At 59.4% G+C, this 87,688-nt stretch carries 62 protein-coding genes; 37 read left to right on the top strand and 25 right to left on the bottom strand.

Going from position 1 to position 87,688, the window contains the following annotated elements; all coding sequences use genetic code 11:
* Positions 1-37: 37 nt before the first annotated feature.
* Together ACW9IR_RS08425 and ybaK are read right to left on the bottom strand one after the other, a co-directional pair.
* Entirely contained in the window at positions 38-820 is a 783-nt protein-coding gene (locus ACW9IR_RS08425) for a PhzF family phenazine biosynthesis protein (RefSeq protein WP_110718864.1), read from the bottom strand.
* A gap of 98 nt (positions 821-918) precedes the next feature.
* Positions 919-1,389, bottom strand: a complete 471-nt coding sequence (gene ybaK, locus ACW9IR_RS08420; protein ID WP_003227741.1) for a Cys-tRNA(Pro) deacylase — start codon at positions 1,387-1,389, stop codon at positions 919-921.
* 362 nt (positions 1,390-1,751) lie between these two features.
* On the opposite strand from ybaK, the gene ACW9IR_RS08415 reads away from it, so the two are divergent.
* The 4 genes from ACW9IR_RS08415 to glpD all read left to right on the top strand — a co-directional run bounded on the left by ACW9IR_RS08415 (position 1,752) and on the right by glpD (position 6,836).
* Positions 1,752-2,603 (top strand): MIP/aquaporin family protein, encoded by an 852-nt coding sequence (locus tag ACW9IR_RS08415; protein WP_102901024.1) that lies wholly within the window; start codon positions 1,752-1,754, stop codon positions 2,601-2,603.
* Positions 2,604-2,680: 77 nt separating this feature from the next.
* On the top strand, positions 2,681-4,183 hold the full coding sequence (gene glpK, locus ACW9IR_RS08410) for a glycerol kinase GlpK (RefSeq protein WP_038369082.1): 1,503 nt from the start codon (positions 2,681-2,683) through the stop codon (positions 4,181-4,183).
* A gap of 95 nt (positions 4,184-4,278) precedes the next feature.
* A complete protein-coding gene (locus tag ACW9IR_RS08405; protein WP_007916700.1) occupies positions 4,279-5,034 on the top strand; it encodes a DeoR/GlpR family transcriptional regulator in 756 nt (251 codons plus the stop codon).
* 263 nt (positions 5,035-5,297) lie between these two features.
* Complete coding sequence (gene glpD / locus ACW9IR_RS08400; RefSeq protein WP_102901022.1) at positions 5,298-6,836, top strand: glycerol-3-phosphate dehydrogenase; 1,539 nt, start codon at positions 5,298-5,300, stop codon at positions 6,834-6,836.
* Positions 6,837-7,130: 294 nt separating this feature from the next.
* Here the strand turns inward: glpD and ACW9IR_RS08395 are convergent, their stop codons facing one another.
* Positions 7,131-8,018: a LysR family transcriptional regulator gene (locus ACW9IR_RS08395; RefSeq protein WP_102901021.1), complete on the bottom strand. Its 888-nt coding sequence runs from the start codon at positions 8,016-8,018 to the stop codon at positions 7,131-7,133.
* Between the two features lie 105 nt (positions 8,019-8,123).
* Here ACW9IR_RS08395 and ACW9IR_RS08390 point away from each other — a divergent pair, with 105 nt between their 5' ends.
* From ACW9IR_RS08390 to ACW9IR_RS08320, 15 genes are all read left to right on the top strand, one after another.
* Positions 8,124-9,491 (top strand): MFS transporter, encoded by a 1,368-nt coding sequence (locus ACW9IR_RS08390; protein ID WP_102901019.1) that lies wholly within the window; start codon positions 8,124-8,126, stop codon positions 9,489-9,491.
* Positions 9,472-9,888 (top strand): DUF4440 domain-containing protein, encoded by a 417-nt coding sequence (locus ACW9IR_RS08385; RefSeq protein ID WP_102901018.1) that lies wholly within the window; start codon positions 9,472-9,474, stop codon positions 9,886-9,888. The genes ACW9IR_RS08390 and ACW9IR_RS08385 overlap by 20 nt, the downstream gene beginning before the upstream one ends.
* Positions 9,885-10,817 carry a flavin reductase family protein gene (locus ACW9IR_RS08380; protein WP_102901017.1) on the top strand — a complete coding sequence of 311 codons (933 nt, stop codon included), beginning with the start codon at positions 9,885-9,887 and terminating at the stop codon, positions 10,815-10,817. The genes ACW9IR_RS08385 and ACW9IR_RS08380 overlap by 4 nt, the downstream gene beginning before the upstream one ends.
* Positions 10,818-10,830: 13 nt before the next feature.
* A complete protein-coding gene (locus ACW9IR_RS08375; RefSeq protein ID WP_102901016.1) occupies positions 10,831-12,129 on the top strand; it encodes a Rieske 2Fe-2S domain-containing protein in 1,299 nt (432 codons plus the stop codon).
* Entirely contained in the window at positions 12,110-12,595 is a 486-nt protein-coding gene (locus ACW9IR_RS08370) for an aromatic-ring-hydroxylating dioxygenase subunit beta (protein ID WP_095122369.1), read from the top strand. Before ACW9IR_RS08375 ends, ACW9IR_RS08370 begins: the two co-directional genes overlap by 20 nt.
* Positions 12,596-12,615: 20 nt before the next feature.
* Positions 12,616-14,325: an FAD-dependent oxidoreductase gene (locus tag ACW9IR_RS08365; protein WP_457462687.1), complete on the top strand. Its 1,710-nt coding sequence runs from the start codon at positions 12,616-12,618 to the stop codon at positions 14,323-14,325.
* Between the two features lie 30 nt (positions 14,326-14,355).
* Positions 14,356-15,684, top strand: a complete 1,329-nt coding sequence (locus ACW9IR_RS08360) for an amidase family protein (RefSeq protein WP_457462685.1) — start codon at positions 14,356-14,358, stop codon at positions 15,682-15,684.
* A 150-nt stretch (positions 15,685-15,834) separates the two neighbouring features.
* The gene (gene mtr / locus ACW9IR_RS08355; RefSeq protein WP_457462682.1) at positions 15,835-17,094 is read left to right on the top strand and encodes a tryptophan permease; all 1,260 of its coding nucleotides are present in this window, start codon (positions 15,835-15,837) and stop codon (positions 17,092-17,094) included.
* A gap of 261 nt (positions 17,095-17,355) precedes the next feature.
* Positions 17,356-18,282: a glutamate/aspartate ABC transporter substrate-binding protein gene (locus ACW9IR_RS08350; RefSeq protein WP_110718873.1), complete on the top strand. Its 927-nt coding sequence runs from the start codon at positions 17,356-17,358 to the stop codon at positions 18,280-18,282.
* 193 nt (positions 18,283-18,475) lie between these two features.
* Positions 18,476-19,222 (top strand): amino acid ABC transporter permease, encoded by a 747-nt coding sequence (locus tag ACW9IR_RS08345; protein ID WP_102900365.1) that lies wholly within the window; start codon positions 18,476-18,478, stop codon positions 19,220-19,222.
* Positions 19,222-19,893, top strand: coding sequence for an amino acid ABC transporter permease (locus ACW9IR_RS08340; RefSeq protein ID WP_003227756.1), 672 nt, complete (start codon positions 19,222-19,224; stop codon positions 19,891-19,893). The genes ACW9IR_RS08345 and ACW9IR_RS08340 overlap by 1 nt, the downstream gene beginning before the upstream one ends.
* Positions 19,890-20,624: an amino acid ABC transporter ATP-binding protein gene (locus tag ACW9IR_RS08335; protein WP_007963947.1), complete on the top strand. Its 735-nt coding sequence runs from the start codon at positions 19,890-19,892 to the stop codon at positions 20,622-20,624. The genes ACW9IR_RS08340 and ACW9IR_RS08335 overlap by 4 nt, the downstream gene beginning before the upstream one ends.
* Before the next feature lie 170 nt (positions 20,625-20,794).
* The gene (gene aauS, locus ACW9IR_RS08330; RefSeq protein ID WP_095122381.1) at positions 20,795-22,696 is read left to right on the top strand and encodes a two-component sensor histidine kinase AauS; all 1,902 of its coding nucleotides are present in this window, start codon (positions 20,795-20,797) and stop codon (positions 22,694-22,696) included.
* Positions 22,693-24,021 carry a two-component response regulator AauR gene (gene aauR, locus ACW9IR_RS08325; protein ID WP_016986628.1) on the top strand — a complete coding sequence of 443 codons (1,329 nt, stop codon included), beginning with the start codon at positions 22,693-22,695 and terminating at the stop codon, positions 24,019-24,021. Before aauS ends, aauR begins: the two co-directional genes overlap by 4 nt.
* Positions 24,021-24,359, top strand: a complete 339-nt coding sequence (locus tag ACW9IR_RS08320; protein ID WP_150794611.1) for a GlpM family protein — start codon at positions 24,021-24,023, stop codon at positions 24,357-24,359. Before aauR ends, ACW9IR_RS08320 begins: the two co-directional genes overlap by 1 nt.
* A 187-nt stretch (positions 24,360-24,546) precedes the next feature.
* On the opposite strand, the gene ACW9IR_RS08315 is transcribed toward ACW9IR_RS08320, so the two are convergent.
* Complete coding sequence (locus tag ACW9IR_RS08315) at positions 24,547-25,212, bottom strand: DsbA family oxidoreductase (RefSeq protein ID WP_457462678.1); 666 nt, start codon at positions 25,210-25,212, stop codon at positions 24,547-24,549.
* A 175-nt stretch (positions 25,213-25,387) separates the two neighbouring features.
* Positions 25,388-26,422 carry an alpha/beta fold hydrolase gene (locus ACW9IR_RS08310; protein WP_457462676.1) on the bottom strand — a complete coding sequence of 345 codons (1,035 nt, stop codon included), beginning with the start codon at positions 26,420-26,422 and terminating at the stop codon, positions 25,388-25,390.
* 207 nt (positions 26,423-26,629) lie between these two features.
* On the opposite strand from ACW9IR_RS08310, the gene ACW9IR_RS08305 reads away from it, so the two are divergent.
* Complete coding sequence (locus ACW9IR_RS08305; protein WP_457462674.1) at positions 26,630-32,185, top strand: hypothetical protein; 5,556 nt, start codon at positions 26,630-26,632, stop codon at positions 32,183-32,185.
* Positions 32,186-32,249: 64 nt separating this feature from the next.
* Here ACW9IR_RS08305 and metE read toward each other — a convergent pair whose 3' ends face one another.
* Positions 32,250-34,562 carry a 5-methyltetrahydropteroyltriglutamate--homocysteine S-methyltransferase gene (gene metE, locus ACW9IR_RS08300; protein ID WP_457462672.1) on the bottom strand — a complete coding sequence of 771 codons (2,313 nt, stop codon included), beginning with the start codon at positions 34,560-34,562 and terminating at the stop codon, positions 32,250-32,252.
* A gap of 112 nt (positions 34,563-34,674) precedes the next feature.
* On the opposite strand from metE, the gene metR reads away from it, so the two are divergent.
* Positions 34,675-35,592 carry a transcriptional regulator MetR gene (gene metR, locus ACW9IR_RS08295; RefSeq protein WP_016984735.1) on the top strand — a complete coding sequence of 306 codons (918 nt, stop codon included), beginning with the start codon at positions 34,675-34,677 and terminating at the stop codon, positions 35,590-35,592.
* A gap of 108 nt (positions 35,593-35,700) precedes the next feature.
* On the opposite strand, the gene ACW9IR_RS08290 is transcribed toward metR, so the two are convergent.
* The 4 genes from ACW9IR_RS08290 to ACW9IR_RS08275 form a co-directional block, all read right to left on the bottom strand.
* A complete protein-coding gene (locus tag ACW9IR_RS08290; RefSeq protein WP_457462670.1) occupies positions 35,701-36,198 on the bottom strand; it encodes an N-acetyltransferase family protein in 498 nt (165 codons plus the stop codon).
* A gap of 2 nt (positions 36,199-36,200) precedes the next feature.
* A complete protein-coding gene (locus ACW9IR_RS08285; protein ID WP_457462668.1) occupies positions 36,201-36,839 on the bottom strand; it encodes a LysE family translocator in 639 nt (212 codons plus the stop codon).
* Between the two features lie 23 nt (positions 36,840-36,862).
* Entirely contained in the window at positions 36,863-37,297 is a 435-nt protein-coding gene (locus ACW9IR_RS08280) for an NUDIX hydrolase (protein ID WP_457462666.1), read from the bottom strand.
* 67 nt (positions 37,298-37,364) lie between these two features.
* Positions 37,365-38,726 carry an HD domain-containing phosphohydrolase gene (locus tag ACW9IR_RS08275; protein WP_457462664.1) on the bottom strand — a complete coding sequence of 454 codons (1,362 nt, stop codon included), beginning with the start codon at positions 38,724-38,726 and terminating at the stop codon, positions 37,365-37,367.
* A gap of 252 nt (positions 38,727-38,978) precedes the next feature.
* On the opposite strand from ACW9IR_RS08275, the gene ACW9IR_RS08270 reads away from it, so the two are divergent.
* From ACW9IR_RS08270 to ACW9IR_RS08250, 5 genes are read left to right on the top strand one after another with little or no spacing between them, the layout of a single operon-like run.
* Complete coding sequence (locus tag ACW9IR_RS08270) at positions 38,979-41,237, top strand: EAL domain-containing protein (RefSeq protein WP_181429334.1); 2,259 nt, start codon at positions 38,979-38,981, stop codon at positions 41,235-41,237.
* Entirely contained in the window at positions 41,234-43,117 is a 1,884-nt protein-coding gene (locus ACW9IR_RS08265) for a putative bifunctional diguanylate cyclase/phosphodiesterase (RefSeq protein WP_457462662.1), read from the top strand. Before ACW9IR_RS08270 ends, ACW9IR_RS08265 begins: the two co-directional genes overlap by 4 nt.
* Before the next feature lie 31 nt (positions 43,118-43,148).
* Entirely contained in the window at positions 43,149-44,102 is a 954-nt protein-coding gene (locus ACW9IR_RS08260) for a cytochrome-c peroxidase (protein ID WP_457462660.1), read from the top strand.
* Positions 44,099-45,913 (top strand): DAHL domain-containing protein, encoded by a 1,815-nt coding sequence (locus tag ACW9IR_RS08255; protein ID WP_110718888.1) that lies wholly within the window; start codon positions 44,099-44,101, stop codon positions 45,911-45,913. Before ACW9IR_RS08260 ends, ACW9IR_RS08255 begins: the two co-directional genes overlap by 4 nt.
* Positions 45,910-47,313 (top strand): ATP-binding protein, encoded by a 1,404-nt coding sequence (locus ACW9IR_RS08250; protein WP_110718889.1) that lies wholly within the window; start codon positions 45,910-45,912, stop codon positions 47,311-47,313. The genes ACW9IR_RS08255 and ACW9IR_RS08250 overlap by 4 nt, the downstream gene beginning before the upstream one ends.
* Before the next feature lie 7 nt (positions 47,314-47,320).
* Here ACW9IR_RS08250 and ACW9IR_RS08245 read toward each other — a convergent pair whose 3' ends face one another.
* A complete protein-coding gene (locus ACW9IR_RS08245; protein WP_457462657.1) occupies positions 47,321-48,646 on the bottom strand; it encodes an APC family permease in 1,326 nt (441 codons plus the stop codon).
* Positions 48,647-49,019: 373 nt separating this feature from the next.
* Positions 49,020-49,841 carry a carbon-nitrogen hydrolase family protein gene (locus ACW9IR_RS08240; protein WP_457462655.1) on the bottom strand — a complete coding sequence of 274 codons (822 nt, stop codon included), beginning with the start codon at positions 49,839-49,841 and terminating at the stop codon, positions 49,020-49,022.
* 126 nt (positions 49,842-49,967) lie between these two features.
* Here ACW9IR_RS08240 and ACW9IR_RS08235 point away from each other — a divergent pair, with 126 nt between their 5' ends.
* Together ACW9IR_RS08235 and ACW9IR_RS08230 are read left to right on the top strand one after the other, a co-directional pair.
* Positions 49,968-50,768 (top strand): response regulator transcription factor, encoded by an 801-nt coding sequence (locus ACW9IR_RS08235; RefSeq protein WP_457462653.1) that lies wholly within the window; start codon positions 49,968-49,970, stop codon positions 50,766-50,768.
* A 171-nt stretch (positions 50,769-50,939) separates the two neighbouring features.
* The gene (locus ACW9IR_RS08230) at positions 50,940-52,559 is read left to right on the top strand and encodes an FMN-binding glutamate synthase family protein (RefSeq protein ID WP_102900354.1); all 1,620 of its coding nucleotides are present in this window, start codon (positions 50,940-50,942) and stop codon (positions 52,557-52,559) included.
* 312 nt (positions 52,560-52,871) lie between these two features.
* On the opposite strand, the gene ACW9IR_RS08225 is transcribed toward ACW9IR_RS08230, so the two are convergent.
* On the bottom strand, positions 52,872-54,293 hold the full coding sequence (locus ACW9IR_RS08225) for an amino acid permease (protein ID WP_457462651.1): 1,422 nt from the start codon (positions 54,291-54,293) through the stop codon (positions 52,872-52,874).
* A gap of 339 nt (positions 54,294-54,632) precedes the next feature.
* A complete protein-coding gene (locus ACW9IR_RS08220) occupies positions 54,633-57,758 on the bottom strand; it encodes a dermonecrotic toxin domain-containing protein (protein ID WP_457462649.1) in 3,126 nt (1,041 codons plus the stop codon).
* A 291-nt stretch (positions 57,759-58,049) separates the two neighbouring features.
* Between ACW9IR_RS08220 and ACW9IR_RS08215 the strand changes: the two genes are divergently transcribed.
* Together ACW9IR_RS08215 and ACW9IR_RS08210 are read left to right on the top strand one after the other, a co-directional pair.
* Complete coding sequence (locus ACW9IR_RS08215; RefSeq protein WP_457462647.1) at positions 58,050-61,196, top strand: transglycosylase domain-containing protein; 3,147 nt, start codon at positions 58,050-58,052, stop codon at positions 61,194-61,196.
* Between the two features lie 193 nt (positions 61,197-61,389).
* Positions 61,390-66,531, top strand: coding sequence for a dermonecrotic toxin domain-containing protein (locus ACW9IR_RS08210; protein ID WP_457462645.1), 5,142 nt, complete (start codon positions 61,390-61,392; stop codon positions 66,529-66,531).
* 40 nt (positions 66,532-66,571) lie between these two features.
* On the opposite strand, the gene ACW9IR_RS08205 is transcribed toward ACW9IR_RS08210, so the two are convergent.
* The 8 genes from ACW9IR_RS08205 to ACW9IR_RS08170 form a co-directional block, all read right to left on the bottom strand.
* The gene (locus tag ACW9IR_RS08205; protein ID WP_102900349.1) at positions 66,572-67,831 is read right to left on the bottom strand and encodes a hypothetical protein; all 1,260 of its coding nucleotides are present in this window, start codon (positions 67,829-67,831) and stop codon (positions 66,572-66,574) included.
* Between the two features lie 69 nt (positions 67,832-67,900).
* Positions 67,901-69,142 (bottom strand): hypothetical protein, encoded by a 1,242-nt coding sequence (locus tag ACW9IR_RS08200; protein ID WP_457462643.1) that lies wholly within the window; start codon positions 69,140-69,142, stop codon positions 67,901-67,903.
* A gap of 46 nt (positions 69,143-69,188) precedes the next feature.
* Positions 69,189-69,689 carry a fimbrial assembly protein gene (locus tag ACW9IR_RS08195; protein WP_457462641.1) on the bottom strand — a complete coding sequence of 167 codons (501 nt, stop codon included), beginning with the start codon at positions 69,687-69,689 and terminating at the stop codon, positions 69,189-69,191.
* 34 nt (positions 69,690-69,723) lie between these two features.
* Positions 69,724-70,467, bottom strand: a complete 744-nt coding sequence (locus tag ACW9IR_RS08190) for a molecular chaperone (RefSeq protein ID WP_457462639.1) — start codon at positions 70,465-70,467, stop codon at positions 69,724-69,726.
* A 46-nt stretch (positions 70,468-70,513) separates the two neighbouring features.
* Positions 70,514-71,728, bottom strand: coding sequence for a hypothetical protein (locus tag ACW9IR_RS08185; RefSeq protein WP_457462637.1), 1,215 nt, complete (start codon positions 71,726-71,728; stop codon positions 70,514-70,516).
* Between the two features lie 4 nt (positions 71,729-71,732).
* Entirely contained in the window at positions 71,733-74,255 is a 2,523-nt protein-coding gene (locus ACW9IR_RS08180) for a CS1-pili formation C-terminal domain-containing protein (RefSeq protein WP_457462635.1), read from the bottom strand.
* 104 nt (positions 74,256-74,359) lie between these two features.
* Entirely contained in the window at positions 74,360-74,851 is a 492-nt protein-coding gene (locus ACW9IR_RS08175; protein WP_457462633.1) for a CS1 type fimbrial major subunit, read from the bottom strand.
* 57 nt (positions 74,852-74,908) lie between these two features.
* Positions 74,909-75,238 carry a hypothetical protein gene (locus ACW9IR_RS08170; RefSeq protein WP_102900345.1) on the bottom strand — a complete coding sequence of 110 codons (330 nt, stop codon included), beginning with the start codon at positions 75,236-75,238 and terminating at the stop codon, positions 74,909-74,911.
* Positions 75,239-75,350: 112 nt separating this feature from the next.
* On the opposite strand from ACW9IR_RS08170, the gene ACW9IR_RS08165 reads away from it, so the two are divergent.
* Both ACW9IR_RS08165 and ACW9IR_RS08160 read left to right on the top strand, forming a co-directional pair.
* Entirely contained in the window at positions 75,351-75,926 is a 576-nt protein-coding gene (locus ACW9IR_RS08165) for a PadR family transcriptional regulator (protein WP_095122444.1), read from the top strand.
* Positions 75,923-76,711, top strand: a complete 789-nt coding sequence (locus ACW9IR_RS08160; protein ID WP_102900343.1) for a siderophore-interacting protein — start codon at positions 75,923-75,925, stop codon at positions 76,709-76,711. The genes ACW9IR_RS08165 and ACW9IR_RS08160 overlap by 4 nt, the downstream gene beginning before the upstream one ends.
* 91 nt (positions 76,712-76,802) lie before the next feature.
* Here the strand turns inward: ACW9IR_RS08160 and ACW9IR_RS08155 are convergent, their stop codons facing one another.
* Together ACW9IR_RS08155 and ACW9IR_RS08150 are read right to left on the bottom strand one after the other, a co-directional pair.
* The gene (locus ACW9IR_RS08155; RefSeq protein WP_457462630.1) at positions 76,803-77,438 is read right to left on the bottom strand and encodes a Pr6Pr family membrane protein; all 636 of its coding nucleotides are present in this window, start codon (positions 77,436-77,438) and stop codon (positions 76,803-76,805) included.
* A 1-nt stretch (position 77,439) separates the two neighbouring features.
* Entirely contained in the window at positions 77,440-77,670 is a 231-nt protein-coding gene (locus ACW9IR_RS08150; protein ID WP_007916799.1) for a VF530 family protein, read from the bottom strand.
* A gap of 300 nt (positions 77,671-77,970) precedes the next feature.
* On the opposite strand from ACW9IR_RS08150, the gene ACW9IR_RS08145 reads away from it, so the two are divergent.
* The 3 genes from ACW9IR_RS08145 (at position 77,971) to ACW9IR_RS08135 (ending at position 82,856) form a co-directional block, all read left to right on the top strand.
* Entirely contained in the window at positions 77,971-79,332 is a 1,362-nt protein-coding gene (locus ACW9IR_RS08145) for a carbohydrate porin (protein ID WP_110718903.1), read from the top strand.
* A 217-nt stretch (positions 79,333-79,549) separates the two neighbouring features.
* Positions 79,550-81,961 (top strand): glucose/quinate/shikimate family membrane-bound PQQ-dependent dehydrogenase, encoded by a 2,412-nt coding sequence (locus ACW9IR_RS08140; protein WP_457462627.1) that lies wholly within the window; start codon positions 79,550-79,552, stop codon positions 81,959-81,961.
* 529 nt (positions 81,962-82,490) lie between these two features.
* Positions 82,491-82,856: a DUF6124 family protein gene (locus ACW9IR_RS08135; RefSeq protein WP_150706985.1), complete on the top strand. Its 366-nt coding sequence runs from the start codon at positions 82,491-82,493 to the stop codon at positions 82,854-82,856.
* A 95-nt stretch (positions 82,857-82,951) separates the two neighbouring features.
* On the opposite strand, the gene ACW9IR_RS08130 is transcribed toward ACW9IR_RS08135, so the two are convergent.
* Positions 82,952-83,350 carry a hypothetical protein gene (locus ACW9IR_RS08130; RefSeq protein WP_110718905.1) on the bottom strand — a complete coding sequence of 133 codons (399 nt, stop codon included), beginning with the start codon at positions 83,348-83,350 and terminating at the stop codon, positions 82,952-82,954.
* A 292-nt stretch (positions 83,351-83,642) separates the two neighbouring features.
* Here ACW9IR_RS08130 and ACW9IR_RS08125 point away from each other — a divergent pair, with 292 nt between their 5' ends.
* Positions 83,643-84,095, top strand: a complete 453-nt coding sequence (locus ACW9IR_RS08125) for a hypothetical protein (protein WP_095122458.1) — start codon at positions 83,643-83,645, stop codon at positions 84,093-84,095.
* A 797-nt stretch (positions 84,096-84,892) separates the two neighbouring features.
* On the top strand, positions 84,893-87,310 hold the full coding sequence (gene lon / locus ACW9IR_RS08120; protein WP_102900336.1) for an endopeptidase La: 2,418 nt from the start codon (positions 84,893-84,895) through the stop codon (positions 87,308-87,310).
* Positions 87,311-87,688 lie beyond the last annotated feature (378 nt).

The raw sequence follows: 87,688 nt of genomic DNA, 5'->3' as shown, positions 1-87,688 counted from the left end.
AATGTAGGAGCTGCCGAAGGCTGCGATCTTTTAGCTTTTAACCGAGGATCAGGGTTCCACTGGCAACCAGCGTTGCATTGCCGCCAATCTTCACCCGCTCACCTTCCAGCCGACAGAACAACTCCCCACCCCGCGCCGAACGCTGATACGCGGTCAGGCTCGACTTGCCCAGTCGCTTCGACCAATACGGAATCAGGCTGCAATGCGTCGACCCGGTCACCGGATCCTCATTGATGCCAATCGCCGGCGCGAAATAGCGCGAAACGAAATCGTGCTGATTGCCCCGCGCCGTAACGATCGCGCCCAGCCATGGCAGTTTGGCGAGTGCAACCATGTCCGGCTTGCAATCAAGCACTGCCTGCTCTGACTCCAGCACCACAAACAGCTCGTTAGAGCCGAGCACATCAATGGCTTCAACGCCCAATGCTCGTTCGACGTCCAGCGTCACACCAATCTCTGACGGCACGATCGACGGGAAATCCAGCCACAACCGATCACCTTCACGAGTGACGCTCAGCGCGCCGGACTTACAAGTGAAGTCGATACGCTCGGCGGTTTCCTTATAGATCTCGAACAACACATGTGCACTGGCTAGCGTGGCGTGCCCGCACAACGGCACTTCAGTGGTCGGGGTGAACCAGCGGATATGCCAGGCCGATCCCTCGCGCACCAGAAACGCGGTTTCCGCCAGGTTATGTTCGCCGGCGATCTTCTGCATCAGCTCATCCGCAAGCCAGGCATCCAGCCGATAGACCATCGCCGGATTGCCACTGAACGGTCGATCACTGAACGCGTCGACCTGATGAAACTCGAGCTGCATAACCTTCTCCCTAAGTCAGTCGGCAGAGCATGCAACCGCGAGGCGCTCAGCGCCAGTGACAGAACCGGCGAATTTTCTTCATACAGTGCAGGTGAACGTTACGCGCGGCCAATATCGGCAAATTTCGCCTGGGTGTGTTCGGCGAGCACGGCAGGTGCCAATTCAACCTCCAGCCCTCGCCGCCCGGCGCTGACATAAATAGTCGCAAAACCCTGAGCCGAGTTATCGATGAAGGTGCGCAGGCGCTTCTTCTGCCCCAAAGGGCTGATACCACCTAACAGGTAACCGGTCGAGCGCTGTGCGGCCGCCGGGTCCGCCATCTCGACTTTTTTCACGCCTGCCGCATGCGCCAGACCTTTGAGGTCGAGGCTTCCGACGACCGGCACCACTGCCACCAGCAACTCGCCCTTTTCGCTGGCCGCCAGCAGGGTTTTGAACACCTGCGCTGGCTCAAGCGCGAGTTTTTCTGCGGCCTCCAGCCCGTAGGACGCGGCCTTTGGGTCATGTTCGTAACTGTGCACGCGATGTTCGGCACGAACTTTTTTCAACAAGTCCAACGCAGGGGTCATGGCAGCTCCGGGCTCGGCAGTGGCGGAAAAACACTGTGCCGGATTCTAGGTGATCAGCCCCTAAAAGGCTCTATCCCAAGCCACGATTCCCGTGGCTTGCAGACATTCTGCAAACACCATCGCGCGTGGACGACACAGGATCATTCACACAACGAATAGTTTTATTGTGACCGACGGTTCACTTTCGACCTTTGACAGGTTTGTTTCTTGTCTATATTTTTTCGAATCTGAATAATGTAAGAATTATCATCACCGCAGCATTCAGCAGTAAACCGGGAAAGGAATGGGGATTCCTGACCGGGGAAAATCGCGCCCTGCCCTGACGGCATCGCGCCAGACAACAACAAAAAACGAGGTTTTCAATGACAACTGCTTTACAGCAACCAACGCTCTCGAGCCAATGCCTGGCCGAGTTTCTGGGTACTGCCCTCCTGATCTTTTTCGGCACCGGTTGTGTCGCCGCGCTCAAAGTCGCGGGCGCCAGCTTCGGCCTGTGGGAAATCAGCATCATCTGGGGCGTCGGCGTGAGCATGGCGATCTACCTCACTGCTGGCGTTTCTGGCGCGCACCTGAACCCGGCCGTGAGTATCGCTCTGGCAATCTTCGCCGACTTCGAAAAGCGCAAACTGCCGTTCTACATTCTTGCGCAGATCGCCGGCGCCTTCTGCGGCGCGCTGCTGGTTTACACGCTGTACAGCAATCTTTTCTTCGATTACGAACAAACTCATCAAATGGTCCGTGGCTCGGCCGCCAGCCTTGAGTTGGCCTCGGTGTTTTCGACCTTCCCGAATCCCGTTCTGTCGACTGCTCAGGCGTTCCTGGTCGAGATGATCATCACCGCGATTCTGATGGGCGTGATCATGTCGCTGACCGACGACAACAACGGTCTGCCGAAAGGCCCATTGGCACCGCTGCTGATCGGCTTGCTGATCGCGGTGATCGGTAGCTCAATGGGCCCGCTGACCGGTTTCGCGATGAACCCGGCACGCGATTTCGGTCCGAAACTGATGACTTTCTTTACCGGCTGGGGTGAAATTTCCTTCACTGGCGGGCGCGATATTCCGTACTTCCTGATTCCGATTTTTGCACCGATTGTCGGTGCCTGCCTCGGCGCTGCCGGGTATCGCGGGCTCATCGCCCGCCACCTGACCGACGCCACACCTGCTACAAAGGATGCAGAACCGGCCATTGACGGCAAACCAAGAACTTCTTGAAACAGTCGGCGCGGGTTCCTGCCCTTTAGAGCCTGCGCCACGGCCCACTCTCCCTTATTTCGTCCAAGGCAATCGACATGACCGACATTCAGAATAAGAACTACATCATTGCCCTTGATCAGGGTACGACCAGCTCCCGGGCGATCATTTTCGACCGCGACGCGAACGTGGTCTGCACCGCGCAGCGCGAGTTCGCCCAGCATTACCCACAGGCCGGTTGGGTCGAACACGACCCGATGGAAATCTTCGCCACTCAGAGCGCAGTAATGGTTGAAGCGCTGGCCCAGGCCGGTCTGCACCACGATCAGGTTGCTGCCATCGGCATCACCAACCAGCGCGAAACCACCGTGGTCTGGGACAAGACCACCGGCCGCCCGGTGTACAACGCCATCGTCTGGCAGTGCCGGCGCAGCACCGAGATCTGCCAGCAACTCAAGCGCGATGGCCACGAAGAGTACATCCGCGACAACACCGGTCTGGTTACCGACCCGTACTTCTCCGGCACCAAACTGAAGTGGATCCTCGACAACGTCGAGGGCAGCCGCGAGCGTGCGCGCAACGGCGAACTGCTGTTCGGCACCGTCGATAGCTGGCTGATCTGGAAATTCACCGGCGGCAAGGTGCACGTCACCGATTACACCAACGCCTCGCGCACCATGCTCTTCAACATCCACTCGCTGGAGTGGGATTCGAAGATGCTCGAGATCCTCGACATCCCGCGCGAGATGCTTCCGGAAGTGAAGGCCTCTTCGGAAATCTACGGTCGCACCAAGAGCGGCATTGCCATCGGCGGTATTGCCGGCGACCAGCAAGCGGCGTTGTTCGGGCAGATGTGCGTCGAGCCGGGCCAGGCGAAAAACACCTACGGCACCGGCTGCTTCCTGCTGATGAACACCGGCGACAAAGCGGTGAAATCCCAGCACGGCATGCTCACCACCATCGCTTGCGGCCCGCGTGGCGAAGTCGCTTACGCGCTGGAAGGCGCGGTATTCAACGGCGGTTCCACCGTGCAGTGGCTGCGCGATGAACTGAAGATCATCAACGACGCCCACGACACCGAATACTTCGCCAATAAAGTGAAGGACAGCAACGGCGTGTACCTGGTGCCGGCGTTCACCGGTCTTGGCGCGCCGTACTGGGACCCGTATGCCCGTGGTGCGCTGTTCGGCCTGACGCGCGGCGTACGCGTGGATCACATCATCCGCGCGGCGCTGGAATCGATCGCCTACCAGACCCGCGACGTCCTCGACGCCATGCAACAGGACTCCGGCGAACGCCTCAAGGCCCTGCGTGTGGACGGTGGCGCGGTGGCGAACAACTTCCTCATGCAGTTCCAGGCCGACATCCTTGGCACGCAGGTCGAGCGTCCGCAAATGCGCGAAACCACCGCACTCGGCGCGGCGTATCTGGCCGGTCTGGCGTGCGGTTTCTGGGGCAGCCTGGACGAACTGCGCGGTAAAGCGGTGATCGAGCGCGAGTTCGAACCGAGCCTGGACGAAGTGGAGAAAGAGAAGCTGTACAAAGGCTGGAAAAAAGCCGTCAGCCGCACCCGTGACTGGGCGCGTGAAGACGCTGAATAAGCCAACCTTCAGATCCAGATAGGCATCTAACTGGTAGGGAGCGGATTCCTGCGGCATCATGGGCAAATTTTGCACGGCAGCCCAAAGGAAGCCCCATGAATCTGCCTCCCCGTCAGCAGCAAATCCTCGAGCTGGTCCGCGAACGCGGCTATGTGAGCATCGAGGAAATGGCCACGCTGTTCGTTGTTACCCCGCAAACCATCCGCCGCGACATCAATCAGCTCGCGGAAGCCAATCTGCTGCGTCGCTACCATGGTGGTGCCGCCTACGATTCCAGCGTCGAAAACACTGCCTATGCGATGCGCGCCGATCAGATGCGCGATGAAAAACAACGCATCGGTGAAGCCATCGCCGCACAGATCCCCGATCACGCCTCGCTGTTCATCAACATCGGCACGACCACCGAATCGATTGCCCGCGCCCTGCTCAATCACAATCACCTGAAAATCATCACCAACAACCTGCACGTGGCGTCGATGCTCAGTGCCAAGGATGATTTCGATGTGCTGCTGACTGGCGGCAACGTTCGTCGTGATGGCGGTGTTGTCGGTCAGGCGAGCGTGGATTTCATTAATCAGTTCAAGGTTGATTTCGCGCTGGTCGGGATTAGCGGTATTGATGAAGACGGCAGTTTGCTCGACTTTGACTATCAGGAAGTGCGGGTTTCCCAGGCGATCATTGCCAATGCGCGGCAGGTGATTCTGGCAGCGGACTCCAGCAAGTTCGGGCGTAACGCCATGATTCGGTTGGGGCCGATCAGTCTGATTGATTGCCTGGTGACCGATCAGCAGCCGGTGCCGGCGTTGGCGCAGTTGTTGAGTCAGCACAAGATTCGCCTGGAAGTCGTTTAGCCCCCCCCCCAAGATCAAAAGATCGCAGCCTTCGGCAGCTCCTACATAGGTTCACTTGACCTGTAGGAGCTGCCGAAGGCTCGGGCCGCGATCGGACGATCTTTTGCTTTTAATGTTCGAATATTTTCCTTTCTCTGCCCTTCGATGAGTTTTTTCAATCGAACGTGACTGGCTGCGCGCGTGTTTATGGGCTACCATTTTCGCAAATGAACATTCATGTTCGATTTCCAATATAGAAAATCAAAAGAACCCGAGGCCAGCCGATGTCCACCTCTACCTTGCGTACGCCCCCACTCTCCGAGATCTACGACATCGCCGTTATCGGCGGCGGGATCAATGGTGTGGGGATCGCAGCGGATGCCGCCGGTCGCGGGCTTTCGGTGTTCCTTTGTGAAAAAGACGATCTGGCCAGCCACACCTCGTCGGCCAGCAGCAAACTGATCCACGGCGGCCTGCGCTACCTCGAGCATTACGAGTTCCGTCTGGTGCGTGAAGCGCTGGCCGAACGCGAAGTACTGCTGGCCAAGGCGCCGCACATCGTCAAACCGATGCGCTTCGTGCTGCCGCACCGTCCGCACCTGCGCCCGGCGTGGATGATCCGCGCTGGCCTGTTCCTCTACGACAACCTCGGCAAGCGCGAAAAACTGCCGGGTTCGAAAAGCCTGAAGTTCGGTGCCGACAGCGCGCTGAAAAGCGAAATCAAGAAAGGCTTCGAATACTCCGACTGCTGGGTCGACGACGCCCGCCTCGTGGTGCTCAACGCCATGGCCGCCCGCGAAAAAGGCGCCCACGTGCACACCCAGACGCGCTGCGTCAGCGCCCGCCGCGCCAAGGGCCTGTGGCACCTGAACCTGGAACGTGCCGACGGCAGCCTGTTTTCGATCACCGCCAAAGCGCTGGTGAACGCCGCCGGCCCATGGGTTGCCAAATTCATTCGTGACGATCTGAAGATGGAATCGCCGTACGGCATCCGTCTGATTCAGGGCAGCCACATCATCGTGCCGAAGCTGTATGAAGGCGATCACGCGCACATTCTGCAAAACGAAGATCAGCGCATCGTTTTCACCATTCCGTACCTGAACAACCACTTCACTCTGATCGGCACCACCGACCGTGAATACACTGGCGATCCGGCAAAAGTGGCGATTACCGATGCCGAAACCGATTACCTGCTGAAAGTGGTCAACGCGCACTTCAAGCAGCAGATCAGCCGCGACGACATCCAGCACAGCTACTCGGGCGTACGTCCACTGTGCAACGACGAATCCGACAACCCGTCGGCCGTCACCCGCGATTACACCCTGGCCTTGTCGGCCGGCGGCGAAGAAGCGCCACTGTTGTCGGTATTCGGCGGCAAGCTGACCACCTATCGCAAACTCGCTGAGTCGGCGATGGCGCAGTTGCTGCCGTTCTTCACCCAGATGCGCCCGAGCTGGACCGCCACCGCTACCCTGCCCGGCGGCGAAGACATGACCACGCCACAGGCCTTGTGTGCGCAGATTCGCGACAAGTTCGACTTCGTGCCGACCGAGATCGCTCGTCGCTGGTCCACCACCTACGGCAGCCGCACCTGGCGCATGCTCGAAGGCGTGGAGACTCTGGCAGACATGGGCGAACACCTCGGCGGCGGGCTCTACACCCGTGAAGTCGATTACCTGTGCAGCGAAGAGTGGGCAACCACTGCCCACGACATTCTGTGGCGCCGCAGTAAACTCGGCTTGTTCACGACGCCGGCTGAGCAGGAAAAACTGGCGGCGTATCTGGGCAAGGTTGAACAGAACCGCAAGATCGAAGCGGCCTGATTGTCGGATCGTCGTTTGGATGAAAGCCCCTGAGTTGTGAGATTCAGGGGCTTTTTGTTGTGCCAATGAAATCCAGCCCCCCTCACCCCAGCCCTCTCCCCCCAGGGGGCGAGGGGGAAAGGGAGCCGATCGGGGGTCGTTCAAATACCGCACAGGGAAAGGGAGAGCCGATCGGGAACTTTTCAAATTCTGAGGTCGACTCGATATTTCAGGTCGGCGTAACTCGCAAGGGCAACACGATCAGTCCCCTCTCCCTCTGGGAGAGGGCTAGGGTGAGGGGCTTTTGGGCCGGGATCACTGCGCCAAATGCAACAACAGAAAATCAATGAACGCCCGCGACTTGTGCGGCAGATGCGGGGTGTTGGGAAATACCACATTGATTGACTGCGAAGGCAGCGAATACTCCGGCAACAAGCGCACCAGACGTCCGGCGGCAATGTCATCTGCCACCACCCACGCCGGCAGAACCGACACGCCCAGCGACGACAACGTCATCGAGCGAATCGCCGTCGACGAGTTCGACTCGAAGTGGCTGGTACCGCCAACCTCGACGCCCTGCCCTGACCCATGACGCAATGTCCACTGGGTCGGCGCCTGCAAATTGCTGTTGGCAATCCACGGCACGCTGTTCAGATCCTGCGGTTCCCGCACCGGATGCCGGGCGAGAAATTGCTCGGTGGCGACCAGCACGATTTCATAATCAGCCAACTTGCGGCTCTTGAATGCCGAGTCCGCCAAGTTGCCCAGACGAATCACCAGATCAAGCTTTTCCGCCACCAGATCATTCAATGAAGAGTTAAAGTTGTAGCACAGGCGAATTTCCGGATAACGCTCGGAGAACAGTGGGATCAACGGCAAAATATACTTTTCACCGTATTCACTGGTTGAACTAATCCGTAACTTTCCGGACACCCGATTATTACCTTTCAGAACATTATCAAACGCATTGTCGATGTCCGCGACAATACCCTTGAACTCCTCATAAAACTCCTGACCTATTTCGGTCAGCGATATATTGCGGGTATTACGGATCAACAGCGTCGCCGACAAAACCTCTTCCAGCGCCTTGACATGCAGGCTGGCCATGGCTTTGCTGATACTCAGATAGTTTGCAGCTTTGGTGTAAGAACCAAAATCCACCACCGCGAGGAACGTCTGGACCCGATTAAGATGAGAGTGCATGGCGCTATGGCTCACTGTTAAATCCTGTCAAACATTGTTTTAAGCATAGTCGTATCGACACTTCAAGTCCATCGCCCCTATGCTGCGCGGCAAAGGGGATACAACATGAACTATCGCTACAAGATTGCGCTGATCTTTTTGATCGGCTTTTTTATTGACTGTATAAACATATTCATGTCGGCTGTGGCTTTGCCGAGTATATCGGCAACTTTACAGGTCAGTACTTCATCAGTGGCGTGGGTCGCCAATGCTTATATTCTTGGCCTGACCCTGATTATTCCGGTCAGCACCTGGCTGGCCGGACGTTTTGGCAGCCGCGAGATTCTCACTGCGTCGATGCTGGTGTTCACCGGTTCTGTGTGGATGTGCGGCATGGCCGACAGTTTCCATGAACTGGTGATCTGGCGGTTCGTGCAGGGCGTCGGTGGTGGCTTGCTGATTCCGGTCGGTCAGGCGCTGACCTTCAATCTGTTTCAGGGCGAGCAGCGGGCCAAGATATCCACACTGGTGATGGCCGTCGCGCTGATTGCCCCGGCCATTTCGCCAACGGTCGGCGGCATCATCGTCGACAGCAGCTCCTGGCGTTGGGTGTTCTACAGCAACATTCCGTTCTCGCTGATCGCCGCCGGGCTGTCGTGGTTGTGGATCAAGGAAAGCAAACCAGCGGACCTGCCACGTCCGGACATCAAAGGCCTGCTGTTGGTCAGTGCCGCGCTCGCCAGCCTGCTGATGGGCATGTCGCTGTACGGCGGCGACTACCCGGCGCTGGCCGCGTTGAGCTGTGTCGCGGCGGGCTTGCTGTTTATCGCGCTGTACCTGCGGCACTACCGCCGCTGCAGCAACGCGATCATCGAACTGAGCCTGCTCAAAAGCAAAAAACTCAGCACCTCAATCTTGATCTATTACGCGATTCCCGGCGTGTTCACCGGGGTCAACCTGATGAGCATTTTCTTCCTGCAAAACACCCTGCACTTCAGCGCCCGGCTGACCGGGATGTTCATGATCCTCTACGCCATCGGCGCGTTCATTGCGATGACGATATGCGGCCGGGTCTACAACCGCGTCGGCGCGAAACGCCTGTTCACCCTCGGCATGCTGCTGCACAGCGCCGGCATCGCCACGTTGATGCTGGTCAACGCGCCGACGGACCTGTGGGTGATCGTCATCGCTTACAGCTTGATGGGCATCGGCGGTGGCATCGGCGCCAACACCGCGCAAACCACCTCGTTGATGGATTTCGCCGGCGGTGATACGCACAAGGCCAGCGTGATCTGGAACATCAATCGGCAGATGTCTTTCAGCCTCGGTGCCGCGTTGTTTCTGATGATCTTCAATGTGCTGCTCAAGCAGTTCGACACCACACAGGCCTACCACGCGACATTCGCGATTGCGGCACTGGTCGGGCTGTTCCCGCTGTTTCAGATGAGTCAATTGAACCCTCCAAAGGAATGCCATGAACAACAACCTGGTTGAACGAGCGCAACACAGTATTCACCACGTGCACGAATTGATTCACCGCGTCTTCACCGATGCCGACGGTGCTGGCGCAGAGGCCATCGCGCCGCTGATGGCGGTGTTCGCCGAACACTTCAGCATGGTCACCACGTCGGCCGCCGTGATCGGTCGCGCGCAAGTCGAGCAACTGTTCAGCGGTGCCGTCGGTGCCCGTAAAGGTCTGGAGATTCTGATCAGCGACCTGCACACGGTCTGGCACGAAGGCTCGACCGTGGCCCTGCGCTACAAGGAAAGCCATCGCCTGAACCAGATAGAAACGTCGCGCATCTCGGTCGCGATCCTTCGCGTCCAGCACCATGACGTCCAATGGTTGTACCTGCACGAAACGCCGATCAGTCAGGAACAGCCTGCATGAAATTCACCGTCACTCAATGCCGGATGCTCTCGGCGTCGATCAAGGAAGTTACCGTCAGTGGCCCGGCAACCCTGACGGCCATGACCCACGCGGGTGCGCATTTCAAATGGCTGATCCCGGGGCTGGAGGGTTGTCGGCATTACTCGACCGTGCATGTGAACGAGGTTGCGGATGGTCAGTTCACCTTCGCCATCCGCCTCTCGCCGGACTCCGCCAGCAGCCAGTACATCCGCACCTTGGCGGTCAATGACTGGGTAGAACTCGAAGGCCCGTTCAACACGTTCAACTACCCGCTCGACGTCAGCAGCGGCCGCGATATCGCGATTGCCGGCGGCATCGGGATCACGCCGCTGACCGGCATCCTGCGCCATCTGCAATCGCTTGAGCGAATGCCGCAGCTTCACTACTTCGCCAAAAGTGACGTCGACGCGGCCTACGCCCAGGACCTGCAAGCGCAGCTGCAGGAACGCATGCAGCTGCACTTTTCCGGCAGCCGTCCGGCGATCAGTCAGCTCCTTGCCGACCTGAGCGCCGATGACCGTCTGTATGTCTGCGGCCCGGCGGCGATGCTCAGCGCCGTGCTCAGCCACGCCGAAAGCGTTGGCCTGGCACGGGAGCAGATCCATCTGGAAGTGTTCAACGTTGCCCGCGATGACGCCGCGCAAGGCTTTGTCATCGAGGCGGCCGACTCCGGCGTCAGCGTCAATGTCGGCCCGCAACAGTCGCTGCTCGAAGCCTTGGAGGCGGCCGGACTCGATCCGCTGTACGACTGCCGTCGTGGTGAATGCGGCGTCTGTGCGCTGGACGTACTGGAAGGTGAAGTCGACCACCGTGATTTCATCATGAGCGAACAAGAAGCTGCCTGTAGCGCACGGATCTATCCCTGCGTTTCACGGGCGAAAAGCCCACGCCTGAAGCTGGCGATCTAGAGAGGACACCCCGTTGGACAACTATTTCAATGGCAGAGAAGTGCATAAATCTCTGTTCCTTGATCAGGCGCTTTTCGAACAGGAACAGCAGCGCGTATTTGCCGCGAGCTGGTGTTACCTGGGTCATGACAGCCTGATCCCCGAGACCGGCGACTACTTCACCACCACCCTCGCGCAACAGCCACTGGCGATGGTGCGGCAGAAGAACGGCGCCATCGTCGTGCTGCACAACCGCTGCCCGCACAAAGGCGTGAAAGTGCTGGCCGAAGCGCGCGGCAATGTCGGCCGCTTCATGCGTTGCCCGTACCACGCATGGACGTTCAAGACTGACGGCGAACTGCTGAGCATTCCAGTGAAAAAGGAATACGACGACTGCGACCTCAGCAGTTGTTCTGCGCACAAAGGCATGCGCCCGGTGAACGCGGTGCACAACTATCGCGGCTTCGTCTTTGTCCGTTTGACGGAACAAGGCATCGGTTTCGAGGCGTTTTTCGGCGAGTCGCTGTCGACGCTGGACAACATGGTCATGCGCTCGCCGCAAGGCCAGTTGAAAGTGATCGGCCAGCCATTGCTGCACCGCCATCGTTGCAACTGGAAAATGGTCGTCGACAACCAGACCGACACCTGCCACCCGATGATCGCCCACGAATCTTCGGCCGGCGAAGCCATTCGCTTGTGGCAGGAAACCGGTGATCAGGGCAAGCCACCGATGGCGGTCGAACTGTTCTCGCCGTTCATGGCCTCCTACGAGTTTTTCGCCGGCATGGGCATTCGCGTCTGGGCCAACGGCCACGGGCACACCGGGGTCAGTAATTCGATCCACAAGGCGTACACCGACATACCCGGCTACTGGGAACAGATGGTCGAAAGCTACGGTGAAGAGCAGGCCCGAGCAATCCTCGACGACACCCGCCACAACACCGTGTATTTCCCCAACCTGATGGTCAAGGGACCGATCCAGACCTTGCGCGTGATCAAACCGGTCAGCGCCCGCGAAACCATCGTCGAGTCGTGGATCTTCGAACTGCAAGGCGCCCCCGTGCAGTTGCTGGAAAGAACCGTGCAGTACAACAACCTGATCAACTCGCCGTGCTCGATGGTCGCCCACGACGACGTGGAAATGTACGAACGGGCCATGGAAGGCCTGGGCAGCGACGCCAACGAATGGGTCAACGTCGCCCGCCTGTTCAGCCCGAACGAATCCTATGCGCAGACCCAAGTGGTGTCCGGCACCAGCGAAATGGCCATGCGTAATTTCTATAACAGTTGGCAGCACTTGATGCGGGACGACCATGCAACACGATCAATCTAATCACCACGCCATCGAGCAACTGATCGAGACCGAACTGCACTTGCTCGACCAGCAGGATTTCGACGCCTGGCAACAACTGCTCAGCGATGACTACCACTACTGGATTCCCATGACCCGTGAGCAGGTCAGCCCGTTGCACGAATCGTCGCTGGTGTATGAAGACCGCTTTCTGACCACGCTGCGGATCAACCGGCTGGCCAATGCGCGCAACTTTTCCCAGCAACCGAAGAGTCGCAGCCTGCACATCGCCCAGCGCCCGCGCATCACCCTCGACGCAGCCTCATTCAGCGCTTTCGCCAGCTCCAACATGCTCTATTGCGAAGCCCGCGGCGACAACGAATGGCACTACCCGGTGACCGTCGAACATCAACTGATCAACATCGATGGCACGTGGAAAATCCACGGCAAGAAGATCCTCTTGCTCAACCCCGCACGCGCCCTTGAAAGCCTGCAGCTCATTATCTGATCGATCGAGAATTCCCCCCTGTGAAGCCTATTTCCCATGATTGCAGTCAGGCGTCCGCGTGCCTGTCTTTTCCCTACGTCGATCTGCTGTATGACTATGGCCAGTTCCTGCGCAGTGCCGATGAGGCCATTGGTTACCTGCCAGCGGAAACTGCCGAAAAACACATCGGCATCGTCGGTGCAGGCCTCAGCGGGCTGGTCGCCGCTTACGAATTGCTGCGCGCCGGTGCGCGTCGCGTGACGTTGTTTGAAGCCGAACCTGAGCATGTTGGCGGGCGTCTGCTGACGCAGTGCTTTGATGAGGAGCAGCCACAATTCATCGCGGAAATGGGCGCCATGCGCTTTCCGCCGAGTGAGGTCGGGCTGTTTCACTACCTCAATCGTTTCGGCATCCAGACCACCGAAGCGTTTCCCGACCCGGGCGTCGTCGACACTGAAATTCACTACCGCGGCGAAGCCCATCACTGGGCAGCCATGCAACCGCCGCCAGCGCTGTTCAGCACCGTGCACCAGGGCTGGATCGCGTTTCTCAGCGAGGGCGTCACCCTCGATGACGGCACGTGTCTGGCGCCACCGCTGCTGATCACCGAATTGCTCAAGCAGCACAACTACTGCGAAGTGCAGCCCGAGTGGCAACGCTATCTGGACTGCTTCGGCGACAGCTCGTTTTACTCGGCGATGGTGCGCATCTTCACCGGCAAAAAGCCGCCCGGCGGCAAACCGTGGCGCAAGCCCGAAGACTTCCACCTGTTCGGCTCGCTGGGCATTGGCTCGGGCGGTTTCCAGTCGGTGTACCGCGCCTCGTTCACCGAGATCCTGCGGCTGGTGGTGAATGCGCTGGAGGTCAATCAGCGTCTGGTGCCCAACGGCATTTCTTCGCTGGCCGAGCGGATTGCCGAGACCGAGTTCAACGGTATTCAGGTGCGCGACATGATTTGCCGCACGCGCATCGAATCGATCAACAAAGGGGCGAAGGGCGAAATTCTGCTCGCTGGCAGCAACGGCGAAACCTATGCCTGCGACCGCGTCATCACCACCACCACGACCCGCGCCCTGCAAGTGAACCTCAAGCTCACGCAGAACCAGGCCTTCGTCAATCGCGACGTCGCGCGGGCGATCAACGAAACGCACATGGTCGGCTCATCCAAGCTGTTCATCCTGACCAAGGACAAGTTCTGGCTCAAACATGGCCTGGCGCAAAACATCCAGACCGACACCCTGGTCAAGGGTGTGTATTGCCTCGACTACGCGCCGCACGATCCGGATTCCTGGGGCGTGGTGCTGATCAGTTACACCTGGGAAGACGACTCGCACAAGATGGTTTCGATGACCGACAAGGTGCAACGCTGCCTGCGTCTGGTCGATGAACTGGCGATGAGCGCGCCGGAATTTGCCAGCCATCTGCTCCCGCTGGACGGTGACTACCAGCGTTACGTTCTGGAATACGACTGGCTGACCGACAAGCACGCACTCGGTGCTTTCAAGCTGAACTTCCCCGGCGACGATATTTATTCCGAGCGCCTGTTCTATCAGTTCCGCACCGCACTCGATCCGCAACAGGACACCGGTTTGTACCTGGCCGGTTGCGGCGCCTCGTTCACCGGTGGCTGGGCCGAGGGCGCGATTCAAACCGCGCTGAATGGCGCGTGCGCGGTGATCAGCAGCCTGGGCGGCGATTTGATTGCCGGTAACCCGCTCGACGACTTGCACTCGCAGTACCGCTACTGCTGACCCAGTCCCTTTTTACGCCGAGAATCATCCATGTACAGCCAGCTTTCTATTGAACAGCTCGTCAATGGCTTTCGCAGTGGCCAACACTGCCCGGACACCTGGCAGCGCGCCCTGCGCGAGCGCCACGGGCAGATGCAACACCTGAACAGTTTCATCACCTTCGACCCGTCAGCGTTCAAGGCAAATGCTGCCGAACGCGACAGCGCACTGTATGGCCTGCCGGTGTCGTTCAAGGACAACATCAACGTCAGCGGCATGCCGACCACCGCCGGCACCCCCGGCCTGGCCGACTATGTGCCGCAGGTCGATGCCGGCATCGTCGAGCGCTTTCGGCAATTGGGCGCGCAGATTGTCGGCAAGAACAACATGCACGAATTGTCGTTTGGCGTGACCTCGGCCAACCATTCTCATGGTGCCGTGATCAACCCCGTCAACGAACGCTACAGTGCCGGCGGCAGCAGCGGTGGTTGTGCCGCGGCTGTCGCTGCCGGACTGGTGGCGTGCGCGGTCGGCACTGACACCGGTGGCTCGGTGCGGATACCGGCGGCGTTCTGCGGGATTGTCGGGTTCCGCCCGACCACCGGCGTATATCCGGTCGACGGCATCGTCCCGGTGTCGCAAACCAAAGACACTCCGGGCCTGCTGACCCGCACCGTGGAAGATTGTCAGTTCGTTCACGCGCAATTGACCGGCAGGCTGCATCAGCCTGAAACCCGGCCGTTGCGCATCGGCATTCCCGAGCGTTTTCTCTGGGCCGAGCTCGCCGACAATGTGCGGCGTGATTGCCACGCGGCCATTGATACCTTGGCCGATCGCGGTGTGATCATCGTGCCGGTCGACGATGCAATGATTGGCGAGATCAACGAGAGCATTCAGTTTCCGCTGCCGATCTACGAGTTCTTCATCGACTTTCCACGCTTCCTGATGAAAGCAGGACGCGGCGAACAGTTCCTCGACATCCTCGCGCAGATTCGCGACCCGGCGATCAAGAGAATCCTCACCGCGCAACTGGAAAGCCCGGCGATTTCCTACACCGACTACGTGCAGGCATTGATGAGCAAGCTGCGTCTGGAGAAGGAATACCGCGCCCTCTTCAGCCGCCATCAACTGGATCTGCTGGCTTACCCGACCGTCACTTGCAGCGCGCCACTGCTCAGCGCTTGCGCGGATGAGAGCAACTTCGAAACCTTCGTGCGCAACACCGACCCGGCGAGCAACCTGGCGGCGCCGAGTATCAGCGTTCCGGTCGCGGCGGCGGGTGAGTTGCCAGTGGGTTTGTCGTTCGATGCGTTGCCGGGGCAGGACGGCTTTTTGCTGGCGAATGTTCAACGGTTAGCTCGTTTGCTCAACATCGCCTGAACCACGATCCCTGTGGGAGCGAGCCTGCTCGCGAAGGCGTCGTGTCAGTCGACATCACCTTTGTCTGCCAGACCGCTATCGCGAGCGGGCTCGCTCCCACAAGGGCTCTGCGTCGATGCACCTATAACAATTCAGATTGCAGGCCTTGCCATGCGCGTCACCTCAATATCCTCCATTCCCGCAGTCGAACGCTCGCCGTCGATCCTCGGCGGCGCCATGATCATCGGCGGCACCATCGTCGGTGCCGGCATGTTCTCGCTGCCAGTGATCATGTCCGGACTGTGGTTCTGCGGCTCCGTCGCCGTGCTGCTGTTTGCCTGGTTCTGCACCTTGCACTCAGGCTTGATGATCCTCGAGGCCAATCTCAACTACCGCGAAGGCGCGAGTTTCTCCACGATCACCCGCGATCTGCTCGGCCGTAGCTGGAGCCGTTTGAACGGTTTGAGCATTGTGTTTGTCCTCTACACCCTGACGTACGCCTACATTTCCGCCAGCGGCTCAGTGATTCATCACACCGCGCAATCCTTCGGGCTGGAGTGGTCATCGCGCGCCGGCGGTTTGGGGTTCACGCTGCTGGTGGCGTTCATTGTCTGGTTGAGCACCACGGCGGTGAGTCGCATGACCACGCTGGTGTTCGGGGCAAAAATCCTCGCATTCTTTTTGACCTTCGGCGGTTTGCTGGGCCATGTGCAAAGCACCACGCTGCTTGATCTGAACGGCGGCGACAGCCACTACTGGCCTTATCTGTTGGTGACGCTGCCCTTTTGCCTGACTTCGTTCGGTTTTCACGGCAACGTGCCGAGCCTGATGAAGCATTACGGCAAGGACCCGCAGCGAATTCGCGCCTGTCTGGTTGGCGGCACCTTGATCGCACTGGCGCTGTATCTGGTGTGGATGCTCTGCAGCATGGGCAACATTCCCCGCGACACGTTCAAGGACATCGCCCAGCGCGGTGGCAACATCGATGTGCTGATCAGCGCACTGGGGGCACGGCTCAACAGCGCCAACGTCGATCTGCTGCTGACGTTTTTCTCCAACTTCGCTGTGGCCTGTTCATTTCTCGGGGTGACCCTTGGCCTTTTCGATTACCTGGCCGATGTGCTGGGTTTCGATGACAGTCCCCTCGGTCGCTTGCAGACCGCCGCCATGACCTTCGTGCCGCCGATGCTTTGCGGCTTGCTGTGGCCGGAAGGTTTTCTGCATGCCATCGGCTTTGCCGGTCTGGCGGCAACGTTGTGGGCGGTGATCACCCCGGCGCTGCTGGCGCGGGCTTCGCGCAAACGCTTCGGCAGCCCGCGCTATCGCGTGTGGGGCGGCACGCCGATGATCGCGCTGGTGCTGTTTTTCGGAGTGATCTGCGCGGTATCCCATTTGTTGTTCGTGTTTGATTGTCTGCCGGTGTGGCGCTGAAGTGTCTCGTTCGGTTTTCCGAACGCGACTTCACGGTCGATTCGGTTAACCGGATCAGCTAAGGTGAAAAATACCGCCACAAAACTTTAATAACGTTATAAATCATCAGGTTAGCTATCAGCGACTGGTCTGGCACGACTCATGCTCTACACTCTCTCGACGAATGCCTGTTGAGCCAACACTTCAGGAGCCGTCAGGCATTCGAAGCACAAAAGGGCCGACGAACTGGCTCCATAAAAAAAACAATTCGAGGAAAATTTGATGCGCATCGTTCCCCATATCCTGGGCGCAGCCATTGCGGCCGCTCTGATCAGCACGCCAGTTTTCGCCGCCGAACTCACCGGCACCCTGAAGAAAATCAACGATTCGGGCACCATCACACTCGCTCACCGCGACAGCTCCATTCCGTTTTCCTACATTGCCGATGCTTCCGGCAAACCAGTGGGCTACTCCCACGACATTCAAGTGGCCATCGTTGAAGCCCTGAAAAAAGACCTGAACAAGCCAGACCTGCAGGTCAAATACAACCTGGTCACCTCGCAAACCCGTATCCCGCTGATCCAGAACGGCACCGCGGATATCGAGTGCGGCTCCACCACCAACAACGCCGAACGCGCCCAACAAGTCGACTTCACCGTCAACATCTTCGAAATCGGCACCCGTCTGCTGGTCAAGAAAGACAAGGATGGCAAGCCGTCCTACGCTGACTTTGCCGACCTCAAAGGCAAAAACGTCGTGACCACCGCCGGCACCACGTCCGAGCGCATCATCAAAGCGATGAACGCCGACAAGCAGATGGGCATGAACATCATCTCCGCCAAAGACCACGGCGAATCCTTCAACATGCTGGAAAGCGGCCGCGCCGTTGCCTTCATGATGGACGACGCCCTGCTGGCCGGCGAAGAAGCCAAGGCGAAGAAACCGGCTGACTGGATCATCACCGGTACTCCGCAGTCCTTCGAAGCCTATGCGTGCATGGTTCGCAAAGACGACCCGGCCTTCAAGAAGGCGGTCGATGCCGCCATCGTTGGCCTGTACAAGTCTGGCGAGATCAACAAGATCTACAGCAAGTGGTTCGAGAGCCCGATTCCACCAAAAGGCCTGAACCTGAACTTCCCGATGAGCGACAAGGTAAAAGGACTGATCGCCAACCCGAGCGACAAGCCGGCGCCTGACGTAAAAATCTGATTACTGACTAACCTTATCTCCTGAGGGAGCCACCCTCCCTCAGGCGTCTGTTACTACCTGCTGGCTATACAGTGGAACACTCGACCTGGCGGTTTTCGAGCCGATCGCGTGTGCCTGGCGTTCAACGTCAGGCGGGAAAGGATCTTCCCCACGCGGGTGCTTGTACATCGATCGATTTCGAGGGGAGACCCTAATGAATTACAACTGGGACTGGGGCGTGTTCTTCAAGTCCACCGGCGTCGGCAGCGAGACTTATCTCGACTGGTACGTCTCCGGTTTGGGCTGGACCATTGCCATTGCCATCGTGGCATGGATCATCGCCTTGCTGCTGGGCTCCATTCTGGGGGTCATGCGCACGGTGCCAAACCGCATCGTATCGGGCATCGCCACCTGCTACGTCGAACTGTTCCGTAACGTGCCGCTGCTGGTTCAGCTGTTCATCTGGTACTTCCTGGTACCCGACCTGCTGCCGCAAAACCTGCAGGACTGGTACAAACAGGACCTCAACCCGACCACCTCGGCTTACCTGAGCGTTGTCGTCTGCCTGGGCCTGTTCACCGCCGCCCGTGTCTGCGAACAAGTGCGTACCGGTATCCAGGCGCTGCCACGCGGCCAGGAAGCCGCCGCCCGCGCCATGGGTTTCAAGCTGCCGCAGATCTACTGGAACGTGCTGCTGCCCCAGGCCTACCGCATCATCATTCCGCCGCTCACCTCGGAATTCCTCAACGTCTTCAAGAACTCCTCCGTGGCGTCCCTGATCGGCTTGATGGAACTGCTGGCGCAAACCAAACAGACCGCTGAGTTCTCGGCCAACCTGTTTGAAGCCTTCACCCTGGCCACGCTGATCTACTTCACCCTGAACATGAGCCTGATGCTGCTGATGCGCATGGTCGAGAAGAAAGTCGCAGTGCCCGGCCTGATCTCCGTGGGGGGTAAATAATGGACTTCGATTTCAGCGGCATCATCCCCGCCATTCCGGGCCTGTGGAACGGCATGGTCATGACCTTGCAGTTGATGGTCATGGGCGTGGTCGGCGGCATCGTGCTGGGGACGATCCTCGCGCTGATGCGCCTGTCGTCGAGCAAACTGCTGTCGCGGGTGGCCGGCGCTTATGTGAACTACTTCCGTTCGATCCCGCTGCTGCTGGTGATCACCTGGTTCTATCTGGCGGTGCCGTTCGTGCTGCGCTGGATCACCGGTGAAGACACGCCGATCGGTGCGTTCACCTCCTGCGTCGTGGCCTTCATGATGTTCGAAGCCGCGTACTTCTGCGAAATCGTCCGCGCCGGTGTGCAGTCGATCCCCAAAGGCCAGATGGCTGCCGCGCAAGCGATGGGCATGACCTATGGCCAGACCATGCGTCTGATCATCCTGCCCCAGGCGTTCCGCAAGATGACGCCGTTGCTGCTGCAACAGTCGATCATTCTGTTCCAGGACACCTCGCTGGTTTACACCGTGGGCCTGGTGGACTTCCTCAACTCCGCCCGCTCCAGCGGCGACATCATTGGCCGGTCCAACGAGTTCCTGATCTTCGCCGGTGTCGTCTACTTCATCATCAGCTTTTCCGCCTCGCTGCTGGTCAAGCGTCTGCAAAAAAGGTTCGCCGTATGATCTCTATCAAGAACATCAACAAGTGGTATGGGGACTTCCAGGTGCTGACTGATTGCAGCACCGAGGTCAAAAAAGGCGAAGTGATCGTCGTCTGCGGCCCGTCGGGTTCCGGCAAATCGACCCTGATCAAATGCGTCAACGCGCTGGAGCCGTTCCAGAAAGGCGACATCGTCGTCGACGGCACCTCGATTGCCGACTCGAAGACCAACCTGCCGAAACTGCGTTCGCGCGTGGGCATGGTGTTCCAGCATTTCGAACTGTTCCCGCACCTGACCATCACCGAAAACCTGACCATCGCGCAGATCAAGGTGTTGGGCCGCAGCAAGGAAGAGGCGACCAAGAAAGGTCTGCAACTGCTCGAGCGCGTTGGCCTGTCGGCACACGCCCACAAGCATCCGGGGCAACTCTCCGGTGGTCAGCAACAGCGTGTGGCGATTGCCCGGGCGCTGGCGATGGACCCGATCGTCATGCTGTTCGACGAACCGACCTCGGCGCTCGACCCGGAAATGGTCAACGAAGTGCTCGACGTGATGGTGCAACTGGCCCACGAAGGCATGACCATGATGTGCGTGACCCACGAAATGGGCTTCGCCCGCAAAGTGGCCGACCGCGTAATCTTCATGGACGCCGGCAAGATCATCGAAGACTGCCCGAAAGAGGAATTCTTCGGCGACATCAGTGCTCGCTCCGAACGCGCGCAGCACTTCCTCGAGAAAATCCTGCAGCACTGAAACCGAGTACTTGCGCCATCACACTGATCCCTGTGGGAGCGAGCTTGCTCGCGAAAGCGGACTGACATTCAACATTGACGTTGACTGATCCGCCCTCTTCGCGAGCAAGCTCGCTCCCACAGGGACTGCGGTGAGCCTGCAAGTGTGGTGGTTGACCCAAGGCAACTGTGATGAAATGCGACCCCAATCTCTATCGCGCCGCGCCGCCATCACTTGCCGTGAAGCCTCGTCTGATTCGTCATTTGTTCCTGCCGCCGCTGGTCATCATCCTGATGATCGGATTGGGTTTTATCGGCTTCTGGACCAGTGAGCATTTCGGCATTCGCAGCCTCGGCGAGAACGGCCAGCGTCAGCTGGAACTGCATGCCCGCGCGGTCGAAAGCGAGATCAGCAAATACACCTACCTGCCCAGCCTGCTGGAACTCGAAACGAGTGTGTCGCAGTTGCTGGCTGACCCGACCCCGCAATACCGGGAAACGGTCAACGCTTACCTCGAAGGCCTGAACCGGCGCAGTCGCAGTCGGGCCATCTACGTCATGGACACCACCGGCCGCGTCATGGCCACCAGCAACTGGCGCGATGTCGACAGTTACCTCGGTGAAGACCTGTCCTTCCGCGCCTATTTCCAGAAAGCCGTACGCGGCGAACCCGGGCGTTTCTACGGCATCGGCAGCACCAACGGCGAACCCGGTTACTACCTCGCTCATGGCCTCGAAGAGCATGGCAAGATCATTGGCGTCGCCGTGGTCAAAGTGCGCCTGGAAGCCATGGAAGAACGTTGGCAACGGGCGCGTCTGGAAGCCTTCGTCAGCGATGAAAACGGCATCATCATTCTCTCCAGCGATCCGGCCCGGCGCCTGAAAGCAGTGATTCCCTTGAGTGAAGCCACCAAGGAAAAACTCGCCCGCAGCCTGCAGTACTACTGGTTCCCGCTCAACGAACTGCAACCGTTGGCTCGCGAAACCCTGTCCGAAGGCGTGGAGAAACTCACCTTCCCGGCCAACAGCGAAGTGCAGTCCGGCGAGGATGACATCAGCTATCTGGCGCAGACCCGACCGCTGAGCGACACGCCGTGGAATTTCACCCTGCTCACGCCATTACAGGACTTGCGCCGCGAAGCGATCAACCAAGGCATTCTCGTTGCCGTCGCGTTCGCCTTGGTGGCCTTCCTGCTGATCGCCTGGAACGAGCGGCGCAAGGTCATCGCCACTCGGCTTGCCGCCCGCGAAGCCTTGCAGGAAGCCAACAATCAACTGGAGCGTCGGATTACCGAACGCACCACCGACCTGCGCGCCAGCAACGAGCGACTGAAAAGCCAGATCCGCGAACGCCGCCAGGCCGAAGAGACTTTGCGCCGCGCGCAGGATGAACTGGTCCAGGCTGGCAAACTCGCCGCCATCGGCCAGATGTCGACCAGCATTGCCCATGAATTGAACCAGCCGCTGGCCGCGATGCGCACGCTGTCGGGCAACACCATACGCTTCCTCGAACGCGGTCAGCTCGACGTCGCCAGCACCAACCTGAAGACTATCAATGACCTGATCGACCGCATGGGCCGGATCACCGCCAGCCTGCGCTCGTTCGCCCGCCGTGGGGACGATCAGGGCCAGGCCAGTCTTGGCAAAGCGGTCGATGCCGCGTTGCAAGTGCTCGGCGCGCGGGTGGAAACCTCGGGGCTGGACGTGCATCGTCAGTTCGTCGACGTACAAGTGCAGATCGACCAGACCCGCCTCGAACAGATTCTGGTCAACCTGATCGGCAACGCCCTCGACGCCATGCAGGCGCAACCACAGCCCGAACTGTGGCTGGAGGGCGAAGAGTTCAACGCCAAGTATCGCCTGCGCGTGCGCGACAACGGCCACGGCATCGACGCCGAAGCGCGCAAGCATCTGTTCGAGCCGTTCTTCACCACCAAGCCCGGCGAGCAAGGCCTGGGCCTGGGCCTGACCCTTTCCGCCAGCCTCGCGGCCGCCACCGGCGGGCATCTGGGTGTCGAACACCCGGCCAGCGGTGGCACCACCTTCGTCCTCAGTTTACCGTTGGTAAGCCCTACTCCTGCCGAGCCAATATGAACCACGACCTTAGTGTGCTGATCGTCGAAGACGACCCCCATGTGCTGCTCGGCTGCCAACAGGCGCTGACCCTGGAAGATATTCCCTGCGTCGGCGTCGGCAGTGCCGAGGAAGCGCTGGAGCGTGTCGGCGACAACTTTGCCGGCATCGTCATCAGCGACATTCGCTTGCCGGGCATTGATGGCCTGGAACTGCTGACCCGCCTCAAGCAGCGCGATCGAAGCCTGCCGGTGGTGTTGATCACCGGCCACGGCGACATTTCCATGGCCGTGGGCGCGATGCAGAAAGGCGCTTATGACTTCATGGAAAAACCGTTCTCGCCGGAGCGTCTGGTCGACGTCGCGCGGCGAGCGCTGGAGCAACGCAGTCTTGCTCGCGAAGTGTCATCGCTGCGTCGGCAACTGGCCGAACGTGATTCGCTCGAGGGACGCATCATCGGCCGCTCACCGGCGATGCAGAACCTGCGCGAATTGATCGCCAACGTCGCCGACACTTCGGCCAACGTGTTGATCGAAGGCGAAACCGGCACCGGTAAGGAACTGGTCGCCCGCTGCCTGCACGATTTCAGTCGGCGCCACAGCAAACAGTTCGTCGCGCTGAACTGCGGCGGTCTGCCGGAAAACCTCTTCGAAAGCGAGATCTTCGGCCACGAGGCCAACGCGTTCACCGGCGCCGGTAAACGCCGGATCGGCAAGATCGAACACGCTGATGGCGGCACATTGTTCCTCGATGAAGTGGAGAGCATGCCGCTGCCGCTGCAGATCAAACTGTTGCGCGTGTTGCAGGAACGCACCCTCGAACGCCTCGGCTCGAACCAGAGCGTGGCGGTGGATTGCCGAGTGATCGCGGCGACCAAGTCCGACCTCGACGAAGCGAGCAAGGCCGGCGAATTTCGCAGCGACTTGTACTATCGCCTCAACGTGGTGACGCTGGAATTGCCGCCACTGCGTGAGCGCCGTGAAGACATTTTGCAACTGTTCGAGCACTTCACCCAGCAGTCGGCCCTGCGTTTCGACCGCGCGCTGCCGGAACTGGACAACCAGACCCTGTCGAACCTGATGAGCCACGACTGGCCGGGCAACGTGCGTGAACTGCGCAACGTTGCCGAACGTTTCGCCCTCGGTCTGCCGGCGTTCAAAAAGTCCGGCGCCGGCAGCGCTGGCCAAGGCCTGGCGTTTGCCGAAGCGGTGGAAGCGTTCGAACGCAACCTGCTCAGCGATGCCCTGCAACGCAGCGGTGGCAACCTGACTCAGGCGAGTCTTGAGCTGGGCATGGCCAAGACCACGCTGTTCGACAAAGTGAAAAAGTACGGGTTGAGCCACTGATGGATCTGTTTTTCAAAGCCCTGTTGGGCGCCGCGGTAGTACTGATCATCGCGGCGCTGTCGAAAACCAGAAACTATTACATCGCCGGGCTGGTGCCGCTGTTTCCGACGTTTGCGCTGATTGCGCATTACATCGTCGGCAAGGGGCGTTCGATTGAGGATTTGAAGACCACGATCGTGTTCGGGATGTGGTCGATCATTCCGTACTTTGTGTATCTGGCGACGTTGTATGTGATGGTCGATCGGATGCGGTTGGAGGCATCGCTGGCGGTGGCGGCGGTCGCGTGGCTGATGGCTGCCACTGTTTTGGTGACTGTTTGGGTTCGCCTGCACAGCTGACCCTCACCCCAGCCCTCTCCCAGAGGGAGAGGGGGCCGATCGCAGTGTCTCGCGTCTGACATCGACCTGAAAAACCGAGTCGATTATGGATTCGGTACAGCACGTGCAGGTCGGCGTATCACTCCAGCATCCCCCGATCAGTCCCCTCTCCCTCTGGGAGAGGGTTAGGGTGAGGGGCTTTTGCTCTTCAGTTGACGGTACCGCCCTTGGACTCCGCCATAATCTGCCGAATCGCCCCGACAAACGTTTCCACCGGCTGCCCGCCCGTCACCGCATACTGCCCGTTGAACACCACGGTCGGCACCGAACTCACCCCGCGCTGCAGCCACAACTGCTCTTCTTCGCGCACCTCATCGACAAACTCGTCCGACGCCAGTACAGCTTCGGCCCGCTGACGATCCAGCCCGACACTTTCCGCAATCTGCACCAGTTGCCGGTGATCCGACGGATTGCCGCCATCACTGAAATACGCCTTGAACAGCGCCTCTTTCAACGGTAGCTGCACACCTTCAAGCCCCGCCCAATGCAGCAAGCGGTGTGCATCAAAGGTGTTGTAGATGCGGCTGTTGCCATCGGTGCGAAAGGCAAAACCCAATTCAGCACCACGGGCACGAATGGCTTCGCGATTCTTCTGCGACTGCTCCGGCGTCGAGCCGTATTTCTCTTGAATATGCTCGGTGATGTTCTGTCCTTCGGCGCCCATCTTCGGATTCAGCTCAAACGGCTGGAAACGGATCTCGGCCTGCACTTCGTTGCGCAGGATCTCCAACGCTTCGAGCAAGCCATACAAACCGACGACGCACCAAGGGCAGGACACGTCGCTGACAAAGTCGATTTTCAGAGCGGAATTCATCAAATACCTCGCAGGGGAAATCGTGCGGGAAAGTTTGCACGATACACCTGCTCCAGATTTTTTGGTGACCATAGCGGCCCCTTCGCGAGCAGGCTCGCTCCCACAGGGCTAGGCATTCCAAATGTGGGAGCGAGCTTGCTCGCGAAGGGGCATCACCAACACCGCCAACTGTCGGTTACAGCAGATTCCCGCCCACCGCCGGCTCAATCTGCGCCCAGTGCGAAGTGTCTTCACGATGCGCCTGCAAATACGGCAACACCGCCGCCAGTAACGGCTCTTTGAACGCCTCCTGAAAACGATGCGCCAGGCCAGGAATCAACTTCAACTGGCTGCCACGAATATGCGCCGCCAGATGGACACCGTGCATCACCGGCAACAATGGATCTGCCGTGCCATGCACCACCAGCGTCGGCACGCGCAATTGGTTGAGCAAGGCCACCCGACTTGGCTCGGCGAGGATCGCCATGATCTGGCGCTTCACACCTTCCGGGTTGAACGCTCGGTCATACGACAGCGCCGCCTGATGCAGCAAGACCTGGCGATCATCGGTAACCGCCGGGCTGCCCAGTGCCGCCAGCAGATCAGCCTGTTGCTCCAGTGCCACCTGACGATTCGCTGCACCGCGTCGCGATAAAAGTTGGACCAGCGCCGCACTCGGTGCCGGCAAACCTTCGGCACCAGAGGTGGTCATGATCAACGTCAGGCTCTCGACCCGCTGCGGCGCCATGGCCGCCATGTGCTGGGCGATCATCCCGCCCATGCTCGCGCCCAGTACGTGGAATTGCTCGATGTGCAACGCGTCCATCAAACCCAGTGCGTCGTCGGCCATGTCCGTCAGGCTGTACGGTGCCGCCACCGGCAGACCGAGCTTGTAGCGCAGCACTTCGAACGTCAGATTGGCTTCCACCGGCGCCTGACGCCAGGTTGACAGGCCGACATCGCGGTTGTCATAGCGAATCACCCGAAAGCCTTGCTGACATAGCGCGACCACCACTTCGTCCGGCCAGTGGATCAACTGCCCACCCAGACCCATGACCAGTAACAACGCAGGATCCGACGCACGACCGATGCTCTGGTAAGCCAGGCTCACCTGCGCCAGGTCGGCATGCTCGGTCGGCACGTTTACATCACAACGCGCCGCCGCCCACGACGACGATCCGAAAAAAATCGCGGCCAACAAAGCCGCGACCGATAAAAAACCCTTAGCCATGAAAAACACCGAAACGCAGAACCCCAGTAGAGCGCGAGTCTGATGAAGTTTGTACAAGTGCGCTGCCACAGTTCGATGACAGTTTGATGAAGAGTGCCGAGCGGTCGTGCGGCGATAACTATGTACCGCCATGGGTTCGCGGGTTTTCAGTTCAATGGTGGCGCCAAGAAGCGGATCCGCCGCTTCACAACTCGAGCCATCGTTGCCATGCCCGACCGTTTTTTGTCCGAACTCTTAGATCCCGGCCCGACGGCCTCATCGCCCTGGGCTCATCTGCCCGACAATCCTGACAGCGCGCTGGCGCTGAGTGCCGCGAACCGATGGCGCGACAGTAGCCAGGCACTGCGTGAACTGGTCGCCGAGGTGCCGACCACTCGAGCGGCCCTCACTCGGTTGCTCGAGCAGAAGCTGGATCTGGGCGAGCCTGATATCGGTTTCCACTTTGCGGCGACCCCGCAACGTCCCGAACATTTCATGGCGATTGTGCAGGCCTGTGCCTTCGTTTTTCAGCAGCCGTTACCAGCGGACACGCTTGACCAGCAATGCCGTGTGACCGGCCTGCCCGCCAGCCATCGACTGTTTGCCCTCACGCCACTGCAATTGCTTGAACGGCTCAAGGGTCTGGACCTGGTCAAGGCGCTGGACGAGGACTGGAATCAATATTGGCAGGCGCGGGCACCCGGTACTCCGGTATCGCGGCGCGAACGCGCCAACCAACTGTATCGCCAGCATTTCGAGGCGACCGTCCTGAGCGCCGTTGCCCAGCGTCGTGTGACGGCTGAACAGCGTATTTCGCTGTTCGCGTTGATGGATGCAACCAGCCATGAGGCGACGGTCACCTGTGAACAGGTTTCGCTGGTGCTGAGCAACGGCAGCAAAGTGAAATTCCCTGCGGCCTGGGTCATCAGCTTTGCCGACCAGCCGCCATTGCACTGGCTGTACCTGCCGCTGCGCCCTGAAGCATTCAAAGGTTTTACCCAACGCAGCGACCTTGAGGCGTGGATGTCCGCTCAGTCGCTGATTCCCAGCGGTTTGCCGCAAACCGGTCTGAGCTTTGAATACGCCCGTAGAGACTTGCCACTGTCCACCGGCATGAGCGACCTGCTGACGCACTTTCGCCAGGCCCGAGTCGATGCCCTGCGTAACGGTAGCGCGGGCAAGTCCGGATTCGCCGAACACGCCAGCAACGCCCTTGATTTCGCTGACCGCGCAGATCGCCAGCGCCAAACCGCTGCCGTGTTCGGTTCCCCCGCCATTACTGACGCCGTCATTGTCGAGGACGCTGAACAGTCGCTGTTCGGCAGTCTTTATGCCGACATTCCCTTGGCCCTGCGTCAGGCCGCTCTCAATCGCCAGCGTGATGCCTTGGAAGCGCGACTGGGTGCATCGGGCGACAGCGCCGCCCTGCAATCGATCGAGGCGTTGCAACTGACGCTGGAAACCGCCGAACAAGCAGCAGACAACGCCGCAATAGCCCTGTTGGGGCGCACACGGCCCCTTGACCTGCTGACGTTTAATCGTCAGTTCACCGCTTTGCATCAGGCGCACAAGACCGGCCTGCAAGCCGAAGCCGACTTGCAACGAGAGCTTGAACAGATCAGCAGCGAAGACCACCAACTGCTCAAGGTTCTGCTCGACCCTGCCACCGCCCTGCACAGCGACTGCGTCGCGGCCAGCCTGGAACTTTCAATGGGCGAACCGCCTGACGGCAGCATGAATGAGACCCTCAACGGTCCGTTTGTCATGATCCGCGCCGCTACGTTGCTCGACCCGACGTCGCCCCACAGCCTGTTGCTTTACTGGCCCGGCACTGGTGGAGGACTGCAGCACTTTGCCAATCGTCAGGCGCTGGAAAGCCAGATGTTCGCGATTACCGAGCCGGCCACCTCGCTGACCCTGCGCTTGAAAAAAATCAGTGGTGACCCACTGCATTACGCGCTGGATCAACTGACCAGTGAGTTCGAAGTGCAGGCCGGCGAAATCCGTGTGCGCTATCCCGAGTCGACAGCGTCCTCCGAGCGCGACAGCCAACTACAGGCCTTGCGCACACGCTTCAGGGGCCTGCTGCAGGTGCCATTACACGCCGCACGAAATCTGGCTTTTGCCCACCTGCTGGAGCAGCACCGCAGCGGCACGCTGGCTACCCGTCTGCCGGCCTGGCAACTCAAGATGTCCACTGACGAGCGCAGCCACCTGAAGGCACAGGTACAGGCCTATATCGCTGCCATGCACCGCAGCCACTCGTTGCTGACGCTGGCCGTGCCGCCGCGTGATGACTTCACCCGTCAGCATCTGTACCAACGCCTGCGTAAGGACTTCTCGGTTGAGGGGACGTTCTCGGTGCTGATCGATCTGCCGGATTCAGCCAGGCTGCAAAAGCAAATGATCGATGGCTCCACCATGACCGCCGCGTATAAGCTGGTTACGGTACCCAGCGCAACTCGCAGCAAGATACCCCTTGAAGAGCTGGCGCAGAACCTCGACAACACACCCTCCATGAGCCTGGAATCGAAGTCCTTGCGCCTGCTGTTCATGAAGGTCGAGGTCACCGCTGCCAATGACCGCACACGAGCGACCTTGAAAAGCGGCATTACCCATGAATACCTGCGCAGGGTCCTGCCGGATCTGGACTTGCCCAAAGCCTACGAGCAAACGATCCGTGACGCCTTCATGGGCGGGCACGGCGAAGCCACATTCGTGCGCGAACATCGCCGTGAATGCCTGCTCGAACCATGGCAACTGATGCTCAAGATGCAGGGCGAATGCGCACGCCTGCAACAGCGGATCAACGACCATGAGTGGCAAATATTCAACATCGCCATTACCGCCGACACCACACAGGCCTGGAACAACGGCGCCAGGCGCATTGTGCTGCTGCCGGCCTTCCTCCGAGCCGGTGGCAAGGACACGCCCAATCAAGGTCCCGTGACGTTGTCCGGTGTAACCTTTATCCAGGAGCAGATCAGCGGGACGACCTTGCTGTATTTGCCGGACGGTCCCGACGACCAGGTTCTGCGTCGTTACGACAGCCTGGAAGACGCCCGCATCGCACTGTTCAGACTGTGCGAGCAAGACTCATGGATCAGCTATCTGTCCGGCCGGGCCCTGCAGGGTGATGTGCGCGCCCATGCACTGCGCCTCGGTCAGGCGATCGAGAAGAAAAATAATGCCATGATTGGCGTCGGCATACCGTGGCCTTCAACCACGTCATTGACCCAGCACCTGCTCAACGTCCACATGGGACGGCTGATCGAGGCGCATCGGGGCACGTCGCGCTCCAACGATGCGCTATACATGGAGCGCTATGCGCTCAAGGGGCCCAGAGCCTTCAACTACTTGAAAATGGCGCTGGGATTACTGCCCCTCATCGGCACCGCGTTTGCCCTTTACGATGCCTGGAGCAGCGCCAATCAGGCCGTGGCGGCTTTTTTGCGTGGCGATGTGGGGGATGGCCTGGCGGAGGTTGAGTCCGTACTGTTGTCACTGATCGACGCGGCCATGGACCTGCTGCCGGGCGAAGCGGCGGTCTCGGCGGTGTCCCGAACGGCCCGCTCGCTGACCCGCGCCCGCCAACTGCGCACGCTGGCACGAAGTGCCGGCGCATTGCATGTGCCCAGCCGCCGTCAGGCGCAGAATCTGGCGGCGCGCTTCTCCGGCTACGAATACGAAAAGCCGATTTCGCTGTCCGGGCAGGAACCGGCCGCCGATGGGCCCTATCGCGGCATCTACCGGCATGCCGACGGCGACTTCATCCTGAGTCAGGGGCGGATCTTCGAAGTTCACCGCAGCCACAAAGCCGACGAATGGCGTTTACGCGGCACAAGTACCAAGACCTATAAACAACCCATTGCTCTGGATGAAAACGGGCAGTGGGATACCTGGTTCGGCGTCTACGGAACCGCTGTCGGCGGGTTGCCTGGTGGCGGAAATGTCGCCGGGTATCTGGTCGATACCGCTGATTCATTCTGGCCACAGGCGATCCGCCAGCGATTGCCTCGCTGGTTGGTGGCCAGTGACACGGCTCGTCATCTGCGCTTGACCCGCGAAGCCGACAACCTGGCCGATCAGCTCCAGGCCAGGGGCGTGGCGAGCGATGCCGCAATCAACCGCTATGGCAGCGCCTCGCCGCAGGACAGGCGGTCCAGGTTGCCGGCGTCCGAAGCCGCCTGTGCCGGCGATATCCAGCTGGCTACCCGACAATACGAAAAACTGGCGGAGTTGATGCCCCTGACCAGGGGCAACAAAAAACGAAGCCTGCTCGAAATACAAAGCAAGTGCGCCTCGTTGCTGACCGATCGCTACTGGCGTCGCGCCTACCACCTCTCCCAAAGCAGCGTCGATGTGATCAACCGGATTGACGAGCTGATGCAGGTGCTCGACAACCTGCCGAGCAATACGCTCGTCCAGCAGTTGGAAATGCTCGAAGACATTCGCTCATTGCGTGTCGATTACCTGCGTCAGCTCAATCAAATGGAACAGCTCAAGGCCGATGCCAATTACTGGTATGAACGCATCCGCATCAAAGCGCACAAAGAAACCAGAACAGCACTGATCGAAGACATCAACACCAAGCACAGTTATGCCAACCTGCTGTATCTGAAAACCGGGCAACGCCTGGAAATCATCAAGCGACATGGCCGAACCGACGATGTTTCCTGGTTTTACTTGAAGGAGCAGGCTCACGAGCTTCGTGCCAATGTCGATCGGGCCCTGTACACGCAATACAACCTGCGCAACAGCAATGCGAGCCGGGTTCAGCGCAGTCAGATTCTGCAGAACTGCCTTGATCTGTACACCCGCTTCCTTCGCGAGATGAAGATCTGGACCTCCACGTATCCGCAACACTTTCACCTGGAGGAAGTGCCGGCGTTGCTGAGCGGGATCGAATGGCTCGCGGAACGGGCCCGCAAAGGCATCATCGAAGAGCCCGCGCCCGTGCCGGTAGGCCAGGCGGTACCAAGCGTGTTCACCACCGCAGACAACCAACTGCTGCACGGTGCCGAGCGCTGGGAACCGACAACGCACAAACATCAATACGTTTCGACCACGCGCGGCGGCTACGAGGAAGTCTGGGAGCAAGGCAGCGATGGCAGCTACCGACTGTTGAACCCGCGAAACACAGAGCCACCGGCCCCCGCATCAATCAGCCTGGCCGCGTTAATGGTCGATGCGCAACGGCGCCTGGATGCCCAGACGGATTACCAGATCAGGGTCGAGACCTACGCCGAGCAGGACATGCTGCCGGTCGACCTTCAGCACATGATGGACAGCGAAGCGACCGAGCTCAATCGGCGCGCCGCCCGCATCGAGACGCTGGCAGCGCAAAACCCGATCATTGCGCAGTTGCGCAACAAGGCCAGCGAACTGACCCTTACCGGCCGGGCTCTGCGTACCCGCCAATCGCTGACCAGCCAAAGACCCACCGATGGCATGCTCGAAGACCTGATCACGCAGAAGGCCGTGGAGATCCGCAAGACCAGTCCGCTGAAAAACCTCGGCAAACGCCACGGCCGCACTGATTACCTGCAAGAGTATGAGATCTGGGATGTAACGCTGTCGCCGGCAGAGCTGCTTTGGTATGCCCACTTCCATTATCGCAGCGCGACCAGAACGTTCAGGGGTTTCGAGAAAGCCCATTTGAAACTGCCTGGCCATCGCTTCCTGACCCATGCGGACGACGCCACCCTGCCCTATGCCGATATTGGCACGCAGTCGGCGGTGCTTGTGCACTTCGAGGCGATCCTGGCTAACGAAGCGATCTAAACCCTGGCTCATCAACCACCAAAAAAGCCAGCCTCACTTATGAGGCTGGCTTTTTTTGCAGGCGTTACGCCAACTGACTGCGCAACTGCCGTGCCGCTGCCACCATGTTGACCAATGCCGCCTCCGTCTCCGGCCATGCCCGAGTCTTCAAGCCGCAATCGGGGTTGACCCACAGTCGCCCGGCTGGAATCCGTTTGACCGCTTTGCTCATCAGCTTGACCATCTCGGCAGTGTCCGGCACCCGTGGCGAGTGGATGTCATAGACGCCGGGGCCGATGTCGTTCGGGTAGTCGAACGCCTCGAACGCATCGAGCAGTTCCATGTCCGAACGCGAGGTTTCAATGGTGATGACATCGGCGTCCATGTCGGCAATCGCCTTGATCACGTCGTTGAATTCGCTGTAGCACATGTGGGTGTGGATCTGGGTGTCGTCCTTGACACCGGATGCCGTCAGGCGGAACGCCTCGACCGCCCAGTCCAGGTATTCCTGCCATTGCGCGCGGCGCAGCGGCAAGCCTTCGCGGAACGCGGCTTCGTCGATCTGCACGATCTTGATTCCGGCGCGCTCCAGATCCACCACTTCGTCACGCAGGGCCAGCGCCAGTTGTTGCGCCTGGACTTTGCGCGAGACGTCTTCGCGGGGAAACGACCACATCAGCATGGTCACAGGGCCGGTGAGCATGCCTTTCATGACTTTGTCGGTCAGGCTCTGTGCGTAGGTGATCCAGTCCACCGTCATCGCCTGCGGACGGCTCAGGTCACCGTAAATCACTGCCGGTTTGACACAGCGCGAACCGTAGCTTTGCACCCAGCCGAACCGGGTGAACAGGTAACCATCGAGCTGTTCGGCGAAATACTCGACCATGTCATTGCGCTCGGCTTCACCATGCACCAGCACGTCCAGCCCCAGACGTTCCTGCACCTGTACGGCGTGGCGGATTTCACTGCGCATGGCGTCGTGGTAATCGTTGGCCGACAGCTTGCCCTGCCTGAACGCCTGACGTGCCAGACGGATGGAACCGGTCTGCGGGAACGAGCCAATGGTTGTGGTCGGAAACGTCGGCAATTGCAGACGCGCCTGTTGTTGGGCGATGCGTGTGGCAAACGGTGAATGACGCTGACTGTCACTGGCATTGACTGCGTTGATGCGGGCCTGCACCTGGGCTTTATGAATGCGTGGCGAGTGCGCACGGTTGCGCGCAATGGTGCGACTGGCCTCCAGCGCGGTGCGTACGTTGGCCGCTTGCGGATCATTCAGCGCATCACGCAGAACGGCGATCTCGCCGCACTTCTGCACGGCAAAGGCCAGCCAGCTTTTCAGTTCCGGATCGAGTTTGTCTTCACGCTCGACATCCACCGGGCTGTGCAGCAACGAACAGGAACTGCTGACCCACAGGTTGTCGCCGAACCGCTCCTGCGCCGGTTGCAATTGCGCCAGCGCCTGCTCCAGTTCGCAGCGCCAGACGTTGCGCCCATTGACCAGACCGACCGAGAGAATCTTGTAAGCAGGCAGACGATCAAGCACCTGCCCCAATTGCTCCGGCGCCCGCACCGCGTCGATATGCAGCCCCTGCACCGGCAGACCTACAGCCAGGCCGAGGTTGTCTTCAAGGCCACTGAAATACGTCGCTACCAACTTTTTCAACGGCGAGTACTGCAGGATGTGATAGGCGCGTTCAAAGGCATTTTTCCATGCCTGAGGCAGATCCAGGGTGAGGATCGGTTCGTCAATCTGCACCCATTCCACGCCTTGCCCGGCAAGACGAACAAGGATTTCGTTGTAGACCGGCAGCAAGCGCTCAAGCAGATCGAGCTTGTCGAAATCTTCGCCTTTCGCCTTGCCCAGCCACAGGTAAGTCAGCGGGCCGATGATCACCGGTTTGACGTTGTGGCCCAGCGTCCTGGCTTCTTCGACTTCGTCGAACAACTGCTCCCAACTCAGCTTGAACTGTTGGTCAGCGCTGAACTCCGGGACCAGATAGTGGTAGTTGGTGTCGAACCATTTGGTCAGCTCTTGCGCATATTGCGTTTGGCCGTATTCGCCGCCGCAGCAGCTGGTCGTCGCGCCTCGGGCCATGGCGAACAGGGTGTCGAGGCTCGGCTGACCATGCTCGTCGCGCACGCTGGCGAAACGCTCAGGGATCACGCCGAAGGTCAGCGAGTGGGTCAGCACCTGGTCATACCAGGCGAAGTCGCCGACCGGCACCAAATCGATGCCCGCATCCTTTTGCAATTGCCAGTGAGTTGCGCGCAGATCACGGCCGACCTTGTTCAAGGCAGCCTGGTCGAGATCGCCTTTCCAGAAGGCTTCGAGGGCTTTCTTCAGTTCGCGGTCGGCGCCAATGCGCGGGAAACCAAGGGTGTGGGCCACGGCCATGTCGAATGTGCTCCATTGAGTAAAAGATGGCGCCATTGTCGACAGCCAAGCCAACATGAGACAAACTCAACCTTTTCGTGTTGATCACAAGTTTTACTCATGGAGCCAATCGGTGCTTGAAATACGTCACCTGAAAACCCTGCACGCACTGCGCGAAGCCGACAGTCTGGTGGATGCTGCCGACCGTTTGCACCTGACCCAATCGGCGCTGTCCCACCAGTTCAAGGAACTGGAAGAGCGCATGGGCATGCAATTGTTCGTGCGCAAAACCAAACCGGTACGTTTCACCAGCGCCGGTCTGCGTCTGTTGCAACTGGCCGACGCGACACTGCCACTGCTGCGCGCCGCCGAGCGTGACATCGCTCGACTGGCCGGTGGCACCGCCGGTCGTTTGCACATGGCCATCGAATGCCACAGCTGTTTCCAGTGGCTGATGCCAACCATCGACCAGTTCCGCGATGCCTGGCCGGAGGTTGAACTCGACCTCGCTTCGGGTTTCTCTTTTGCACCGCTGCCGGCCCTGGCCCGTGGCGACCTGGATCTGGTGGTGACCTCCGACCCACTGGAAATCGCCGGCATTACCTATGTACCGCTGTTCACCTACGAAGCGATGCTGGCAGTGGCCAACCAGCATGCACTGGCAAGCAAACCGTACATCGTTCCCGAAGACTTGCTGACTGAAACATTGATCACCTACCCGGTGGAACGTGACCGTCTCGACATCTTCACGCGCTTCCTGGAACCGGCCGACATCGAGCCGGCGCAGGTGCGCACCTCAGAACTGACGGTGATGATGATGCAACTGGTCGCCAGCGGCCGTGGCGTCTGCGGCATGCCGCACTGGGCACTGCACGAATACAGCTCGCGCGGTTATGTGAAGGGCAAACGCTTGGGGGAAAAAGGCTTGTTCGCAACGTTGTACGCGGCGATTCGCACCGACATGCTCGATGCACCGTACATGCGCGATTTTCTCCTGACGGCCAAGGACACATCGTTCTCGACCCTGGACGGTGTCAGCGCGGTTCGCTGAACCCTGTGGGAGCGAGCTTGCTCGCGAAGGCGTCGGGTCAGTCAATCTCGTTGTTGAATGCTCTACCGCATTCGCGAGCAAGCTCGCTCCCACAAGGGCGGGGTGATATCAGAGCTTTCTCCACATATGGATCTTGTCGAAGTAGTCTTCACCCACCCGCACTGCCAGTGGTTCGAGGCCGAACTGGACGAAGCCGCAGCGCTGGTAGAGATTGAACGCGGCGTCATTGCCAGCCGTGACGGTCAATTGGATGAGTTTCAACGCCGGATGGGTTTGCGCTTCGGCAATGGCCGCCTGCACCAGTTCGAGCCCCAAACCGTGCTGACGAAAATCGGCTGATACGTACATGCCAAACAGGGTGGCCTTATGGCGGGCCTTCTCGCGAGGCTCAAACGCCAGCCCGACAATCCCGGCCAACGTGCCGGCTTCAAACGCGCCAAGCACCACATCGAGTTTGCTGGTCAGGCGCCCTTCCCACCAGCTCAACGGCATCACCGCGCGCTCACGCACGCTGGAAGTGAACGCCTGCGGATGTCGGTCATACGCTTCGAGCATCAGTTCGCGGTAAGCCAGGGCATGACTGGCGCCCAACCGTTCGATCCACATGTTCAAGCCGTCCTGCGTTGCTCAAGCATCAGCCGTACAGCGAGGCCGCCGAGGACAAAGCCCATGAAGTAACGCTGCAGCGCCAGCCATGTCGGGTTACGCACGAACCACGACGCTATGCCCGCCGCGAACAACGCGATCAGCAGGTTGACGCTGAAACTGACACTGATCTGCGTCAGGCCGAGAATGATGCTTTGGGTGAACACCGAACCGTGTTCGGGCGTGATGAATTGCGGGAATACCGAAAGGTAGAACACCGCAATTTTCGGGTTCAATGCGCTGGTCAGAAAGCCCATGGTGATCAGCTTGCGCGACGAGTCCGCCGGCAATTGCTGCGCCTCGAAGGGCGAGCGCGCCCCCGGTTTGACCGCTTGCCAAGCCAGCCACAGCAGGTACAGCGCACCGGCCCATTTCAACACTTCATAGGCCATCGGCACCGCCAGAAACACGGCGGTCAAACCCGCCGCTGCCGCAAACAGGTGCACAAAGAACCCCGCCACCACGCCCAGCAACGACGTCACCCCGGCCTTGCGCCCCTGACAGATCGAACGCGAGATCAGGTAGATCATGTTCGGCCCCGGCGTCAGCACCATCAGCAGTGCAGCAGCGGCGAAAATCAGCAGGTCTTGTAGCGGGATCATGGCAAAGTCCTTTGCGAGGATGATCAGGCGATGGCCGTCAATGACTGGCGATAAAACGGCAGGATCAGGTCGCGTGTCAATGGCGCCAGATCGACCGCAGGATCAGTGGTGGGATCGACCCAGATCACTTCTTCGATTTCAGCAGCCGGGATCACGTCAGTGTCGATCGTCAGTTGAAAGATCTGCGCCTGAACGACAAACCCCGGTTCGTTGGCGGCAGGCGCCGAGAACTGCCCGAGAAATGCAGCCTGCGCCGGGTCGATCTGCAAACCCAGCTCTTCTTCCAGCTCACGCGCCAGTGCGTGCACCGGCAACTCGTGCGCTTCGATCTTGCCGCCCGGTTGCATGAACGCCGTGGTGCCGCGTTTGCGCACCAACAGAGTGTGGCCTGCGGGATTGAGCACCAGCGCGGCGGCGATACGAATGAGGTTTGCAGAGACAACGGATGCAGAGGTCATGGGTCAGCCACCGGCCTGGAAAAACCGCAAGGATCCCATGCCCGGCCCCATGACGTCACCTCACCGATCATTCGCCAAGCGCCTTGAGCGTGGCTTCAACCTCCTCCGGCACCTTGACGAAAATCGTGTACTTGCCGCCCTCCATGGCTTCGAACGCAATCAGTTTTTCCACTAGCAGCGCGCTGAGCACCTTGCCGGCGTTGAGCAGCAGCATGCCGTTATCGGCATTGAGGTTGCGCGCCAGAATCATCCCCGCCGCCAGATCCCGAGTGGACAGCACCTTGACCGACGGATCGGCCAACGTCACGTCGCTGAGGAATGCCGCACACACCTGAATGAAATCTTCGACCAGATCAGGATCGTACAAACGCCCGGCGTACTGGCGCAGGTACAGCAGCGCTTCATCGCTGTTCATCTGCCGCTCGAGGATCAGCCCGCGCTGCAACTCGACGAAATCCACCGCCAGTTTCAGCAAGCGTGAACCGAACGGAATGCCCTCGCCCTTGAGCCGGTCGGGAAACCCGCTGCCATCCCAGCGCTCCTGATGATGGAGGATCAGACGCGCCGCATCTTTCATCGGGTCGAGCGTCATGAGCAACGATTCGCTCTGCTTCGGGTAACTGCGATAGCGCTCGCGTTCGGTATGGCGCAGCAGATCCGAGGGCGTGATCATCATCGCGTCGGTCCAGCTCAGCTTGCCGATGTTGTACAGCGCCGCAGCCATGGTCAGATCACGGCTGGTGGCCTCGTCCAGGCCGTGCTGTTCGCAGTAGCTGCGCACCAGTTCGATGATCTGCCGGTTGGTCTGCTTGGCAGGTGGCAAGCGCAGATTGGCCAGCAGCGAAAACACTTCTGTGCCGGTGACATAGCTGTGTTTGAGCTCTTCGTACGCCAGATCGAGCATGTCGGCGGTTTGCTGCAGTTCGGCGGTGCGCGCCGCGACATGCTTTTCCAGGGTGCTGTTGAGCAGTTTGAGCTGCTCGTTCTGCACCTGGTTCAAGCGTTCCAGACGCTCGCGCTCCTGCTCGGAATGCTGGTGTTCGAGGGACTGGCGCAGAATCAGCAGCAGCTCTTCGTCATTCCACGGTTTGCTGATGTAACGGTGAATCTGCCCGTCATTGATGGCTTTGATGATCGCCGCCGGGTCGGCATATCCCGTGAGCATGATCCGCGCAGTCGCCGGATAACGCTCACGGACATGCGCCAGTAACGAGGCACCGTCCATGCCCGGCATGCGCGCATCGCTCACCACCAGGTTCACCGGCTGCTGCGCGAGGATCTCCAGCGCCTGGGCGCCGCTGGTCGCCAACAGAAGATCGTAGGGTTGGCCGCGTAACAGGCGACGCAGGCTGTTGAGGATCGACTCCTCGTCATCGACCAGCAGCACTGTGGGTCGATGCGCCGGCATCGGCGCGGATAGCTCTTCCATGGCATGGCCTCAAGCAAACAGGGAAATAACGACGCACCGACCCAACGCTTCGCCGGTCCGCGCCTGAGTCCAAGGCTAGATGATTTTGGCTGGCCTTCACGTCGATCTTTGTCCGGGGCCGAAAGCGCAGTACCGGGGAGCCGACTATGCTGAACACAGCGCAAGACTCCATCGGCTGATACAAACAGGCAAATGGCGAGGGAAAAGGATGCCCCGGATCACCACAGCATGCCTCCCCACGGGTGGCGCGGCATGACAATGCCAACCGTGCACATCAATCGCCGCGTGCTGATCGTTGACGACAGCCCGGCGATCCATGGCGATTTCGCCAAGATTCTCAGCCCGGTCATCCCCGGCGACGATGGTTTGGGCGAAACCGAGAATCTGTTGTTCGGCACCCCGTCTGCAAAACAATCCCAACATTTCGAGCTGGACTCGGCGTTTCAGGGCCGCGAAGCGCTGGACAAACTCGAAGCCGCGCTGGCTGAAAACCGCCCCTACGCCATGGCTTTCATCGACATGCGCATGCCGCCGGGCTGGGATGGTCTGGAAACCATCGAACGGCTGTGGCAGGTCGACCCCAAGCTGCAAGTTGCGCTGTGCACGGCCTATTCCGATTATTCGTGGGAGGATATTGACCAGCGTCTGGCGCTGAACGACCGGTTGCTGATCCTGAAAAAGCCCTTCGACGCCATCGAGATCCGCCAGATGGCCAGCGCCCTCACAGTCAAATGGCAGATGACCGAAGACGCCGAACTGAAGATGAGCTTGCTGGAGCAAGCGGTGCAGGAACGCACGCGTGAGCTGTCGGACGCCAACGTGATCGTGCAGAACAGCCCGACCATTCTTTATCGTCTGCGCGGCGAACCTTCGTTTGCGCTGATGTACATCTCCCACAACATTACCCGTTACGGCCACGTCGCCGCCGACCTGGTGGGTTCACCCGACTGGGCACAGGCACTGATTCATCCGGACGATCAGGCGAACGTCGATGCGGCCATGGCCCGGGTGCTGGATCGGCATGCGTCGGGCGCGTCCATCGAATTCCGCATGCGCACCGGTCAGGGCACCTGGCGCTGGGTGGAAAACCGCTACATCCCGGTGCGCGATCAGGACGGCCGACTTCTGGAAGTCGAAGGCATCATCCTCGACATCACCGAACGCCGCCTGGCCGAGGAAAAACTGGCCTTGCTGGCGCGCTCCGATGGCCTGACGGGCCTGGCCAATCGCGCCACGCTGATCGAGCGCCTGCATCAGGCGTTCGCCGCCGCGCGACGGGGTGCCATGCCGTTCGCGGTGTTCTATCTGGACCTTGACCATTTCAAGCGGATCAATGACACCCTGGGCCACCCGGTGGGCGACCTGCTGCTGCAGGAAGTCGCCCGGCGCATCAAGTCCGGCGTACGGGAAAGCGACGTGGTAGCGCGCCTGGGCGGCGACGAGTTCGCGATCCTGCAACTGGACGTCAGCGACCCGACCCAATCGGCCACGATGGCTGCCAACATCCGCGACACGCTGCTGGCGCCCTACCTGCTGGCCGGCAATGCGCTGCATATTTCGGTGAGCATCGGCATCAGCAGTTACAGCGACCTCAGCCTCGATGCCGACACGCTGCTCGGGCAGGCCGACATGGCGCTGTACCGCGCCAAGGAAATGGGCCGCAACCAGTACCACTTCCACTCCGAGGAAATCTCTCGGGAAGTGGCCGAACGCATGACCCTCGTCAGCGAATTGATGACCGCCCTCGAGGGCAATGAGCTGATGCTGCGGTATGCGCCGGATGTCGATCTGCACAGTGGCAGGATTCTCGGCATGGAGGCACAAGTCCTCTGGCAGCATCCCCGTCGCGGCCTGCTGTCGGCCGCCGACTTCGTGCCGATCGCGGAGAAAACCGGCGCGATCATTCCGCTCGGGCACTGGGTGCTGGATCACGCCTGCCACCAGATGCATCTGTGGCGTAACGAAGGCGTCGCGCCGCCGGTGATGGCGATCAAACTCTCGCTGGCCCAACTCAAGAGCGGCCCCGAGCTGATCTACAACGTGCTGCGCACCACCGCCCGCTGGGAACTCGCCCCCTGGGACCTGCGCTTCGATGTAACCGAGGCCACACTGGCCCAGACCAAGTGGACACACAACGACGCGTTGCCGCGCCTGCGGGAACTGGGCGTGAGTATTGCCATCGATGATTTCGGCACCGAATACTCCTCGTTCGACTACCTGAAAACCTACCGGGTCAATCACCTCAAACTGGCGCAGAGTTTCGTCGACAGTGCTGCCCACGATGTCGCCGGTGCCAATGCCCTGCGCGCGATCGTCAACTTCGCCCGGGACCTGGACATCGGCATCATCGCTGAAGGCCAGCCGTCGTCGGATCAGCCTTGCACACCACCCGCCGCGCCCCCGCTGCCGAGCGCCCGGGGCATGTATTTCAGTGCAGCGGTCAGCGCCGAACAGGCCGGGCATTTGCTCAAGGACAGTGCCCGTCTGGCGCCAAGGGAGGACGAGGCATGAAAGCGCCTTTTCCCCAGACCAACCGGCGCATCCTGATCATCGACGACACGCCGGCGATCCACGATGACTTTCGCAAGATCCTCGCCCCGCAGGTGGCGGACGCCGTCGATTTGCAGCAACTGGAACAGACGCTGTTCGGCAGCCAACAGACGCCGCGCCTGAGCTTCCAGCTCGACTCCGCCTATCAGGGCCAGGAAGCCTTGGTACTGGTCAACCGCGCACTGGCCAGTGGCAATCCCTACGCCCTCGCCTTTATCGACATGCGCATGCCGCCGGGCTGGGATGGCCTGGAAACCATCGAGCAACTGTGGCGGGTCGACCCGAACCTGCAAATCGCCCTGTGCACGGCGTACAGCGACTACAGCTGGGAAGCGATGGCCGAACGGCTGGAGTTCGGCGACCAGTTGCTGATCCTGAAAAAGCCGTTCGACAGTCTGGAAATCCGTCAGATGGCCAACGCCCTGACCTGGAAATGGCAACTGGCACAGGACGCGGCGCTGAAGATGCTCAGCCTTGAGCGAACCATCGAAGCGCGGGTGCACGAACTGCTCAAGGTCTCGCACCTGCTGCAATACGACAGCCTCACGGAACTGCCCAACAGCACCCTGCTCGGTGATCGCCTGAGCCAGGCCATGGCGGTGTGCCGCCGGCATGACAAACAACTGGTGGTGATGTTTCTCGGCCTCGATCGCTTCAAGCGCATCAACAATGCGCTGGGCCATCCGGCGGGTGACGAGATGCTCAAACGGGTCGCCCGGCAACTGTTGTCCTGCGTACGTGATTCGGACTCAGTGTTTCGCTACGGCTCCGATGAGTTCGTGGTGATCCTCGGCGACATCAACCACCCTCAGCAAACCCACGGCATCGCAGAAAAACTCCTCGCCGCCATTCGCCTGCCGCAGACAATTGCCGGCCACGACGTCAGCGTTACCGCCAGCGTCGGCATCAGCGTCTACCCGGATGACGGCCTCGAAGCCACCGAGCTGATCAAGAAGGCCGAGACCGCGATGCGCAACGTCAAGGAACAGGGCCCCGACAGCATCGGCTTCTTCATCGAAGCCATGAACCAGCACGCCCGGGAACAGCACAGCATCGAGTCGGGCATTCGCCGAGCGCTGAAAGAGCATGAATTCGTCCTGCACTATCAGCCGAAAATCGACCTGCGCACGGCCGCCGTAGTGGGTGCCGAAGCACTGGTGCGCTGGCAAAAACCGGGGCATGGCTGGGTCTATCCGGCGGACTTCATCCCGGTGGCCGAGGACAGCGGTCTGATCGTGCCGCTGAGCAAATGGGTGCTGGCGGAGGCCTGTCGGCAGACCCGCGCCTGGCAACTGGCCGGACTGCCGCCGATCCGTATGTCGGTCAACACCTCGCCGATCGATTTTCGCCAGCGTGACTTTGTCGCCGGCATCGAGCGCGTACTGGAACAGACAGGTCTGGCGCCCGAGTGGCTGGAACTGGAAATCACCGAAGGCGTGCTGATGCAAAACGTCGAGGCGACGATGGCTGCGCTCAATCGCCTGAAGGGGCTGGGCACGCGTCTGGCCATCGATGACTTTGGCACCGGCTATTCCAGCCTGAGCTACCTGCGGCGGTTTCCCATCGACGTGCTGAAGATCGACCAGTCGTTCATTCGCAACCTGTGCAACGACCGCAGCGATGCCGCGCTGGTCAGCGCGATCATCAACCTGGGCAAGAGTCTTGGCCTGAACGTCATCGCCGAGGGCATCGAAACCGCCGAACAACTGGCGTTTCTCAAGGCCCATCACTGCGAAGAAGGCCAAGGTTACTTTTTCAGCAAAGCGCTGCCGGCAGATGCGTTTGCACGCTTGCTGGCCGGCACGCAACCCGCGCCGTGGACGATGGGATCAACACTGTGAAACCGGCCTTGAGTCAGGGAGACAATTGCCAATGAAGCTTTTCCACCACGCCATGGCGTTACTGCTGTGCGGACTCTGTGTCAGCGCCAGTGCCGAGCCACTGGACGAGCCGCTAAAACCGTTGCCCGCAATGCCGTCGCAGGATGCCCGGCACGTGGAACTCGGTCGACGGCTATTCCACGAGCCACGCTTGTCGATCAACAACACGCTGTCCTGCGCCAGCTGCCACCAACTGGACAAGAACGGTGCCGACAGCCGCGCCTTGTCACTGGGCTTCGACGGCAAACCGGTGGCCGTCAACACCCCGACCGTGTTCAACGCGGCCCTCAACTTTCGCCAGTTCTGGGATGGCCGGGTCGAAACGCTGGAGGAACAAAGCAACATCGTCATCACCAGCCCCCATGAAATGGGCAGCGACTGGAAGACGGTCATCGAGCGGCTCGGTCAAAACCCCGACTATCGCCGCGACTTCGCCGCCATCTTCCCGGACGGCGTGACCCAGGCCAATATCCAGCAGGCGCTGGCCAGTTTTGAACGCACCCTGCTGACGCCCGATTCGCGCTTCGATCAATACCTGCAAGGCAATACCGACATCCTCACCCTGGAAGAAAAGTACGGTTACCAGCGCTTCAAGGAGTACGGCTGCATTGCCTGCCATCAGGGGGTGAATATCGGCGGCAACATGTTCCAGAAGTTCGGCGTGTTCGGCGATTACATAGTCGATCGCGGCAACCCGACCGTGGCCGATCAGGGCCGCTTCAACGTGACCGGTGACGAAGCGGACCGGGCCGTGTTCAAGGTGCCGAGCCTGCGCAATGTCGCGATCACCGCGCCGTACTTTCACGACGGTTCGGCCCCCACCCTCGAACGCGCCGTGGATGTGATGTTCCAGTACCAGTTGGGGCGCATGCCAAGCGCTGAGGACAAACGGTTGATCATGCTGTTTCTCACAACCCTGACCGGCCAACGGGAAGACAAACCATGATCAACATCTCGCGGCGACGCAGCCTGCTGTTGCTGACCCTGGTCGCCCTGGCGCTGGCATCGATTCTGCTGTTTCTGTACTTGAAATCCAGCTCTGACCAGAGCATGACGTACACCGAATCACGGGATCTGATCCGGCAGATCAAACAGCAGAACTCGCTGTGGGAAAACGAGGTTCTCAAGGCGCGAGTGGCGCTGACTCACAACTACGATCCGCTGGTGTCGCCGATGAACGAGATGAACCGGCTCTGGGCGCGCTTCGAAGCGATCGAGTCCGGGCACGGGCGTAAAGACTCGGCGCAATGGAACGAAGCTCACGAGCGTTTCCTGCAGGCGATGCAGGAAAAGACCCGGCTGGTCGAACAGTTCAAATCGCATAACGCGCTGTTGCGCAACTCTCTGGCCTTTTTGCCCACCGCAGAAGACGACATCCAGCAGCAATTGGCCAGCCTGTCGGACTTCGATAAATTGCAGCTGCAGAACATCACTACCGACACCTACGACCTGCTGCTCAGTGCCCTCGAATTCGCCCAGGTCACCTCTGACAACCTGGCGGCCGATATCGAGGTTGGCCTGAACAAGCTGAAGGTGAATGCGCAACGCCTGCCGCTCGCGTTTCAGACTCCGATCAAAATCTTGAGCAGCCATATCTCACTGATTGCTCGCGAACAGCCACTGGTCAATCAATTGCTCGATAGCATCGAAAACATTCCCGTGGCCGACAGTCTCGACAACATCACCACCATGCTTGATCACGATCAGCAGCGCGCCGATCAGATCGACCGGCAATATCACTTCTACCTGCTGTTGTTTTCGGTGCTGTTGATGCTGTCGCTGGTATGGCTGGCCATCCGCCTGATCGGCAGCTTCGCCGAGATCAACCGGGTCAACAGTGAACTGCAATCGGCCAACGATGCGCTGGAACAAAGAGTCGAAGAACGCACCCGGGAACTGCGGGACGCCCAGAGCGAACTGCTCGGCGCGGCACGTCAGGCCGGCATGGCGGAAATCGCCACCAATGTGCTGCACAACGTCGGCAACGTGCTCAACAGCGTGAACATCTCCAGCGACCTGATCACGCGCAAGCTGCGCAGCAGCAAGAGTCAAGGCCTGGGCAAAGCCATGCAATTGATCAACGAACACCCGGATGACCTCGGCGGGTTCCTCAGCGAAGACGCCAAAGGCAAATTGCTCCCGGGCTACCTCAACCAACTGGTGGTCGCGATTGCCCAGGAACAGCAGGAAATGCTCGACGAATTGCACCAGATGAACAAAAGCGTCGATCACATCAAGGACATCGTCGCCACCCAGCAATCCTATGCCGGCGCCAACAGCATGACCGAGCCATTGTTCATCAACGAGTTACTGGAAGACGCGTTGCGCATGAACGCCGGGGCACTGACCCGCCACCACGTCACGGTGGTCCGGGAATACGCCGACGTGCCGCAGGTGATGGGCGACAAACACCGCTTGTTGCTGATTCTGATCAACCTGATCAGCAACGCCAAATACGCCATGTCCGACCTCAGCAACCGCCCCCGCACCATGACCCTGGCGGTCAGAATCGTCGATGACAACTTCCTTGAAATCAGCGTCAAGGATGACGGCGAAGGCATCGCCCCGGAAAACATGACGCGGATCTTTGCCCACGGTTTCACCACCCGCAAGGAAGGCCACGGCTTCGGTCTGCACAGCTGCGCCCTGGCGGCCATCGAAATGAACGGCCACCTCACTGCGCACAGCGACGGCCCGGGCCAGGGTGCGTTGTTCACCTTGCAGATCCCCCTGATCAGCGTCACGGAGAACGCATGAGCGAGCTGTCGAACCGCCGCATTCTGCTGATCGACGACATGCCGTCGATCCATGAAGACTTTCGCAAGATTCTCGCGCCGCCGGCAGCGCAATCAGTGGAGCTGGACCAGATGGAGGCGGCTCTGTTTGGCGCCCAGGTTCGCGCCGAACGTCCGCCGTTCGAGCTGGACTCGGCCTACGGCGGCGAGGAAGGTTTGGCCAAACTGATACAGGCCCAGGCAGAACAACGCCCCTACGCGCTGGCCTTTGTCGACATGCGCATGCCCGACGGTTGGGACGGCGCGAAAACCATTGAACATCTGTGGCAACAGGACCCGCAGCTGCAAGTAGTGGTCTGCACCGCCTACTCGGATTATTCCTGGGATGAACTGCTGGAGCGCTTGCAGGCGCATGACCGCTTGCTGATTCTGAAGAAGCCGTTCGACAACATCGAAGTGCAGCAGATGGCCAACACCCTGCTGACCAAATGGCAGATGACCGAACGCGCGTCATTGCAAATGCATCACCTGGAACATCTGGTCGATCAACGCACCGCCCAGTTCAAGCAGGCCAGTGAAGAACTGCAGCGGGAAATCGATGAGCGCAAGCAACTGGAAAGTCAGTTGGTGCAGTCGGAAAAACTTGCTTCACTGGGGCAAATGGCGGCGGGCGTAGCCCATGAAATCAATAACCCGATCGGTTTCATCTCCTCCAACCTCGGCACGCTGGACGGCTACTTCAAACAATTGCTCAGCGTACTCGATGCCTGGCAGACGCTTGGGCCAACGCCAGACAGCGAGTCAGTGGCGCGGCTTGAGCAATTGCGCAAAGACGCCGATCTGGATTTTCTCCTCGAAGACATCCCGGTGCTGATCCGCGAATCCAAGGAGGGCATTGGCCGCGTCGGACAGATCGTCAAGGACCTGAAGGACTTCTCCCGGGTCGATAGCCATCAGCAATGGCAGTGGGCCAATCTGCAGCAAGGCATCGAGTCGACCCTGAACATCGTCGCCAGCGAACTCAAGTACAAGGCCGACCTGATCAAGGAGTATCAACCCCTGCCGGACATCGAATGTCTGCCGTCGCAAATCAATCAGGTGATCATGAACCTGGTGGTCAATGCGGCGCAGGCCATGGGCCCTGAACGCGGCACCATCACTTTGCGCACCGGGCAGCAACAAGACACGGCGTGGGTGGAAGTCGCCGACACCGGCGCGGGGATTGCGCCGGAGATCCTGCAGAAAATCTTCGATCCGTTTTTCACCACCAAACCGGTCGGCCAGGGCACCGGGCTTGGCCTGTCCCTGTCCTACGGCATTGTGAAAAAGCACGGTGGCGATATTTCGGTACGCAGCGAACCGGGGGTAGGCACGACCTTTCGCGTCGAGTTACCGATGCGTCAGAGCCGGCCCGCTGCGTGAAGGCGCCTCAGGTCGCTTCCTGGAAATCCATTTCCGGCGGCTGACGACGGAAGCCACCGGTGAGCACCGCGAGGTAAACCACACCCACCGCCAGCCAGCTCAAACCCAGATAAATCGCCAGATGATCGAGGCTGACCATCAGCCACAAATCCGCGACCAGACCAATAAATGGAAAGAGCAGAAACAGCACCAGTTCACGCAGGCCTTTTTTCTCACCGCCGATCCAGTAATGAAAGATCACCGACAGGTTGACCAGACTGAACGCCAGGAAAGCACCGAAGTTGATGAACGAAGTTGAGGTGGTCACATCGAGTTTTAGCGCCAGCAACGCCACCACGGCACACAGCAGGATGCTATTGACCGGAGTACCGAAGCGCGCGTGCAAGGTGCCGAAGAATGATTTCGGCAATACACCGTCACGGCCCATGGCGAACAGCAGTCGCGAGCCACTGGCCTGTGCCGACAGCCCCGAGGCGAACTGGCCGACAATCAGACCGATCAGGAAGATCGACACAAACAGATCACCGCCAATATTGCGGGCGATTTCATAGGCGGCCGAATCGACACTGTCGAACTGAAACGACGGGTGCGCGATCTGCACGAAATACGAAACACCGACGAAGATCAGTCCGCCGATCAGTGTGATCAACATGATCGCCCGTGGGATGGTGCGGCGTGGGTCGCGGGTTTCTTCGGTCAAGGTACTGACCGCATCGAAGCCGAGGAACGAATAGCAGGCAATCGCCGCGCCGCTCATGATCAGCGGCATTTGCATGTCGCCATTGAAGAACGGCTTGATCGACCACAACGGCGTGCTCGCATCGCCACCGGTGTAGTGCACGCAGAGCGCGACGAAAGCAATCAGCACCAGAAACTGCACCAGCATCAGCAAGGCGTTGATGCCGTTGGCCAGTTTCAGACCGATGATGTTGATCGCGCTGGTGATGCCGATAAACGCCAGCACCCAGATCCATTGCGGGATCGACGGGAATGCCGAAGCGAGATACGCCGCACCGATCAGCCAGATCGCCATGGGTAAAAACAGGTAATCGAGCAGCACCGCCCAACCGGCGATGAAACCGAGCTTGGGGCTGATCGCCTTGCGCACGTAGCTGTAGGCGGAACCGGCGACCGGGAATGCGGCGGCCATGCGCCCGTAGCTCATCGCGGTGAAGAACATCGCGATCAGTGCCGCCAGATACGCGGCGGGGACCATGCCGGCGGTGGATTGGGCGAGGATGCCGAAGGTGCCGAGGACAATGATCGGCGTCATGTAGGCGATGCCGAACAGCACCACCGACCCTAATGAAAGGGTGCGTTGCAAACGAGCCATGGGCGACTTACTCCGAATTTTATTGGATTTATGGCAGAGCCGGGTTCGGCGAATGTTTTCGGGTTGGTTTTGTTGTTCTGGTGTTGTTTGAGTTTTAGGTTCGACTTGAAATCTTTTCCCCCTCACCCCAGCCCTCTCCCCCAAGGGGTAGAGGGGAAAGGGAGCAGATCTCCGTGGGTTTCAAATCCTGAGTTCGACTCGAGTTCGCAGTTTCAAACCCTGCGCCCAATTCGAATTCGCAGTTTCAAATCCTGAGTTCGATTCGCAGTTTCAAATCCTGAGTGCGGCTCGATATTTCAGGTCGGCGTACCTCGGACAATCAACTCGGTCAGTCCCCTCTCCCTCCGGGAGAGGGCTAGGGTGAGGGCAGCGGTCAACGGCGTGGAATCAACAATTCACGAACACCATCGCCGCGCTCCACCTCCTCCCCCGGCAACTTCAGGCGCTGGTCATCCAGATAGCGGTAATCCTTGCGCGCAATCTCTAACCGGTCGAAATCCAGCTCAACACTGAACTGCCCTTCTTCCCGTCCGGCCTCAAACAGCAACGTCCCCAGTGGATCCACCAGCGCACTGCCACCCGCGAACATCAAACCGTCATCCCCAGCCTCGACGCGATTGACCATCAACGCAAACGCCTGATTCTCCTGCGCGCGGGCCATGATCGCGGTGCGGTGAGTCGACGCGTACGGGTCCATGTTGCCGTTGGTCACAATGAGCAATTCCACACCCAGTTGCGCCAGGGCACGGGCCGACTCCGGAAACTCGATGTCGTAGCAAATCAACAAACCGACACGCACGCCGTGCCACTCGCACGTGGCGTAACGGTCGCCCGCCTCGAACACACCGCGATCCGACGCCCACAAATGCGTCTTGCGGTATTTCAGCGCAATGCCTTCAGGGGTGATCAGCAGCGTGGTGTTGTAGAAGCGACCCTTGTCGTTTTCGGCCATGCCGATCACCACGGCGATATTGCGTTCGCGCGCGGCGGCCAGCACGGCGCTGACGGTCGGACCATCCAGCGGTTCGGCGGTGTGCGCGACGGTCTCGGCCGTCGGGAAGCCCATCAAATGGGTTTCCGGGAACACGATCAGCTGCGTGTCCGGCGCACACGCGGCAATCGCTGCCAGTGCGCGTTCGAGGTTATATGCCGTGGCATTGTCACGGCCCGCCAGTTGGGCGAGTTCGACTTTCATGAGGGTTCCCTTGTTATGAGCGTCGGGCGCTGAAAGATTGCCCGGTGGCTGTCTGTGGGCCAGTATGCGCAGCAAGCGAGCGGCCAGGGAATTACGCGGCCGGGGTAACCCGATAGGGGTAGATCGATGACACTTTCGTTTGACGACATCACCTGGCACCGCGCCGTCGGGCAATTGATCGACGCGCTCGACAAGCCGAATTTCTGGGCGCAACTGGTGCGACTGCTCGACCAATACGTGCCGTTCGATAGCTGGGTGGTGCTGCTGTTCAGCGCCGATCAACACCCGCAAGTCTTCGCCGAATGCCCGGGCGCAGACGGCAACCCTGACCCGTTGTTTCAGGATTATCTGCGCGGCCTGTACCTGCTCGACCCGTTCTACATCGCCTGCCGTGAGCAAACGCGCACCGGTCTGTATCGCCTGTCCGAGGTGGCGCCGGAGCATTTCGAACTGACCGAGTATTACCAGCGATACTTTCGTCTGAATGTCGTGGCCGACGAAATCCAGTTCAATTGTCAGCTCGAAGGCGATCGCACGCTGTGTCTGTCGCTGGGCAGTGAAAAACGTTTCACTGGCGAACATATCGCCTTGCTGTCATTGATCCAGCCTTGGGTGCTGGGCCTGCTGCGCCAACGATTACCCTATGAGATCAACGAAACCGTGGCCCTCGCCGCCGCACCCGCTCAAGCAGACTGGCGCGTGCAACTGGAAGCCTCGGTGCAACAACTCAAGGGTGCGCAACTGACGGCGCGGGAACTGGATGTCGGGCGTTTGATGCTCAGCGGTTGCTCGAGTAAAGAAATCGCCCGTAAGCTGGAAATCTCCGTAGAAACCGTGAAAGTCCATAAGAAACACATGTACAGCAAGCTGGGAATCAAATCCCAGTCCGAGCTGTTTTCGATTTTTCTTCAGGCACAAAACGCCTGATCGTTTGGTGAAGTGGCTTTTTGTAGGAGTGAGCCTGCTCGCGATGGCGTCGGGTCAGTCAAATCATTTGTAGCTGATATACCGCTATCGCGAGCAGGCTCACTCCTACAAGGGAATGTGTTTATCCCTGAATCTTCGCTGATTATTCCGAGTCCGAACCAAGGAAACCGTATGAGCCTGTCACTCCTGAGCCGCTACGCCTTCTTTGCCGTCTGTGTGATATTTACCCTCGCCAGCCTGCCTTTCCTCGAACATGACTGGCTGTGGCCAATCACTGCGGTCACCGGCGTGCTGAGCCTGATCGGTCTGTTCGACCTGCTGCAAAGCCCGCACGCGGTGCGCCGCAACTACCCGATCCTCGGCAACATCCGTTACCTGGTCGAAGGCATCCGCCCGGAAATCCGCCAGTACCTGCTGGAATCCGACAGCGACGCCCTGCCCTTCTCCCGCGCGCAACGTTCGCTGGTCTATTCGCGAGCGAAAAACGAAACCGCCGACAAACCCTTCGGCACACTGATCGATGTCTATCAATCCGGTTTCGAATTCATCGGCCACTCGATGCGCCCGGCGCCACTGAGCGACCCGAGCAGTTTCCGCGTCACCGTCGGCGGCCCGCAGTGCAGCCAGCCGTACTCTGCGTCGGTGTTCAACATCTCGGCGATGAGCTTCGGCTCGCTCAGTGCCAACGCCATTCGCGCACTCAACCAAGGCGCGAAACTCGGCAACTTCGCCCACGACACCGGTGAAGGCAGCATCAGCCCGTATCACCGCGAACACGGCGGCGACCTGACCTGGGAGCTGGGCAGTGGCTACTTCGGTTGCCGCACCAGCGACGGCCGTTTCGACCCGGAACGCTTCGCTGTCCAGGCACAGAACCCGCAAGTGCGGATGATCGAAATCAAGATGAGCCAGGGCGCCAAACCCGGCCACGGCGGCATCCTGCCCAAGCACAAAGTCACCAAGGAAATCGCAGAAACCCGCGGCATCCTGATGGGCGAAGACTGCGTATCGCCGTCACGCCACAGCGCGTTTTCCACGCCGCTGGAAATGATGCATTTCATTCAGCAACTGCGTGAACTGTCTGGCGGCAAACCGGTGGGTTTCAAGTTCTGCCTCGGCCACCCGTGGGAGTTCATGGGCATTGCCAAAGCCATGCTGGAAACCGGCATTCTTCCGGACTTCATTGTCGTCGATGGCAAGGAAGGCGGCACCGGCGCCGCACCGGTCGAGTTCACCGACCACATCGGCGTGCCAATGCGCGAAGGCCTGTTGTTCGTGCACAACACCTTGGTCGGCCTGAACCTGCGCGACAAGATCAAACTCGGCGCCAGCGGCAAGATCGTCAGCGCCTTCGACATCGCCAGCGTACTGGCCATCGGTGCCGACTGGGCCAACTCCGCACGCGGCTTCATGTTCGCCATCGGCTGCATCCAGTCGCAAAGCTGCCACACCAACAAATGCCCGACCGGCGTGGCCACGCAGGATGCTTTGCGCCAACGTGCGCTGGTGGTGCCGGACAAGGCGCAGCGCGTGTTCAACTTCCACCGCAATACCTTGAAGGCGCTGGCGGAAATGCTCGCGGCCGCCGGGCTGGAACATCCATCGCAATTGTCGGCCAAGCATCTGGTGCGGCGCATGTCGGCGACCGAGATCAAACTGTTCTCGCAGTTGCATGTGTTCCTGAAACCGGGGGAATTGCTCACCGGGGAAGTGAATGGCGAGTTCTATTCGCGGATGTGGCAGATGGCGCGGGCGGACAGTTTTGAGCCGCAGGAAGTGGCCGCGGCTTAAGCGTGAATGAAGCGTCAGTCTGTACAACCGATTGACGCTTCAGCTTTTGCGTTCAGGCAGCAGAAAAAACAGCACGATTTGATCGTCGACTGAGTTCTCGTTCGAGACATTCGCCCATCCTCATTGCTGCACCTCTGTTGACTGCCGCGCGGGATTGGAAAGCACTAAAGCTTTGAGCCTTCTCGCAGGCGTTGTATCGCTCTTTCAGATCGGCGGTGATGTCCCGCACAGCCTTGCCGAGCGATCAGTGGCACGGGTAACAAAAAAGCCCCGATCTCTCGACCGGGGCTTCGTTGTTTACGCAGCTACAACTTACGACGCCGAACGCACCGCGCCTTGCGCTACGTTGGTCGGTTGCAACTTGAACACATAGAACAACACGGTCAGCAGCACCAGGAACGCCGGGCCCACATACAGCGCCACGCGCGTGTCCGGGAAGTACGCCATCAGGCCGACCACCAGCACCAGAAACGCCAGCGCAAAGTACGAGCTGACCGGGTACAGCCACATCTTGTACTTGAGGCCGGCACGTTCGCTGGCGCTCAGGCCTTTGCGGAATTTCAGCTGGGCCAGCAGGATCATCACCCAGGTCCAGATCGCACCGAAGGTGGCAATCGAGGTCACCCAGACGAAGACTTTCTCCGGCACCAGATAGTTGAGCATGACGCCCAACAGCAACACCCCGATCGACAGCAACAGCGCACGACGCGGTACACCGTTATTCGATGTTTTGGCAAAACCGGCCGGGGCCTGGCCGTTCTGCGCCAGGCTGTAAAGCATGCGCCCGGTGCTGAAAATGCCGCCGTTGCACGACGACAGCGCCGCGGTGATCACCACGAAGTTGATGATGCCGGCGGCAGTCTTGATGCCCAGACGTTCGAAGGTCATCACGAACGGGCTGCCCTGGGTGCCGATTTCGTTCCACGGGTAGATCGACAGAATCACGAACAGTGCGCCGACGTAGAACAGCAGAATCCGCCAGAACACCGAGCCGATCGCATCGGGAATGGTCTTCTGCGGGTTCTTCGCTTCACCGGCGGTCAGGCCGATCATCTCGACGCCGAGGTAGGCGAACATGACCATTTGCAGCGACATCAATACACCGGTCACACCGTTGGGCATGAAGCCGCCGTGGGCCCACAGGTTGGAAATTCCCAGCGCCACACCGTCATTACCGAAGCCGAAGGCGATGATGCCGATGCCGCCGATGACCATGGCGATAATCGTGACGATCTTGATCAGCGCGAACCAGAACTCGAATTCGCCGAAGGCCTTCACCGCGATCAGGTTGATCGAGCCCATGCTGATCAGCGCCGCGAGGGCCCAGATCCAGCGCGGCACATCGGGAAACCAGATGCCCATGTACACGGCCACCGCGGTGATTTCCGCGACGCAGGTCACCAGCCACAGGAACCAGTAGTTCCAGCCCGTGAGAAAGCCCGCCAATGGGCCGAGGTAGTCTTGCGCGTAACGGCTGAACGAACCGGCCACCGGATTGTGCACGGCCATTTCGCCGAGCGCGCGCATGATCACCAGGATCGCCAGACCGCCCAGGATGTACGACAGCATGATTGCCGGGCCGGCCATTTCAATGGCCTTGGCCGAACCTAGAAACAGACCGACGCCGATACAGGCACCGAGCGCCATCAGGCGAATATGCCGTTCGCCGAGTTCGCGTTTGAGCGGACCGCCCTGAGCGGTGTCGCCGTGAGGCAGTTGATTGCCGACTGGCATAGGGGTGCAACCTCGTCTTGTTATTGGATATGACCACCGAGTGTCGAAGCGTCGGCCGGTAGGCCTTGGCTGCTGTGAAACCGCGTCAGCTTCGTGGGCAAACGCGTCTTGCAAGACAACCTGCAAGATCAGCGGGACGTGCAGTATAAAAACCTTGTCGCAGGTCTTTTCACTCTATAAACCACAAGATTCAGCGGGAGTTGCCACAAATGCGCAAGCTGGTCGGGAAGATCAACTGGTAGCTGTAGGAAAACTCGCCACTAAAAACGGCGGCGAGTATTGCACAACCTTGGTGCGTCGTCTTTTCAACGCGCGTTTTTTACCCTCAGGAATCTGCCATCAAGCTGCGTTACTTTGCCGTGTCGGGTTGACCACGGTTTTCACGACTTTGGAACCGGTTCTGATGACCTTGTCCTGAAAAAAAGCCTTGGCCACTCGGGTTGGCTTGTCAAAGAAACCGGGATCTTTAACGGAATATTGGGCGATGGTCGGGGCACCATACTGGGCTTGGTAGTGAAGCACCCATTCACCCGTATTCCGCTCATATTTCATGTAAGCAAACCCCGTCAGAATCATGTACGCGTTGCCGTTTTCATCATTACGCAAGCCGTAATCCGGAAACTCCATGGCGGCACTCAATCCCCAACCATGTTCGTGGCTGGGCAGATCGTTGTATTGAGCAGCTTCTTTGCCTGCTTCCACGTGTCTTACGCGCAGGACGTTTTCCCCCATCTGATCGACGATAAAAGAGCAGCCGCTGAACCCAGGTGTAAACACATGATCGGGCTCACCCCATCGAGGGTGAACGGGAATGTCGACATATCCTCCCTGAGGCGCCCAATACCCCGATAACGCATTGGTCTGGTGTGGCAGTTCGTCAGGAATGCTCCACACGCTGATAGCGTTGAATTCGCCTTCAACCACGCCGGAAGTTGTCATCCTTTGCATGGAAAAAATCATCTGCCCTCCTCCTTCGGCATGGGTCATTTGCGGATCTATCTTGCGGATATCCGACCAGAACTGGGACTTGAAAAGATCAGTGCTGATAGAAAGATTATCGAATTGCGGGGCCGCCAGTGCCTGATGAATATTCGTCGGCCTGCTGGTGAAAGGGACAAATTCAAACTGCCCCCAGTCGTAGGAAAGATGGCGAACATCGTTGAGCGTGACCACTTCGATCCGAGGCTCCCACAGACCGTTGGGCAAACGCTCGCGCTGGAACGGCGGGCGCACCCAGACCGGCCTGCCAGAGGTACCTGGCTGCGGTTCGCCAGCGATGTCCGTCTCATGCGGATCACCGGTGATATTGCCGCCGAACAGCGACTGCGGTTGCCATTGATCCGGCGCCACTTGCCGATACCGGCGAGCCGCAAGTTCGTTGAAAGCGGAATCGACAAGGACGACGTCGACAACCTCCGCGTTGAGGGTGAAATCATTCTTGACGCGGTACACCGCGACCTTGCCCCGCTCATCGATATTGCGAATATAGCGGCGCTGTCCGTCAGCACTTTGCAAGATGCCTTTACCTGCCGGGCTGAGGCGGGACAATTCGGACGGCCTGACGGCATAGCGACGAAACTGCCTGTTACTGAACCCGGCAGGTGTCGGTTCGACTTTTGTCGAAGGAGGTGGCAACGCATGTTGCCATTCGCCAGCCCCGTCTTGCTCAACCAGCGGCTGATAAGCCTGCGGTTTGTGCGGATGAAGAATTCTCGATTGCCCGGTGGCCGGTTCAATGACTGTCTCGAAGACACCGTCCTCGACCTTTACATAGTGCTTGTTGCCGACCGCAAATTGATTCTGTGGATCAGGTTTCACGTCTGCCAACGAGACGTCGCTTCGATAAGGTGCGAGGTCAGGCTTCCACAAACGCTTCTGTCCAGCAGGCATTTCAATCGGCGTGAACTCCGAATGAACGCCGGCCAACAACGGAAGAGACGCCACACCAATACCGATATTTTCCAGCACGTCGGTGATGTGTTGCCAACCGGCTTCCTTATCGCCCTTGCTGAGTTCCTCAAGCCCTTCCAGTACTTCGTCCATCATTTGCACGGCCGACACCCCGAGCATGACCAACCCCAATGGAGGGATGGCAAAAGACAGCACATTGAGTGCGGCCAGGCCGACTTCGAGGAATACCGAGAGCAAGGACTGCTCATCCCGCACGTCGGCATCGGCATTGGACACAGCAGCATCGCGGGCATCGCTGAAAATCCGCTGGTTGAACTCGCGCTGCAATGTTGTCCAGATGTCATAGTGCTGGGCCCATGGATCACCCGATGGGTCCAGCACCCTGAGCTGCAAAAGAAAATCGGGCTGATGTTTTTGCCGACGGGTTTCATGATCCCACAGCCGTGGTTTGCCTGACGCCGTTGGAATCTCTTCGGTAAAGCTGTAGTAGAACGTCGAACGATCCTTGTAACGCATGAACCGGCTGAAGAACTGTTGATAGGCCGTTGGCGCTTTGGGCGAGTCACTTTCAGCGCGACGCACGAACTGTTCGATCAAACGGGCCTTGAGTGCCGTCACCGTTGCGTAGTGCTTGACGGGATGATCGGGATCGTCAGGAATGTAAGCGATGAAACCGTTATTGGCGTAACCGTCAACGGTCGGCAGCAGGTCGTCCAGAATGCTTTCATCGTCCGGGTCGGCGATCTCGAAAATGATACAGCTGTGCACGGGCAACTCATTGAAACTCAAGCTGCGATACCACAGCGTCTTACCGTCTACGTGAACGGGTTCCTTCCCTCCAACACTCGACATCAGCGCTTCAAAATGTTCCCGGCGAATATCACCTTTACATAATGCAATGTAACTCGCTGCATTCAGCGCTGCTTTCTGGTAGTTGACGAACAGTTTATTCAGCTTGTCCCGAGCACTGCTGTCATCCCAGCGCAGTTCAGTATGCAAATGGGCCTGATACTGTTTGCCGATATCAAGCAGCCTGCACAACTCAATAAACTCATGAACACCAAGTCCGACCTCGACAGCCCCCCTTCCAGACGCCGTCATATAGCAATTCGGCTTAAAGAAGAACATTGCCTTTTTTTCAGCCGGACAGTTATGCAGGGCGGCGTCAAGCAGCGAAGCGGGCGCAACTTGCGAGGTGTGAAAATCACTTTTACCGGACAAATCCACCTGCACCCGATTGACGTCCAGATCCAGGCCGGACCTTTCCTTGATGGCCCTTGCCAGCAATGGTGCGGCGAATTCATGAGGTGTTTTCACCGCTGCCATGGCGTTATTCAGCAACGTGTGCGCCGTCACACTTTCTTCTATCAGGCGTTGAGCTTCTTCGCGTTGTTTCGGCGACGCACTCTTTAACCATTGTGGTGCATTGGCATCAAAACCTTTTAACACCTCGAAGTTTTCTTTTGACATTTTCAACAGTGGCAACGGCGTTGCCGCGGCAACAATATCAACATGTTCGGCAATACTAAAAACCTGACCACGAAACTCAAACATGGCGTTATCCCAGACAAATAAAATTGAACGCCGAGTTAACACCAAAACATTCAACAGCCAAAGTTCTCGAGTACTACCAGACTTTAGCAACTTGAATTCATAAAAATAACCGTCGCTAAAAAGTTACACGTGTGTGTTTTTGATGCGAAGTCTCTCGACCGCCCACATCGCATCGCATGTTCCGTGCCGTACCTCCCGGCCGGCCGCTACCGCACATTTTTTTCACCAGCGCCAACCACCGTCTAAGCTTCAGACAGGTCCGATCAATCTGCGTAAATGGATCAATCGACTATGGGCGCTTTGTGGCAAACCGATTCGAGTAAAGCCGTGGTTCCGACTGAACGTGTGGATGATCAAGCGCCTGTCCCTGAAAAACCCCGCCGCAGCCGGCACGGGTGGAAGGCTTTCTGGTTATTGCTGCTGATTATCGCAATCGTGGTAGGGCTGGCGGCTGCCAAGGAGATGCGTACCTCTCGTTTCCAGTCCCGTGAACTCAGCCAGTATGCGGCGTCCCTGACCTACAAGCTTGAGCCGGGGCCCAGCGAAGCGATCCGTTATCCGGGCAACGGGCCGTTCGATATGCGCCTGGGTTACAGCGCTCTCGATGAGTTTTTGCCGCGTCTGCTCAAGCGCAACTATGTCGTGACCCAACAGACGCGTTTTTCGCCCGCCCTGCTCAGCTACACCGACAAAGGCTTGTTCGTGCCCTATTCGGAGAAGATCCAGGCCGGACTGTCGATCACCGATTGCCGCGCCGCACTGCTGTACAAGTACAACTATCCGCAACAACTGTATTCGAATTTCGCGGCCATCCCGCCGGTGGTGGTCAGCAGCCTGCTGTTCATCGAAAACCGCTTTTTGCTCGACACCAAACAGCCGTTGGCCAACCCGGCCGTGGACTGGCCGCGGTTCGGCATGGCCGCGTGGTCGCAAGTGGCCAAGGTGCTGCGCCTGCCGGGGCAGTCGGCCGGCGGCAGTACTCTGGCGACACAGCTGGAGAAATATCGGCATTCACCGGATGGCCTGACCGTGTCCGGTGCCGAGAAGATTCGCCAGATGATTTCCGCCAGCGTTCGCGCTTATCAACCTGGCCCGCAAACCCTCGGTGCACGGCAAAACATCATTCGTGACTACCTCAACAGCGTGCCGCTGTCGGCAGTGCCGGGTCACGGTGAAGTGCATGGCATGGCCGAAGGCTTGCGCGTCTGGTACGGCACCGACTTCAGTAAGGCCAACGAACAGCTGAACAGCCCGGCGAGCGACCCGAAAACCATGGCGGAGAAAGGCCTGGCCTTGCGCGAAATGCTCTCGCTGATGATCGCCCAGCGTCGGCCGTCGCATTACCTGACCAAGGGCCGCGAAGAGCTCGCCGACCTCACCGACAGCCACTTGCGCCTGCTCAAGCAGAACGGCGTGATCGACACAGCCCTCGCCGATGCCGCCCTGGCCAGCACCGTCAGCTATCGCGACTGGCAGACCCAGCCGACCCTCCAGCCGATTGAAACCAACAAAGGCATCAGTGTTGCCCGCAGTCGTCTGGCAAGCATGCTCAACCGCCCGCTGTACGACCTCGATCGCCTCGATCTTTCGGCCACCAGCACCCTGCAAGGTGACCTGCAAACCCAGGCCACCGCTTACCTGAAAAAACTCGCCGACCCGGTCTACGCTGGCGAAATCGGTCTGCTCGGTGAACGCCTGCTGACACCCACCAGCACCACTCAGGTTCGTTACAGCTTCACCCTGTTCGAACTGACCCCGGACGGCTCGCGCGTGCGGGTGCAGACCGACAGTACCGACCAGCCCTTCGATATCAACGAAGGCAGCAAGCTCGAACTGGGCTCCACGGCAAAGATGCGCGTGCTCACCACTTACCTGCAAATCATCGCCGAACTGCACGACAAGTACGGCGCCATGAGCGTGCCGGAACTGAAAAAAGTCGATGTACCGGATCAGGACCGCCTCAGCCAATGGGTCATCGATTATCTGATCCAGAACAAGGATCACGACCTGTCGAAGATGCTCGGCGCCGCACTGGACCGCAAATACTCGGCCAGCCCCGGCGAGGCGTTTTTTACCGGCGGCGGGCTGCACGTGTTCCACAACTTTCGCAAGGAAGACAACGGCCGCTTGCCGACCCTGCGTGATGCCCTGCGTGAGTCGATCAACCTGCCGTTCATTCGCCTGATGCGCGATGTGGTGCGCTACGTCACCTATTCCGGCCCCAACAGCAGCGCCGAACTGCTCAAGGACGACCGCGACCCGCGGCGTCAGGAATACCTGGCGAATTTCGCCGACCGCGAAGGCACCTCATTCCTGCTCAAATTCTGGAAAAAGTACAAAAACAAAGACACCCAGGCGCGTCTCGAAACCTTCCTCGACAGCATGCGCCCGACGCCGATCCGCATGGCCGCCGTACACCGCTACCTGCTGCCCAATGCCAGCCAGGAAGACTTCAACAGTTTCGTGCGCTCGCACCTCAAAGGCGCCAAGCTCACCGAGAAGCTGACCGACGACCGCCTGATCAGGCTCTACGACGCCTATGGCCCGGGTACCTACGACTTGCCGGATCAGGGCTTCATCGCCAAGGTGCACCCGCTCGACCTGTGGCTGATGGGCTATCTGCTGAGCAACCCGGACGCGACGTTCACGCAGATCGTCAAGGCCAGTCACTTCGAACGTCAGGAAGTCTACAGCTGGCTGTTCAAGAGCAAACACAAGGGTGCTCGCGACAGCCGCATCCGCACCATGCTCGAGATCGAGGCATTTCTGGAAATCCATCAGCGCTGGCAGCAAGTCGGCTACCCGTTCGATCATCTGGTGCCTTCGCTGGCCACCGCCATCGGCAGCTCCGGCGACCGTCCGGCCGCACTCGCCGAGCTGATCGGCACCATCCTCAACGACGGCGTGCGCATGCCGACCCTGCGCATCGACAGCCTGCACTTCGCTGCCGACACACCGTACGAAACCCGTCTGGTGAATGACCCGCATGTCGGCAAACGGGTAATGCCATCGGCAGTCGCCAATGCCATGCGCGAAGCACTGTCGCAGGTGGTGGACGCCGGTACGGCGAAACGTGTTTCCGGCAGTTTCAAACTGGCCGATGGCAGTCCGCTGGCCATGGGTGGCAAGACCGGCACCGGCGACAACCGGATCGAAGCCATCGGTTCGGGTGGACGTATCCTCAGTTCGAAGTCGATCAACCGCACCGCGACCTTTGTGTTCTACATCGGCGATCACCATTTCGGCACCCTCACCGCATTCGTTCCGGGACGCTCGGCGGAGAACTTCAAATTCACCTCGGCCCTGCCGGTGCAGGTGCTCAAGGGCATGGCGCCGATTCTGACGCCTTACCTGCAACCGGGCAGCGACTCGCAATGCCGTCCGGTGGAGGCACCCCGCGTCGCCATGACCGGCCCGTTGCAGCCGTTAGCGAGGTAACAATTCGTGTCAGGCATTTCTGATTCAGCGTGACGTTTTTTCTCGCTCGCGGGTGGTATCCATGTATTTTTCAGATTCGAATTTTCGTCGGGTTAGCGCCCCGTAGCGCCACTTGCCCGCTGATCTTTGAACTTTTGTTTTACCCCCTCGCAGGTAGGCTGATCATTCCTCCAACAATCAAGGATGATTGGCCATGTCTGATTCCTCCGTGCCGGCAGCAACACCGGACAAAGGGCGGCACTACGACTTTATCGCCAGCGCAGTCGATGACAACTTCAAGACCGCAACGGTCGCTCGAGGCGAGGCACTGGCGGCGACGCCACTGAACGCCCAAGCCTGGTACACCAACGCACCAACTGCCTATCTGGAAAAACTCAGAGTCGCCAATCTCAAAGCCTGGGGTTCGCAGAACGAGGTCGACCGCTTGCTGGCCAGGATCGACCTGGCCGCCTTCGCCACCCCACTGCTGCAGGCCAGGCTCAAGGAACGCTACGGCATTGAATTGACCAGCGACACCGACAGCGATAGCGACATGGAGCGAACGTGGCTGCACCTGTATATGCCAAAAAGCAATCCCTGGTATGCGTTCAACCTCTCCGACGGCGTCACCGCCCGGCAGGTATCGCTGCTGCAAGCTGCCCTGCACAACTTCGCCAGCAACGAGCAGGTCGCGGACGGTTCGGACTTCATCAGCAAACCCGACAAACTCGGCAACTTTGATGTGCTGCCGATCAGACAGACGATGAGCATCCGTCAGTTCCAGACGCTGTGCCGGGAACTGGACATCGGCGCACAGTACAAAAAGCACCTGGAAAGCTACCTGCTGCCTGATGAACCGGTCGCGAAGGCGGTGCTGCAACACAAAGTGACGCAAAGCCAGAAAGATGCCCTGGCGGTCGCCGCGCATATTGCGTTGCTCACCCACGACATCGAGTACGACGCCTACAAAACGCTGCTCGCGCTGGCCGAGGGGCAGACCCGGCTGATGCTCAACGGCCGACGGCAGCAATGCTGCGACCTGTCGATGCTCGGTACGCGCCTGACCGGCATCCTGCTGCTGATCCCGGCGGTGCGCGACAGCCGCGGGATCAATCGATTGATTGCCTACCTGCCCAACGACCCCGATCATCCGCTCAAGGAATATCCGTCGCCGCAAGCTTTCCAGGCCGAGCTGGCGCGCCAGTTGCGCGAAAACAAAGTCAGCGCCGTGACCAGGCAAAGCTACCAGCAGTACTTCAGCCAGTTTGTCGACCAGCAGCAGCGCGGACACTTTTTTGCCGAACTTGAGCAACGCCTGTTTATCGTCAGGTATCACCAAAAAGAGTATCCCGATGACAGCCGCCCGGCATGGCGCAAGGACGATGTGGCCAAGCCGCAACTGCAGTTGCAGCACGTGCCGCTGGCACCCGACTACTGGCCACACGCCTACCAGAAGAAACTCGACAAGATCCTCAACGATGCCCGCGAACTGGCCGTGTCCACCGCCGATGCCGACAGCAAGGCGCGCTGGGCCTGGTGGGACAACTTCAAGAAGATCGTCTCGGACATCTTCAATGCCGCACTGTTGATCGCCACACCGTTCGTGCCAGGGCTGGGCGAATTGATGATGGTTTACACGGCTTACCAGATCACCACCGACGTCATCGAAGGGTTGGTCGACCTCGCGCAGGGGCTCTGGCAGGAGATGGGCGAACACATCATCAGTGTGGTCACCAACGTCATTCAACTGGCGGCATTCGGCGTCGGCAGCCAGATCGGCGCCGCCTTCAAGTTGAAGCTGTCACCGCTGGTCGAAGGCATGAAACCGGTGAAACTGCCCAATGGCAAACCGGCGCTGTGGCACCCGGATCTGGGGCCTTACGAACAAACGAAACTGATGCTGCCGGCCGCTTCGAAACCCGACGGGCATGGCCTGCATCAGATGGGCCGCGAAACCCTGCTGCCATTGGAAGGCAAACTCTACAGCGTCGAAAAAGCCTCGACACACCCCACCTCGAAAACCCACCGGATCAAACACCCTTCGCGCCCCAACGCCTATCGGCCGAAGATCGAGCACAACGAGCATGGTGCCTGGCTGCACGAAGCCGAAAGTCCGCACGACTGGGCGGATCAGACCCTGATGCAGCGCCTGGGCCACAACGTCGAACGGTTCACGCCCACTGAGCTTGAGCAGATCCGCATCAGCAGCGGCACCGCCACCGATGCGTTGCGCCAGATGCATGACCACAACAGCCCGCCGCCACCCTTGCTGGCCGACACCATCAAGCGCTTTGGCACGTATGACGACGTCCAGCGATCAAGCACCCACATTCGCGACGGCCAGCCGCTTGCCCCCGACGCCGTCTGGTTTGAACCCATTACCACCGGCTTGCCCGGATGGCCTCGCGAGCGGGCGTTGCGGGTGTATGAGCATGCCGATTTGCGCGGGTATTCACGCCAATACGGCAACCCCGCTGCGACAGCGGCGAACACCCTGAACATCAGCCACGCAGAGCTTAACAACGGCGAATTGCCCGAACGCCTCGCAGGCTTTCTCGATGATGCCGAGTGCAAGGCCCTGCTCGGTCGTGACGTGGCGTCTGCGCAACGTCCCCAGGCCCTGCGCGATCTTTTGGCCGAGGCGGTGCTGGCCCGTCGGGGCGAGGTGGCCGAGCGCCTGTACCAGGCTGGCGAGCGCTCGAACAAGGCCGATATCCGCGTGGTGCAACAGACATTTCCTCAAATGCCGCTGACGCTGGCGGAAAAACTGCTGACCCAGGCCAGCCCCGCTGAAGTGCAGCGTATCGTCGATGACAACCGCTTGCCCCTGCGGATCAAGGCGCAAGCCCGGGAACTGAATTTCGAAGCCTCTACTGCTCGTGCCTATGAGGGTTTTTATCGCGACGACAGCGTGGTGCCCGACACCGAACGTCTGGCGCTGAACGCACTCAAGGTGCACACCGATACCTTTGCCGATCTGCGCATTGAAGTGCGCGATGGCGTCCATGATGGTCCGTTGCGTTGCAGCGCGGGGGCGGATGACGCCACCCTTGTGCGGCGGCTCGTCCGCAATGAGCACGGCCAGTACGAGGTGCTGGATGGCAACAACCGCGCCCTCCATGAACCCAGTGATTTTTATCAGGCCACGCTCGATGCCCTGCCCGATGGCAAACGCACGGCACTGGGCGAAAAAGGCGCAGATGCTGGCCGGTTCAAGTCGTGGATCATGGAAACCACCGCAGCGCCGAGCGAGCGCAGAACCTTGTTGGCCGAACCGCCCATTCGCCGGGTAGCGACAGTTGAAACAGAAACCCTGGTGCGCGGCTGGCCGACCTTCTTTGGTGAGCTTACGCCAGAGCAGAGGATCAAAAAGCTGTACCCGAAGATGAACGAAAGGGAGGTCGAGACGTTCATCAAGGTGCTCAAGCGCAACGGCGGTCACGAAGAGGCCATCCAGCGACTGGAGAACGATCGCAAGGCACTGAAAGACATCCTGCAGCGGTGGCGTGACAGCTATCGTCAGGACACCGACAGTTATGGAGAAACCATTCCAGGACCACCCGGTGAATACCTGCACAATGGCGGAAGGTATCTCGAGGAGCGCTTGCTCCAGTGTTTCGAACGCCAAAGCGAGATATTCGGTGAACGCCGCAACCACCCGGAACAGGGCTACGCCCTGGACCTGTCCGCCGATTTTTCCGGCCCCGACCTTGAAAAATGGTGGCGGGCGCTGCGCCAGCAACCGGGCATCGACCTGCACCTGGCCCGGATCAGAGCCCTGAACCTCGACAACGCAAACTTTTCCAAAGCCGCCGATGGCTTGCTGAGCAGCTTCCCGCATCTGAATCAACTGAGCGCTCGCCAGTGCGGCCTGACCCAGGTGATACCGGCGATTGGCAGGATGCATCAGCTTCGGGAGCTGGATCTGGCCGATAACAAAATCAGCCTGACCAGCCCTGCCGATGAGCCGTTCAGCGAGCTGACACAACTGCAAACGTTGAACCTGAACGGCAACCCCTTGCGCCATCCACCCGATATCGGGCGGATGGATCGGTTGAATGAGCTGAGTCTGGCCAACACCGATATCCAGACCTGGCCCCAAGGTCTGTTCAAGGTCGGTGATATGGACACACCGCGTCTGCGCAGTTTCATGCTCGACATGCGCCAGGCGCCGATCGATAGCCTGCCGCAGGTCACGCCCGGCTCCGACCAGGCGTTCATCCTCAGCCGGGCGCGATTCGATCCGGGCAGGCTTGCCCCTCTCGACCGGATCCGTTACGGCGACTACCGTGAGTCCACGGGTTTGACCGCGCAGCAAGTGATATCACCCGCAGCCGGCAATGAGCTCTCCTATTGGCGAGATCTGCCAAAAGACCATGGGTTCAGCCCCTCGGCGCAACTCGCTAAGTACCGCGAGGAGTCCTGGCATGACGTGTGGGCAGAGCCCGGCTCCGAAGGCTTTTTTGCTGTCATCGCCTACCAGAAAAACAATGGGTTCTACCAGAACGCAGCGTCACGTCCCTACCTGACCAGGCGGGTCTGGGAAATGATCGATGCAGTCGCCGTTGATTCGCGACTGCGCGCAAAACTGTTCAGCGAAATCACCTCGCCACAAGACATCAACAATGCCGGCGCCCAGCTTTTCAACGCCATGGGCATCGATGTGTTGGTGGCCAAAGCCTACGCCGAGTCGCCATCGGTCGAGGTGCTGGACGACAAACTGGTCCGGTTGGCCCATGGCGCTGCGCGTCTTGACCGAATGAGCGATCTGGCCAACGAGGAAGTCAGCCGCCAGGCACAAAGAACCCGGCTGGACCCGACGCAACCGCCACCGCATGAAATGGACGTGCATATCGCATTCGAGACAGGACTGGCCGAACGTCTGGAATTGCCCTGGCATGCCGAAAGCATTCCATTTCAACCGGCCTCGGGTGTCAGCCAAAAGACCATAGATGCTGCCTACGACGCAATCATCAAACGTGAAGCCGGCGATGGATTGGTCAACGGCATGATCGATTTGTACGGCGATGCCTTCTGGGAGCGTCATTTGCGCAACACCCACCCGGATCGTTACGCGACAAACGACCTGCATGCCGCGCACAAGATCAGTCTGCTCGATGAATTGCGCCAGGCGCAGGCGCAATGGGTCGACGAAAGTGATCTGTCGCGCCTGAACCCGCTCGCCCGTCGAATAATGCTTCTGGCAGATCAATTGCAGCTTGCCCACGTTGAGGTCTTCAGCGGCGAAAAAATGAGCCAGGCCCGTTACGACAGACTGGTGAAGGACATCGGTTATGCCCGCAACGATTTATCCCGACAATTGACCCGCCAGGCGCTGAGCCGGGCCGGACTCTGAATCTCGAACCAGGCCAGCCCCTTTCCGGGGGCTGGTGACCTCAGCCCACCTCCGAATCCCAGATCACCATGACGTTGCCCGAATAGCGGCGCGATGTTCCCTCCTTGATCATTTCATCCACCGCGTCACGGGCCACTTCGAAATGCAGCGTGCCGACCTTGCGATCCAGATAGAACCCGGGCTGAAACAACTCGGTGCCACTGCCATCGCGCAGCAACCGGCGGCGATTGACCGGCTGCCCCGCGCCATCGGTCAACCCGTTGGGCAGGCTGACGCTGACTTCCAGCGGTGCCTCATGGCCGGCGTTCGCTTCCCACAGCGCGCAGTTGTTGCCCATGACGTACTGGCATTCGATGCTCATTTTGAAGCGGCTCGATGCCGAAATCGTGAACGTCTGATCGCGCATCAGCCGGGTCGGCTTGCGCCCCTGATTCAGCCAGGATTGCCAGCCCCCGAGCGGTTCCAGCACCACGCGGTTGCCGCCGGGAGGAATATCGACCTTCATGGTGTGCGTGACCTTCAGATTGAAATTGAGGGTCAGCATCGAGTCGGACGGGATCATCACATCGCCCATGTCGAAATCCAGGTTCGGGCCGACGGTGTAGGTGATGGAACCGGTGTAGTCGCCCGACTCCATCTTCAGCGGATCCGGTGTGCGCAGTTCGTAGGCATAACCGAAATACAGGTAGCGCATGGCCTGCGGAATGTCGAACAGCGCCTTTTTCGCACAGGTCCCGGCCCCTTCCGGCACTCTCCAGAAACTGTTGTAGCCCGAGGGGCCGGCGCTGTTCCATCCGACGCCCTGGCAGGGCGGCGGAGCATACGTCCAGCCACCGCCTTCCCACAGCTCGTCCCACCAGCCGCCTCCGGTCAATTCGTTCACCGGTCGCGGCAACGCCAGTTCGTGACCGATCCCGGCAATCCTGATCTGCAATTTGTGCGTATCGCCTGACGAATGGGTGACTTGCACATCCCGCCAATCCGACGGAATCCGCGCCATGCCGCCCTGACGCGGATCGGTATGGTTGGCCAGAATCGGCGCATTGGCCGCGAACGGAATGCGCGCGATCAGGCTGAACAGACCGATCGGTTCACAAGCCTGCGGGATCTGGCGACAGAACCCCTCGGACGGCGTCTGGTTCTTGAACTGATTTCGTTGCGGGTTGGCAAAGTCCGGTTCGAAGGTCGCGTCAATGTTGTGCACTTCGGCCGATGCCGCACCGGCCACCAGCGTCAGCACCAGACTGCTCCACACGCTGCTTTTTGGCAGGCGAAGATACCTTGTGAACACATTACCCATGGTCGTTCTCCATAATGACCTCGGAACATCCGAAGCTTCCCTGTCAACACGGCACAATCGCCAATTCGCCTAACTCACTTCCGAATCCCAGATCACCGTGACATTGCCCGAATAGCTGCGGGCATACCCGTCCTTGAGCATTTCATCCACCGCATCACGGGCCACCTCGAAATGCAGCGTGCCAACCTTGCGATCGAGATAAAAACCCGGCTGAAACAACTCGGTACCACTGCCATCGCGCCACAACCGCCGGCGCTTGACCGGCTGCCCGGCGCTGTCAGTCAGGCCGCTGGGCAACGTGACGCTGACTTCCAGCGGGACACCATGGCCAGCGGTCGATTCCCATAACGCGCAGTTGTTGCCCATGACGTACTCGCATTCGATGTTCATCCTGAAACGGCTCGACGCCGAGATATTGAACGTCTGATCGCGCATCAGCCGGGTCGGCTTGCGCCCCTGGTTCAGCCAGGATTGCCAGCCCCCGAGCGGCTCCAGCACCACGCGGTTGCCGCCGGGAGGAATATCGACCTTCATGGTGTGCGTGACCTTCAGATTGAAATTGAGGGTCAGCATCGAGTCGGACGGGATCATCACATCGCCCATGTCGAAATCCATGTTCGGGCCGACGGTGTAGGTGATGGAACCGGTGTAGTCGCCTGCATCCATCTTCAGCGGATCCGGTGTGCGCAGTTCGTAGGCGTAGACGAAATACTGATAGTTCATGCCAACAGGAATATCGAACAATGCCTTTTTGGCGCAGGTACCCGCCCCCTCCGGAACTCTCCAGAAGCTGTTGTAACCATGGTGGCCCGCCGTAACGGTACCGACCCCCAGGCACGGTGGCGGAGCATAAACCCAGGCGCCACCCTCCCACAGGTCATCCCACCAGCCGCCTCCGGTCAATTCACCGACCGACAACGGGAACCCTGCTTCGTGACCAATACCGGCAATTCTCACCTCGACAATGTGTGTATCACCGGAAGCGTTCGTCACCGAAACCGTGCTCCAGTTGGACGGCACTTTGGCCATGCCGCCCCGACGCGGATCAGCATGATTGGCCTGAATCGGTGCATTGGCCGCGAACGGAATACGCGCGATCAGGCTGAACAGACCAATCGGCTCACAAGCGCCCGGCACCTGGCGACAAAATCCCTCGGACGGCGTCTGGTTCTTGAACTGATTCTTTTGCGGATTGGCAAAGTCAGGCTCGAAGGTCGCGTCAATGTTGTGCACTTCGGCCGCTGCCGCGACGCTGAACAACGTCAGCAAACCAATCCATGGCCGGATGCCCGGGGCGCTAAAAAAACTCAAGGGCGTTCTCCAAAAATATACCGATACCAGCGCTACACGCGCCGACTCACTCGCCCGGCGCTCGGGCGCTGAACAGCAGCAGCACGTTGCCGGCGTAATCTCCGGCGCGGTAGCCGCCCTCCGGTCTGATCGGGTCGATTTGCAACAACACCCGACTGCCCGCGGCGGCTTCGGCCTGCGACACCACCTGGCGCGGCGCCATCTCGGCGCTCAACTCCACCTCGTTGAAGGTCACGCGCAGTCTGATATCGTCCGCCGGCCGACCGTTCGAAAGGTAGGGCGCGGACTCCAGGCGCGCCTCAATCGCACCGGTGTCGTGGCGCACGTCAAAGTATTTGCGCACACTGCTCAGGCTTGAGGTCGGGTGGTTCCAGTGGAGCTGCTGCGGCCGGTGAATCCAGTCCGGCTCCGCCGGAATGATGTAGAACGCTCGACTGGGGACGTTCAGTGTCACTTCGAAGGTGTGTTCTTCCCGAGCCGCCCAGGCCGCGTCGCTGGTCAAAGTCGCCGCGGCAATCAGCGCGACGACGGTGCATTGCTTGATCATGTTGGTTACCCGTAGCGTTCAATGAAAAGCAGACCTAGCGGCTGCTGACCGTCAGGTTCTTCTTCTCGCTGCCCTCGATCAGAAAGAAGCGGTACGCACGGCCCTTCTCCTTATCGAAAGCGAAGGTTTTGCCCGCCAGCACATGGTGTTTGGTGGTCGCGCCGCAGTCGGTTTCGTTACTCAGCGAACAGCTTTTGAACTCGTCGACGATCACCACGGTATTGCCGTCATTGCGCAGTTCGTAGCGACTGGCGGTTTCATTGATTGCCGTGGCGAAGCGTGCTTCCTTGGGGCGGACAAAGAACACCGTGCCAAACCCGGTCATCACGTTGACCCCGGCCGTCAGTGCCTTTTTGTAGTCTTCACGCTCTTCCTGGCTGACTGCGAACTCGTCTTCTTTTTCCGGCACCACCGGCACGAACCGCACACGGAAGTAACGCTCGCGATCGCGTGCGCCCATGTACAGCAAACGGGTGCCCTGCATTCCCTGAGCCGGCACGATCAGCCGCGCCGGACTGGCCATCAAGCCGTTGCGCGAGGCGCCGTCGGCAGCGCTCTGAACCGGGATTTCCGTCGGTATGCCGTCGGCACCGTAGACAATTTCCAGCACGTTGACCTTGACGAACGCAGTGGCGTCACCGCTGTTGAACACCCGTTTCAGGTAGGTACTTTTGTCGGCATCCAGATAGTCGTACACCGTACCGACATTGATCTGCGGCCCGGCCTGCGCCGTCAGGCAAAACACGCTGAGCACGCCCAGCAAAAAACCACGGTTCATCGTCTTCAACTCCATGAAAAAAGGAAAAAGGCCCCGGCCGGCACGTTCACACGTCCGAGTCCCAGATAACGGTGATATTGCCGCTGAGCGTGTCGGTGAAACCCGGCCGCATTAGAAAATCGATGGCATCCCTGGGCATCTCGAAACGCAATGAACCGGCCTTGCGGTCCACATAAAAACCCGGTTGAAAAGGACCGACCCACGTGTTGTAAAGCAGCTTGAGCTGGCTCACCGTGCGCCCCATGGGCCCATCGATGCCGGCGGGCAGCGTGAGATAGGTTTCCACCTCGGTGACATTGCCTCTGGGGCTGCGCAATTTGCAGCGCGTGCCGCCCGTGGAGTCGCACAGGATCATGACCTTGAAGCGCGATGAGGCGGAGATGTAGAACAGTTGATCGCGAAAGATGCGTGTCGGCGGGCGGCCATTGTCGACCCAGCGCATCCAGCCGCCCTCGGGTTCGAGCAGGACTTTGTTGCCGCCCGGCGGCAGATCGACCTTGAGGGTGTGCTGCACGTCGAGCACGAAATCCAGATTCAGGCTGCCATCGTCCGGCGCCATCAACGGCCCCAGATCGAAATCGCCGCCGTTGCCGATGGAGTACGCCAGCGAACCGGTGTAAAGGCCCGATGACATGCCTAACGGATTGGGCGTGCGCAACTCGTAGGCGAAATCCAGATTGTTGAAGTACATCGATGGAATGGTGAACGCGGCAATCTTGGTGCAGGCCGTTTCCACCGGTGTTTTCCAGAAAAACCGGTAGTAATTGGGCGTAAAGAAACCGACACCGCTATAGATGCAGGGGGCAGGAGCATAGACCCAGCTGCTGCCGGTCCAGAGTTTCTGATGGCCATCAAGCGGGTCGCTCACGCCCACCAGATTGGCCGCAGTGTCGCTCAACACAAATGTCGAACCGATGCCGATGATGCGGATTTCGACGGTTTCGCTTTCCTGCGTCTCGGCATTGGTCACCGTCAGTTGCCGCCAATTGGCCGGAGCCTTGACCGCCACAGCGTCACCGGGCTGGAGACTGCGGGTGGACTCGAAACGAATCGGAAATTGAATACTGAACATGCGGTTATCGGCGCACTCGCTCGGGGCAGCCTCGCAATACCCGCTGTTCGGCGTTTGGTTGATAAACACGTTTTTGCTCGGCTGCGACGGATCAGGCTGAAACAACGCGCGGATCTCCTGGCTCGCCGCCTCGGCGGCCGGCATCGCCAATGCCAGCCAGAGGCCCAGGCCATACGTGGACTTGTTCATCGATTCAACCCGCCTTCTGTGCGGTGGCACTGACGTCAGCCACGGTGTCCGGTGTACAGCGCAGATCGCCGATCATCAGCACATTGTTTTCACTGCGGTACTGGTTGGCGTCGAGGCGGAACTGACACAGCAACCGATTATCGCGACGGATTTCGAGGGTCGGCGAACCGGCGTTCATTTCCATTGAAAAGAACCCGTCGACCTCGGTCACGCCACGGCTGGCGTGGTTGATCACGTGATGACCCTTGAGCGGCTGCCCTGCTTCATCGATCAGTCGACCGAGCACTGTCAGGGTTTTCATCACACGGATCTTTCGATATTCGACCCCGCCTTTGTTCAGGTGATAGCGAGTGCGCGCCGGCTCGATCGTCGCCGCCGGTACGTGATTGCCTTCGAAATCGAAGCTCACCGAGCTGTTCTGATACGCGGTGATCGGGATGAAATTGCGCCCCGGTTTCAACGCCGCGCTGCCGCCGCTGTAATCGTCGGCACGCAAGGCGATATCGTCGATGTCCGACTCCACATCGACGATCATTCCGGCGCCGCGCATTTCGTACTGACTGGTCATCAACATCTGCTGAGCGCCGACCACCAGCGTGCTGTCGAGGTTCAGACCACCGGTGAAATTGCCGTTGTAGGACGAGCGCTGGATAAAGCCATCACCATTGACCGAATCGGTGCGGAAATTCGCCAGGCTGGACATGCCGACACCGTAGGTATCGGTCAACGCCGTGACCGAGACGTTTTGCAGCACATGATCCTTGAAGTCCTTGCGCCAGCCGATCGATCCGTTGTTGTCGCGGCTGCCGTCGCGAGCAGTGCGCGAGCCGATGCTGCCGGTAATCTGCTGGCCGGGGGCGCCAAGCGCCATATTGACGCTCAGGTCGACCCCGCGGTTGCGCGCATCGCCACTGCTGTAGCTGCCCGGCCGATCAAACAGTGACAAGCGCCAACTGGCATCGCTGCCAAACAGTTGGGTGCGTTGGGTCCACCCCAGATCCATGCCCAGGCCTTCGACATTGCCTTCGCTGTGCGACACCCGGGCGTTGAGGGTGTTCTTGCTGTTGATGCGATGGTTGAGCGCCAGCGACGAGTTGCTGGTCTGGCCGATGAACACGTTGCGCGGGCGAACCCGGGTGCCGTCGGGCAAGGTGTCATAGGTGTTGGTGGTATCGAGCCAGCTGCGGTTGTGGCTGATCACCACACTGCCGGATCCGTAGCTGTAGAGGCTTTGCAGATCCAGACCGGTGCCGTAATCCTCGGTCTTGTAGACGTTGGCGTAGAGACTCATGTGATTGGCCAGCGTCCAGTCGATGGACGTACCGTATTGCAGCTTTTCGCGAATCTGGCGCGCCGACAACCCGAGAATCACCCGCGGGTGCAACAAGTAATTGAGCGCCGCTCCGGCGGTGGGGCTACCACTGGACTGCGTGTCCCAGTTGCTCAGCAGTTTGCTTTCCTCGCCGGCAAACACGTTGTAGCGCCAGCGCTCGTCGAGGTTGCGCCAGTTACTGGGCTTGTACACCAGCTCCTGGGTGGTCGAGGTGATCTGGCCGTCTTCGATCAGGCGCACCTCCACTTCATAAATACCGCCGGGCAAAGGCCGCGTGTCGAGGGTCTGCAAACCGGCAGGCACCGACTGGGTGTTGATCAACAGACCGTCACGCCAGATCTCCACCGAACCCTGACGGTTGGCAGTGACATAAATCGGATAAACACTGGGCATCGGGCTGTTGATCGCCAGGCTGTCGGAGCTGCCGTACATGACCCCGACCGCCGTATCCGGGCTGGTGCCGAACGTGCGCGGCTGGCGGGTCAGCCCCTCGGAATTGGGAGTGAAATAGCCCAGGCGAAAAAAACTGCCTTGCAGTTCGCGCTGGGTGTGCAGTTCGTGTACAGCGTGATAAAGCTTGTCGTCCGGCCCGCCAAGACGTGCCAGTTGCAGGTTCAGCGTCTGGCTCCAGTTACCCAGGCTGCCGCTGGCCTCAAGACCAAAGCGTCCACCCAGATCCTGATCCTGGCCGCCGTTGAGGTTCAGTTGATTACGCACCATCAAGCCATGGCTGCCACCTTCGGGCTGCTCGTAATAGCGCTTGGCTTCAAGGTCGCGCTCAGCGTTTGCGGTGAGAATCGAAACCAGAGAACTTTCCAGGTTGTAATGCACGGCCAGCACCTGATCCGGACAGGAACCGGTGCAGCTGCCCAGTGGCACGCCGGGCTTGAGATAAGCCGCCCATTTCTCGCGATCAGCGGGGCCGTAGCGGTTTTCACTGGTGTCGGTGAATTCGAGCAGGGTGATGCGATCATCGCGGGACAACACCACCATGGCCTCGCCCAGGGGCTGATGATCGAGTTCGACCCGAACCGCCAGAGGCACATCAAAGAAGTGCTCCTCGAAATCTGCCGGCAGGCCTTTGGCCTGGGCCAACAGACTGCGCGGCGTAGTACCGGCAGAGTTGGAAGCCACGGCAGCGCTGGCACAAAACAACAGCGCAAGCGCAGCCGCGATGGGTGTCATCGGGAACATGAACTCTCACTCTGATTAGAACGGTGGAAGTCCGCCGGGACAGACTGTGCTGCCCCCGCGGTGAACGCTGACAGAACGTCAGCGTTTGTTGCCGGATCAATCGATCAAGGCGTACCGACCGGTGGAACGGCGTCGAAGGTCAGCGCTACAACACCGGTGTAATCACCCGGCTGAAAGTTGGAACCGATGGCGCTGATCTTCAGTGGCGCGCGGAAGTTAACGTCGGACTCAGACTCGCCTACGACTTCCTGAGGGGTGGTGGTGAGGGTTTTGTTGTTGATCGCGACCTGGAGATCAATGCTGTTGGCACCCGAGATCAGTTTTGGCGCACTGTCCACGCTGGCATGGACCGAACCGTTGTTGTTGCGCACATCGAAGAAACCGTTGACTTCGCCCATCCTGCCGGTGGCCGGCTGGTAGCTCATGTCCTGATCCTTGTTGACCAGATCGGGATCGGTCGGCACCACGTAGAAGCCGTTGGTCGGCACGTGAGCGACGATGCTGATCGAGTGAGCGGCTTCACCTGCGGCGAACGCTCCCGAAGAGCCCAGCGCCAGAAGTGCCAAAGGAGCAGCGATTGCGATTTTCTTGAACATCGTTCAGTACCTTGTTTTCTTTATTGAGAAGGAGTGCATTGAAAGTTCAAGAAGCGGTCAGGGGAGTTGAGCCAAATCAACTTGTACTTTCAATGCCGGGGCATCATCGACTGTTGCCTCTGGAAAGTAAGCAAGTAACTTCCTATAAGCACGTAGTTCAACAACCCTATGACCCGCAAGAAAAAAGAACAAAAAATCGATATTCAAAACAGTGACTGTAAGTTCCGCCCTACATACAGATAAAGTTAAAAAACCATACAGCACTTGCGCCCTTGCACGGCAAGGGATCAGTTGAAACTTTAGAATACTTGCTCGAATAAATAGAGTGATGACTTTAACTTCAAAGTTATTCTTCGCCAGACATTCACCGAAAAAGACCTGTTGCATTCGCGCAAGACAGCGCCGCTCGTCTGCTGGTCAAGGATCGGAGAAAAAACGCCTTGCACCCTCGTTAAGATATATCTTAAGTTGTATCTAAACACGACGAGAGAAGATCGAAATGAGAGACCATCATTCCCCCCACCGTGAGCACGGCGACGGCCGTGACGGCTTTGAGAAACGCCCCGGACGCGAGCGCGGCGGTCGTGGCCCCCGGGTGTTTGCCCCCGGTGATCTGAAATTGCTGTTGCTGGCACTTGTTGCCGAGCAGCCGTGCCACGGCTACGACCTGATCCGCCAGATCGAAGGCATGTTCGACGGCGCGTACAGCCCCAGCCCCGGCGTGATCTATCCGACCCTGACCTTTCTTGAAGAGAGCGAAATGATCAGCGGCGACGCCGAGGGCGGCAAGAAACGCTACAGCGTGACCGATGCCGGGCGCCTGTCCCTGAGCGAACAAGCCGTGGCGCTGGACGGCGTGCGCATGCGCATCGACGTCAGCAAACGCTCGCTGCGCGGCCATGATCGTCCGCCGGAAATCCACGAGGCGGTACACAACCTGCGCCATGCCCTGCAAATGCACCACGGCCGCTGGAGCCCGGCAGAAATCCTGCGCGTGCGTGACCTGCTCAACGACACCGCCAAAGCCATCGTCGACGGCCCTGCCGTTCAACCTGTTTCGGAGAAAAGCCAATGACTGCAGTCGATACCCAAACCATTCACCGCGTGATGCACGAAATCAAACGCCGCAAGCTTGAAGTGCTGCGCGTGGTCGACCTGACGCCGCGCATGCGCCGCATCACCCTCGGCGGGCCGGAGCTGGCCGGGTTTATCAGCCTGGGCACTGACGATCACGTCAAACTGTTGTTCCCGCAGAACGCCGAACAGGTGGCAGCGCTGGAAACCATGGTGCTCGGCGCCGGCAAGGACGACGGACCGAAGCCGGAAATGCGCGACTACACCCCGCGTCGTTATGACCTCGATGCGCTGGAACTGGACATCGATTTCGTCCTGCACGGTGACGGCCCTGCGTCGACCTGGGCCGAGCAAGCTGCACCGGGGCAATTCCTGCATATCGGCGGCCCGCGCGGTTCGATGATCGTCCCGGATATTTTCGACAGCTATTTGCTGATCGGCGACGAAACCGCCCTGCCCGCCATCGCCCGCCGCCTCGAAGGCCTGGCGGCCAATCGCAAGGCGCTGGTGGTGATCGAAGTGGAAAACGGCGCCGAGCAGCAAGTGCTGGAAAGCCCGGCGCAGGTCAATGTGATCTGGGTGTTGCGCGAAGGCAGCAAAGACAACCTGCTGGCGACGGTGAAGCAATTGCAGGTGCCTAAAGGCAATCTGTATGCGTGGGTCGCGACCGAAACAAAAGTCTCGCGGCAGATTCGCCGGGTGCTGATCGATGAGCACGGGCTGGATGAACAACTGATCAAAGCGGTCGGCTACTGGCGCGCCGAAGGCACCTCCGAAGAGGACTGATATCCCTTGTAAGAGTGAGCCTGCTCGCGATAGCGGAGTGTCAGTAACTGAAGTTTTGACTGATCCACCGCGATCGCGAGCAGGCTCACTCCTACAGGGATCGCCAGCGGTCGAGGCCGATGACCAACAACCCAATCCCCACAAACCCCAGCAATATCCCCCCGGCATTGATCAGCACCTGTGGATAACCCAACACCGCCACATCAATGAACGGATACGCATACGCGCCGAGCAAATGCCCGCGCAGCAGCGCGTAGATGAAATACACCAGCGGATAAATCAGCCACACCGGCAGATGCCACCAGCGCAAAGTACCTTTCGCTACGCACAACCACCAATACCCCAGAAACAGCAACGGCATCACGTCGTGCAGCAACTCGTCAGCGATAAATTGCCAGCCTTCCGGGTGCCACAAATGCCGCAGCAAAATGCTATAGGCAAGCCCGACCACAGCAATGCTCACGGCAATCCCGCTACTCACCCATGGCTGCAAAAACCAGCGGCGCACAGCAGACTCACGCTCGGTCACCGCGCAGGTCAACACCGTCGCCACCAGCGTATTGGTCAGAATCGTGAAGTAGCTGAAAAAGCTCACCAGCCCGCCCAACAGGCTGGCACCGACACTCAAGCGCGCAAAAAAAATCAGATAAAGCTGAATGCCCAATCCCGCCCAACCCAGTACGGCTGCGCAGGTGATCAGGCGACGACGCCAACAACCGGCGTCCATCTCAAAGCGGTCGCTTGGTGCGCATCAACTTCACGTACAGACGCTCAACCTTCTCCCGTGCCCATGGGGTTTTGCGCAGAAACGTCAGGCTCGACTTGATGCTCGGATCACTCTTGAAGCAACGAATATCGATGCGCTCGGCCAGCCCCGACCATTCGTAATGGCTCACCAGCGCATTGAGAATCTGTTCAAGCGTCACACCGTGCAGCGGATCGGGGGTTTGTTCGTTCATGCCAGGCCTTTGGGCGAAGTGAAAATGCAGAAGCCGCGCACCTTAGCCGAGGGGGTGTTCGGGTGGAAGGCCTACCTTCAAATGTAGGCCAACCTGAGAAGATCGCAGGCCACAACACGGGCCACAATGCGCCCGTTTGCCACACTGTTACCGAATCCGAAACGCTGCATGTTCACAAAAGGCCTTTGTCTTTTTGTAACAGATCATTATCCTGCCGCCCTTCCGCTGAATCGCTTCACTGCCTGCGACATATTGAAGCGCTCGAATTGCACCCCGAAAACACCAAAAAAAGACTGAGCCATGCCCGATTTTTCCTTCTCCCGAGACAGCGCTATCTCAACCCTGCGCACCCTTGGCGGCTGCACCGCCCTCGGCCTCGCCACTTGCGTTCAAGCGGCGCCCGCGTTCGACAGTGAATCACCGTACATGCTCGGTGACTGGAACGGCACGCGTACCGAACTCTCGGAAAAAGGCTACGACTTCAAGCTCGATTACACCGGCGAAATGGGCAGTAACCTGCACGGCGGCTACGACCACGACCGCACCGCGCGTTACAGCGATCAGTTCGGTCTGGGCACACACCTCGACCTGCAAAAGATCCTCGGCTGGGACGACGCCGAGTTTCAACTGACCATCACCAAGCGCAGCGGCAACAACATCAGCAACGACCGCATCAACGATCCGCGCGTTGGCGGCTTCACCTCGGCCCAGGAAGTCTGGGGCCGTGGCCAGACCACGCGCCTGACGCAGATGTGGTACCAGCAGAAATTCTTCGATCAGAAACTCGACATCAAGGTCGGCCGTTTCGGCGAAGGCGAAGACTTCAACAGCTTCCCGTGCGACTTCCAGAACCTCGCGTTCTGCGGCTCGCAGGTCGGCAACTGGGTCGGCGGCATCTGGTACAACTGGCCGGTCAGCCAATGGGCGCTGCGCGTCAAATATCACCTGACCCCGGAGCTGTATGCACAGGTCGGCGCCTACGAGCAGAACCCGTCGAACCTCGATCGCGGCAACGGTTTCAAACTCAGCGGCAGCGGCACCCAGGGCGCGATCCTGCCGATCGAACTGGTGTGGACGCCGAAGCTCAACGGCCTGCCGGGCGAATACCGCGCCGGTTACTACTACAGCAACGCCAAGGCCAGCGACGTCTATAAAGACAGCCACGGCCAACCGGCCGCCCTCAGCGGCGAAGCCTATCGCAGCGCGTCGAGCAAACACGGCGTATGGCTGGGCATCCAGCAGCAGATCACCAGCATGGCCAGCGATAACAGTCGCGGCTTGAGCGTGTTCGCCAACGGCACGATGCACGACAAGAAAACCAACGCGATCGACAACTACGTGCAGGCCGGCATCACTTATAAAGGCCCGTTCGATGCCCGCGCCAAGGATGACATCGGTTTCGCCCTCGCCCGCGTGCACGTCAACCCGGCTTTCCGCAAAAACGCCGAAGCGAGCAACCGTGCCAATGCGGTCTACGACTATGACGATCCGTCGTTCCTGCCGCCGCAAGACACTGAATACAGCGCCGAGCTGTATTACGGCGTGCACGTGACCAACTGGCTGACCGTGCGCCCGAACCTGCAATACATCCGCCACCCCGGTGGCGTGAACAACGTCGACGACGCCCTGATCGGCGGTATCAAGATCCAGTCTTCGTTCTAAAGATTTACGTAAATCCATTGTAGGAGTGAGCCTGCTCGCGATAGCGGTGTTTCAGGCGACATCTCCAGTGACTGAAACAGCGCCATCGCGAGCAGGCTCACTCCTACAGATGAAATTCGTTAGCTAGACAAGTTTTTATCTGAACCATGCCTGTGCCAAATCGTCATCTAAAGTGACTACAGCGCGGGACTACATAAACGTCACGGAGAATCACACTATGAGCACCGAAAGTGCTTCGAGTCGGGGCCGTTTGCTACCGAGCCTGCTCGGCATTCTGCTTCTACTGATGGGCCTGGCCATGTTGGCCGGAGGGGTCAAGCTGAGCATGCTCGGCGGCTCGCTGTACTACCTGCTGGCCGGTATCGGCATTGCGCTGAGCGGCATTCTGCTGCTGATGCGCCGTCGCGCGGCGCTGGGCCTGTACGCCATCGTCCTGTTTGCCAGCACCGTTTGGGCGCTGTGGGAAGTCGGTCTGGACTGGTGGCAACTGGTGCCACGTCTGGCCCTGTGGTTTGTCCTCGGCTTCGTGATGTTGCTGCCGTGGTTCCGCCGTCCACTGCTGCTTAACGGCCCGGCGCCGCTGGGCACTGGCGGTCTGACCGTCGCTGTGGTGCTGGCCGGCGTCACCGCTCTGGCCAGCCTGTTCACCCACCCGGGCGAAACCTTCGGCGAACTGGGCCGCGACACTGCGGACACCACCAGCACCGCGCCAGCCATGCCTGATGGCGACTGGCAGGCCTATGGCCGCACCGAGTTCGGTGACCGTTACTCGCCGCTGAAGCAGATCACCCCGGCCAACGTCGGCAAGCTGCAAGAAGCCTGGCGCATCCAGACCGGCGACCTGCCGACCGCAGATGACCCGGTCGAGTTGACCAACGAAAACACCCCGCTGAAAGCCAACGGCATGATCTACGCCTGCACCGCGCACAGCAAAGTGCTCGCGCTGGATCCGGACACCGGTAAAGAACTGTGGCGCTTCGACCCACAGATCAAGAGCCCGGTCGGCTTCAAAGGCTTCGCCCACATGACTTGCCGTGGCGTGTCGTACTACGACGAAGCCGCTTATGCCAAGTCTGAAAACGCTGCCTCGGCGGTGATTTCCGAGGCTGGCAAAGCCGTTGCGCAGGCTTGCCCGCGTCGTCTGTACCTGCCAACCGCTGATGCCCGTCTGATCGCACTGAACGCCGACACTGGCAAAATCTGCGAAGGCTTCGGCAACAAAGGCGTGGTTGACCTGACCCAAGGTATCGGCCCGTTCACCGCTGGTGGCTACTACTCCACCTCGCCGGCGGCGATTACCCGTGATCTGGTGATCATGGGCGGTCACGTGACCGACAACGAATCGACCAACGAGCCATCGGGCGTGATCCGCGCCTTCGACGTGCGCGACGGCCACCTCGTGTGGAACTGGGACAGCGACAAGCCAGACGCCACCGAGCCTTTGGCACCGGGCGAAACCTACAGCCGCAACTCGGCGAACATGTGGTCGCTGGCCAGCGTCGACGAAAAACTCGGCATGGTGTACCTGCCACTGGGCAACCAGACCCCAGACCAATGGGGCGCAGACCGCACCCCGGGCGCCGAGAAATTCAGCGCCGGTGTCGTCGCCCTGGACCTGGCCACCGGTAAAGTGCGCTGGAACTACCAGTTCACTCACCACGACCTGTGGGACATGGACGTTGGCAGCCAGCCAACCCTGCTCGACATGAAAACCGCTGACGGCGTGAAACCTGCGCTGATCGCTCCGACCAAACAGGGCAGCCTGTACGTCCTCGACCGTCGTGACGGCACGCCGATCATCCCGATCAAGGAAATCCCGGTCCCGCAAGGCGCCGTGAAAGGCGACCACACCGCACCGACCCAGGCCCGTTCGGACCTCAACCTGCTGGCCCCGGAACTGACCGAAAAAGCCATGTGGGGCGCGAGCCCGTTCGACCAGATGCTGTGCCGCATCCAGTTCAAGGAACTGCGTTATGAAGGCCAGTACACCCCGCCGTCGGAACAGGGCAGCCTGATCTACCCGGGTAACGTCGGCGTGTTCAACTGGGGCGGCGTTTCGGTCGATCCGGTTCGCCAGATGCTGTTCACCAGCCCGAACTACATGGCTTTCGTTTCGAAAATGGTGCCACGCGAGCAAGTCGCCGCCGGCAGCAAACGCGAAAGCGAAACCGCTGGCGTGCAACCAAACACTGGCGCGCCATACGCCGTGATCATGCACCCGTTCATGTCGCCACTCGGCGTACCGTGCCAGGCCCCGGCCTGGGGCTACGTGGCCGGTATCGACCTGACCACCAGCAAAGTCGTGTGGAAACGCAAGAACGGCACCAGCCGCGACAGCTCGCCAATCCCGATCGGCTTCACCCTCGGCGTGCCGAGCATGGGCGGCTCGATGGTCACGGCTGGCGGCGTCGGCTTCCTCAGCGGCACCCTCGACCAGTACCTGCGTGCGTACGACGTGAACAGCGGTAAAGAGCTGTGGAAATCGCGTCTGCCGGCGGGTGGTCAAGCGACTCCGATGACCTACACCGGCAAGGACGGCAAGCAATACGTGCTGCTGGTTGTCGGCGGTCACGGCTCGCTGGGCACCAAGATGGGTGACTATGTGATTGCGTACAAACTGCCGGAATAAGTTTTAGCGGCGGTAAAAATGAAGGCGATGTCCCGCAAGGGGCATCGCCTTTTTTGTGCACGCCATTTCTGCATACACCTGAGGACCCTGTGGGAGCGAGCCTGCTCGCGAAGGCGTCAGCACATTCAACATCTACGGTGCCTGACACACCGCTTTCGCGAGCAGGCTCGCTCCCACAGGTTGAAAAGTGTTTATCTGTGGGAAATGTGTTCGTCCTACAGACGTTGAAAGTGGCGCGGAGTTTTCCGACAAGTCGCGTCGGTTGTGCCTCGGAAATCGGCTGGATAGGCTCTGGGGGTCGCTGCAAATTCAGCGATGGGGCGTCGCGGCCCGATAACTGATGCATAATCGCCAACCTGACGGCACCTCGGTGCTCGTTGTTTGTGTCATGGCGGCTGTGCGCGGGATACCGTCCTTGGAGGTATGCCGATTTCTCAGTTATCGGTCCGCGAACCCGCGTACAGCTGCCACCTCAGATTGCGTCGCGGCAATCGAAGGCAGCTCCACTTTCACCAACTGAGTATTCATCATGAAAAAGCCAACACCCAATCCCCCCGAAACCAATGACACCTCGCCCTACGAATCCCCCGATTCCAAGAAATTCCACGAAGCCGCCGAACGCGCCCTCGACCACTACCTCAAACCCAACGCCTTAACCCTGCGCTTCCACAAACCCAGCACCATGTTCCAGGTCGCGCCCGAACAGGACAGCGAAAGCCTGCTGGTCCACGCCTGCGAATCACTGGCACAGGCCAGCCTGATGACCAGCGACATCGCCGCTTATATCGACCTGCCGCAACGGCGCACGATTCTGGCCATTCAGCAGATCATCATGCTCGCCGAACTGGCCGTGAATCGCGTGCTGGATAATGTCGAGATAACAACGCAAAACTGATGGATGATGCGCTGTGCGCGTGTGGGTTCGTTCATAGGTTGCACAACCCGACACGCGCACGACCTCCTCGCCAAAGAGCGGAAGAGGCATTTACATCATTCGTTACGCAAATCAAAGTGCCCGAGAATATCTATGCTGCCGGCGTACGGATCGTTAACCACTACATGGAAAGACATCTTGTAGTGCTGAGCTGCCGTATCAAAATCGATAGTAAACGTACCGTCCTTGGCTGTAGCTTTTTCCAGGTCATGGCCTGATTGGGCGATATACAACATCTCATGGAACGTCGCTGGCTCGGTTGATGGATTGCGCCTCACATTAAAGTACAGAGTTCTGAAAACGTCGGGATCCAGGCCCGCCTCTGACCCCGAACAGTGATAATACTCGCCATCGAAATAGACATTAACCCTGGTCGGAGCGAAGTCAGGGCGCCCCTGAATCCTGGCAGTAAACGTGCCCGTCGTACTGGAAGTTACAACCTTCTCGATCGTCATACTCAGTTCCATTGAATTTCGAAGTTGAAGGACGATCGTCTCGGAAAATCGATAAATACGTAACTGTCAGACCTGACAGGTATCTAGATCAAATAGAGATAATGCAGCGAAGCTGCTATAGCCTCAGTGCCGAAGCCTCCGATATTTGATCAACATCGTGGCTCCTATATAACCCGCATCAAGAGACGTCATCGCGAACAAGTATAAAACCCTGTCAGATATGACAGGTCACCGTTTTTAATTTTCCTCTCAGACTTCCTTCTCCAACCAAATCAATAAAAGGAAGCTCCCCATGACCAATCCAAACGCATCCCCAGCCGTATGGGTAAACGGTATTCTTAACGTCGATGTCAAAGGCACCATTGGCGACACGCCAGTCAAGCTGACCAGCTTCCTGACGACCAGCCTTAGTACGTCTTTCAACCAACTCGGCGGTTACAATTTTTCTTTCGAAGATAACCACAGTTCATCGAGCCGACGATCACTCACCATCTCGCTTCGCAAGCTGCTGGATCCTTCAATCGCTGGCTACTTTGAATATGTCGTGACCGAACGAGGTCTTCAGCCTTATGACTATGAAGTGACATCCTCTTCCGGCATTGCTGTAAGTCAACTCAATAGCGGCCTGTACTTATACTCCCTCGACAACTTGCAAATTTCCGCCAAGGCAGTCCACGGTGATGAAACGCGTGAGCTCACCGGTAACGGATACTTTTTTCTCCAAGAGCTGACTTACCCTATCTAACAAGCAGGTCAGGACTTCAGTCATCGGGTTAATAGGGCGTCTACCTTTCCGTTACATGGAGGGAACTGACGGAGGACGCATGCCGACATGAATACCGAGTCGAACTCAGACTCTGAATCAGATCAAAAGCCCCTCACCCTAACCCTCTCCCGGAGGGAGAGGGGACTGATCGCGGTGTTTGGGAGAGGTACGCCAACGTGCGATACCGAGTCGAACTTAAATTCTGAAAAGCCCACAAATCGGCTCCCTCTCCTTGGGGAGAGGGCTGGGGTGAGGGGCGAATCCACCACAAATCCAAAGCCGACCAAGCTGTGCCCCTCACCACTCAACAGGATGAGCGTTAGCTCGGCTGCGGCTTTTGATCTGTAAGGCGACGTCGGAAGGCTGAGTGGAGGGATTGATCCGGGCGTGGGAGCGCAGCGACCGTTTGGCGCAGCCAAACACAGCGAGAGGAGGTGCAGCGAAGCAAACCGTAGGCGCTGCGCCCGGATCGATCCCGCAGCGAAGGAACCCCGAGCCCCAGCGAGCGGGCCGCACGTAGGAGCAAGCGTTTTTTGCTTACTTTTTTTGGCGTTTGAAAAAAAGTGAGTCGCCGTAAGGGCGAAACCCTAAGCCGCCGTTACCTAAACAACGGATATACACACCAAACACCCCCAACATGGTCGGCCCAAAGGCCGCCAAGTCAAAGCGTGAACCCTGTCAAAACCCTGAACACACAAGCAGAAACACCGCCCCCCCATTGAAACCACCCAAGCCCTGCCCCATCTAAGACCCATACCCCATTGCGCAGGTGCCCCATGAGCGACCAGCAAGAATTCCCGGAAAACCCCGACGACTACACCGAAGCCGAAAACATCGAACACACCTCCTCCGGCAAAGGCCTCGCCCTGCCAGGCCAAAACCTGCCGGACAAGGTCTACATCATCCCGATCCACAACCGCCCGTTCTTCCCGGCGCAAGTCCTGCCGGTCATCGTCAACGAAGAACCCTGGGCCGAAACCCTCGAACTGGTCAGCAAATCCGAACACCACTCCCTGGCCCTGTTCTTCATGGACACGCCCCAGGAAGACCCGCGCCACTTCGACACCGGCGCCCTGCCGCAGTACGGCACCCTGGTCAAAGTCCACCACGCCAGCCGTGAAAACGGCAAACTGCAATTCGTCGCCCAAGGCTTGAGCCGCGTACGCATCAAAACCTGGCTCAAACACCACCGCCCACCGTATCTGGTGGAGGTCGAATACCCGCACCAGCCCACCGAGCCGACCGACGAGGTTAAGGCCTACGGCATGGCGCTGATCAATGCGATCAAAGAACTGCTACCGCTCAACCCGCTGTACAGCGAAGAACTGAAAAACTACCTCAACCGCTTCAGCCCCAACGACCCGTCGCCGCTGACCGACTTCGCCGCCGCGCTGACCTCGGCCACCGGCCCCGAGCTGCAAGAAGTGCTCGACTGCGTGCCGATGCTCAAGCGCATGGAAAAAGTCCTGCCGATGCTGCGCAAGGAAGTCGAAGTCGCGCGTCTGCAAAAAGAGATCTCGGCGGAAGTTAACCGCAAGATCGGCGAGCATCAGCGCGAATTCTTCCTCAAGGAACAACTCAAGGTCATCCAGCAGGAACTCGGTCTGACCAAGGACGACCGTAGCGCCGACCTCGAACAGTTCGAGCAGCGTTTAGAGGGCAAAGTCCTGCCGGCGCAGGTGCAGAAGCGCCTCGAAGAGGAAATGAACAAACTGTCGATCCTCGAAACCGGTTCGCCGGAATACGCGGTCACCCGTAATTACCTCGACTGGGCGACGTCGGTACCGTGGGGCGTGTACGGCGAGGACAAACTCGACCTCAAGCACGCGCGCAAAATCCTCGACAAACACCACGCCGGCCTCGACGACATCAAGGATCGCATCCTCGAATTCCTCGCCGTCGGTGCTTATAAAGGCGAAATCAGCGGCTCCATCGTGCTGCTGGTCGGCCCGCCGGGTGTGGGTAAAACCAGCGTCGGCAAATCCATCGCCGAATCCCTCGGCCGGCCGTTCTACCGCTTCAGCCTCGGCGGTATGCGCGACGAAGCCGAGATCAAGGGCCATCGCCGCACCTACATCGGTGCGCAGCCGGGCAAACTGGTGCAGGCGTTGAAAGACGTCGAAGTGATGAACCCGGTGATCATGCTCGACGAGATCGACAAGATGGGCCAGAGCTACCAGGGCGACCCGGCCTCGGCACTGCTGGAAACTCTCGACCCGGAGCAGAACGTCGAATTCCTCGACCACTACCTCGACCTGCGCATGGACCTGTCGAAAGTCCTGTTCGTTTGCACCGCCAACACCCTCGATTCGATTCCCGGCCCACTGCTGGACCGCATGGAAGTGATTCGCCTGTCGGGCTACATCACCGAAGAAAAAGTCGCCATCGCCAAGCGTCACCTGTGGCCAAAACTGCTGGAAAAGGCCGGCGTGTCCAAGGGCAGTCTGAGCATCAGCGACACCGCGCTCAAAGCCTTGATCGACGGTTACGCCCGTGAAGCCGGGGTGCGCCAGCTCGAGAAACAAATGGGCAAACTGGTGCGCAAAGCGGTGATGAAGCTGATTGATGACCCGAAAGCGGTGATCAAGCTCGGGCCGAAAGACCTCGAAGCGTCACTCGGCCATCCGGTTTTCCGCAACGAACAAGTGCTGTCCGGTACTGGCGTTATCACCGGTCTGGCCTGGACCAGCATGGGCGGCGCGACTCTGCCGATCGAAGCGACGCGGATTCACACGCTCAACCGCGGCTTCAAACTCACCGGGCAACTCGGCGATGTGATGAAGGAGTCGGCGGAGATCGCCTATAGCTACGTCAGCTCGCACCTGAAACAGTTTGGCGGTGACGCTAAGTTCTTCGACGAAGCCTTCGTCCACCTGCACGTACCGGAAGGCGCCACACCAAAAGACGGCCCGAGCGCCGGCGTGACCATGGCCAGCGCCCTGCTCTCCCTCGCGCGCAATCAAGCGCCGAAAAAAGGCGTGGCGATGACCGGCGAACTGACGCTGACCGGGCATGTGCTGCCGATTGGCGGGGTGCGCGAGAAGGTGATTGCGGCGCGTCGGCAGAAGATTTTCGAGCTGATTTTGCCGGAGCCGAATCGGGGTAATTTTGAGGAGTTGCCGGATTATCTGAAGGAAGGGATTACTGTTCATTTCGCGAAGAAGTTTGCGGATGTGGCGAAGGTGCTCTTCTGACACGCAGCCCCCCTCACCCCAGCCCTCTCCCTGAGGGAGAGGGAGCCGACCGAGGGATATTGCAGAGCTACGCCGACCTGAAAGTACTTCGCTGAATCCATAATCGACTCGGTCTTTCAGGTCGATGTATGACACAACACACCTCGGTCAGTCCCCTCTCCCCCTGGGAGAGCGAGCCGACCAAGGGATATTTCAGAGCTACGCCGACCTGAAAGTACTTCGCTGAATCCATAATCGACTCGGTCTTTCAGGTCGATGTATGACACAACACACTTCGGTCAGTCCCCTCTCCCCTGGGAGAGGGAGCCGACCGAGGGATATTGCAGAGCTACGCCGACCTGAAAGTACTTCGCTGAATCCATAATCGACTCGGTCTTT

The organism is Pseudomonas sp. SDT291_1_S447 (assembly GCF_054070155.1).
This window is presented reverse-complemented; position numbering and strand designations above follow the sequence as displayed.

What these genes read in the sequence shown, in the direction of transcription:
- ACW9IR_RS08245 (WP_457462657.1), bottom strand. Translation starts at nt 48,646, where the DNA reads ATGGCTCGTTTGCAACGCACCCTTTCATTAGGGTCGGTGGTGCTGTTC.
- ACW9IR_RS08190 (WP_457462639.1), bottom strand. Translation starts at nt 70,467, where the DNA reads ATGAACCGTGGTTTTTTGCTGGGCGTGCTCAGCGTGTTTTGCCTGACG.
- ACW9IR_RS08290 (WP_457462670.1), bottom strand. Translation starts at nt 36,198, where the DNA reads ATGTGGATCGAACGGTTGGGCGCCAGTCATGCCCTGGCTTACCGCGAA.
- ACW9IR_RS08260 (WP_457462660.1), top strand. Translation starts at nt 43,149, where the DNA reads ATGAAGCTTTTCCACCACGCCATGGCGTTACTGCTGTGCGGACTCTGT.
- ACW9IR_RS08275 (WP_457462664.1), bottom strand. Translation starts at nt 38,726, where the DNA reads ATGGAAGAGCTATCCGCGCCGATGCCGGCGCATCGACCCACAGTGCTG.
- ACW9IR_RS08415 (WP_102901024.1), top strand. Translation starts at nt 1,752, where the DNA reads ATGACAACTGCTTTACAGCAACCAACGCTCTCGAGCCAATGCCTGGCC.
- ACW9IR_RS08380 (WP_102901017.1), top strand. Translation starts at nt 9,885, where the DNA reads ATGAAATTCACCGTCACTCAATGCCGGATGCTCTCGGCGTCGATCAAG.
- ACW9IR_RS08335 (WP_007963947.1), top strand. Translation starts at nt 19,890, where the DNA reads ATGATCTCTATCAAGAACATCAACAAGTGGTATGGGGACTTCCAGGTG.
- ACW9IR_RS08240 (WP_457462655.1), bottom strand. Translation starts at nt 49,841, where the DNA reads ATGAAAGTCGAACTCGCCCAACTGGCGGGCCGTGACAATGCCACGGCA.
- metE (WP_457462672.1), bottom strand. Translation starts at nt 34,562, where the DNA reads ATGGCCGTGGCCCACACCCTTGGTTTCCCGCGCATTGGCGCCGACCGC.
- ACW9IR_RS08360 (WP_457462685.1), top strand. Translation starts at nt 14,356, where the DNA reads ATGTACAGCCAGCTTTCTATTGAACAGCTCGTCAATGGCTTTCGCAGT.
- ACW9IR_RS08425 (WP_110718864.1), bottom strand. Translation starts at nt 820, where the DNA reads ATGCAGCTCGAGTTTCATCAGGTCGACGCGTTCAGTGATCGACCGTTC.
- ACW9IR_RS08270 (WP_181429334.1), top strand. Translation starts at nt 38,979, where the DNA reads ATGACAATGCCAACCGTGCACATCAATCGCCGCGTGCTGATCGTTGAC.
- mtr (WP_457462682.1), top strand. Translation starts at nt 15,835, where the DNA reads ATGCGCGTCACCTCAATATCCTCCATTCCCGCAGTCGAACGCTCGCCG.
- ACW9IR_RS08135 (WP_150706985.1), top strand. Translation starts at nt 82,491, where the DNA reads ATGAAAAAGCCAACACCCAATCCCCCCGAAACCAATGACACCTCGCCC.
- aauS (WP_095122381.1), top strand. Translation starts at nt 20,795, where the DNA reads ATGAAATGCGACCCCAATCTCTATCGCGCCGCGCCGCCATCACTTGCC.
- ACW9IR_RS08305 (WP_457462674.1), top strand. Translation starts at nt 26,630, where the DNA reads ATGCCCGACCGTTTTTTGTCCGAACTCTTAGATCCCGGCCCGACGGCC.
- ACW9IR_RS08215 (WP_457462647.1), top strand. Translation starts at nt 58,050, where the DNA reads ATGGGCGCTTTGTGGCAAACCGATTCGAGTAAAGCCGTGGTTCCGACT.
- ACW9IR_RS08220 (WP_457462649.1), bottom strand. Translation starts at nt 57,758, where the DNA reads ATGTTTGAGTTTCGTGGTCAGGTTTTTAGTATTGCCGAACATGTTGAT.
- ACW9IR_RS08310 (WP_457462676.1), bottom strand. Translation starts at nt 26,422, where the DNA reads ATGGCTAAGGGTTTTTTATCGGTCGCGGCTTTGTTGGCCGCGATTTTT.
- ACW9IR_RS08315 (WP_457462678.1), bottom strand. Translation starts at nt 25,212, where the DNA reads ATGAATTCCGCTCTGAAAATCGACTTTGTCAGCGACGTGTCCTGCCCT.
- ACW9IR_RS08165 (WP_095122444.1), top strand. Translation starts at nt 75,351, where the DNA reads ATGAGAGACCATCATTCCCCCCACCGTGAGCACGGCGACGGCCGTGAC.
- ACW9IR_RS08150 (WP_007916799.1), bottom strand. Translation starts at nt 77,670, where the DNA reads ATGAACGAACAAACCCCCGATCCGCTGCACGGTGTGACGCTTGAACAG.
- ACW9IR_RS08385 (WP_102901018.1), top strand. Translation starts at nt 9,472, where the DNA reads ATGAACAACAACCTGGTTGAACGAGCGCAACACAGTATTCACCACGTG.
- ACW9IR_RS08280 (WP_457462666.1), bottom strand. Translation starts at nt 37,297, where the DNA reads ATGACCTCTGCATCCGTTGTCTCTGCAAACCTCATTCGTATCGCCGCC.
- ACW9IR_RS08350 (WP_110718873.1), top strand. Translation starts at nt 17,356, where the DNA reads ATGCGCATCGTTCCCCATATCCTGGGCGCAGCCATTGCGGCCGCTCTG.
- lon (WP_102900336.1), top strand. Translation starts at nt 84,893, where the DNA reads ATGAGCGACCAGCAAGAATTCCCGGAAAACCCCGACGACTACACCGAA.
- ybaK (WP_003227741.1), bottom strand. Translation starts at nt 1,389, where the DNA reads ATGACCCCTGCGTTGGACTTGTTGAAAAAAGTTCGTGCCGAACATCGC.
- ACW9IR_RS08175 (WP_457462633.1), bottom strand. Translation starts at nt 74,851, where the DNA reads ATGTTCAAGAAAATCGCAATCGCTGCTCCTTTGGCACTTCTGGCGCTG.
- ACW9IR_RS08170 (WP_102900345.1), bottom strand. Translation starts at nt 75,238, where the DNA reads ATGCAACAGGTCTTTTTCGGTGAATGTCTGGCGAAGAATAACTTTGAA.
- glpD (WP_102901022.1), top strand. Translation starts at nt 5,298, where the DNA reads ATGTCCACCTCTACCTTGCGTACGCCCCCACTCTCCGAGATCTACGAC.
- ACW9IR_RS08130 (WP_110718905.1), bottom strand. Translation starts at nt 83,350, where the DNA reads ATGACGATCGAGAAGGTTGTAACTTCCAGTACGACGGGCACGTTTACT.
- ACW9IR_RS08230 (WP_102900354.1), top strand. Translation starts at nt 50,940, where the DNA reads ATGAGCCTGTCACTCCTGAGCCGCTACGCCTTCTTTGCCGTCTGTGTG.
- glpK (WP_038369082.1), top strand. Translation starts at nt 2,681, where the DNA reads ATGACCGACATTCAGAATAAGAACTACATCATTGCCCTTGATCAGGGT.
- ACW9IR_RS08235 (WP_457462653.1), top strand. Translation starts at nt 49,968, where the DNA reads ATGACACTTTCGTTTGACGACATCACCTGGCACCGCGCCGTCGGGCAA.
- ACW9IR_RS08205 (WP_102900349.1), bottom strand. Translation starts at nt 67,831, where the DNA reads ATGGGTAATGTGTTCACAAGGTATCTTCGCCTGCCAAAAAGCAGCGTG.
- ACW9IR_RS08125 (WP_095122458.1), top strand. Translation starts at nt 83,643, where the DNA reads ATGACCAATCCAAACGCATCCCCAGCCGTATGGGTAAACGGTATTCTT.
- ACW9IR_RS08320 (WP_150794611.1), top strand. Translation starts at nt 24,021, where the DNA reads ATGGATCTGTTTTTCAAAGCCCTGTTGGGCGCCGCGGTAGTACTGATC.
- ACW9IR_RS08255 (WP_110718888.1), top strand. Translation starts at nt 44,099, where the DNA reads ATGATCAACATCTCGCGGCGACGCAGCCTGCTGTTGCTGACCCTGGTC.
- ACW9IR_RS08160 (WP_102900343.1), top strand. Translation starts at nt 75,923, where the DNA reads ATGACTGCAGTCGATACCCAAACCATTCACCGCGTGATGCACGAAATC.
- ACW9IR_RS08345 (WP_102900365.1), top strand. Translation starts at nt 18,476, where the DNA reads ATGAATTACAACTGGGACTGGGGCGTGTTCTTCAAGTCCACCGGCGTC.
- ACW9IR_RS08195 (WP_457462641.1), bottom strand. Translation starts at nt 69,689, where the DNA reads ATGATCAAGCAATGCACCGTCGTCGCGCTGATTGCCGCGGCGACTTTG.
- ACW9IR_RS08145 (WP_110718903.1), top strand. Translation starts at nt 77,971, where the DNA reads ATGCCCGATTTTTCCTTCTCCCGAGACAGCGCTATCTCAACCCTGCGC.
- ACW9IR_RS08265 (WP_457462662.1), top strand. Translation starts at nt 41,234, where the DNA reads ATGAAAGCGCCTTTTCCCCAGACCAACCGGCGCATCCTGATCATCGAC.
- ACW9IR_RS08210 (WP_457462645.1), top strand. Translation starts at nt 61,390, where the DNA reads ATGTCTGATTCCTCCGTGCCGGCAGCAACACCGGACAAAGGGCGGCAC.
- ACW9IR_RS08340 (WP_003227756.1), top strand. Translation starts at nt 19,222, where the DNA reads ATGGACTTCGATTTCAGCGGCATCATCCCCGCCATTCCGGGCCTGTGG.
- ACW9IR_RS08405 (WP_007916700.1), top strand. Translation starts at nt 4,279, where the DNA reads ATGAATCTGCCTCCCCGTCAGCAGCAAATCCTCGAGCTGGTCCGCGAA.
- ACW9IR_RS08225 (WP_457462651.1), bottom strand. Translation starts at nt 54,293, where the DNA reads ATGCCAGTCGGCAATCAACTGCCTCACGGCGACACCGCTCAGGGCGGT.
- ACW9IR_RS08395 (WP_102901021.1), bottom strand. Translation starts at nt 8,018, where the DNA reads ATGCACTCTCATCTTAATCGGGTCCAGACGTTCCTCGCGGTGGTGGAT.
- ACW9IR_RS08155 (WP_457462630.1), bottom strand. Translation starts at nt 77,438, where the DNA reads ATGGACGCCGGTTGTTGGCGTCGTCGCCTGATCACCTGCGCAGCCGTA.
- ACW9IR_RS08390 (WP_102901019.1), top strand. Translation starts at nt 8,124, where the DNA reads ATGAACTATCGCTACAAGATTGCGCTGATCTTTTTGATCGGCTTTTTT.
- ACW9IR_RS08140 (WP_457462627.1), top strand. Translation starts at nt 79,550, where the DNA reads ATGAGCACCGAAAGTGCTTCGAGTCGGGGCCGTTTGCTACCGAGCCTG.
- ACW9IR_RS08185 (WP_457462637.1), bottom strand. Translation starts at nt 71,728, where the DNA reads ATGAACAAGTCCACGTATGGCCTGGGCCTCTGGCTGGCATTGGCGATG.
- ACW9IR_RS08250 (WP_110718889.1), top strand. Translation starts at nt 45,910, where the DNA reads ATGAGCGAGCTGTCGAACCGCCGCATTCTGCTGATCGACGACATGCCG.
- ACW9IR_RS08285 (WP_457462668.1), bottom strand. Translation starts at nt 36,839, where the DNA reads ATGATCCCGCTACAAGACCTGCTGATTTTCGCCGCTGCTGCACTGCTG.
- aauR (WP_016986628.1), top strand. Translation starts at nt 22,693, where the DNA reads ATGAACCACGACCTTAGTGTGCTGATCGTCGAAGACGACCCCCATGTG.
- ACW9IR_RS08180 (WP_457462635.1), bottom strand. Translation starts at nt 74,255, where the DNA reads ATGTTCCCGATGACACCCATCGCGGCTGCGCTTGCGCTGTTGTTTTGT.
- ACW9IR_RS08370 (WP_095122369.1), top strand. Translation starts at nt 12,110, where the DNA reads ATGCAACACGATCAATCTAATCACCACGCCATCGAGCAACTGATCGAG.